The organism is Mycolicibacterium pyrenivorans (assembly GCF_025821625.1).
Taxonomy (GTDB): domain Bacteria; phylum Actinomycetota; class Actinomycetes; order Mycobacteriales; family Mycobacteriaceae; genus Mycobacterium; species Mycobacterium pyrenivorans.
The window spans coordinates 1-109,953 of the sequence record NZ_JACKSH010000148.1 but is presented as its reverse complement, the minus strand read 5'-3'; the positions used below and the strand labels follow the sequence as shown (position 1 = coordinate 109,953).

Sequence of the window (109,953 nt, the reverse complement as noted above, 5' to 3'; positions counted from 1 at the left end):
CGAGTACAGCCACGCGCACCGCCGCGACTACCGGCGAAAGGTCCAACTGTCCCTCGACGTGTTCGAGACGATGCTGGCCCAGTCGAGCTTCGACTTCGAGAAGCCGCTGACCGGCATGGAGATCGAGTGCAACCTGGTCGACAACGACTACCAGCCGGCGATGAGCAACGCCGACGTCCTCGCCTCGATCGCCGACCCGGCCTACCAGACCGAATTGGGCGCCTACAACATCGAATTCAACGTGCCGCCCCGCCGCCTGCCGGGGCGAGCTGCTCTGGACCTCGAGAACGAGGTCCGTGCCAGCCTCAACGCCGCGGAGGTCAAGGCCAACTCCGACGGCGCCCACATCGTGATGATCGGCATCCTGCCCACCCTGATGCCCGAGCACCTGACCGGTCGGTGGATGAGCGAATCAGTCCGCTACCAGGCACTCAACGACTCGATCTTCAGCGCCCGTGGCGAGGACATCATGATCGACATCGCAGGCCCGGAGCGACTCAGCCTTCAGACCGCGTCGATCGCACCCGAATCCGCCTGCACCAGCATGCAATTGCACCTGCAGGTCTCCCCCGCCGACTTCGCCGACAACTGGAACGCCGCCCAGGTCCTCGCCGGCCCGCAGTTGGCGCTCGGAGCGAACTCGCCGTACTTCTTCGGCCATCACCTGTGGTCGGAGACGCGCATCGAATTGTTCGCCCAGGCCACCGACACCCGCCCCGACGAGCTCAAGACCCAGGGGGTGCGACCCCGCGTGTGGTTCGGGGAACGCTGGATCACCTCGATCTTCGACCTGTTCGAGGAGAACGTGCGGTATTTCCCGTCGCTGCTGCCTGAACTCTCCGACGAGGATCCGGTGGCCGAACTGGCCGAGGGCCGCACCCCGCACCTGTCGGAACTGCGGCTGCACAACGGCACCATCTACCGGTGGAACCGCCCGGTCTACGACGTGGTGGGCGGACGGCCGCACCTGCGGGTCGAGAACAGGGTGCTGCCCGCGGGGCCGACGGTGCTGGACATGATGGCCAACTCGGCGTTCTACTACGGCATGCTGCGGGCGCTCTCCGAGGAGGACCGGCCGCTGTGGACGAAGATGAGTTTCTCTGCGGCGCAAGCGAATTTCCTGGCCGCCGCGCAGCGGGGCATGGACGCACAGCTGTACTGGCCCGGGCTGGGCGAGGTCACGCCCGACGAACTGGTTCTGCGGCAGCTGCTGCCGATGGCCGAGGAGGGCCTGCGCCGGTGGGAGGTCGCCGCCGACGTGCGCGACCGCTATCTCGGGGTGATCGAGGGACGCGCCAAGACGGGCCGCAACGGTGCTGCGTGGCAGTCGGCCGCGGTCGACGCGCTCCAGGATCGCGGTTTGAGCCGGCCCGACGCGCTCGCCGAGATGCTGCGGTTGTACTGCGAGCGGATGCATTCCAACGACCCGGTGCACACCTGGGACCTACCGGCCTGACGGATGGGCGGCGTACCGTCGCACCATGGCCGACAACCTCGAGGTGATGGACTGGGACGACGCCTACCGCGGCGAGGGGGAGTTCGAGGGGCCGCCACCGTGGAACATCGGTGAACCACAGCCGGAGTTGGCCGCGCTGATCCGGGCGGGCAAGGTCCGCAGCGAGGTGCTCGACGCCGGCTGCGGGCACGCCGAGTTGTCGTTGTCACTGGCAGCCGACGGGTACACCGTGACCGGGATCGACATCAGCCCCACCGCGGTGGACGCCGCGGCGGCGGCCGCTGCCGAACGCGGTGTGGCGCAGCGGGCCACCTTCGTCGCCGCCGACATCACGTCGTTCACCGGATTCGACGGCCGGTTCGCCACGATCATCGATTCCACGCTGTTCCACTCGTTACCCGTCGAGGCGCGCGACGGCTATCAGCAGGCGGTGTACCGGGCCGCCGCACCCGGGGCGGCGTACTTCATCCTGGTGTTCGCACGCGGCGCGTTCCCCGCGGAGGCGGAGATGAAGCCCAACGAGGTGACCGAGGACGAGCTGCGCGCGGTCGTCGGAAAGTACTGGCAGATCGACGACAGCCGGCCGGCCTTCATCCATGCCAATCCGCTGCCCGCCGGGATGGTGCCCGACGGGTCGCACTCCATGCCGGCTCACGACTTCGACGAGAAGGGCCGGATGAAGTTCCCGGCGTTCCTGCTCACCGCGCACAAACCCGACTAGCTCATCGACGGTGGCAGGAAGCGCCACGTCGGCTGAGGCGAGCGCGCGCTCCCGCACACCATTTACGGCGCGCCGTTGTGCAAACACGCGATCTCGCGGGAATCGAGCGGCGCCCCTTGACCCCTGGGCGGCGAGCATGCTCTGATTTGAACAACGTTCGAATCCGAACAACGTTCGAAAGGGCAGCCGGGGCGATGGCGAGGACCCGTAGGATGGCTTCGGTTCTGCCCTACGGCGCGCTGGACCGCGAACATCTGGTCAAGCATCTTCTCGAGCTCGCGCGCCGCGTCGGCGTCGGGAACGTGACGATGCGCAACCTGGCCGCCGAGGCCGGCACCTCCCCGTCGTCGGTGTATTACCACGTGAAGGACAAGGCGGCCCTGCTCGACCTGCTGGTCGACTCCGTCCTCGAGAGCATCGAGATCCCCGTCGACGGCGACTGGGAAGACCGCGTCGTGACACTCCACACCAACGCCTGGCAGGCCCTGGTCGCCATCCCCGGCATCGCCGCCCTGATCCAGCAACGCCCACTGATCGGGGCGGCCGACACCATGGACCGCACGGTCAAGCAGATCATGACCGAATCTGGTTGGGCGCCAGCAGATGTCGATGCAGCGCATGCCGTTCTCTACATCCATCTGCTCGGCTCGGTGCAGCTCGAGCACCATCTGCGTCGCACCGGCGCCGGTGACGCGCAGCTGCTCTTCCAGCACGGGCTGCGCGTGATCCTGGCCGGCCTGCACCACACCCGCGCGGCGCCCACGAATGACCAGAGGAGACCGTCATGAACACCCTGCATTCGCCGGCCTTCTACGCCGGCGACCCCTACCCGACCTACCGGGCACTGCGCGCCGACGACCCGGTGTCCTGGAACGACGCGGCCGGGTTCTGGGCGCTGCTGAAGTACGAGGACGTCCGGTTCGTGTCGACCAATCCCGCGCTCTTCACCTCGGCCAAGGGCATCACCGTGCCCGACCCGGCGATCGAGAACCCGGTGCTCGACGGCAGCCTGATATTCACCGACCCACCGCGACACCGGCAGCTGCGCAAGCTGATCAACGCCGGGTTCACGCGCAGGCAGGTCGCCATCCTCGAGCCGAAGCTGCGGGCCTTCGCGCGCACCGCGCTCGATGCGATCGACCCGTCGGCCACCGAGTTCGCCGAACAGATCGCCGCTCCGCTGCCCACCCGGATGATCGCCGAGTTGCTCGGCGCCCCGGACGAGGACTGGGAGCAGTTCCGGACGTGGTCGGACGCCACGGTCGGCATGGACGACCCGGACGTCGAACTGGACACCTACACCGCGCTCGGCCGGCTGTACGAGTACTTCCAGGAGCTGATCTCGCTGCGCCGCCGCGGCGCCCTCAGCGACTCCGACGACCTGCTGTCGGTCCTGGTCGCCGCCGAGGTCGACGGGGCGCGGCTGACCGATGCGGATCTGCTCCAGTTCTGCCTGCTGTTGCTGGTCGCCGGGAACGAGACCACGCGCAATCTCATCGCGCTCGGCACGCTGGCCCTCATCGAGCGCCCCGACCAGTTCCAGCTGCTGCGGGACCATCCCGAGCTGATGCCGTCGGCGGTCGAGGAGTTGCTCCGCTTCACCTCGCCGGTCGCGAACATGACCCGGTGCGCCACCCAGGACGTCGAGCTGCGGGGCAAGCTGATCCGCGAAGGCCAGTACGTGACCATGCTGTACGGGTCGGCCAACCGCGACGAAGAGGTGTTCGGCGCCGATGCCGAGCAGCTCGACATCACCCGAAACCCCAATCCACACTTGGCATTCGGGTGCGGTGAGCATTCCTGCCTCGGCGCCCAGTTGGCCCGCCTCGAGGCCCGGGTGTTGTTCGAGGAGTTGCTGGTGCGCTTCGACCGCATCGAGCTCGACGGGGCCATCGTCCGGATGCAGGCGACGATGGTGCCCGGGGTCAAGCAGATGCCGGTGCGGTTGGCGCCGACGCCTGTCAGCGCGTAGTCGCGGCCAGGGCCTCGGCGAGTGTCTCGAGGTCGGTGCCGGTGACGTCGACGTGGGGGGACACCCGTAGCGCCGGCTGCGTCATCTCCCGCGGTGCCCGTTCCACGCCGAGGTAGGTCGTCACGATCGCCTGTTCGGTGATCAGACGCGCCCGCACGGCCATCGGGTCGACGCCGTCGGGTGCCCGCAGCGTGGTGATCGCGCTGGGCTCGTCGACGGGCTCGATGACGCTCCACCCGGGCACCTGCGCGAGCGCGGTGCGGGTGGCGGCTCCGACCTCTCGCAACCTGGCCTGCATGTTCTCCGGGCCCGCGGCCATGTGCTCGCCGAGCGCGACCGAGAGGCCCACGTGCAGGCCGACATTCTTCTCCGCGTGGCTCAGCCGCAGGGTGGTGGGTTCGGACAGCAGCCCCGGCTTGGTGGCGAGCATGCCGACGCCCCGTGGGCCCGCCGTCCACTTACGCGACGTCGCGTAGAGTGCGTCGGCACCGAGACCGGCGCAGTCCAGATGGGCGAATCCCTGGGCGGCATCGACGACCAACGGTATGCCGTGTCCCCGGCACGCCGCGGCCATGTCGAGGGCGGGTTGCACGATCCCACTGTGGCTGCCGAGGACCGTGAAATGCACGAGCGCGGGTGGACTCGACGACAGAAATGCCCCGACCGCGTCCAGATCGAGGCGGCCGAACCCGTCGACCGGAAGCTCGCGGATCTCGAACCCGTTGCGCTCCATGGTCATCAGGCTCGGACCGAACTCACCGGGCAGGCAGGCCAGGGTGCGGTCACCCGTCCAGTCGCGGAGCAGGATGTCGAGCGCGTCGTTGGCTCCGGTGGTGAAGACGACGTCGGCGTCGCCCATCCCGGTCAGCGCCCGCACCGCGGCGCGGCCCGCGTCGAGGACAGGCCCGGCGGCCTCCGCGGCGACGTACCCGCCCACCTCCGCTTCGTGGCGCGCGTGCCGGGCCGACGCGTCGATGACGGCCAGACTCTGCCGCGAACAGGCCGCGCTGTCGACATGCACCCCGGCGACGGGTGGCCGTGCCGCACGCCAGCCGTCGGCGAGCGTCATCTCGTCAACCGACATCAATTCACCGACAGGGACAGGCCGAAGTCGCCGGCTTCGTCGGTCCACCAATGGGTTCGACGCAGCCCGGCGGCCGCCAGTTCGGCATCGACACCGGAACGCAGGAACTTGCACGACACCTCGGTGAGCATCTGCTCCCCTTCGCCGAAGTCGACATCGAGGTCCAGTGCCGCGACGCGGACCCGTTGCGCGCGCGACGACCGCAGCCACATCTCGATGCGCTGTTCGGCGGCGTTCCACCGGGCGACGTGCTCGAAGTCCTCGACGTCGAAGTCGGCGCCGAGTTCCCGATTCACCACGGTGAGCACGTTGCGGTTGAACCGCGCCGTCACGCCGGCGCTGTCGTCGTACGCGCGGATCAACCGGCCGGTGTCTTTGACCAGATCGGTGCCGAGCAACAGCGAGTCACCGGGCTGCAGCATCTCGGCGACCGCGGCCAGGAAGTCCGCCCGCGGCCCGGGAGTCAGGTTCCCGATGGTGGACCCCAGGAATGCCACCAGTCGGCGGCCCGCATCGGGGATCTTGCCCAGGTGCTCCTCGAAGTCACCGCAGACAGCCTCGATCTCGATGCCCGGATACTCCTTTTCGATCGCCGCCCCCGCCGCCTTCAGCACGGTGGCATCCACGTCGAAAGGAACGAAGCGGCGCAGCGAATTGCGGTCGCGCAGCGCGTCGAGCAGCATTCGCGTCTTCTCCGAGGTGCCGCTACCCAACTCGACGAGAGTGTCGGCACCGGAGGCGGCGGCGATCTCGGCCGCGTGCGTGCCCAGGATCGCCGCCTCGGCACGGGTCGGGTAGTACTCCGGCAGCCGGGTGATCTGGTCAAACAGGTCACTGCCGACGGAATCGTAGAACCATTTGGGAGGCAACGTCTTCGGGAACTGTGTGAGGCCGTGTCGCACGTCGCGGCGCAGGGCCTCGTCGGCGGCGTCGGCGGCCAGGTAGTTGGCGAGTGAGAAGGTCATCACGATCCTTTCAGCGGTGTGAGCTGTACCCGCGCGTCGACGACCTCGACGAGGTGGCGATCCGGAACTTCCTGCCAGGCCGGATCGTCGTCGTAGGGTTCGCTGGCGAGCACGACGCCGTCCTTTCGGCGCAGCACCGACAAGGTGTCACCCCAGGTGGTGGCGACGAGGCGAGATCCGTTGGCGGCCAGGATGTTCAGCCGGGCGTTCGGGTCGTCGGCGGCGACGTCGACGATGGTGTCCACCAAGGCGGCCACACCGCGGTCGAAGATCAGCGCTGCCAGCAGCGCGCTGTCGTTGGTCGACTCCGCGCGCCCGGAGGCGGGCAGCACGGCACGGTCGACGAGTCCGTTGTGCGACAGCAGCCACGTCCCGTCGGTGAACGGCGCCGAGGCCGACGGCTCGATCGACATGCCCACGCTCGCGGAACGCACCGCGGCGACCACGCATCGACTGACCAGTGCGGGCGCCACCGACGCGAACGACGCGTCCCCCCACAGCGGTGCCGCGCTGCGCCACCGGCGAGGGACCGATTCGTCGGCGTCGACGTCGGAGAAGAAGCCGACGCCCCAGCCGTCGGCGTTCATCAGGCCGTGTTTCTGGCGGCGCGGTGCGTAGGACTGAACCAGTAACGCCGAGGGCGGCTCGAGAACCAGCGATGCCACCGACACCGGGGCGCCGAGCCAGGCCAGATGCCTACACATGATCGATGTCCCACGCCAGGCGCACACCGGAGAAGATCTGCCTGCGCACCGGGTGGTCCCAGTTGCGGAAACTGGGTCGCAGAATGCTCGGCGACACCGCCCACGAACCCCCGCGCAGCACCCGGTAGTCGCCGGTGCCTGCACCTTCGAAGAACGGTTCGGAGTACCGGTCGTAGACCATCGGGGTGAAGCCCGGCCACGGCCGCAGCGGCGAGGTCGTCCATTCCCACACGTCGCCCAGCATCTGTTCGACGCCGTACGTCGAGGCTCCGGCCGGATAGGCGCCGACCGGTGCCGGACGCAACGCATCACCGCCGAGGTTGGCCAGTTCGTCGGTGGGCCCGGCTGCACCCCAGGGGTATCGCCGGCGGGAGCGGGTGTGCGGATCCCACGCGCACGCCTTCTCCCACTCCACCTCGGTGGGCAGCCGTGCACCCGCCCACGCCGCGTACGCCTCCGCCTCGAAGTAGCTGACGTGCTGGACGGGTTCGTCGGCGGGGATGTCCTCGACGTGGCCGAAGCGGGTGCGGGTGCCCGCCGCCGCCCCGGTGTTCCAGAACAGCGGGGCGGTCAATCCGGCCTGTCGGCGGTGCGCCCAACCCGCCTCCGACCACCAGCGGCTCTGGTCATAGCCGCCGTCGTCGATGAACTGCCGCCATTCGCCGTTGGTCACCGGCACCCGCCCGATCCGGAACCCCGGAACGTCGACCACGTGGGCGGGGCGCTCGTTGTCCAGTGAGTACGGCTCCGTCGCCGCGTCCACCCCGAGGACGAACTCACCCGCGGGGACCAGCACCGACGTCCCTGCCAGCTCCGCCCGCCCGGCGGGCAGTGCGCAGCCGCGGTCGAGCAGCGGCGCACCCGACCGCAGACTCAGCGCCTGCAGCATCGTCTCGTCGTGCTGGTTCTCGTGGCTGATGACCATCCCGAAGGTGAACGCGTCAGGATGCCCGTCGGGCAGCGCGGCCAGGGCGTCGAGCGCCTTGCCGCGCACCGTCGCGCAATACGCGCGGGCGTCCGCGGGCGGCAGCAGCGGCAGGTCGGCCCTGCTGGCGCGGGAGTGCACGAACGCGTCGTAGAGGCGGTCCACCTGGGGGGACAGCAGGCCGGGCCGGTCCGAGTCCCCGCCGCGCAGCAGCCACAGCTCCTCCTGCTGGCCGATGTGGGCCAGATCCCAGACCAGCGGGCTCATCAGCGGGTCGTACTGCCGGCGCACCTCGGCGTCGTCGAAGTCGACGAGCCGCAGCGTGCGGTTCCTGGCCTTGGCCAGCTCATCGGCGAGCACCTCGTGTGACGTCACAACTCTCCATGTGCCAGTTGGGTGACCGCGCCGGCGATCCCGTACCGGACCGCGCGGTCGGCGAAGTCGTCGGCCGGGCTGCGTCCCTGCTCGACCGAACGCGCGAGCAGCCCCATGGATTCCTCGATGTCGGCGGGCACGCGCTCCGCGGCGGCCCGCACGCACGTCAGCGCAGCGCTGTGCAGCCGTCGGTCACGCAGGCCGACCTGCGCGGCGCGGTCCCACGCGGTGGCCACCGATTCGGTCGCCTCGGCGGCGATGTCCGCCGCGGTCGGGTCGTCGAGCAGCGTGGCGAGGGTGAACACCACGGCGGGCCAGATCCCGTCGGGCACGCTGTCGAGGTAACGCACCTCGAGGAATCCGCGGGGCCTCACCGGGGGGAACAGCGTGGTCAGGTGATAGTCCAGATCGGCCATGGTCGGTCGGCGGTCGCCGAGCAGCACCCGCCCGTCGGCCCAGTCCGCGAACGGCACCCATTCGACCACCGGCGTCGGGTCGGGACTGTGCACGAGCATCACCGGCGCGCGCAGGGCGTAGCGCGCCCAGTCGCTGGCCGGGTCGTCGCCGCTCTCCCCCAGGATCGGCCCGCATCGCGCCGAATCCAGCTGGCTCCACACCCGCTGGCGGGTGGAGCCCCAGCCGGTGAAGCCACCGTCGAGCACCGGGGAGTTCGCGGCGATCGCGATCATCGTCGGACCCAGCGCATGCGCCAACCGGACCCGCTCGGCCCACATGTCCCGGGGACCGGCCTCGAGGTTGACCTGGACCGACGCCGTGGAGGTCATCATCGCCGCACCCGCGGCCCCGGTCTGGCTGGCATCGAAGAACCGTTCCATCGCGCGGTAGCGGGCCCCTGGGTTCACCCGGGCCGCCGGCCGCAGCGGATCCGCACCGAGCAGCACCAGACCGAGCCCGGCCTGCGCGAAGGAGGCGCGAAGCACGGACCGATCCGCGGTCATGGCCGAGATCGCCGCCGCCGGATCGTCCATCGGAGGACCCGACAGCTCGACCGCACCGCCCGGTTCGACGGTCACCAGGCTGCCACCGTGCAGTGGCGGCAGCGCCGCGATCACCGCCGTCAGCTCGTCCCAGCCGGGCCTGCGGGCAGGATCGGCCAAGTCGTAGCAGTGTGCCTCGATCTCGAGGCCCACCCGCCCGACCGGGCCGTCGACCAGACACCTGTCGACCAGATGCTCCGCAGCTGCAGACGCGCTGGTCAGCTCGTCTCTTTCGCAGTCGGTGACACAGTCGGATGCGATGGTGCGGGACATATCAGCCGCCCCCTCAGGGTCTGGAACGATCGCTGCCTGTATCCATCTTCCAGACCGCACCGACAATGTCCGCGATTTACGGGTGACACGTGGGTGACGTGTACCTGAATCGACGCCGCGTCACTGGGCCGCTGCTATTGCCCGAGCGTGTTCTGCATGGCACCGGCCAGCACGTTGACCGCGGGGCCGCCGTTGCCCGACTGACAGACCTTGGCCTGCAGCAGCACGTTCTCGCGCTTACGGGTGGTGACGAAGCACCGCCGATCGGTACCCGCTTCGGCCTTGACCCAGTTCGCGTCCGTCGCGCTCGGCGGTCCACCGGTGTACGTCCACACCTGGGTGGTGAAGTTGTCGAGGTGCATGGCGGTGGTCTGGCCGTTGCAGCCGACCGTCCGGTCGGCGACCCGCGCGAAGGCTCTGTCCGCGGCCTCAGCGGTGGCGAACACGCCGACGGCCTGCTTGACGAAGTGCGTCATGTCGGTCGCGGACTCCTGCGCCGTCGCGCCGTTGAACGCAGCCAGGTCGGGGTCGTTGTACACCTCGGGCGAACCGATGTCCGCCCAGTTGTTGCACACCGGGTTGTCGACGTAGAAGGCCTGGAACGGGCGGGTGAACGTCGACTCGAACGCCATCCGCGCCCCGACGATGTTGCCGACCGCCCCCTTGGGGAGCACTGCGTAATTCACCACGCCGGGATCCGACGGCCGGGCGTCTGCAGGAGCGGCGAGTGCCACCGCGGACGCCGCGGCCACCCCGACAACGATCGCCAGCGCCTTCACGTCACACGACCTTGGCGACGAGCTTGACGTCGATATTGCCGCGCGTCGCCTTGGAGTACGGGCGGGTGTCGAGGTCGATCTTTGCGTCGCTGGACCTCACGTGGCCGTCGCGGCCACCCCCGCTCGCTGTCGATTCCGCGGTGTAGACGACGTCGATGCTCATGGGTCCGATCATGCCAGCCGGCAGGAACGCCACAGGAGCGGCCGGTCACCGCCGAACGTACGGTCTCTGACGGAACCTCCCGGGCAGGGCGTCAGAAACCGTACATTCGTGTGTCCGTCAGGCGCCCCGCACGCCCTCCTCGACCTTCTTCCCCAGGTCGGGATCGACGTTGCGCCAGTACTCGAAGACACGGGACAGCACCGGCTCGCGCACACCCTTCGACACATGTCCGATGATGTTGTGCGCCAGGCGGTCCCGGGCCTCGTCGTCGAGAACCTCGCGGACCAGCGTGCCTGCCTGGCCCCAATCGTCGTCCTCGGCACGCAGCGCATAGGCCGTCCGCACCATGTCACCGTCGGACGCCCAGTGCACCTCTGCGGCACGCTTGGCGTCGGCTTCGGGTCCGCCCATCGAGTTCGGCGCGTACACCGGATCGGGGGCGTTGCGGATCCGCATGGCGCCGTCCTTGCTGTAGGCGCGGACCTCCACCTGCGGCTCGTTGACCGGGATCTGCTTGTAGTTCACCCCGAGCCGGGCGCGGTGCGCGTCGGAGTAGGAGAATCCGCGGGCCAGCAGCATCTTGTCCGGGCTCAGCCCGGTGCCCGGCAACACGTTGTTGGGTTCGAACGCCGCCTGTTCCATCTGCGCGTGGTAGTCGACGACGTTGCGGTTCAACGTCATCCGGCCGACCTCGTGCAGTGGGTAGTCACCGTGCGGCCACACCTTGGTGAGGTCGAACGGGTTGAACCGGTAGGTCTTGGCGTCCTCGAACGGCATGATCTGCACGTGCAGCGTCCAGCTCGGGAAGTTGCCGTCCTCGATGGAGGTGTACAGGTCACGCTGGTGGTAGTCGCCGTCCTCGCCGGCCAGCCGGTCGGCGTCCTCCTGGGTGAGGAAGTCGATGCCCTGGTCGGTCTTGAAGTGATACTTCACCCAGAACAGCTCACCGGCGGCGTTGAGCCAGCTGTAGGTGTGGCTGGAGTAGCCGTTCATGTTCCGCCAGGTCTTCGGGATGCCGCGATCACCCATCAGCCAGGTGACCTGATGCGCGGATTCCGGTGAGAGCGTCCAGAAGTCCCATTGCATGTGGTGGTCGCGAAGGTTGTTGGCGGCCATCCGCTTCTGGCTTCGGATGAAGTTCTGGAACTTCATCGGGTCGCGGACGAAGAACACCGGGGTGTTGTTCCCGACCATGTCGAAGTTGCCCTCGCTGGTGTAGAACTTCAGCGAGAAACCCCGCGGGTCCCGCCACGTGTCCGGGCTGCCACGCTCTCCTGCCACCGTCGAGAACCGCGCGACCATCTCGGTCTTCGCGCCGGGTTGGAGGAACGCCGCCTTCGTGTAGGCGCTGACGTCCTGGGTCACCTCGAACTGACCGAACGCGCCGCCGCCCTTGGCGTGGGGCTGGCGCTCCGGGATGCGTTCCCGGTTGAAGTTGGCCATCTGCTCGATCAGGTAGTGATCCTGGAGCAGGATCGGGCCGTCCGGGCCGACCGTCAACGAGTGCTCGATGCTGGGTATCGGCGCGCCTGCATCGGTCGTCGCGTACTTCTCAGTCATGTGCGTTATCTCCTCGGGGACGCGGCGGCATCGGGCTGAGCCGCCGTGCTCTGCCCCGTGTACCCGAAAGCCCGCGAGTCCATCCCGGGGAGGGCGATCAGGGGCGCGGCGGGGCGGTGGTGGTCTCCGAGCCACCCGGACCACCCTGGCCGCCCGGGGAGCGCGGCATCTCGATCATCGGGCCGCCGGGGCCGAACGACCCCGGTCCGCGCTCGAAATCCCCGCGCGGGGCCATCGGGAACATCGGCATCCCCGGGCGCACCATCATGTGGTTGCCCCGGTCGTGGCCGCGCGATCCCTCACCGACCTCCTTGCCGACGAAGAACCCGGTGCCGAAGATCACCGCGACGGCGATCACCGACCCGGCGACGATGCCGACCCACGCGGCGACCTTGTTCAACCGATTGGATTCCTGGACGTAGATCGGCTGCGGGGTCGCGGGGTCGGCTGCGGTGGGGGGCGCCGGCGGTGGCGTCATCACCGGACCGGTTGCGGGTTCTGAGGTTTCTGGCGGCGGCGTTGGATCACTCATGGCCTTGATCATGCGCCGCGATACCCAGTGGCGGTTAGGCGCCAGCTGTGAATCGGCTATGAGGACGCCGGGCTCGCCGACGCCGGCTTCAGCAGCGTCAGGCGTTCGGGTCCGAGGACATCGACGAAGAGTTCTGTCGCCCGCGGGCAGAATTCGCCGGGGCGGGCGCCTCGGCGGCAGGCCGTCAGCCGGAGGTGTGCACGATCAGCACATCGCATGCGGCCTTGCTGGCAATGTTGCCGGGCACCGAGAACACCCGTCCCAGCATCGCCGACCGCGCGTTCAGTCCGACGTTTCCGACGACCAGCAGGTCGGCGTTGACTTTTTCGGCGACGTCGACGAGCGCGTGCACCGGGGCATCTTCAAGGGCCCGTTCCTCGATGTTCTTTGCCCCGACAGCCTTCGCGCGGTCGCGGGCCTCACGCAAGACCGCATAGATCGGCGCGTTGCCGTGCACCTTGTAGGCCTCCTCGCGGAGGGTGTCCTCCGCGCGCGTGTCGTCTGGGTGGGGGAAGTACCCAGACGCGATGATCAACGTCGCGTTCGAGTCAGCGGCGATCACAGCCGCGCGTTCAACAGCGCGGAACGACGATTCCGACCCGTCGGTCCCGACCACCACGATCTGGTAGACCGCCATCGGCCCCTCCCAGCGTCCGCTGACCTGCCATCTCACAGTAACGGTCACCGCATGGCGGCGGAGGAGAATGCCGGGGGCCCGCAGTCACCGCTGGATCGGGTTGACCGCGAACTGGATCACCCGATACGGACTCCCGCCGCGCGGTGTGGTGTTCCACTGGCTGACGAACACCCGCACCGCCTCCAGTGTGGAACCCGGTGAGATGTAACCGCCGTACGGCTGAGCCAGCCGGTTGACCTCGGGCGGCGGCAGGTGTTCGACCGGATCCGGCCAGTCCGAGGCGACGACGACCGTCGTGACAGGTGCGGTGCCCAGACCGGTCGGTCCGTCGGCGACCCGCATCTCCATGTTGCCGGTGGTGACGTTGAAGTAGGACAGGACGGTTTTGCCGTCGATCTGGCGCACGCTCATCTCCCCCACCCAATCCGCCCACAACGGTGTCGGCTCATGCCCCCAGCCGTCGGCGTCCGACCAGCCCTGCCACCGGTCGCGGTCGGTGACGGACTCACGCGTCGCCCGGTACAGCACCACGGGTCCGCTGCGGTCGAAGTTGTTCGCCACGATGTAGATCCAGCCGCCCTCGGACTCGGCCGTCGGGATGGGGTCGTAGTAGCCACTGATCTGCGACTGCCGGCCTCCTGCATACCCGGCGTCACGTTCTGATTCCGGCACTGTTACCCAGTTACCCTGCCCTGGAACGGCTTTCACCAGGCGGGAGGACTGAGGACGGAGATCCTCGGTGGTCGTGACCATCAGGTAGTTCTCGCGGTTGACCTCGATGACGCCCGCGGGCAGTTGCGACGCCCCGGCCGGGGTGGGGTCGGCCAGCAGCGGGGTGTCCACGCCGGTCACGCCGTCATAGCGGATCCCGGCCGGGTCTTCGAGGGAGTCGTCCTCGACGTGCAGCGCGATCGGTGAGAACCACCCGCCGAAACCGACGCCCTGACCCCGGAAGCTGTCGCCGCACACCTGCAGGGTCTGTTGCGGGAACCTCATGAACTCGCACAGGTCCGTCGCGCCGATGCCGTAATCCCCCGTCGGCGTGCCCGTTCCCGCGGCAGGCCCGATCCGAATCACCTGGCCAGGAAGCAGCGGCGGCAGATCGGCAGGCGTGGCCTGCGCGGCCGGAATTGCATTCCAGCAGAGAAAAGCCGAGAACAAGCCTGCTGGAATGCAATTCCGGCGCAGCATGCGTGAGAGTCAGAGCTCGGCGGCCAGCAGCTCTGCGATCTGAATGGTGTTCAGCGCCGCGCCTTTTCGCAGGTTGTCCCCGGACACGAACAGCGCCAGCCCGCGGCCGTCGGGCACGCCGGGGTCCTGGCGGATCCTGCCGACCAGCGAGTCGTCGGCACCCGCGGCGGCCAGCGGCGTCGGTACATCGACCAGCGTCACGCCGGGCGCCGAAGCCAGGATCTCGGTGGCCTCCCCGACCGACAACGGCTGGGCGAACTCGGCATTGATCGACAGCGAGTGCCCGGTGAACACCGGAACCCGCACGCAGGTGCCGGAGACGGCCAGGTCCGGGATGCCGAGGATCTTGCGACTCTCGTTGCGCAGTTTCTGGTCCTCGTCGGTCTCCCCGGAACCGTCGTCAACCAGCGCACCGGCCAGCGGCACGACGTTGAAGGCGATCGGCGCCACATACTTGACCGGTGCCGGATAGGACAGCGCCGAACCGTCGTGCACCAGTTGCTCGGCGCCGTCGATGACAGCCCGCGCCTGCGATGCGAGTTCCTCGACACCGGCCAGCCCGCTGCCCGAAACCGCTTGGTAGCTCGACACGATCAGCCGGGTGAGCCCTGCCGCGTCGTGCAGCGGCTTGAGCACCGGCATCGCGGCCATGGTCGTGCAGTTCGGGTTGGCGATGATGCCCCGCTTGAGGGACCGGGCCCGGTTGGCGACGTCTCTTTCGAAGTTCACCTCGGACACCACCAACGGGACGTCGGGGTCCTTACGCCACGCCGACGAATTGTCCACCACCACAGCGCCTGCGGCCGCGAACCGCGGTGCCTGCACCCGCGACATCGTCGCGCCGGCGGAGAACAGCGCGATGTCCAGACCCGACGGGTCGGCGGTCTCGGCGTCCTCGACCTCGATCTGCTGGCCGCGGAACTCCAGTTTCTTGCCGGCCGAACGCGCGGAGGCGAAGAACCGCACCTCGGTGGCGGGAAAGTTGCGTTCCGCCAACAGGGTTCGCATCACCTGACCGACCTGGCCGGTGGCCCCGACGACGCCTATGGACAGTCCCATGCTCAGCGCCCCGTTCCCGCGTACACGACCGCTTCCTCGTCGCCGCCGAGCCCGAAGGCCTCGTGCAGTGCCGCTACGGCCCGGTCGAGCTCGGTGTCCTTGATCAGCACCGAGATCCGGATCTCCGAGGTGGAGATCAGGTCGATGTTGATGCCGGCCTTGGCCAGGGCCTCGCAGAACGTCGCGGTGACGCCGGGATGGCTGCGCATTCCGGCGCCGATCAGCGACACCTTGCCGATGTGGTCGTCGTAGAGCACGCGGGTGAAACCGATCGCGTCCTGCAGCGACGTCAGCTTCTCCACTGCCCCCGGACCGCTCTCCCGCGAGCAGGTGAAGGTGATGTCGGTCTTGCCGTCCTCGACCTTCGAGATGTTCTGCAGGACCATGTCGATGTTCACGTCGGCGTCGGCGACCGCGCGGAACACCTGGGCGGCGTAGCCGGGAACGTCGGGCAGCCCGACGACGGTCACCTTGGCCTCGCCTCGGTCGTGCGCAACTCCGGTGAGGATGGCGTCTTCCATCGGGATGTCCTCCATCGATCCTGTGACGAGCGTGCCGGGCCTGTCGGTGTACGACGACCGCACATGGATGGGTAGATCGAAGCGGCGGGCGTACTCCACGCAGCGCAGCATCAGCACCTTTGCCCCCGCGGCCGCCATCTCCAGCATCTCCTCGAAGGAGACGGTGTCCAGGCGACGGGCGTCGGGGACGATGCGCGGATCCGCGGTGAAGATGCCGTCGACGTCGGTGTAGATCTCGCACACGTCGGCCTTCAACGCCGCCGCCACCGCGACGGCGGTGGTGTCGGACCCGCCGCGGCCCAGGGTGGTGACGTCCTTGGTGTCCTGGCTGACTCCCTGGAACCCGGCGACCAGGACGATCCGCCCGTCGTCGAGTGCCTCGCGCAACCGGCCCGGGGTGACGTCGATGATCTTGGCGTTGCCGTGCGTCCCGGTGGTGATGACGCCGGCCTGTGACCCCGTGAACGAGCGGGCCTGTGCGCCGAGCGACTCGATCGCCATCGCCACGAGGGCGTTGGAGATGCGCTCACCCGCGGTCAACAGCATGTCGAGCTCGCGGGCCGGCGGCGCCGGACACACCTGTTTGGCGAGGTCGAGCAGTTCATCGGTGGTGTCGCCCATGGCGGAGACGACCACGACGACGTCGTTGCCCGCCTTCTTGGTCTCGACGATGCGCTCGGCCACACGACGGATGCGCTCGGCGTCGGACACCGAGGATCCGCCGTACTTCTGTACGACGAGCGCCACTACTGCACCTTTCAGCACCAATTCCGGACCAGGGGATCCCACCAAGGATAAGGGCTGGACGCATCTGGTTTGTCCCGCCGGTGGTGTCGTACCGGCCAGACAGGCACCTCCGCTACCGTTCTCGCTGTGCCAGACGCGCCCTCCGATCGGGTCGCCGACACCTCGGTCCCGATCCAATCCGCCATCGCGGCCCGCTGGAGCCCGCGCGCATTCGACCCCGCTGCGCCACTGTCCGACGACGATCTCACCGCGATCCTGGAGGCCGCGCGCTGGGCCGCCACCTGGGGCCGCCGTCAACCGGTGCGGTTCCTCGTCGGCCGCCGCGGCGACGACGACTTCGCCACGATCGCCGCGCTGCTGCGGCGCGGCAACAGCTACGCGAAGGCGGCCAGCGCGCTGCTCGTGCTCTGCTCCGACGAGGGCGAGGACGAGCGCACAAAGCTGTACTCCGCCGTCGATGCCGGCGCCGCCATGGCCAATCTCACCATCGAGGCCGTCTCCCGCGGTCTGATCGCGCACCCGATGGCCGGCTTCGACCCGAAGGGAACGGCCGAGGCCTTCGGGCTCCCCCAGGAGTTGCGCCCGCTGATCGTGATCGCGGTCGGACGCCTCGGTGACTACTCCGACGTGGCCGAAGAGATCGCCGAACGCGACCGCCGGCCGCGCGAGCGTCTGCCACTGAGCGAGATCGTCTTGAACTGGCGGTAAGCGTAAGCGTAGACTTACCGTTAGTGACTACTTACCGAGCGGCGACCGGCGATCCCTGGCACGCACTGGCCGACGGCACCAGGCGCGCGATCGTCGAGCGCCTGGCACACGCGCCGTGTGCGGTCGGCGAGCTGGCGCGCGACCTCCCGGTCAGCCGGCCCGCCGTCTCACAACATCTCAAGGTGCTCAAGTGCGCGGGGCTGGTCAACGACCGCGCCGAGGGGACCCGCCGCGTCTATCACCTGGATCCCACGGGCATCGGTGCGATGCGCGCCGACCTCGACCGCTTCTGGACGCAGGCACTCGCGGGCTTCAAGCAGGCCGTGGAGGACCCGGTAAACCCAGCAGAACCCATCGAGGAGGACACATGACCGACACCATTCGGCACCAGATCGTGGTGAAGGCCCCGGTCGAGCGGGCGTTCACCGTGTTCACCGGGCGGTTCGGGGACTTCAAGCCCCGCGAACACAATCTGCTCGCCGTCCCGATCGTCGAGACGGTCTTCGAGGCCGAGGTGGGTGGGCACATCTACGACGTCGGCAGCGACGGCAGCCGCTGCGAGTGGGCCAGGGTGCTGGTGTTCGAGCCGCCGTCGCGAGTGGTGTTCACCTGGGATATCGGTCCCACCTGGCAGGTGGAGTCCGACCTCGCCCGGACCAGCGAGGTGGAGGTGCGGTTCATCGCCGAGACCGACGACCGCACCCGCGTCGAACTCGAGCACCGCAACCTGGACCGCCACGGACCGGGTTGGCAGGGGGTCGCCGACGGTGTGGGCGGGGACGCCGGCTGGCCGCTGTACCTGAAGCGCTACGCCGACCTGATCGCCCACGGGACGGCTGATGAGTGACACCCAGATGGCGATGGCCCGGCAAGAGCGGGCCGAGTTCGCCGAGTTCCTCGCCTCGCTGACCCCGCAGCAGTGGGGCGCACCGACGCTGTGCTCCGAATGGAACGTCAAAGACGTTGTGGCGCATGTCATCAGCTACGAGGAGCTCGGCGTCGTCGGGCTGATCGAGAGATTCGCCAGAGGCCGTGTGGTGCGCGCGAATCAGGTCGGCGTCGACGAGTACTCCGCGCTGAGCCCGGAGCAACTCGTGGACTTCCTCGGCGCGCACCTGCAGCCGCGGGGTCTGACGGCGGGGTTCGGCGGCATGATCGCCCTGGTGGACTGCACCGTCCACCATCAGGACATCCGGCGTCCGCTCGGGCTGCCGCGCACCGTCCCGGCCGACCGGCTGCACCGCGTCCTGCAGCTGATGCGGGGCAACCCGAGACTGGGGGTGCCGTGGCGGATCAGGGGACTGCGGTTGCGCGCCGACGACATCGACTGGAGCACCGGGTCCGGGCCGGAGGTGGTCGGCCCGGGCGAGGCACTGCTGCTGGCGATGGCCGGGCGGCCCGCGGTCCTCGGCGAGCTCAGCGGAGACGGCCTGACCGTGCTGGCCTCCCGCCTGTGATCATCCCGCGCCGAGGAACCTGAACGGCTCGGCAGGCACGAAATGCGCGCTGGCGTCGCCGGCGTAGACGGTCTTCTCCCCCTCGCCGAGGTTCAGCCGCAGGGTGGGCGCGCCTTCGGAGAGGTCCAGGTTCTTCAGCTCCACCCAGAACGTGTTGGGCGACAACGCCGACTCGAAGAAGTACCGCAGCGACGCGTGGTCGACGACGGTGCGCCACCGGGTCGAGGAGATGTTCGGCTGGTCCGGCGTGGTGATGCCGTACGGGACCGAGACGTTGCGCATCACGCTGAACACCGCGGCCGCCGCCAGCAGCGGGTCGGCGGTCTTGGGGACGGCGTCGATGTAGAACGACGCACGCACGAACCGGTCCGCTGCGCGGTTGGTGCCCGGCAGCATGACGGTGCCACCGATCTCGTCCCAGTACTCGGTGATGGCGAGTTGCTTGGCGAAGATCGGCGAGTTCGTCATCACCTGGTACTCGCGCCCGTGGTGGATCACCTGCTCGCCGTCGATGTACTCGATGATCGCGCTGTCCCCGCCGGCGTCCGAGAGCGCCAGATGCACGGTGGCGAGGCGCTCCTGCCCGGGCACCTCCGCCGTGACGACGCGCAGCGGAGTCGCGCTCAGCGCGGTGACGGCCTCGCCCACCGTGGCGAAGTTGTCGAGCAGGTACTGCGCCCACAGCGCGAGCGACACCGCGGGCCGGTCCCCACTGTTGGGGGGATACTCCGATTCCGCGAGCCACAACAGGTTGGCGACCAGTCCCGCCTCGTTCACGCCGTCGGTCGTGGAGATGTCGTAGCCGCTGGCCACCACGCTGCCGTACTTCGACGTCCACACCGCCGAGTCGGGGCCGGCCTCACCGGTGCGACGCACCCCCTTCGGGAAGGCCCACAGGTTGGTCCCGATCTCGACGTTCCAGTCCATGGACCGTCCCGTGACGATTCGCTCACCGGTACCGAGGTAGACCACGCGGGTGCACACGCGTGCACCGTACCGCCGAACCTGGTTACCGCCCCGAAACGACGCACGACCGTGGATGTAACACCGAGCGCTGAGTGTCAGTGGATGGCGACAGCCGCGGATTCCTCGCGCTGCACGCTGTTTCACTACGTGATACTTTGATTCCCGATAAGAGACAGAGGTGATACCCCGGTGAATGCCACGCCAACCGACCTCGCCACCTTGGCCGAAGAGTCCGGAACCACGTTCATCCTCGCGTTGTTCGTCGACCTGCGCGGGAAACCGTGCGCCAAGCTGGTCCCGGTCGAGGCGGTCGACCTGCTCGCCACCGAGGGCGTCGGCTTCGCCGGATACGCCGTCGGCGCCATGGGGCAGGAACCCAAAGACCCCGACCTGATGGCCATCCCGGACCCGGCGTCGTTCACGCCGATCCCGTTCATCAAGGACGGTCTGGCCATCGTGCACTGCGACCCGCACGTCAGCGGCCGGCCGTGGCCGTATGCGCCGCGCATCATCCTCAAGGCGCTGATCGAACGGTGCGCCGACGCGGGATTCGAGCCGTGGGTCGGCGCCGAGGTGGAGTACTTCCTGTTGCGCCGCGACGGCGACGGCGCCGTGACGGTCGCCGATCCGGCCGACACCGCCGCCCAACCCTGTTACGACGCCCGCGGCGTCACCCGGATGTACGACCACCTCACCGCGGTGTCGGCGGCGATGAACCAGCTGGGCTGGTCGAACTACGCCAACGACCACGAGGACGGCAACGGCCAGTTCGAGCAGAACTTCAAGTTCGCCGAGGCACTGACCACCGCCGACCGGGTGATCACGCTTCGCTACCTGCTGTCGATGATCGCGGCCGAGCGCGGCATGGTGGCCACCTTCATGCCGAAGCCGTTCGCCGACAAGACGGGCAGCGGGCTGCACCTGCACCTGTCGCTGACCAGCGGCGGAACGCCCGTCTTCCCCGTCGGCTCAGAAGATCCGGACAACCGGGGCCTGGGCCTTTCCGAGACGGCCTACGGGTTCATCGGCGGCATCCTCGAACACGCCTGCGCGCTGCAGGCGGTCGTCGCCCCGACGGTCAACTCCTACAAGAGAACCGGGGCCGTCTCCACCGCCTCGGGCGCCTCCTGGGCGCCGAGGCTGCCCACGTACGGCGGCAACGATCGCACCCATTACATCCGGGTGCCCGACTCCGACCGCATCGAGATGCGCGGCGGGGATGGATCCGCCAACCCGTATCTGGCGATCGCCGGGGCACTGGGCGCCGGGCTGGACGGCATCAAGCGCAGCACCGACCCCGGGCCCGCCGGCGGCGGCGTCAGCACGCGGGCGTTGCCGCCCACGCTGTTGCACGCGGTCGAGGACTTCGAAGGTGATCCGGTGGTCACCGGCGTGCTCGACGCTGCAGGCGAGGGTGTCGCAGGCTATTTCGCGAAGGTCAAGCGTGACGAGTTCTTCGCCTATCACAGTGCGGTCAGTCCGTGGGAGATCGACAACTACCTGACGGCATTCTGAGCCGGACACGAAGGGAGACAAGGCATGTGCGGGATCGTCGGGTTGCACCTGCGGACCCCGGAGCTCTATCCCCGACTCGGGGAACTGCTCACCGGGATGCTGTGCGAGATGGGCGATCGCGGCAGCGACTCCGCCGGCGTCGCCGTCTACGGTGACCCGACCTGGTCGCCGCCCGGTCAGGGATGCGTGTCCGTGGTCGACCTGGGAACCGGTGAGACCGCCGACATCGCCCAGGTGACGTCCTCGGTTGCGACGGCCCTCGGCGGCAGCGTCGACGGCGTGGCGGTCCAGGACGGTTACCTGCTGTCGGCCGGTGCGGCCTCCGAGGACCTGCTGATCGCCGTGCGCTCGGTGTACCCGCGGGCGCTCGTCGCCGGATTCGGTTCGGACATCGCCGTTCTCAAAGGTGTGGGACACCCGCGGATGTTGACCGACGGCTGGGGCCTGGAGAAGGCGCAGGGCTGGCAGGGCGTCGGGCACACCCGGATGGCCACCGAGTCCGCGGTGACCCCGGCGGGTTGCCACCCCTACGCCGTGGGCCCGTCCCAGTGCATGGTGCACAACGGCTCCTTCGCCAACCACGCCACGATCCGCCGCGAACTCCGCGCGGCCGGAATACCTTTCGACAGCGAGAACGACACCGAGGTCGGCGCCCGGTTCATCGCCAAACTGCTCTCGCAGGGCCGCGACGTGGAGGGTGCGCTCAAGGAACTCTGCGGCACCTTCGACGGCTTCTACACGCTGCTGGTCTCCAACCGCGACTCCTTCGCAGTCGTGCGCGATGCCATCGCCTGCAAGCCCGCGGTCATCGCCGAAACCGACGACTGGGTGGCCATGGGCAGCGAGTACCGCGCCCTCGCAGGCCTTCCCGGTGTCGAGAAGGCCCGCATCTGGGAACCAGAGCCTGAGGTGGTGTACGCATGGAGCAAATGACCCCCGTGGTCTTCGACCTGCGCACCACGCCCCTTCGTGAGGTCAACGCGGCCCTGCACGCACCGGGCCTGGCGGGCGAGTTCCGCATCGAGCACCCCGCAGGCGCGCACAACGTCGCCGTCGGCCTCGACGCGCCGGTCACGGTGACGGTCGACGGGCACGTCGGCTACTACGCGGCGGGCATGAACCAGCACGCCGAGGTGATCATCAACGGCAACGCGGGCACCGGCGTCGCGGAGAACATGATGAGCGGATCGGTGTGGGTCAAGGGCAACGCCTCGCAGTCCGCGGGGGCCACCGCGCACGGCGGGCTGCTCGTCATCGACGGCAACGCCGCTGCGCGGTGCGGCATCTCGATGAAGGGGGTCGACATCGTCGTCGGTGGAGATGTCGGGCACATGAGCGCGTTCATGGCGCAGGCCGGGCGCCTGGTGATCCGCGGCGACGCGGGTGAGGCGCTGGGCGACTCGATCTACGAGGCGCGTCTCTACGTCCGCGGCAACGTCGCCTCCCTCGGCGCCGACTGCGTGGCCAAGCCGATGGACGCCGAGCACCACCGCGAGCTCGAACAACTGCTGAAGGCAGCGGGATTCGAGGATGACGATACGGGCGCCTACACCCGCTACGGGTCGGCGCGGTCGCTCTACCACTTCCACGTCGACAATGCGAGCGCCTACTGATGACCTACACCAGCGACGACCGCGCACGTCTGGGGCTGCGCGAATCGGCCACCTTCGACCGGGCCACCATCGCGGCGATCCAGCGCGCGGCCGACACCGGCATCTACGACATCCGCGGCTGGGGCGCCAAGCGGCCGCTACCCCATTTCGACGATCTGCTCTTCCTCGGTGCGTCGATGTCACGCTACCCGCTCGAGGGATACCGTGAACGCTGCGCCACCGACGTCGTTCTCGGTGATCGCTTCGCCAAACACCCCCTGCACCTGGACATCCCGGTGACGATCGCCGGCATGAGCTTCGGCGCACTGTCCGGGCCCGCCAAGGAGGCGCTGGGCCGGGGGGCCAGCGAGGTCGGAACGTCGACGACCACCGGTGACGGCGGAATGACCACCGAGGAGCGCGGGCAGAGCAAGTACCTCGTCTACCAGTACCTGCCGTCGCGATACGGGATGAATCCCGAAGACCTGCGCAAGGCCGACGCCATCGAGATCGTGCTCGGCCAGGGTGCCAAGCCCGGTGGCGGAGGAATGCTGTTGGGGCAGAAGATCTCCGAACGCGTCGCTACGATGCGCACCCTGCCCGAAGGCATCGACCAGCGCTCGGCGTGCCGACACCCGGACTGGACCGGACCCGACGACCTGACCATCAAGATCAACGAACTGCGGGAGATCACCGACTGGGAGAAGCCCGTCTACGTCAAGGTCGGCGCCACCCGCACGTACTACGACGTGAAGCTCGCGGTACACGCCGGCGCGGACGTGGTGGTGGTCGACGGGATGCAGGGCGGTACGGCGGCCACCCAGGAGGTGTTCATCGAGCACGTCGGGATCCCGACACTCGCGGCGATCCCGCAGGCGGTGCAGGCGCTGCAGGAACTGGGTGTTCATAGGCGCGGGGCGTGGGGGCACCACCCGCGCGGAGCGCAGGGGGACGGAGTTCACGGAGCGACGGGAAGAAGGGGAGTCCAGCTGATCGTGTCCGGCGGAATCCGCAACGGAGCAGATGTCGCCAAGGCACTGGCGCTCGGCGCCGACGCCGTCGCGATCGGCACCGCGGCGCTGATCGCGCTGGGCGACAACCACCCGCGGTACGCCGCGGAGTACGAGAAGATCGGCAGCGCAGCGGGTTTCTACGACGACTACCAGGACGGCAACGACCCCGCGGGGATCAGCACCCAGGATCCCGAACTCGCTGCCCGGTTCGACCCGGTGGCCGGCGGCCATCGGCTCGCGAACTATCTGCGGGTGCTGACCATGGAGGCCCAGACCATCGCGCGGGCGTGCGGCAAGTCGCACGTGTGCCATCTCGAGCCCGACGACCTCGTCGCGGTCAGCATCGAGGCCGCGGCGATGGCGCGAGTGCCGCTGGCGGGCACCGACTGGATCCCGGGGCGCAGCGGGACCGGCCTGTGACCGAGACCGCCGATGTCGTCATCGTCGGCGGCGGCATCGAGGGATCCGCGGCTGCGTGGGCGTTGAGCGCGCGAGGCGTCACCGATGTCGTTGTCGCCGAACGCAACACCGTCGGATCCGGCATGACCGGCAAGTCCAGCGGCATCGTGCGCTGCCACTACGGGGTCAGCTCGCTGGCGGCGATGGCCGCCGTGGGCCTCGAGGTCTTCGAGCAACCCCAAGCGTTCCTGGGTGAGCAGGTCACCGATATCGGGTTCCGCCAGACCGGCTACGTGGTGGGCGTCGGTGAACCCAACGTCGACTCGCTGCGCAAGAGCCTGGCCGCCCAGCGCGCTGTCGGTGTCCAGACGGAGGAGATCGACCACGCCGACGTCGCCAAGCTGTGGCCGTTCGCCGACCTGACACCGTTCGCGGCCTTCGGGTGGGAGGCCCGTGGCGGCTACGGCGACGCCTACCAGACCGCGCAGGCGTTCTCGGCGTCGGCGCGCGCGGCCGGGGTGCGGGTCCGGCAAGGGTGCGCGGCCACCGGTCTGCGCGTCGACGGGGACCGGGTCACCGGCGTGCGGCTCGCCGACGGCACCGAGATCTCCGCCGGAACGGTCGTCGTCGCGAACGGGGTGTGGACGCGGCCGTTCCTCGCCCCGTACGGCGTCGACGTCCCCATCCGGGTCATCCGCGAACAGATCGTGATGATCGACCCCGGTGTGGATGCGGGGCCGGTGCCCGTCTTCTCCGACCTGGTGTCGCTCCAGTACGTGCGCGCCGAGGTCGGCGGGGACATCCTGTTCGGCAACAGCGACCTGCCGGGCTACGACAGCATCGAGCCCGCCGACCCCGACGACTACCTCAACCGCGCCACCGACGACTTCGTCGACGTCACGGTCGACAAGGTGGGCACCCGCTTCCCCGGATTCGCCGACGCGGCGATCTCCGGCAGCTACGCCGGGTGCTACGACGTCACACCGGACTGGAACCCGGTGATCTCGCAGGGGCCGATGGACGGGCTGGTGATCGCGGCCGGGTTCAGCGGCCACGGCTTCAAGATCGCGCCCGCGGTCGGCCGGCTCGTCGCAGACATCGTCGTCGACGGGCACAGCAGCGACCCCCGCATCCCGGCGTCGGACTTCCGGCTGTCGCGCTTCGCCGAGGGCGACCCGCTCAAGACGCCCTACCCCTACGTCGGGGCGGGCCAGATGCGCTAGACAGGACAGTTGTGACCTCACCCGACTCTCACGCCGACGACAACGTGCCGCTGCTCCGCAACCAGTCCGGCACCGCCCGCGACCGGGATCCCGCCGAACCGGTCGAGGAGCTCGAGATCGAGGCCGCGATCGGTCAAAACGTGCGCCAGCTGCGGATGCAGCAGGGCCTCACCGTGGCCGAGACCGCGGCCCGGGTCGGCATCTCCAAGGCGATGATGAGCAAGATCGAGAACGCCCAGACCTCCTGCAGCCTGTCCACCCTGGCGCTGCTCGCGAAGGGCTTCGACGTGCCGGTGACCAGCCTGTTCCGCGGCGCCGACGTCGAGCGGCCCGCCGCGTTCGTCAAGGCGGGCACCGGCGCCCGCATCGTGCGCAACGGCACCAAGGAAGGCCACGAGTACCAACTGCTCGGATCGCTGCGCGGTGAGCACAAGCGCCTGGAATGCCTGCACGTCACGCTGTCGGAGAAGAGCCGGACCTACCCGCTGTTCCAGCACCCCGGGACCGAGTTCATCTACATGCTCGAGGGCGTCATGGACTACAGCCACAGCCGATCGGTATACCGGCTGCACCCGGGTGACTCGTTGCAGATCGACGGTGAGGGCGCCCACGGTCCGATCGACCTGGTGTCGCTGCCCATCCGGTTCCTTTCGGTCATCGCGTTCCCCGACTCCCAGGTCTGACGAACCCGCCGAGACTGCTCACAGATCGCGAATCTGCGCGTGAATGCGACCTCCCCGCAGACTCGGCGCGCGCATCGCATGAGTCTCGGCGCACATCGCACGTGGTTTTGGGGTTCCGCGCGCACCGGAGTACAGTGACCCACGTGTTCTCGGTGGTGCTCCTTCTCGGACGCCGCGACGGGGTCTGATCCAGACTGGCTTCCCGTCGCGGGTGTTTGGCGACGCGCCGGTCTGAAATCCCACTAGACCTTCCGGAGCCCACATCATGACCAGTTTCTCGTCCACGAGTTTCAATTCCGCCGACGCCTATTCGTCGGTCCGCACCATCAGCACCCCCTCCGGTGCACCTCACCCGAGCCAGCCCTCCTGGAACACCCAGCGCGGCTCGTCGATGCCCGTCAGCCGCTACCGCAGCTTCGACGAAGAGGTCCAACCGATCCGGCTGCCGGACCGCACCTGGCCCGACAAGGTGATCGACACCGCGCCGATGTGGTGCGCGGTAGACCTGCGCGACGGCAACCAGGCCCTGATCGACCCGATGAGCCCCGCCCGCAAGCGGCGCATGTTCGATCTGCTGGTTCGCATGGGCTACAAGGAGATCGAGGTCGGCTTCCCGTCGGCAAGCCAGACCGACTTCGACTTCGTCCGCGAGATCATCACCGACGGCGCGATCCCCGACGACGTCACCATCCAGGTGCTTACGCAGTGCCGCCCCGAGCTGATCGAGCGCACCTTCCTGGCGTGCGAGGGTGCCCCGCGGGCCATCGTGCACTTCTACAACTCGACGTCGATCCTGCAGCGCCGCGTGGTGTTTCGCGCCGATCGCGACGCCGTCAAGAAGATCGCCACCGACGGCGCCCGGATGTGTGTCGAGGAGGCCGAGAAGTACCCCGGCACCCACTGGCGCTTCGAGTACTCCCCCGAGTCCTACACCGGCACCGAGCTGGAGTACGCCGTCGAGGTATGTGACGCCGTCTCCGAGATCGTCGCGCCCACCCCGGAATCCCCGCTGATCGTCAACCTGCCCGCCACCGTCGAGATGGCCACCCCCAACGTCTACGCCGACTCGATCGAGTGGATGAGCCGTAACTTGAATCGAAGGGAGTCCGTCATCCTCTCTTTGCACCCCCACAACGACCGCGGAACCGCGGTCGCCGCAGCCGAATTGGGCTACGCGGCAGGCGCGGACCGCATCGAGGGCTGCCTGTTCGGCAACGGCGAACGCACCGGCAACGTGTGCCTGGTGACGCTGGGCCTGAACCTGTTCAGCCGCGGGGTCGACCCCCAGATCGACTTCTCCAACATCGACGAGATCCGCCGCACGGTCGAGTACTGCAACCAATTGCCGGTGCCCGAGCGCCACCCCTACGGCGGTGACCTGGTCTACACGGCGTTCTCCGGCAGCCACCAGGACGCCATCAACAAGGGCCTGGACGCGATGAAGTTCGACGCCGACGCAGCCGACAAGGACGTCGACGACATCCTGTGGCAGGTCCCCTACCTGCCGATCGACCCGAAGGACGTCGGCCGCACGTACGAGGCCGTCATCCGGGTGAACTCCCAGTCCGGCAAGGGCGGGGTCGCCTACATCATGAAGGCCGATCACGGTCTGGCGCTGCCGCGACGGCTGCAGATCGAGTTCAGCCAGGCGATCCAGCAGATCACCGACGGCGAGGGCGGCGAGGTGTCGCCCAAGGAGATGTGGGACGCGTTCTACGAGGAGTACCTGGCGCCGGTCACCCCGCTGGAGCGGATGCGCCAGAAGGTGGACGCGGCCGAGGAAGACGGTGGCACCGACACAATCACCGCCGTGGTGAAGATCGACGGTGTGGAGCGCGAGATCGTCGGCGCGGGCAACGGACCGCTGGCCGCGTTCGTCGACGCGCTCGGGGCCGTCGGTTACGACGTCAACGTCCTGGACTACTCCGAGCACGCCATGTCGGCGGGCGAGGAGGCCCAGGCCGCCGCCTACGTCGAAGCCTCGATCGGCGGCAAGACCGTGTGGGGCGTCGGGATCGCGACGTCCATCACCACCGCGTCACTGCGGGCGGTGGTTTCCGCGGTGAACCGGGCGGCGCGTGGCTGACGGCCGGGACGCCGGCTGACACCCAGGGCCTTTCGACCCTGACCGTTCGAGCGTGCCTGTGCTTAACTGACGCCTGCGCTAATACCGCGCGGCCATCGGTTAAGGAGCAGCCGTTCATGTGGGATTCGTTCTGGGATTTCTTCTGGTCGTTCATGGTGATCTTCGCGTTCATCGCGTACCTGATCATCATGTTCAACATCCTCGCCGACCTGTTCTGGCGTGATCACAAGACTTCCGGCTGGGTCAAGGCCCTCTGGGTGGTCTTCTTGGTCGTCTTCCCCTATCTCACTGCGGTGGTGTACCTGATCGCGCGCGGCAAGGGCATGTCCGAACGCGCACGCGACCAGGCGATGCAGGCCAAGAGGGAGACGGACGACTACATCCGGCAGGCGGCGGGCCGCAGTCCAGCGCAGGAGATCGCCGATGCCAAGGCGCTGCTGGACGCCGGCACGATCTCGCAGGCGGATTTCGACGCTTTGAAAGCCAAGGCCGTCAGCTAGCCGGTCACGCGACCGGGCGGGCGGCCCGGTAGAACGTCACGGCCCCGGCCAGCCTGAGGCGGTGGGTGCCGAGGACCTCGCAGTCGAAGCCCGCCTCCCGGATGCACTCGGGCAACCGGGCCCCGGCCTTGGCATGGTCGTGGCCGGTGACCCGGGCCAGGAATCCCTCGGGGTGGTGGGCCTCGCCGCCGACGTCGACGATGTGCAACCGCCCGCCCGGCCGCAGCACCCGATGCACCTCGCGCAGCGCAGTCGCCTTCACCTCGTCGTCGAGGTGGTGCAGCATCATCGACGACAGGGCCCGGTCGAAAGCGCCGTCGGCGAAGGGCAATCGCTGCGCATACGCGGTCTGGAAGAGCACGCCGGCATGGCCGACCTTGCGACGCGCCCGTGCCAGCGCCCGCGGATCGGGATCGGTCGCGGTCAACTGCGCCGACGGCGCGGCCTGTCGAGCGCGCGCGGTGACGTTTCCTGTCCCACAACCGATCTCGAGTATGTCGGTCGCCGCCGCCAGGTCCGCCTGGGCGATCAGCGTGTCGTAGACCCTGCCGACGCCGAGTAGGCGCACCAGCAGGTCGTATCCGGGGAGCAGGAAGTCACGGCCCGCGGCGGGCAGGTAGTCGTGCTGGTTACCCCAGGTGCGGACCACCGATTCTGGACGATCTTCAGTCATACCGACCATGGTGATCGTTGGCAGTCCGCGACTGTGGGGTGGACTTCGGTGAGACTCGGACTATCTTTGGTTGATGTCGCAGATGGCCAGGCTCGCAGGTCGCCGCGACGGGGTGCCGATCTACTCGTACCCGAACGAGCTGAGCACCCCGCCCGTGTCGGTGATCAGACTGGACCGCTGCGCACTGCCCGCTTCCGGCGCGCACATCCACGACTTCCCCGTGCTGGTGGTTCACGGCGACGCCGGCCTCATCGACGTCGTGGCCGCCGGCGCGACCGTCGATCCATCCCTGCTCGACGACCGAGTCGGCGCGCTTGCCCTCTTCTTCGACCCGGCTGCCCTCGGCGACGGCGCCCGCTCCCCGTGGCCGACGTGGCGAGCACACCCGCTGCTGTTCCCGTTCCTTCACGGCCACCACACCGGTCTCCTTCGGCTCGAGGTGCCCGCAGCGCGTCGGGGATTCTGGGAGGCCACGATCGCCGCGATAGAGGGGGAGTTGATCGATCGCCGAGACGGGTACCGCCAGGCGGCACTGGCGCATCTGACGGTGCTGTTGATCGAGCTGGCCCGGATGACCGACGATGTCGTCGGCGACCTGCTGCGCAGCGGAGAACCGTTGCTGGCGAAGGTTTTCGAGATCATCGAGCAGAACGTCGGTCGACCCGTCTCGCTACGCGACGTCGCGCGCGAATGCGCAATGACGCCGGGGTACCTGACCACCGTGGTGCGGCGCCGCACCGGACGCACGGTGGGCGAGTGGATCATCGAGCGGCGGATGGCCGAGGCGCGGGCCCTGCTGGTCGGCACCGATCTCGCGGTGCGGGAGATCGCCGGACGCGTGGGCATCGCCGACCCCGGCTACTTCGCACGCCTGTTCCGCAGCGCGCACGGGGAGTCGCCCCGCGCGTGGCGGGCCCGGCACGCGAACGTCAGAACAGCGTGAGCTGCTCGTCGGCCACCGTGGTGTCGACGAACTCGTCGACGGTGTGCCCGCCGATCACCGAATCCAGGAATCCCACGAAGTCGGCGCTGGCCACCAGCGGGACCCCGAGCTCGGCGGCCAGGTAGCCCCTGCCCTGCTCCGGCGCGGGGGTGTCGCAGACGACCAGCGAGGTGTGCTGGTCGACGGCCTCGGTGTAGGCCAGCCCGGCGTGCAGGATGCGCTCGATGAGCTCCTCGTGGGTGTGGCTCACCTCCGCGGCCAGCGCGACCCGCATCCCCTGCACCAGCGGCCGACCCTCGACGAACCGGCCGGGGTTGGCGTACCGGCACGGCATCCGCGCGGCCAGCACCTTCAGCGGGCGCAGCTCGTCGTGGGTGACCCGGCCGTTGGGCCAGCTGCGGCGGGCCACCGGATGCACCGGCAGCCAGGCCCTGCGCTCGTGGGCACGCGCCAGCACCGGTTTGAGGATCTGGGCGAGCACCATGGCGTCGTCGAGCGCGTCGTGGGGCTTCATCTGGGTGACGCCCCAGTGACCTGCGAGCGTCTCCAGCCGCAGGTTCTCCGTGCCGAGGTCGAGTCTGCGGGCCAGCTCGACGGTGCACATCACGGTCTCGACCGGCAGCTCGGCCCCGACCAGCTCGGCCTCGGCCGCCAGGAACGCGTAGTCGAAACCGACGTTGTGGGCGACCAGGGTGCGCCCCTGCAAGAGTTCGATCAGGTCGCCGACGATGTCCCCGAAGGTCGGCTGGCCTTCCAGCATCTCGGCGGTGAGCCCGTGCACGTGGGTGGGTCCGGGGTCGACGCCGGGGTTCAGCAGGCTGTACAGGGTCTTCTCGACGTTGCCGTCGTCGCTCAGGGCCAGCGCCGCGATGCTCACGATGCGCGCCTGGCCGGGGTGAAATCCCGTCGTCTCGACGTCGACGACCGCCCAGCCGGCACCGGGAAGGTGGGCGGGCCTGCCCCAGCGGTGTCCGGCGATCGAGCTCACGATTCGAGGATGGCACGCACCGCCGACAACCCCGTCTCCCCACGCCGCGTGTCGGTCGCTGCAGTTCGGTCTCTTTTAGACTGCCGGGATGGTCACCGGACGTGGACGAATCGCGCTCGCCGCAGGAGCAGGCGCGCGCTGGGCCTCCCGCGTCACGGGCCGCGGCGCAGGCGCCATGATCGGCGGGCTGGTCGCGATGACGCTGGACCGCTCGATCCTGAGCCAGCTGGGCCGCGGAAGGCGCACCGTCGTCGTGACCGGCACCAACGGCAAGTCCACGACCACCCGGATGACCGCCGCCGCCCTGGCCACGCTGGGGCAGGTGGCGACCAACGCCGAGGGCGCCAACATGGACGCCGGGCTGGTGGCGGCCCTGGCCGCGGCGCCCGACGCGGAGCTGGCCGCGCTCGAGGTCGACGAGATGCACGTCCCACACGTCCTGGATGCGGTGCAAGCCGCAGTCGTCGTCCTGCTGAACCTGTCCCGCGATCAGCTCGACCGCGTGGGTGAGATCAACCACATCGAGCGCACGCTGCGCGCCGGCCTGGCCCGTCACCCCTCGGCGGTGGTGGTCGCCAACTGCGACGACGTGCTGATGACGTCGGCCGCCTACGACAGCCCGAACGTGGTCTGGGTGGCCGCGGGCGGCGGCTGGGCGGGTGACTCGGTGAGCTGTCCGCGCTCCGGCGAGATCATCGTGCGGGAGCAGGCGCACTGGTACTCGACCGGTAGTGACTTCAAACGGCCCGACCCGGACTGGTGGTTCGACGACACCCACATCTACGGCCCCGCTGGCCTGTCGCTGCCGATGACGCTGGCACTGCCCGGCGCGGTCAACCGGGGCAACGCGACGCAGGCGGTGGCCGCGGCGGTGACCCTGGGCGCCGATCCCGCCGCCGCGGTCGCGGCGGTGTCGCTGGTGGACGAGGTGGCCGGCAGGTACCGGACGGTGCAGATCGGTTCTCACACCGCACGGGTGTTGCTCGCGAAGAACCCGGCGGGCTGGCAGGAGGCGCTGTCGATGGTGGACCGCGACGCAGCCGGTGTGGTGATCGCGGTCAACGGGCAGGTGCCCGACGGCGAGGACCTGTCCTGGCTGTGGGACGTGCGCTTCGAGCACTTCGACACCGTTCCGGTGGTGGCCGCCGGCGAGCGCGGCACCGATCTCGCGGTCCGGCTGGGGTACGCGGGTGTCGAACACACGCTGGTGCACGACACCGTGCGCGCCATCGAGTCGTGCCCGCCCGGCCACGTCGAGGTCATCGCGAACTACACCGCTTTCCTGCAGTTGAACCGCGTCCTGGAGCGCCTCGCATGAGCCAGTCGACGGTGCGGATCGGGCTGGTACTGCCCGATGTGATGGGCACCTACGGCGACGGCGGAAACGCGCTCGTGTTGCGGCAACGGTTACGGCTGAGGGGAATCGACGCCGAGATCGTGCCGATCACCCTCGACGACCCGGTGCCCGCCGAGCTGGACCTCTACACGCTCGGCGGCGCCGAGGACTACGCGCAGCGGTTGGCCACCAAGCACCTGATCCGCTATCCCGGTCTGCAGCAGGCGATCTCACGCGGCGCCCCGGTGCTGGCGATCTGCGCGGCCATCCAGGTGCTCGGCCACTGGTACCAGACCTCGGCCGGCGAGCGCGTCGACGGGGTGGGCGTGCTGGACCTGACGACGTCGCCGCAGCCGGAGCGCACCATCGGCGAGGTCACCGCGACCCCGCTCGTCGACGGGTTGACCCAGCCGTTGACCGGATTCGAAAACCACCGCGGCGGAACGGTTCTGGGTACCGACGCGCGCCCGCTGGCCGCGGTGACGAAGGGCGCGGGCAACCGGGCCGGAGACGGCATCGACGGTGCCGTGCAGGGCAGCGTCGTCGCCACCTACCTGCACGGCTGCTGCCTGGCCCGTAACCCGGAACTCGCCGACTACCTGCTCACCGAGGTGGTCGGCCCGCTCGCTCCGCTGGAGTTGCCCGAGGTCGCGCTGCTGCGCAAGGAACGTCTGGCGGCGCCGCGGCGTGTCTAGGCGGCCACGGTCCTGACGACGCGCTGCACATCACGGAGGTCGAGCGGACAGCCCCGCTCTCGCAGCGCCGCTTCCACCCGGGCAAGCCACTGTTCGGGCTCGTCCTCGGCGATCACGCGGATCACGATCCAGCCCGCCTCCCCGAGCATCCTCAGGCGTGCGATGTCCTTGACGTACTGGCGTCTGTCCTTGCGGTGGTGATCGCCGTCGTATTCGACCGCGACGCCGTACCGCCTCCACCCCATGTCCAGAAACGCAACCGGCCGGGAACCCGACACGACGGGTATCTGGGTCTCGGGCCGGGGAAACCCGCAGTCCAGCAACCACAGTCGGGTTCTGCTCTCCCGCGGTGAGGCGGCGCCGCCGTCGATCAGGGGTAACAGCTCCCGTAGCTGTGTCACCCTGCGGGCCCGCGGGTGGCGATCGGCCAACCGCGCCACGTCATCGACCTCGAAGTGCTGGTTCCACATCAACGCGTCCAGGCGCGCGAGCGCCTCGCCGCGGTCCAGGTGACGGCCCAGATCGAAAGCCGTGCGCAGTCGGGTGGCGACCGGTAATCCACCGATCCGTGTGAACTCGTCGTCGCAGATGTGTTCAGCACGCGGGATCAGACCGTCCTGAGGCAGGCTCTTCACACCGGCGACCTCGACCGGTTCGGCGGGATCCACCCAGGGCGCACCGTGCAGCGCGGACGCCGCCACCCCGGCGATCACCCCCTTGCGCCCGGTCGCCAGCCACGCACCGATCGCCCGGTCCCGCAGCGTGATCTCGGCGCCCTTGCGGATGAAGACGCCGCGGAACAGCGTCGTGAAATCGCGCCGGAGTTCGTGCCGGGTCACCACACCGGCCTTGACCGCTTCGCCGCCGAGAATGACCCTGCCCATGGCCCGTACGGTGTCACCGGCCACCGACAATTCTCGAGATCCGAGTTCTGTCGCGAAAGTGCGAGAATACTGCTGCAAAACTCGGATCTCGGCGTGGCAGAGGCCGCGACGGCGAAACCGGGTCAGGCCATCGCGCGGCGGCCGACCAGCGCGCGCCCCAGCGTCAGCTCGTCGGCGAACTCCAGGTCGCCGCCCATCGGCAGGCCCGACGCGATGCGGGTGACCGACAGCCCGGGAATGTCACGCAGCATCCGCACCAGATAGGTGGCCGTGGCCTCCCCCTCGGTGTTGGGGTCGGTCGCGATGATCACCTCGGCGACGTCGACGCCGTCGACACGCTCACCGATCCTGTTGAGCAGCTCGCGGATCCTCAGCTGGTCCGGCCCGACGCCCGACAACGGATCGAGTGCACCGCCGAGCACGTGGTAACGCCCGCGGAACTCCCTGGTGCGTTCCACTGCCTGCACGTCCTTGGGTTCCTCGACCACGCACACCAGCGATGCGTCGCGGCGTGGATCGCTGCAGATCCGGCAGCGGTCCTCGTCGCTGACGTTGCCGCACACCGTGCAGAACTTCACGCCGTCGCGGACCTTGCCGAGCACCGCCGTGAGCCTGTCGATGTCCGGCGGCTCGACCGACAGCAGATGGAACGCGATGCGCTGCGCACTCTTGGGCCCGATACCGGGCAGCTTGCCGAGCTCGTCGATCAGATCCTGAACGGGTCCTTCGAACAAGAAGTCACATCCCCGGCAGGCTCGGGAATCCCTGACCGCCGAGCCCTCCCGCCAGCGGTCCCAGCCGGTCGTGGGCCAGGATGGTGACCTGCTTGGCGGCATCGGAGATCGCGCCGACGATCAGATCCTGCAGCGTCTCGACGTCGGAGGGCTCAACGACCTTCGGGTCGATCGACACGGCCACCACCTCGCCGCTGCCTCGCATCGTGACCTGCACCAGCCCACCACCGGCCTGGCCGTGCACCTCGGCGTTGGCGAGGGCCTCCTGGGCCTCCATCAACTGCTGCTGCACCTGCTGAGCCTGCGCGAGCAGTGCTGACATATCGGGTTGGCCACCGGGTTGCATGACTGATCCTCTAGGTGTCGGTTGATGCGTTCAGGTATGCGAGGAGTTTCGTGTCGGTCTCGACTTGGTTGCGCTCGTCGTGATCCGGCACTTTTGCCTTTCAGCGTAGTCGGCATGCGGGCTACCGTGGCGCCGTGCACGTGCCAGCCCACCACCGTGTCGGCATGCGAATAGGTTCAGCAGTCGCCGCCGCAATGCTCGTCGCCGCGTCGACGCTCGCCGGCCCGGCCCACGCAGCCCCCGCCAACCTCGCCGGGAAGATCGTCTTCCTCGACCCCGGCCACAACGGCGCCAACGACGCGTCGATCAGCAGGCAGGTGCCCACCGGGCGCGGCGGCACCAAGGACTGCCAGGCCAGCGGCACCTCGACCGGCGACGGATTCCCCGAGCACACCTTCGCGTGGGACACCACGCTGCGGATCCGCCAGGCTCTGACCGCCCTCGGAGTACGCACGGCGATGTCGCGCGGCGACGACACCGGTCTGGGTCCGTGCGTCGACGAGCGCGCGGCGCTGGCCAATGCGATCCGGCCCAACGCGGTGGTCTCGATACACGGTGACGGTGGTCCCCCCACCGGGCGCGGCTTCCACGTGCTGTACTCGGCACCCCCGCTCAATGCGGCGCAGGCGGGTCCGTCGGTGCAGTTCGCCCAGGTCATGCGTGACCAGCTGGCGGGCTCGGGGATTCCGCCCGCTACCTACATCGGCTCATCGGGCCTCAACCCGCGCTCCGACATCGCCGGGCTCAACCTCGCGCAGTACCCGTCGATCCTCGTCGAGCTCGGGAACATGAAGAACGCGGTCGATTCGGCGTTGATGACGACGGAGCAGGGGCGGCAGAAGTACGCCGACGCCGTGGTCCGCGGCATCGTCGCGTTCCTCGGCTCCCAGCGGTGAGCCGGAACCGACCCGCCGAGCGCGGGCTCAGGCCTCGGTGCCCTCGACGCCCACAGTGCCCTCGACCTCACGCTTGAGGTTTCCGAGGACCTCGGCCTGGATCTTGCGCAACCCGATCGGTGCGAACGTCCTCTCGAAGAAACCCCCGATACCGCCGGCGCCCTGCCAGGACGTCTTGACGGTGACCGACGACCCCGGGCCCGCCGGTGCGACGGTCCAGTTGGTCACCATCGAGGAGTTCTCGTCCTTCTCGATAACGGTGTGACCAGCCACGTCGACGCTGGCTTTCACGTCACGGGAGCGCGACTTGGTGGCCTGCAGCTTCCAGGTGGCCACGGTGCCTGCACCCTGACCGCCCTGGAGCACCTGGTAGCCGCTGTAGTGCGCGGAGAGGATCTTCGGGCGCATGGCCTCGTAATCCGCGACGGCGCCCAGAACAGTCGCCGGCGCGGCGTCGATCAGGACCGTGCTGGACGCGCTGACCTGTCCCATCAGTGCAAACTCCTTATAAACAGCTGGTGTCGGTGCTTCGGTAGGTCGCATCGGCTGCAACCGCGGACTAGCGTATATGTGTGTCTGTTGCCTCAGCCGACGCACGGGCCGCTCACTCCGACGGCGTGCAGCGGCTTCTCACCAGTTACCGGGCCATCCCGGCCGATGCCGCGGTCCGGCTCGCCAAGCCGACGTCGAACCTGTTTCGCGCCCGGGCGAAGAACAGCGGGCCGGGGTTGGACACCTCGGGGCTGACGGATGTCATCGCGGTCGACCCGGACGCGCGCACGGCCGACGTGGCGGGCATGTGCACCTACGAGGATCTGGTCGCCGCCACATTGCCCTACGGCCTGTCGCCGTTGGTGGTGCCTCAGCTCAAGACCATCACGCTCGGGGGCGCGGTCACCGGGCTGGGGATCGAGTCGGCGTCGTTCCGCAACGGGTTGCCCCATGAGTCCGTCCTGGAGATGGACATCCTCACCGGGACCGGCGAGATCATCCGGGCCTCCCCCGACGAGCACGGCGACCTTTTCCGGTCCTTCCCGAATTCCTATGGCACACTTGGCTATTCGGTTCGACTGAAGATCGAGCTGGAGCCGGTCAAGCCGTTCGTCGCGTTGCGTCACCTCAGGTTCAGGTCCGTGGCCGACCTCGTCGACGCGATGGACCAGATCATCGAGACCGGCGGTCTCAACGGCGACCGGGTCGACTACCTCGACGGTGTAGTGTTCAGCGCCGACGAGGGCTACCTCTGCGTCGGCGTCCAGTCGGCCACCCCCGGTCCGGTCAGCGATTACACCGGCAAGGACATCTATTACCAGTCGATCCGACACGAGGACGGTGAGAAGCACGACAGGCTGACCATCCACGACTACCTGTGGCGGTGGGACACCGACTGGTTCTGGTGCTCGCGGGCATTCGGCGCACAGAATCCACGAATCCGGCGATGGTGGCCGCGCAAGTACCGGCGCAGCAGCTTCTACTGGAAGCTCATCGGCTACGACCAGCGGTTCGACATCGCCGACCGCATCGAGAAGCGGAACGGCCGCCCACCGCGCGAACGGGTGGTCCAGGACGTCGAGGTGCCGATCGGCCGTACCGCCGAGTTCGTGGCCTGGTTCCTGGACAACGTGCCCATCGAACCGATCTGGCTGTGCCCGTTGCGGCTTCGCGATGAGGGCAACTGGCCGCTGTATCCGCTGCACCCGCATCAGACGTACGTCAACATCGGCTTCTGGTCATCGGTGCCCGTCGGCCCTGAGGAGGGGTACACGAACAGGATGATCGAGCGCAGGGTCAGCGACCTCGACGGACACAAGTCGCTGTACTCGGATTCCTACTACTCCCCCGAGGAGTTCGACGAGCTCTACGGCGGTGAGATCTACAAGACGGTGAAGAAGTCCTACGACCCTGACTCACGTTTCCTCGATCTGTATGCGAAGGCGGTGCGAAGACAATGACGACATTTCGGGAACGCGCCACAGATGCGCCGGACAACTCCGAGGGGAAACTCTCACTGGCGGAGATCCTCGAGATCTTCTCGGCCGGTCGGCTGCCGCTGAAGTTCACGGCCTATGACGGCAGCAGCGCCGGACCCGAGGACGCCACCCTCGGGCTGTATCTGCGCACGCCGCGCGGCACCACCTACCTGGCCACCGCACCCGGAGACCTCGGGCTGGCCCGGGCCTACGTGTCCGGCGACCTGGAGCCCCACGGGGTCCATCCGGGCGATCCCTACGACCTGCTCTCCGCGCTGGCCCAGAAGCTGCAGTTCAAGCGCCCGTCGGCTCGGGTGCTGGCCAACGTGATCCGGTCCATCGGTATCGAGCACCTCATGCCGATCGCGCCTCCTCCGCAGGAGGCACTCCCGCGCTGGCGGCGCTTCGCAGAAGGCTTGCGGCACAGCAAGACCCGCGATGCGGAGGCGATCCATCACCACTACGACGTCTCCAACACCTTCTACGAGTGGGTGCTCGGCCCCTCGATGACCTACACCTGCGCGTGCTACCCCCACCCCGACGCCACGCTGGAGGAGGCGCAGGAGAACAAGTACCGGCTGGTCTTCGAGAAGCTGCGCCTGAAGCCGGGCGACCGACTGCTCGACGTGGGCTGCGGCTGGGGCGGCATGGTGCGCTACGCGGCGCAGCACGGCGTGAAGGTGATCGGCGTGACGCTGTCGAAGGAGCAGGCGGCGTGGGCGCAGAAGGCCATCGCCGAGGACGGTCTGGGTGACCTGGCCGAGGTGCGCCACAGCGACTACCGCGACGTGCGGGAGTCGCAGTTCGACGCGGTGTCCTCGATCGGGCTCACCGAGCACATCGGGGTGGCGAACTACCCGGCCTACTTCCGCTTCCTGCGATCCAAGCTGCGCACCGGCGGGTTGCTGCTCAACCACTGCATCACCCGCCACGACAACCGGCACGGCCCCACCGCGGGCGGTTTTATCGACCGCTACGTGTTCCCCGACGGGGAGCTCACCGGTTCCGGCCGCATCATCACCGAGATGCAGGACGTCGGCCTCGAGGTGGTGCACGAGGAGAATCTGCGACACCACTATGCGCTGACCCTTCGCGACTGGTGCCGCAACCTCGTGGAGCGCTGGGATGAAGCGGTCGCGGAGGTCGGTCTGCCCACCGCCAAGGTATGGGGGCTCTACATGGCCGGGTCCCGGGTCGGCTTCGAGCAGAACGCGATTCAGCTGCACCAGGTGCTCGCCGTCAAGCTCGACGAGCGCGGTGGCGACGGCGGGTTGCCGTTGCGGCCCTGGTGGGCGGCATAGAGGTTAGGCTCACGCGATGATCCGGTTCCTGCTGCGCGTCGCCGTGTTCCTCGGGTCTGCGGCGATCGGGTTGCTCGCGGCAGGCTGGCTGGTGCCCGGGGTGTCGCTGTCTGCGTGGGGTTTCGTCACCGCAGTGGTGATCTTCACTGTGGCGCAGGCGCTCTTGTCGCCGTTCTTCCTCAAGATGGCCAGCAGGTACGCGTCGGCGTTCCTGGGCGGCATCGGGTTGGTGTCGACCTTCGTCGCGCTGCTGCTGGCCTCACTGTTGTCCAACGGGTTGAGCATTCGCGGCATCGGTTCGTGGATCGGGGCCACCGTGGTGGTGTGGTTGGTCACCGCAGTGGCGACGGTGGTGCTTCCGCTCCTGGTGCTGCGGGAGAAGAAGAACGCGGCCTGAGCGGCGGGCTCAGCCCTCGATGCGGCGCGCCCCCAGTTCGCTCTGAAGGAGTTCCAGGGCGGCTTCCTCGGGATCGCGGCGCGGCGCGGCGGGGTCCACAGTGCTTGCCTCGGCCAGCATGCTCTCGACCTCGTCGTCGTGCGGCGCCTCGGCCGGGGTGGGATCGGCCTGCGGTGGCGGCGCTTCCGCGGGTGCGGGAGGCGCGGCACCTGCGTCGCAGCGGATCTTCCAGTTCACGCCGAGCGCATCCTTGAGGGCTTCCCGGATGACATCGGCGTTGCGCTGCTCGGTGAGGCGTTTCGCCAGTGGCGCGGATTCGTGGCTCAGGACCAGGGTGTCTCCGTCGACAGCGCGCACGATCGCACCCGCCAGCATCACCTCGGTGGTGCGGCTGCGTTCGCGCACCTTCTCCCGCACCGTGGTCCACATGCTGCGTACCGCCGCGGCGTTGGGTTCGCCTGCGGCGACGGCAGCCGCCGGTGTCGTCGGCGGCGCCTCCACCGCGGGCGCTGCCGGGGGTCGTACCGGCGGCGGTGAGACAGGTTCGGGCTCAACGGCTTTCGGTGTGGGCGGCGGCGCGACCGGCTCGGGTTCCACCGGCTTCGCCGCGGGTGGCGTAACGGGCTTCGCGGCGGGTGGCGTAACGGGCTTCGCGGCGGGCGGCGGCGGCGCGGGTGTGGATGCCTGCGGCGCGGGTCCGGGTTCGGGTGCGGCGACGGCTTCCGGGGCGGCTTGCGTCTTGCGGACGTACTGCTTCGGCGGCGCGACGCCGGCAGGGACGTTCTCGTCTGCCGGGATCGACAGGTCGAGCCGGGTCTCGATGCGTTCGACGCGCTGCAGCAGCGCCGCCTCGGTGTCGCTGGCCGAGGGCAGCAGCAGCCTCGCACACACCACCTCGAGCAACAGCCGCGGTGCGGTCGCGCCGCGCATCTCACCCAGCCCGGCGTGCACCACCTCGGCGTAGCGGGTCAGGGTGGCCATCCCGACCTGCGCGGCCTGGTCGCGCATCCGCTCCAGGACGTCCTCCGGCCCGTCGACGACGCCCCGAGCGACCGCGTCGGGCACCGCCTGCAGCACGATCAGGTCGCGGAACCGCTCCAGCAGATCGGTGGCGAACCTGCGGGGGTCGTGGCCGGCGTCGATGACGCCCTCCACGGCGCCGAACAGCGCGGCGGCGTCCCCGGCGGCCAACGCGTCGATGGCATCGTCGATCAATGCCAGGTCCGTGGCGCCGAGCAGGGCCAGTGCGCGCTGGTAGGCGACGTGGTTCTCGTCCGCACCGGCCAGGAGTTGGTCGAGCACGCTCAACGTGTCGCGGGGGGAACCGCCACCGGCGCGGATCACCAGCGGGAACACCGCGTCGTCGACGTCGACGTTCTCCGCGGCGATGATCTTCTCGATCAGCGTGCGCATGGTCTTGGGTGCGAGCAGCCGGAACGGGTAGTGGTGGGTCCGCGACCGGATGGTCGGCAGCACCTTCTCCGGTTCGGTGGTCGCGAACACGAAGATCAGGTGCTCGGGCGGCTCCTCGACGATCTTGAGCAGGGCGTTGAACCCCGCCGTGGTGACCATGTGGGCCTCGTCGACTATGAAGATGCGGTACCGCGACTGGGCGGGCGCGTAGAACGCGCGGTCGCGGAGTTCACGGGTGTCGTCCACCCCGCCGTGGCTGGCGGCGTCGAGTTCGGTGACGTCGACGCTGCCGCCCCCGTTCGGCGCCAAGGAGACACACGAGTCACACACCCCGCACGGAGTCGCCGTGGGGCCCTGCGCGCAGTTCAACGAGCGGGCCAGAATCCTCGCCGAGGACGTCTTCCCGCAGCCCCTGGGGCCGGAGAACAGGTAGGCGTGGTTGATCCGGCCCGAGTTCAGCGCCGTCGACAGCGGCTCGGTGACGTGTTCCTGCCCGACGACCTCAGCGAAGGTCGCCGGTCGGTACTTGCGATAGAGAGCCACGGAAGCAGGCTACCGACCAGTGCCGACTAGTTGTCGGCCAGCAGTGACTCACTGGCCGAGAGCAGCGCGCACGTCGCGAGACCATCGATGGCCTCACGCAGATCAGACGTCGACGGGAAGGTCGGCGCGATCCGGATGTTCTTGTCCTCCGGGTCTTTTCGGTAGGGGAACGACGCACCCGCCTCGGTGACCGCGATACCGGCGTCCTTGGCCAGCGCCACGGTCCGCTTGGCGGTCCCTGGCAGCACGTCCAGGCTGATGAAGTAACCGCCCTTCGGCTCGGTCCAGGACGCGATCTTCGCGTCGCCGAGACGGTCCTCGAGGATCTCCAGCACCAGCGCGAACTTCGGCGCCAGCAGCTCCTGGTGGCGCTGCATGTGCAGGCGCACCCCATCGGCATCACCGAGGAACCGCAGGTGTCGCAGTTGGTTCACCTTGTCGGGGCCGATGGATTTCTTGCCTGCGTGCTGCAGGTACCAGGCGATGTTGCCCAGCGATCCGCCGAAGAAGCTGACACCTGCGCCGGCGAAGGTGATCTTCGACGTGGAGGCGAAGACCAGCGGTCGGTTGGCATGATTGGCCGCCGCGGCGAGGCCCAGGATGTCGACCTGCCGGACGAAATCGTGGGTGAGTGTGTGCACCGCGTACGCGTTGTCCCACATGAGCCGGAAATCGGTTGCCGCCGTTTTCATCTGCACCAGGCGACGGGTGGTTTCCCAGGAGTACGTGGTGCCCGTCGGGTTGGAGTACACCGGAACGCACCACATGCCCTTGATCGCCGGGTCGGCGGCCACGAGTTCCTCGATCAGACCGACGTCGGGGCCGTCCTCGAGCATCGGCACGGTGATCATCTCGATGCCGAGGCTCTCGGTGATCGCGAAGTGGCGGTCGTAGCCCGGTGCGGGGCACAGGAACTTCACGCCATTGTGGTCCCGGAGCTCGTCTATCCATGGTCGCGGCGAGTCCACCCCGCCGTGCAGCAGCGAGTACACGATGACGTCATGCATGAACTCGAGGCTGGCGTTGTTGCCCGCGATCAGATTCGGCACCGGGATGCCGAGCAGCTCGCCGAAGATCGCCCGCAGTTCCGGCAGCCCGTGCTGGCCGCCGTAGTTGCGGGTATCGGTGCCGTCGGCGTCGCGGAAGGCGTCGCGTCCCGTCCCTGGCAGCTCGAGCAGCCCGTTGGACAGGTCCAGTTGGGCGGGTGACGGCTTGCCGCGCGTGAGGTCCAGGCGGAGCGTCTTGGCCTGCAGCTCGGCGTAGTTGCGCTTCTGTAGCTCGTGCTGCGCCAGCAGTTCGTCACGACCGAGCGACTGAAACGACACCGCGCGCCTTTCACCGTCGTGCGTGGATTCTCCAGAATGTAAGGGGACCCCGCGCACCCGCCAGAGCCCATTGACCCTTGCTGCCTTCCGGCCCTGGGGGAGTTCACAGGATAGACGCCGCGCGGGGTCCACGAAGAGTGTAGTACCCGTGCCGTGGTCGCCTTAAGGCGAGCGACGCCCGCGCGTGATTTACGTGATTTAAGAGCCGACCAGGGGGTCGGTTACCATGGCCGACGGAGGATTCGCCTAGTGGCCTATGGCGCTCGCCTGGAACGCGGGTTGGGTTAATAGCCCTCAGGGGTTCAAATCCCCTATCCTCCGCACTCAGTCCGGGGTGCGACCGACTGGCCGACAGCACGGTCGCACCCCGGGCAAACAAGCTAGAGGAGGGGTATGGGCCGCACCGTCGCGGTGATCTGGCACGCGTCGTTCTCCATCGCCGCCGGTGTCCTCTATTTCTTCTTCGTGCTCCCTCGCATGCCCGAGCTGCTGGGAGACACCTCGCCGACGCTCGGCACGGTGCTGCGCATCGTCACCGGCGCATTGATCGGGCTTGCGGCGCTTCCCGTCGTGTTCACGCTGCTCCGTACCCGCAGGCCCGAGTTCGGCACCCCGAAGCTCGCGCTGTCCCTGCGCACGGTGTCCATCGCACTGCACGTGCTGGCGGGTGTGCTCATCATCGGCGCGGCGATCAGCGAGATCTGGCTGTCGCTGGACTCCGTCGGGCAGTGGCTGTTCGGCATCTACGGTGCGGCGGCCGCGCTCACGCTCCTCGGCGCCTTGGCCTTCTACCTGGCGTTCGTCGTCGAACTGCCCCCGCCACCGCCCAAACCGCTGAAGGTCAAGGAGCGCAAAGGCAGGCGCGGCCGTAAGGGTGAGTCCGCCGAAGAGTCAGCCGAAGTCGCAGAGGACACCGAATCGTCAGAAACCACCGACGATTCGCACGACACCACCGTCGCCGAGGAGACGCCCGCCCCCACTGCCGAGGTGCCCGACACTGCGGCGACCGACGCGGCACCGGAGGAAAGCGGCGAAATGAACCCTCCGACCTCGGAGAAAGCCGATACCGACGACGCCGAAGCCGCCGACGGCAAGCTGCAGAACAGGCGTCCGGCCGGCAAGGGATCCGCGCAGGGACGGCGCCGCCGGACCCGCGGCGGCGTCGCCGTCGAGGACTGATCGGCGAGCGCCACGTCGACAGCAGCCGACTGCGCAGCCACTATTGATGACTATGGGCCTGTTTCCCTCGCTTCGACGACTGCCGATCGCACTGACGGCGGCCGTCGCCCTCGTCGCACCCATGGCGCCCGCAACGGCCGCGCCCGCTGATCCCATCGCGGCGGCGGCGCAGGCCGAACCTGCGGTGGTGCGCATCGACACCGCAGTCGACTACCAGGGCGTCATCGGGCTGGGGACCGGCGTCGTGCTCGATCCCGGCGGGCAGGTGCTGACCAACTTCCACGTCGTCCAGGGGGCCGACCGGATCACCGGAACGGTCGGGGGTCGCTCCTACCCGGCCACGCTGGTGGGGTACGACCGCAAGCGCGACATCGCGGTGATTCAGCTGATCGGCGCGGGCGGTCTGCCCGCCGCGCCCATCGGCGACTCCGGCGTGCTGGTTCCCGGCGAGCCGGTGGTGGCGCTCGGCAACGCCATGGGCACCGATGGCCCACTGACTCGTGAGGTCGGCACGGTGACCGGGTTCGATCGCACCGTCAACGCCGAGGACACGCTGACCGGTACCTCCGACGAACTGACCGGCCTCATGGAGTTCGCCGCACCGGTGCGCGCGGGTGACTCCGGCGGACCCGTGGTCAACGGCGCCGGGCAGGTCGTGGGCGTCACGACGGCGGCGTCGGTGAACTTCCGCATGGGTCCCGGCGGCAAGGGGTTCGCGATCCCGATCAACGACGCGATGGCGGTGGCCGGTCAGATCCGGGCAGGCATCCCCTCCGACGCGGTCCACATCGGGCCGCCGGTCCTGCTCGGCGTCGGGGTGCGCACCGCGCCGCGGGACGAGGTGGGTGTCCTCATCCAGGAGGTCATGATCGGCGGACCCGCAGACCAGGCAGGGTTGGTGGCCGGCGACGTCATCGTCAGCCTCGACGGCGTCACGCTGGACTCGACGAACACCCTGACCTCGGTGCTCGACAGGCACTACGCCGGTGATGTGCTCGACCTGACGTGGATCGACGCCACCGGGCAGACGCGTACCGGCAAGGCCCTGCTGACCCCGGGCGTGAATTAACGCAAACGCGGGGGCCGGCGTGCGGCGAAACCCTATGCTGAGCGAGTGCCCAACAATGCGTCTTATCGGGTCGTCCAGTGGACGACGGGAAACGTCGGAAAGAGCTCGGTCGCTGCGATAGCGAAGAACCCGACACTGGAACTGGTCGGGTGTTACGCCTGGTCCGAGGACAAGGCCGGCCGCGACGTCGGCGAACTCGCCGGGATCGAACCGCTGGGCGTGACCGCCACCAACGACGTGGACGCCCTGCTGTCGCTCAAACCGGACGTGGTGGTCTACAACCCGATGTGGATCGACGTCGACGAACTCGTGCGCATCCTGGAGGCAGGCGTCAACGTCGTCGCGTCGGCCTCGTTCATCACCGGACACAACCTGGGCGACGGACGGGACAAGCTCGCCGAGGCATGTCAGCGTGGCGGATCGACACTGTTCGGCTCCGGCGTCAGTCCCGGTTTCGCCGAACTCCTGGCCATCGTGGCGGGAACCGCGTGCGACCGCATCGACAAGGTCACGATCGCCGAGTCCGCCGACACCACCCTCTACGACTCCCCCGACACCGAGCGCCCCGTCGGCTTCGACATGGCCATCGACGATCCGAACCTGCAGCCGATGGCCGCGAAGGGCACGGCGGTGTTCGCCGAGGCTGTGCAACTGGTCGCCGACGCCCTCGGCATCGAGCTCGACGAGATCAAGTGCGTGTCCGAATACGCCCAGACCACCGAGGACCTGCCCATGGCGTCCTGGACCATCAAGGCCGGACACGTCGCCGGGGTGTACGCGAGCTGGCAGGGCTTAGTCAAAGATGATGCCGGACGGCAGCGTACCGTCATCGACATCAACGTCCGGTGGAAGAAGGGCCAGAAGCTGGAGCCGGACTGGAAACTCGACGGCGACGGCTGGAAGATCACCATCGACGGCCGGCCGACGGTCAACATGTCCGTCGGATTCCTGCCGCCGCAGGACATGATCGAGAGCGCCAAGACGCTCGAGGACTTCTTCGTGCTCGGCCACATCATGACCGCGTTGCCGCCGATCCACGCGATCCCGGCGGTCGTCGCGGCGGCGCCGGGGATCGCGACCTACAACGACCTGCCGCTGCCGATGCCCCGAGGGGTGGTGCCGACCGGCTGAGCACTACCGCCGAGCGGTCCGCGGTTAACCAGTTGCCGGCGGCGGCTAGCCGCCCTCGGTCGAACGCAGCGCCTGCGCGATCACCTCGATGACCCGCTGGGGCTGCTTCTCGAGATAGAAGTGGCCGCCGGAGAAGGTGTGCACCTCGCCGCCGCCCGAGGTGTGCTCGAGCCACGCGCTGGCGTCGTCCACGCTGGTCTTCGGGTCGTCGGTCGCCGTCATCACGACCACGGGGGCGTTGATGGCGACCTCGGTGCCGCGGTGGTACTTCTGCAGCGCGCGATAGTCACTGCCGAACGCGGGCAGGAAGGTCGCCAGCATGTCGGGATCGTTGAGCACCCGCGGGTCGGTGCCGCCGAGGTCACGCATCACGTCGAGCAGGTCCTCATCTCCTTGAGATCCGTCCGCTTCCTGCTCGTCACCGTATCGGCTCGGCGCCCGCGACCCTGACGCGAAGACCAGCACGGGACTGCGCCCGGCCAGCGTCTCGATCCGGCGCGCGACCTCGAACGCCAGCACCGCACCCATGCTGTGGCCGAAGAGCGCCACAGGCGCGTCGATCAGCGGTTCCAGCGCCTCGTATGCCTGGTCGGCCATGTCGTCGATGTCATCGATGAGCGCCTCGGTGTAGCGGTCCTGGCGTCCCGGGTACTGCACGGCGTACACGTCGAACTCGGGTGCCAGGGCGCTCGACAGCGGAAAGAAGTAGCTGGCCGAGCCACCCGCGTGCGGGAAGCAGAGCAGGCGCGTGCGGGCGTTGGGCGCGGGGTGGAAGTTGCGGACCCAGGGATTGCGCGTAGCCGGGGTCGTCATGGTTGCGGCGCCCCAGGCGGTGGTGGCCCCCCAGGCGGTGGTGGCGCGTCGAAGATCCGAACGACCTTGGCCTGCAGTTGAGCGCCCGGCGGCCCCTCGACGGTGACGTCCTTGAGGATCTGCGCCTGCTCACCTTCGACGGTGAACGAGCCCTGCTGGGGCTGGAAGCCGCCAGTGACCTCGTACTCCACGGTGAAAGGCGTCTCCGGGAACGGATGCAGCCCAACATAATTCGGGTCGATGGTGTAGGTGTACAGACACACTCCGGCGGGATCGCAGTTCTGCGCGGTGACGCCCACCCCGACCAGGAACTCAGTGACCGTCGGCACCGACGGCGGCGGCGGCTTCGGCGGTTCACGCCGCGGAGGCTCTGCCTGCAGCTGATCGGGCTGGCCGAAGATCATGACCGAGGCGATGCCGATACCGCTGACGAGCATCCCGACGATCGCAAGGGCGGCGAGGAGCTTACGGAAGGTCGTGCTCGCCAGCTTCTGCGCGATCGGCATGCAGAGCAGGGTATCTGGAAGCCTCGCGGTGACTAGTCGGCGAGTCGGTTTCCCTCGGCGTCCCAGTGCGCGGCGACCTTCTTGCTGGGCTGCACCCGCGGCGGTTCGCCCGGCATCTTCGGGTAACTCGGCGGGTACGGCAGGTCACCGAGGCCGCGGTCCTCATCGGCCTGCACCATCTCCAGCAGGACTTCGAGGGACTGCTCGGTGTCGTCGATCCCCGCCCACGGGTCGTCGCGCCCGGCGAGGAACTGCGGCACCGAGTTGATCGTGTAGTCATCGGGATCGGCACTGCGCAGTTCGTCCCAGGTCAGCGGTGTCGACACAGTGGCGATCGGGGTCTTGCGCGCCGAGTAGGCCGACGCGAACGTCCGGTCGCGGGCGTTCTGGTTGTAGTCGATGAAGATCCGCTGTCCCCGCTCCTCCTTCCACCACGACGTCGTCACCGCCTCCGGCGCGCGACGCTCGACCTCGCGGGCCAGGGCGATGCCGGCGCGGCGCACCGCGATGAAATCCCAGTCGGTCTTGATCCGGAGGAATACGTGCACGCCCCGCCCGCCGGACGTCTTCGGGTAACCGACCAGGCCGAGTTCGTCGAGCAACGGTTTCAGGACATCGACGGCGACATGGGCGGCTTCGGCGAAGCCGGTGCCGGGTTGCGGGTCGAGGTCGATCCGCAACTCGTCGGGATGCTCGGTGTCGGGGCAGCGCACCTGCCACGGATGCAGCGTCACCGTGCCCATCTGCGCGGCCCAGATGATCGCCGACGGGTGGGTGATCTTGAGCGCATCGGCGGTGCGCCCGGACGGGAAGGTCACGGTGCAGGTCTCGAGGTAGTCGGGGTGCTTCTGCGGCACCCGCTTCTGGTAGATCTCCTCACCCTCGATGCCGTCGGGGAAGCGCTGCAGGTGAACCGGCCGGTCCCGCAACAGCGTCACCATGCGGTCGGCGACGGCCAGGTAGTAGTCGACGAGCTTGCCCTTCGTGCCGTCCTTGCCCAGTTTCGGGAAGTACGGCTTGTCCGGATTGGTGAGTCTGACCTTGACGCCGTCGACGTCGAGTTCGGTTGCGGGAGTTGCCATCAGTATCCCTTCCCCGTCGCTTCGCTAGCGCCTGACTCCAAGACGTCGTAGAGGTCGTAGTTCAGAGGGACGTCGAGCTGGTCGAAGGTGCAGCTGGCCGGGTCGCGGTCGGGCCGCCAGCGCATGAACTTCACCGCGTGCCGAAAACGCCGACCGTGAGAGGGCTGCCCGGCTCCGTGGAGAGTGTTTCCCTCCATCTGGTCGTAGGCGACCTCACACACCTTCTCCGGACGTACCGGAATCCAGCGTTTGTCGGCCGCGGAGTTCCACCGGCTGGGATCGCCGTCGCGGACGTCGTCTCCGATGCGCAGCGGCTCCAGGTCGGCCAGCAGTGACAGCCGGGCTTTGGCGGTGAACGACGCCGCGCCGCCGACCATCTGAAGTTCTCCGTCGTCGCGGTAGAGACCCAGCAGGATCGAGCCGACTCCCTCGCCGCTCTTGTGGATCCGGTACCCGATGGCCACGCAGTCGGCGTCGCGGGCGTGCTTGACCTTGACCATCTCCCGCTTGCCCGGCAGGTAGTGGCCGTCGAGGCGCTTGGCGATCACTCCGTCCAGGCCTGCGCCTTCGAACTCCTCGAGCCACTGCGCACCCAGTTCGGGGTCTTCGGTGGCGCGGGTGACGTGACACCACTGCTTCTCGTCGACCGCGTCGAGCAGCGCCTCGCGGCGCACCCGGAACGGCTCCTTGAGCAGGGACGTGTCGCCGGTGGCCAGCGCGTCGAAGCCGATGAAGTGCGCGGGCGTCTCCTCGGCGAGCTTGCGCACCCGGGAGTCGGCGGGATGGATGCGCTGACTCAGCGACTCCCAGTCCAGCCGGGTGCGGCTCCTGGCCGTTTTGCTCGTCGCGTCCGCGGCGATCTCTCGGGGGACGACGATCTCGCCGTCGAGCACGCACCGCGGGGCAAGTTCGTCGCGCACCGACTCGAGGACCTCGGGAAAGTAGCGGCCCAGGTCCTTGCCGCTGCGCGAGAGCAGCAGGACCTCGTCACCGTCGCGGAACACCAGCGCACGGAAGCCGTCCCACTTGGGCTCATACGACCAGACGCCGGACTCCGGAGGCACCTTGGCCTGCGCCTTGGCCAGCATCGGCTCCAGCGGGGGCATGACCGGAAGGTCTGCGGAAAAGGACACGGGTTCCATACTCACGTAGACCGGTGTACCCAGACAATGTCATCGCAGCAGCCGTCCAGGTCAACTGAACAGGCCTGCCTCGCGGAGGCTCGTTCCATACGCGTTGAGATCTGCGGCGAAGAGTTGTGGTTGCTCGAACGCATCGGAGTCTGGCGGGGCCAGCTGAGCCGGCCGGTACCGCGGGCCGCACCGGAAGGATGTCATTCTCCCGTCGCTACGCTCGCCCCGGATGTCATTCTCCCGTCGCTACGCTCGCCCCGGATGTCATTCTCCCGTCGCTACGCTCGCCCAGATACCTACCGCGCTCCGCGCACCAACCGACCCGGACGTGCCCCCGTGTCGGCGCCGTGCCGGCGCGTCACGACGCCGCTGACGACGGTGGCGTCGTAGCCGGAAGCCCCCTGGACCAAGCGGTGACCGCCAGCGGGCAGGTCGTAGGCCATCCGCGGGGCGTGCAGCGTGAGCGCATCCATGTCGATCACGTTCACGTCGGCCTTCTTGCCGAAGCTGATGACGCCGCGGTCGGTCAGTCCGAACAGCTGTGCGGTGTCGTGCGCCTGCTTGCGGATGACGTACTCCAGCGGCAGTGTGGCACCCCGGTGCCGATCCCTCGCCCAGTGGGTCAGCAGGAACGTCGGGTAGGACGCATCGCAGATCATGCTGCAATGTGCGCCTCCGTCGGACAGCCCCATCACACCGGCTGGGTGGGTGATCACCTCGCGGATCGCGTCGTGGTTTCCGTTGGAGTAGTTGAACATCGGGAACATCAGCATGTTGCCGGCGTCGGCCTCCAGCATCAGGTCGTACATCGCCGCCAGCGCCTCCTGCCCACGCTCGCGCGCGATCGCGGCCACGGTGTCCTCGTCGGTGGGCTCGTAGTTGGGCGGCTCACCGAGGTAGTACAGCCGCTCCGTCACGTTCTGCGCCAGGGCGAACATGCCGTCGAACAGCTTCGTCGGATCGATCGGCAGATCATCTTCGGCCAGGATCGCCTGCCGCACAGCCGGTTCGGCCAGTCGGGCGGCGAGTTCCTCGCGGCTGCACTCGGCCTCCAGCCGCCGATAGGTGGGGCGGTGAGTGAAGGCATGGTGGCCGGGGAAGCCGAGCAGCATCCCGAACGGGCGGGCGGCGATCTGCGGGTGAAGCCGGCTGCCCGCCTCATGCGCGGCCGCCGAGATGTCGAGTTGTTCGCGCCACAGATTCGGGTCGGCATCGACCTGGATCAACGCGAAGCTCAGGGCGCAATCGATCTCGGAGCCCAGCCGTCGCATCCACTCCAGTTCCTTCTTGGGTGCGACGATGTCCTCACCTGCCGCGCCTTGCGGGGCGAGTTCGAAGACGCCTGCCCCACCGGCGGCCATCGCGTGGCCGAGGGCGAAGAGTTCATCCTCTGCCGCATACGTGCCGGGAACGGGTTCGCCGTCCATGGCGCGGTGCGCGATGGTGCGGGACGACGAGAAGCCCAGTGCGCCTGCCTCGGCGGCTTCGCGGACCAAACGGCTCATCGCAGCGATGTCCTCCGGGGTCGCCGGTTCGTTGCGGGCGCCGCGCTCCCCCATCGCATACGCGCGCACCGTGCCGTGCGCGATCTGACTGCCGAAGTCGACGGCCAGTTCTCGTCGGCCGATCACGTCGAGATACTCCGCGTAGCTCTCCCAGCCCCAGGTGATGCCCTCGGTCAGCGCCGTCCCAGGAATGTCCTCGACGCCCTCCATCAGGGCGATAAGCCATTCCTCGCTGCCCGGCCGCACCGGCGCGAACCCGACGCCGCAGTTGCCGGCGACGACGGTCGTCACACCGTGATTGCTGGACGGTTCCAGCACGCTGTCCCAGCTGACCTGACCGTCGTAGTGCGTGTGGATGTCGACGAAACCCGGCGCCACGATCTTTCCGGTGGCGTCGATCGTCTCGGTGGCGTTGCCCTCCAGCGGAGGGTCACCCGGCCCGCGGCGACGAATCTCGACGATCTTGCCGTCCTTCACCGCCACGTCGGCCGCGAATCGGTCCGCACCCGTGCCGTCCACCACGGTCCCACCAGTGATCTTCAGGTCGAACACGATTTGCCTCCTCGAGCGCGGACGTCAGCCGACTTCTTCGCGAATGTAACACCGTTACAGAGTCGAATGTAATAGCGTTGCGAAGCGCGGGTAGCGACTTTTTCGAAGGATCAGTCATGACACACACGGCGCAGCCCAGCCTCCGCCCCCGCGCTCAGCGAGAGGACGCCATCGGTACGCCACCTCAGCGTCCGGCCCTGGTTCCGGCGGAGCGCTACTACTCGGCCGAGTTCGCAGCACTCGAGACCGAACGGATGTGGCCCAGGGTCTGGCAGTTCGCGTGCACCCTCGACCATGTGGCCGAACCCGGTGACTACTTCGAATACCGTTGCGGGCCATACTCCGTACTTGTCATCCGGGGTGACGACGGTGAGCTGCGGGCATTTCAGAACGTCTGTCGTCACCGCGGTAACGCCCTGTGCACCGGTGCCGGCTCGCAATTGCGCGAACTCCGGTGCGGGTACCACGGCTGGACATGGGATCTGCAGGGCGCGTTGCGGCGAGTGCCGCACCGCAAGGGTTTCGGCGCGCTGCCCATGAGTGAGTTCCCGCTCATCGCGGCGCAGGTCGACACATGGGAGCGATTCGTGTTCGTCAATCTCGATGCCACCGCGGTGCCGCTGCGCGATTACCTCGAGGCGGTTCCGGAGGACATCGCGTGGAACCGGCTGAGCGAGTTCCGCTGCTACGCCACCATGACCATCGACGTCGACGCCACCTGGAAGACGATCGCCGACGGGTTCAGCGAGACCTACCATATCCAGACGTTGCACCCCGAACTCCACCGGTGCATGGATGATGTCTATGCACCGCAGACCATTTGGGGACACACCGGCAAGTCCGAACAGCTGTACGGCGTGCCCAGCCCGCACCTCAAGGAGAGCGTGGACGACGCTGCGGTATGGGACGCCTACGTGTGCACCCAGGGCGCACTCATGGGCGTCGCCGCGGGCGCCCCGTTTCCGGCCGAGCAACAACTGCCCGACCAGTCCGTGGCCGAGGTGATCGCCGGCCGGACGAGAGCCTTCGCCGCCGAGCGGGGTGTCGATCTGGCATGGGCCACCGACGAGCAGATCATGCGGCTACACCAGTACAACGTGTTCCCCAACCTGTCGGTGTTGACCAACGCCGACCACCTGACGGTGCTGACCTCTCGCCCGGGCGTCGATCCAGACCGGGGCGAACTCGTCATGACGTTGTGGATGAGAATGCCGCCGGGTGCACCGCGTACCGTCCCGGCGGACATGCGACTGACGGCCGACGAGGCCCACCCCGGTCTGGTTCTGACCCAGGACATCGCGGTGCTGCCCGGCGTGCAGCGCGGATTGCATCAACCGGGTTTGACGCACGCGGTCCTGTCCAATGAGGAGCGACGCATCATCAACATGCATCGCAACCTCGAACGTTATCTCGATGTCCCGGAACCGGATCGAATGACCGGAGGTGACACCGATGGCGCCACCGCGCCGCAAACCCCCCGGTGACCCGGGCGTCACTGCGGAATCGATCCTGAAGACCGCAGCCCAGCTGATCGAGATCGACGGGGTGAAGGCGCTGACCATGCGCAGCCTCGCCGACCGACTCGGCGTGGCGGTCACATCCATCTACTGGCACATCGGCGGCCGGGACCAACTCCTGGACAGGCTCGTCGAGCGACTGCTCGGTGAACTGGCGAACCTGCCCGCCGAAGGTACCGATCCCGTCGAACGCATTGCGTCGCTGGCCCGGTCGCAACGCAAAGTACTCATCGAGCGCCAGCACCTGCTCGGCATCGCCCATGAGCGCGACCGCACACCGCAACTGTTCCTGCCCATACAGCGGGCGCTGGCGGCACAACTCGCCGAGCTCGGCGTGATCGGAGCCGATGCGGCGCTGATCCTGCGCGCGGTGCAAGTGCACGTCATCTCGTCGGCGGTCATGCAGTTCTCCGCGGTACGCGGAGCCAAGCACGACGAGGAGGATCCGTCTCTCTGGGCGGATGCCCTGCCCGACCGCGCCCTCGTAGAAGCACTCCAGGCCCCCACCGACTACGACGCGGTCTTCGAGTTCGTCCTCAACGCACTGATGGCGAGACTGCGCGAATCCGCCTGTCACTGACAGCGTCTCCGACCTGTGACCTGACCCGGGCGGGTCCGCGCGACAATGGTCGAGTGCAGCTGCCCGTCATGCCTCCGGTGTCACCGATGCTGTCCAAGTCGGTGGGGACGATCCCGCCCGGGGCGTCCTACGAACCGAAGTGGGACGGGTTCCGGTCCATCCTGTTTCGCGACGGCGACGAGGTCGAGTTGGGCAGCCGCAACGAGCGGCCGCTGACGCGGTACTTCCCCGAGCTCGTCGCCGCAGCCCTCACGGAGGTGCCGCAGCGGTGCGTGCTGGACGGCGAGATCGTCATCGCCACCGAGCGGGGGCTGGATTTCGAAGCCCTGCAGCTGCGCCTGCACCCGGCGGCGTCGCGGGTCCGGATGCTGGCGGAGCAGACGTCCGCGGCGTTCATCGCGTTCGATCTGCTGGCGCTCGGCGATGACGACTACACCGGCCGTCCCTTCGCCGAACGGCGTGCGGCGCTGGTCGACGCGCTGGCCGGGTCGGGTCCGTCGTTCCATGTCACGCCGGCGACCACGGATATCGACACCGCGACGCGTTGGTTCGACGAATTCGAGGGCGCGGGTCTCGACGGGGTGATCGCCAAACCGCTCGACGGGCGGTATCTGCCGGACAAGCGGGTGATGTTCAAGGTCAAGCACGCCCGCACCGCGGACTGCGTGGTGGCCGGTTACCGGCTGCACAAGTCCGGCGACGACGCCGTCGGCTCACTGCTGCTCGGGCTCTACCGCGAGGACGGTGAACTGGCGTCCGTCGGCGTCATCGGCGCGTTCCCGATGGCCAGGCGCCGCGAACTGGTGTCCGAATTGCAGCCACTGGTCACGAGCTTCGACCGCCACCCGTGGAATTGGGCGGCCCAGGCCGCGGCAGACCCTGAGCTCGCGCGCAGGTACGGCGGCGGCTCCCGGTGGAACGCAGGCAAGGACCTGTCGTTCGTGCCGCTGCGGCCCGAGCGGGTGGTCGAGGTCCGCTACGACCACATGGAAGGCGAAAGATTCAGGCACACAGCGCAGTTCAACCGCTGGCGCCCAGACCGCGATGCGCGGTCGTGCACGTTCGAGCAGCTCGAGCGCCCAGTGACCTTCAGCCTCGGCGACATCGTCCCAGGGCTCGGATAGCCACCGGATCACGGACACCACAACAGCAAAAAAGGAGAATGCCGGCGAAATTGTGAATACAATCGCCTTCAGGGGGTACGTGGCGCTAATGCATCCGGCAAACTTTCCGCGGTGCACCGGGATCGTTGCACCGCGGATTCGTCTGCCTCGGGCGGATGCTTTCTGATGGACTTCTTCGAATTCGTCGTCGAACGCTGGTCGGTGTTGTCCTTCCTGGCTTACCAACACATGAGCCTCGTGGTCCAGACGCTCGTGGTGGCCACCGTGTTGGCCCTCGTCGTCGGCGTGCTCATCTACCGGTCTCCCTGGGGTGCCACGGTCGGTAACACCATCACCGCGGTCGGTCTCACGATTCCGTCGTACGCCCTGCTCGGGGTACTCGTCGGCATCGTCGGCATCGGCGTTCTGCCGTCGGTCATCATGCTGGTGTTCTTCGGTTTCTTCCCGATCCTGCGCAACGTCGTGGTCGGCCTCACCGGGGTGGACAAGACGCTGGTCGAATCTGCGCGCGGCATGGGCATGAACCGGCTCACCACCCTTGTCCGCCTCGAGCTTCCGCTGGCCTGGTCGGTGATCATGACCGGCGTTCGGGTATCGGCGCAGATGCTGATGGGTATCGCCGCGATCGCGGCGTTCGCACTCGGTCCCGGTCTGGGCGGCTACATCTTCTCGGGCATCTCGAGGACGGGCGGTGCCAACGCCACGAACTCCATCGTCGCCGGCACGGTCGGCATCCTGATTCTCGCGGTCCTCCTCGACACCGTGCTCAACGTCCTCACTCGACTCACCACCCCAAGGGGGATCCGTGTCTGATTCGGCAACCGAGGACTCGCCCTCGACAGGTCCCGGCACCGCCGGCGGCGCCCGCATCCTGCTGGACGGTGTGAGCAAGCTGTACGACGGGCAGACGGTGCCTGCGGTGGACAACGTCACGTTGGAGATTCCGGCCGGCGAGATCGTGATGCTCGTCGGCCCCTCGGGGTGCGGCAAGACCACCACCATGAAGATGATCAACCGCCTCATCGAGCCGACGTCCGGCCGCATCCTGATCGGCGATCAGGACGTCACCCATCAGGATCCCGACCAACTCCGGCGCCACATCGGTTACGTGATCCAGGGCGCGGGCCTGTTCCCTCATCTGACGGTCGGCGACAACATCGCGCTCGTCCCTCGTCTGCTCAAGTGGGACAAGAAGCGCATCGCCGAACGGGTCGACGAGTTGCTCGACCTGGTAAGCCTCGAGCCCGGCAAGTACCGGGATCGCTACCCCCGGGAACTCTCCGGCGGCCAGCAGCAACGTATCGGTGTGGCTCGCGCGCTCGCCGCCGACCCGCCGGTGTTGCTCATGGATGAACCCTTCGGCGCGGTCGATCCGATCACGCGACAGCGCCTGCAGGACGAACTGCTGCGGCTGCAGGAGGAACTGCGCAAGACCATCGTGTTCGTGACGCACGATTTCGATGAGGCCGTCAAGCTCGGCGACCGCATCGCGATCCTTCAGGTCGGCTCGAAGATCGTGCAATACGACACGCTCGAACAGATTCTCGCCAACCCCGCCGATGAGTTCGTCAGCGACTTCGTCGGCCACGGCGCGGCACTCAAACAGCTCACTCTCACCCGGGTCCGGGACGTGGAACTCCACGAGGCCGCCGTCGCGCGGGTCGATGGCGATCCCGCCGAGGCGATCAAGGCCGCCCGGGCGATCGACCGTGCGCATGTGATCGTGCTCGACGCCCAGGACCGACCTCAGCGATGGATGTCGACAGCCGAACTCCAAGAGCCGAATTCGCTTTCGCAGGTGAGTCGCAACGAGGATCTCGAGACAGTCAGCCTCGCATCGACACTCAACGACGCCCTCGACGCGATGCTGACCTCCTCCCACGGGGTCGTCGTCGTGACGGGGCGCCGCGCCACCTACCGCGGCGTCATTCGCATCGAGACCATCATGGAAGCGATGTCGCACATGCACAGCGAAGCCGGATCCGCGGAGCCTGTGCCGTGACGGCCGCCGTCCCAGAACTCGTCGCCGGGGGTGAAACCGGTTCGGATGCGCGCCGAGACAGCCGTCGCGGCCTCGGCCGCTGGGTGATCCAGCCATTGGCGTGTGTCATCGCCGTGGTGGGCTCGTTGGTGTACGTCCATGTCGCCGACGTATCCGATTCGGAGCAGCGATCTTTGGGCGTCTCGAACCTGCTGACGCTGCTGCGCCAACACATGACGATCAGCCTCGCGGCAACGGTGATGACCTGCGTGATCGCGATACCGATCGGCATCATCCTGACCCGCGGTCCGATGCGCCGTTACTCGAAGCCGGTCATCACCGTCGCAGGATTCGGTCAGGCGGCACCGGCGATCGGGTTGATCGCACTCGGCGCGGTGCTCTTCGGCATCGGGCAGGTCGGTGCCATCATCGCGTTGACGGTTTACGGCGCGCTGCCGATCATCGCCAACACGGTGACCGGCCTGGACGGCGTCGACCCGCGCCTCGTCGAGGCCGCCCGCGGCATGGGGATGTCCTCGTTCTCCACGCTGCTGCGCGTCGAGTTGCCGTTGGCCCTCGCCGTGATCGTGGCAGGCGTACGAACCGCGTTGGTGCTCATCGTCGGCACCGCTGCTCTGGCGTCGTTCACCGGTGGAGGCGGACTGGGACAGCTGATCACCACGGGGATCAAGTTGCAGCAGAACGTGACCTTGTTGGTCGGGGCCATTCTGGTGGCCGCGCTGGCGCTGTTCATCGACTGGCTGGCCCGCGTCGTCGAAATCGTCGCCGCGCCGAAGGGACTCTGATGCCCGCGCGCTACTGGCCCAAAGCCGTGGCTGCCGTGGCCTGTATCGTCCTGGCCTGCGGATGCGGACTGCGGTCGGCCAGCGGGGCTGTGCTGGCGGCGGATCCGGGGACGATTCAGCACTACGAGTCCCTGGAGGGTGTGCCGATCACCGTCGCGGCGAAGGACTTCACCGAGCAACTGATACTCGGCAACATGCTGTCGACCATCCTGAGCACAGCCGGGGCCGATGTCACCAACCTGACCAACACGCCCGGCAGTTTCGGTGTGCGCCAAGCGTTGCTCAACGGCGATGCCGACATCTCGCCGGAGTACACGGGAACCGGTTGGATCAACTATCTGGGCAACGAGCAGCCCATCAAGGACGAGATCGCCCAGTGGCAGGCGGTCAATGAAGCAGATCAGGCGAACGGGCTGACCTGGCTTCCGCCCGCCCCCCTGAACAACACGTATGCATTTGCGATCCGCGAGGACGCCGCAGAGCGCCTCGGGGTCACCCGGCTCTCCGACCTGACCAATCTCGACCGTTCCGAGCTGACCTTCTGCGTGGAGAGCGAATTCGCCAGCCGTAACGACGGATTCGTGCCGATGTTGCAGACCTACGGGCTGACCCGCGCCGACCTCGGCAACGTCGCGACTCTCGACACCGGTGTCATTTACACGGCCACCGCCGACGGGGTGTGCAACTTCGGCGAGGTCTTCACCACTGACGGACGCATCCCCGCGCTGAACCTCAGAGTCCTCGAGGACGACAAGACGTTCTTCCCGCTGTACAACCTCAGCGAAGTCATCGACTCCGAGCTGCTCGACGCGCATCCCGAGTTGGAAGAGATCTTCGCCCAACTGAACCCGAGACTCACGAACGAGACAATGCTCGCGTTGAATGCCAAGGTCGACAACGACGGTGACGATCCGGCCCTGGTCGCTCGTGACTGGTTGATCGAGCAGGGCCTGGTGTCGTAACGGGTTCAGCCGTCGTGGAGCACGCGGTCGGCGAAGGCGATCTGATCGCCGATCACCCGCTGCCGACGGTCCTCCCGGTAGAAGTCGAAATGCGCCCATGGATACGTGAGCAGCTCCCCGTGAGGTGCCCGGTGAGCCAGCTCGGAGGCGGTATCGGCGAGGGTCTCCCGGTCGCGCTCACCGACGCAGACCAGCATCGGGGCGGTTACCCGCGGGGCGTGATCGCCTGGCTTGTAACGCATCATCGCGAACAGCGCGCGGGGTGCGACCGAATTGCGCCAGGTGGGGCTCGTCATGCCGTCGATGGTGTGCTGGGCTTCCTGGCTGGACATCACGGCGAGTTCACCCGGTCCCGCGACGGCGGGCATGTAGTGCGGCCGCAGGTGAAGCATCCCCAGGAGGGAGTCGACGGTCATCGCCCACAGAAGCCGGAGCGTCGCCGCGGGTGATCGTCCCTCGACCTTCTTCGGGAACCCGTTGAACGGTATCTGCGCGATCACTGCCGCGATCCGTCGATCGCGCGCGGCGGCCGTGACGACATGCCCGCCTCCCAGCGAGGTGCCCCACAACACAATTCGTGCGGGATCGACCCGATCGTTGCGGCGCGCGAACTCCACGGCACCGTGGATGTCGTCGAGCTGACCGGAGATGTCGACGAGTTGCCTTGGCTCACCACCGCTTTCACCGAAGTTGCGGTAGTCGAACGTGAGGGCCAGGTATCCGGCGTCGGCGAACGCCTGCGCCGTGGCGATGATCGACGGCGTGTCCTGCGTTCCGCCGAATCCGGTGCAGAGGACGACACACGGCCATGGTGTCGGGGCGGCATCGCCGTAGAGATAACCCACGCAGGTGTCCCCGCCGGACTCGAAAGTCACACGTTCAGGCACCACCGCAGTCTACGAAAGACGGGTGTTCCCGGCCTCAACCGTCGACGACCGGCGGTGGATCGGGGTCGCCGCGCAGCATTTCGTCGGGGTGGTGGGCTCGGTTGATCTGGGGTTGGGTGGTGCCGTCGGTCCAGGCGAGGCGGCCGTGTTCGGTGACCGTGGTGTGCATGCGGCCTTCGGTGACCGCCGCGTGGTCGGGTCCGCAGGCGAAGAACAGTGCATCGGAGTCGGTGCGGCCGTCGGGGTGCCAGTCAGGGCTGTGGTGGACCTCGCTGTGATAACCCGGTTCCAGGCAGTTGGGTCGGGTGCAGCCGCCGTCGCGCGCATAGCAGATGATCCGCTGGTCGGCGGTCGCTATCCGGGTCTGGCGGCCCAGGTAGAGCGGGCGGCCGGTGTGTTCGTCGAACACGGCCAGGTAGTGGATCGCATCGGCGGCCATCCGGATCAGGTCGCGCATCGGCAGCGCGGTGTTCCCGCCGGTCCGCGCCGGAGGAGGCATCGACACCCCGGGATCGCTCACCGCGTGGGCCGCCTGATTGAGCTCGGCCAGCGTGGTCCGCGCGATCACGGTGACCGGATGCCCGCGGTGCGAGCCCATCTTCCCCGAAGCAATACCGAGCTTGAGTGCGAGTTTGATGCCGTCGTGGCAGCGCTGAGGCATCGAACGCTCGTCGCGGGTTTCCTCGATGGATCCGTCGGGAAGGTGGCGGCCCGGGCGAGCCGCGGCTGTGCTCGCCTCGATGTAGGCGCGGTTCTCCGGATCGACCCAGCCCGTCAACTTCGACATCCCGTCAGGTCCCTGCGGGCCCAACACCAGGCCGCGCCGGCGCGCCCGATCCTGTTCGTCGTAGTGCCCGTCTGGATTGAACACGTTGTCGATGCCCTTGCCGAGCTCGGTGACGAAATCGGCGTCGTTGGTGGCGGACTCGCGCACCAAGGTCGCTTCCACTTCGGCGCGGTCGGTGTCCGAGGTGCACGACGGCAGCTTGTCGATGGTGGCGGTGATGGCTTTGAGGTGATCCTCACCCAGATTCCCGGCAGCTACCGCGTCGGCCGAACGGGGTAACAGCGGCGGCAGCGGGGGGCCGGTGAGCTGGCGCCGGGGCAGGATCTTTGCGGCGACCTTGATCCGGCGTTTGACCTCCCGGGCCGGGATCCGCAGCCGCGCGCGCAACCGGTCGACGAGCACCGGTGCCGCGCCCGCCTCATCGGGTGGGTCGGCGATCTGGCCGAACACCCGATACATCAACCCTCGGTTGACCCGTTCCTGGGTTTCGAGCCGCTCGGCCATCTCCACGCGGAACGCATTTCCCACCTCATCCCAGGAGAGCTCCCGCATTCCGCACTGGGCCACGTCGACCTGATCGAGCAGCGCACGCACCCGTGCCCGCGCCGCTTCACCGGTGACGAACTGACCCATGACCCCACGTTATCGAACATATGAGCGAACTGATTCGCGCAGAACCCGACCTGTGGATGGAAACGCGATTGGGGATAACTCGACCCTTGACCTCAACAATTGTTCAGGTTGCACCCTCGAGGGAGGACACTGAAGAGGAGGAGACCAATGCGACAAGTACTGACCGATCTCTGGGAGACACAGACCGATTCACCGTTCCCCGGCCTGACCACCCACGCGTACCTGTGGACGGGGCGCAACGCCCTGTTCTACTCGCCGGCCACCGACGCCGAGTTCGCCGAGATCGAGAAACTCGGCGGTGTCGCCGACCAGTATCTCTCCCACCGCGATGAGGCCGGGCCGATGCTGAAAGCGATTGCCCAGCAATTCGATTCGACCCTGCACGCGCCCACGGCAGAACTCCGGGACATCAGCCGGCACGCCCACGTCGACGTCCCGCTCGGCAGCCGCCACACCGATGACAACGGCATCGAGGTCATCCCCACCCCGGGGCACTCGCCGGGCAGCACCTGCTACCAGGTCCACGGGGCCGAGGGCACCTACCTGTTCACCGGCGACACCCTGATCCGCAACGCCGAGGGCCGGTGGTGGGCCGGCTACATCGAAGGCATCAGCGACCCGGACTCACTCGCCGACAGCCTGCGCCTGCTCGCCGGGCTCGAACCCGACGTGGTGATCTCCAGTGCCTTCCAGGGCGACACGGCGGTGCATCGCATCCGGCCCGGAGAATGGCCGGATCACGTCGCGAATGCGCTCGACGGACTTCCTTCCAGTACGGGGAATGCCCGTCGCGGCTGACGCTTTGTACGCAGTCATGGACCTTGGATTCCACGTACCCATCTTCGACATCGACGGCGGGACCACCGCCATCGCCGGCGAGCTGGCCGAAGTCGGTGCCGCCGCCGAGGCCGCCGGCGCGACCTGGTTGTCGTTCATGGACCACCTCTTCCAGATCGAGCCGACGGGACTGCCTGCCGAGGCGAACATGCTGGAGGGGTACACCACCCTCGGCTACCTGGCCGCGCACACCTCGTCCGTCAGCCTGGGACTGCTCGTCACCGGTGTCACCTACCGCCATCCGGGACTGCTCGCAAAGACCGTGACCACACTCGACGTGCTGTCGGGCGGGCGCGCGGTGCTCGGCATGGGCGCCGCGTGGTTCGAACGCGAGCACCGCGGCCTCGGGGTGGAGTTCCCGTCGCTGTCCGAGCGGTTCGAACGACTCGAAGAGGCGCTGCAGATCTGCGACCAGATGTGGGACCCGGCCAACAACGGGCCGTTCGTCGGCAAGCACTACCGGCTGGAGGAGACGCTGTGCTCGCCGCAGCCGATCAATCGACCCAAGGTGATGATCGGCGGCAGCGGGGAGCGCAAGACGTTGCGGCTGGTCGCCCAGTATGGCGATGCGTGCAACCTGTTCGCCAGCTCCCCCGAGGACGTCGCCCACAAGCTCGATGTGCTGCGCCGGCACTGCGACGCCGTGGGCCGCGACTACGACAGCATCCGAAAGACGCTGCTGGCCAACAACCCGCGTCCCACCCCCGACAACGTCGACGAGTTCGTCTTCCAGATGGCCGACTACGCACGACTCGGTGTGCACACCGCGATCGTCACCCCGACGACGGGTGCACCGGCAGCGTGGATCGACGGGATGTCGCCCGCTGTGAGCAAGCTGGCCGATCTCGGCTAGCGGTTACTCGTAGCGCATCCAGCCCCGGTCGCTCAGGTAGCGGTCGGCCAGCGCCGCCGTTCCCACCGCGAAGCCGTCCGTGAAGGCGACCGCCGCGTCGGCGTCGGCGTGCGAGGCCACCCACGCGGTCAACATCAGCCGGCGCAGCATCACGAAGGTCGGGATCATGCCGAGATGGTCGGGGGGAATCTCGCGCACCTCGCGGTAGCCGCGCAGCCAGTCGGCGATCATGTGCTCGGCCTCGGGGGTGTCCTCGATGAACGACACCACCGCGCCGAGGTCGGCCAGGTGCCATGACCAGCCACAGTCGTCGAAGTCGATGACGGTGATCGGAGACGACCCGCCAGATCCCGAGACCGGGTCGATCATCAGGTTCGCCATCCGCAGATCGGCGTGGATCAGCCCGAACCGGTCGGGGCCCTGCCCGAACGCTGTCAGAGCGTCGGCCACCTGCGCGGCCGCCCGCTCGACGACGGCGGCACCGTCGGACGTCAGCCCGGGAGCCTCGCGCCAGTTGCCCCACCGCGCATCCGGCCCGAGCGTCGCCTCCACATCCCAGCGGAACCGCGTGAAGTAGTCCGGCGTTTGCCACCCTCCGACGTGGTCGTGCATGTGCGCGCAGAGCCTGCCCAACTCGTCGAAACCCACCGCGGCCGGGTTCTCCTCCGCGGTGCAGCCCTCGATGAACGACACCGCATCGACATGCAGCATGTTCTCCCCTACCACGCCGTCCACCACGTCGCTGCCGTCGGCGGCCCGGATCAACTCCGGCGTGGCCACCGGCGTCTCGGTGCGCAGCGCTGCCATCCAGCTCAGCTCTGATCTGATGCCGTCCAGTGAGTGATAGCCGGGCCGGTGCACCCGCAGCACCATCGGCTCGTCGTCGGCAACCAGGTAGGTGGCGTTCTCCGACAGGCTGAGCAGCCTCAACGTCGCGTCGCGGTCGCGACCGTAGGCGGGCAGCGCGGCGCGGGCGTAGCTCTCGTGATCGGGCGGCAGTCCGGACATCTCCACAATTCTGAACGAGAAGCCGCGATGCAGCAGACTGGGGTGCGATGAGTTTCTCCAACATCATGGACTCGAACAGCTACAAAGGCGGCGCGACCGAAGATGAGGCCGCGCCGCTCATCGCCGCGCGCGAACGGCTGCTCGGCCCGGCGAACCGCCTCTTCTACGAGCGACCGGTGCACATCGTGCGTGGCGAGGGCGCGCACCTCTATGACGCAGACGGCGTGGAGTACCTCGACGCCTACAACAACGTCGTCAGCGTCGGCCACTGCGAACGGCGCGTCGTCGACGCCGTCACCCGCCAGATGTTGACGCTCAATACCCACACCCGGTACCTGCACCAGGGCATCGTCGACTACTCCGAGCGGCTGCTGGCCAGCATGCCGGACCCGCTCGACCAGGTGATGTACGCGTGCACCGGCTCCGAAGCCAACGACCTGGCGCTGCGGGTCGCCGAAATGCACACGGGCGCAACCGGTGTCATCGTCACGCTCGACGCCTACCACGGGAACACCGCCGCGGTCACCGCGATCTCACCGTCGCTGGGTGGCACGTCGTCCATGGGTCCCCACGTGCGGGCGGTGCCGCCGCCGGACAGCTACCGGGTGCCCGCCGCCGAACTGGCCGCACGATTCGCCGACGACGTGTCGCGCGCGGCCGACGACCTCGTCGCCACCGGGTACGGGGTGAGCGCCCTGGTCCTGGACACGATCTTCTCGTCGGACGGCGTGTACGCCGCACCGGACGTCCTCGGCCCCGCGGTGGACGTCGTGCGCCGTCATGGCGGGGTGTTCCTCGCCGACGAGGTGCAGCCCGGCTTCGCGCGGACCGGTGACGCAATGTGGGGCTTCGCCAGGCATCACGTCGTCCCCGACCTCGTCACGATGGGCAAGCCGATGGGCAACGGCATGCCCGTCGCGGCGATGGCGGGCCGCTCCGACGTGATCGCCTCGTTCGCCACCAGCGTGCCGTACTTCAACACCTTCGCAGGGAACCCGGTGTCGATGGCCGCCGCCTCGGCAGTGCTCGACGTCATCGCCGAGGACGGCCTGATGGACAACGCCCGCGACATCGGCGCCGCCCTGCGGGCCGAATTGTCCCGCATGGCCGACCCGCGGCTCGGGGACATCCGCGGCGCGGGCCTCTACATCGGCGTCGAGATCGTCACCGACCCGGGCGCCAAGACACCCGACCGCGCCGAGGCCCGCCGCCTGGTCAACGCACTGCGAGACCGGCGGGTGCTGATCTCGGTCTGCGGCAGCGAGGGGCACGTCCTCAAAATCCGCCCGCCGCTGGTGTTCTCGCGCTCCGACGTGGACTGGTTCTGCTCGGCATTCGCCGACGCACTGGTCCGGTGACCCGTCCCCGCGGCGCGGGCAGGTTCGCGCCGAGCCCGTCTGCCGACCTGCACATCGGGAACCTGCGCACCGCCGTGCTGGCGTGGCTGTTCGCCCGCGCGAGTGATCGGCGCTTCCTGATGCGGGTCGAGGACCTCGACGATCGCACCCACAGCGACATCGCGGAACGTCAGCTACGGGACCTTGCGGCACTGGGGATCACCTGGGACGGGCCCGCCACCCGGCAGACGGAACACCCGCAACGGTACGACGCCGTGGTCGACCAGCTGACCGAGAGCGGGCACCTCTACGAATGCTATTGCACACGAAGGGATATCGCGTCCGCACCGCGGGCGCCACACGCGCCCGAGGGCGCCTACCCCGGCACCTGTCGCAACCTCACCGACGCCGAACGCATCGCCAGGAGGCGGGAGACCGGACGGCCCCCCGCGCTCCGGCTGCGCACCGAGGGCGGTGGGGCCGCCGAATACACCGTGCACGACCTGCTGCACGGGGACTACACCGGGCTTGTCGACGACTTCGTGGTCCGCCGCGGCGACGGGGTGCCCGCCTACAACCTCGCCGTGGTCGTCGACGACGCCGCCTCCGGCATCGACCAGGTGGTGCGCGGCGACGACCTGCTGGCATCGTCGCCCCGGCAGGCTTACCTCGCGCGACTCCTCGGCTACCCGGAACCGACCTACGCCCATGTGCCGTTGGTGCTCAACGCCGACGGCGCGCGGCTGGCCAAGCGCGACGGTGCGGTGACCCTTGCCGAGATCGGTGTGCCCGCCGCGCTGAGCCGGATCGCCGAGTCGCTGGGATACACGTCGCGCACGGTCGACGGCATGCTGGCCGAGTTCGACCCCCGGCGGTTGCCCCGCGCCCCGTGGGTATACCGCCCCGGATGAGCAGAACCCTTCTGATCAAGCGCTCGGCTTGTCAGCGTCCGGCGGTGCACGATCTACGACGGGCGCTGCTGGGGTTCGTTCTCCTCGCGGCGCTGATCCTTTCGGCGTGCGGACCGTCGGCCACCACCGGCGACGACCCGATCGAGTCCGCCGGGGTGCTGCGGGTCGGCACCGAAGGCGTCTATGCACCGTTCAGCTATCACGACCCGGCCACCGGGCTGCTCACCGGCTATGACGTCGACGTGGCACGCGCTGTCGGGGAAAAGCTCGGCGTGACCGTCGAATTCGTCGAGACGCCGTGGGACTCGATCTTCGCGGCCCTGGAGGCCGACCGGTTCGACGTGGTGGCCAACCAGGTCACCATCACCCCGGAACGCCAACACCTCTACGACCTCTCCGAGCCCTACGCCATCGGCGAGGGCGTGATCGTCACCCGCGCCGACGACGACTCGATCACCTCCCTCGACGACCTGCGGGGCCGGACGGCCGCGCAGAGCACCACCAGCAACTGGGCCCAGGTCGCCCGCGACGCCGGCGCCCGGATCGAAGCCGTCGTCACCCACGAGATCCAGTTCGCCAGACAGGTTTCCGACCAGGTGCTGTTCACCGATCACGGGGTGATCCTGGAGCAGGGTCCACCCGCCGCGGTGATCGGCGACCCCAAGGAGGAGCGCACCCGGCAGTTCCTGGAGCGGATCCTGAACCCGCTGTAGCGGCGCCGTGAGACAGTGTCCAGCATGTCCACCGCACGACGCCTCGAGGCCGACGCCATCGTCGTCGGCGCCGGGATCTCGGGGCTGATCGCCGCCCGCACCCTGCTCACCGCGGGGTTGACGCCGCTGATCCTGGAGGCCGACGACCGCGTCGGGGGCCGCATCCTCACCGAGGAGGTGCTGCCCGGTCTGCCGGTCGAGTTGGGTGCGCAGTGGATCGGCGACACGCACCACAGGATGTTCGCGCTGGCCGACGAGCTAGGGGTGCAGACCTACCCGCAGTACGACCAGGGTGAGACCTCCTATGACCTGGTGGGGTCGGGGGTGCTGCGGGAGAACGACTTTCACGCCCGGTTCCGCGACGAGCTCAGCGATCTGGAGCGGGTCTTCCGCCGTCTCGACGAGCTGGCCGCCGAGGTCCCGCCCGAGGCGCCGTGGCTGGCGCCGCACGCCGCGCAGTGGGACGCCGTCACCGCCGGATCCTGGTATGACGCGCAGGGTCTGTCGCCGGTGGCCCGCACCCTCCTCGAGATCTGCACGGTGGGAATCCTCGCGGTGCCCACGGTCGAGGTGTCGTTTCTGCACCTGCTGTTCACGATCCAGACCTGTGGCGTCACCGCTGAACTGTTCGCCGAATCCGAAGGCGGCGCGCAGACGACACGATTCGTCGGTGGCACCGCGGAGATCCCGAAGCGGCTGGCCGCCATGGTCGCCGACCACATCGTCCTCGACAGCCCGGTGCAGCTCATCGAGCACACCGCCGACAGTGTCACCGTCCACTGCCGCGGCGGCGCCGTCGCCACCGCACGCCGGGTCATCGTCGCGATCTCGCCCGCGCTGGCCGGGCGCATCATGTACGACCCGCCGCTGCCGGGCACCCGCGATCAGCTCACCCAGCGGGTGCCGAACGGGTCGGCGATGAAGGCGTTCTTCGTCTACGACGAACCGTTCTGGCGTACCGACGGGCTCAACGGTCAGCTGATCTCCGACGTCGGCCCGGCGCGGATGTCCAACGACACCTGCCTGCCCGGCGACGACCACGGCGTGATCCTGCTGTTCCTCGAGGGCGAGCAGGCCCGCACCTACGGCCGCCTGCCGCAGGAGGACAGACGCGCGGCGCTGACGGCGGAGGTGGTGCGCCATTTCGGCACCCGCGCGGCGCGTCCGGAGTGCTACGTCGACGGCGAGTGGTCGGATCGGCAGTGGACCCGGGGGTGCTACAACGCCAACATGGGCCCGCTGGTGTGGACGACCTACGGGCAGGCGCTGGCCGCGCCGATCGGCGCCATCCACTGGGCCTCGACCGACACCGCCACCTTCTGGAGCGCCTACATGGAGGGTGCGGTCGAAGCCGGGGAACGGGCCGCGCAGGCGGTCATCGACGAGATGGCGAAATAGCTTGACTCACAATCGATCTGACAACAGCGCCGATCATACCGGTTTGGCGTAGTAGCGACCCAGCACGTGCTCGCGCAGTTCGTCGAATCGGCCCGAGTCGATCGAGTCACGGATGTCGTCGACCAGTCGGATGATGAAGCGCTCATTGTGGATCGTGCACAGCGTGGAGGCCAGGATTTCCTTGGCCTTGAACAGGTGATGCAGGTACGCGCGGGTGTAGTGGGCGCAGGTGTAGCAGTCACAGTCGGCGTCGATGGGGGTGAAGTCGCGCCGGTAGCGCGAACCGGTGATGTTGTAGCGCCCGGTCGCCGAGTACACCGCGGCGTTGCGTGCGACGCGTGACGGCGAGACGCAGTCGAACGTGTCGGCGCCGGCCTCGACGGCCGCGAACAGGTCGTCGGGTTCGCTGATGCCCAGCAGGTGGCGTGGTTTGTCCTCGGGCAGTTCGCTGCTGACCCAGCCGACGATGGTCGCCAGGTTCTGCTTCTCCAGCGCGCCACCGATGCCGTACCCGTCGAAACCCCTGCCGTTCTCGTCACCGATCGATACCAGCCCCCTGGTGGCCTGCCGCCGCAGATCCTCGTATTGGGCGCCCTGGACCACGCCGAACAACGCCTGGGGCGGTTTGTGCGCCCGCTCCTGCGACAACCGCCGATGCTCGACCAGGCACCGCACCGCCCATTCGTGGGTGCGCTGCACCGAACTCTCCTGGTAGCCACGGGTGTTCACCAGCGTGGTCAGTTCGTCGAACGCGAAGATGATGTCGGCGCCGAGTTGATGCTGGATGCCGATCGACACCTCGGGGGTGAACCGGTGGGTCGATCCGTTCAGGTGCGACCGGAACGTCACGCCGTCGTCGTCGACGTGGGCGAGTCGCTCCTTGCCCTCGGCGATGACGTCGTCGGTCTGCACCCGCGCGGCGTCCATCGCGAGCACCTTCTTGAAACCGACGCCCAGCGACATCACCTGGAAGCCGCCGCTGTCGGTGTAGGTCGGTCCGGGCCAGTTCATGAACGCGCCGAGACCGCCGGCCTCGTCGACGACGTCGGGACCCGGCTGCAGATACAGGTGATACGCGTTGGCCAGAACCGCCTGCGCACCGAGGTCTTTCATGGTCTCGGGCAGCACGGCCTTGACGGTCGCCTGGGTGCCGACCGCGATGAACGCCGGGGTGTGGATGTCACCGTGCGGGGTTCGGATCACCCCGGTGCGACCCAACCGACCCGGTAGCTGCTTCTCCACGCGAAAGAACGGATCACTGAAAAAGGGGTCGTCCACGCCGTAGATTCTGCACTGTGATGAATCGCTGGGCCCTGAGCGCTTGCATCGCCGCACTCGCCGCGGCCGCCACGGGATGCTCGTCGTCGCAACCCCCCGAGTACCAGCCTCCACCGGGCGAGCTCATCCCAGGAACCGCCCAGGTGACGGTCAACGGACAGGACGTCGGGACCACCGACACGGTGCACTGCACCGCGACCGGGCCACTGACGACGATCGCCAGCGGCGACGAGGCTTCCGGCATCTCCGCGCTCATCGGCAGCGAGGACGAACTCGTCGTGAAGGAGGTCGGCATCCGCGACCTGGGCGGGTTCACCGGCAGCTACAACGCCGGCCTGGGGGGTGAGGCGACGGTGGAGATGGCGGGCCGCACGTATGCGATCAACGGAACCGCGTACGGCTTCGAGACCGCCAACCCGAGCTTCCGCACGTCCGGCACGTTCGAGATCAAGGTTGCGTGCTGATCTAGATTTTGAGAAATCCGCATATTCGCGCGAAGTCAGCGAACCATACTGCTGGAGATGGTTCGCCCGTTCGACGAACCACACGACTGAAGGAGACCTTCGTGAAGCGTGGAATCGTCGTCGCCGTTGGCGGCGCAGCGATCGTCATCGCCGGCCTGTCGGGCTGTTCATCGGGTGATGAGAAGTCCGAGACCACAGGGGAGACGTCGTCGGCCGCCGCGGCGGAGGGCAAGAGCACGGTCACGATCGACGGCCAGGACCAGGCCGTCGAGGGCACCGTCGTCTGCTCGGATATGGGCGGCAACACCAACATCGCGATCGGCGATGCCACCACCGGCATCGGAGTGGTCGTCAGCACCGGCGATGAGCCCACCGTCCAGTCCGTGGGTCTCGGCAACGTCAACGGCGTCACCCTCGGCTACCAGAGCGGCACCGGCCAGGGCGAAGCCAACGCCGAGAAGGACGGCAGCACCTACAAGATCTCCGGAACGGCGACCGGCGTCGACATGGCCAACCCGATGCAGCCGGTGAACAAGCCGTTCGAGATCGAGGTGAGCTGCCCGGAGTAGCGGCCGGGGCCGGCTCTCAGATGCCTGTGTAGCCGGCGGCCGACTGCCGCAACTGCCAGATCTGCGCGGGGCAGAGTTCGTTGACGGCCTGATTGATCAGGTATCCGCCCTGGTAGTAGTCGGTGGTGCGGAAGTCGGCCTTCACCTGGTTCACCAGTTCGGCGTAGCTCATCTTGGCCGCGACCCGGTCACAGATGGTCTGCCCGTAACCGATGGCGGCTTCCGCATTGGGGAAGTTGTAGCCTGGGCGGACGTGGACGTTGACGAGATACGCGACGACGTCCGCGTTCGCCGTCGGGGCTGCGGCGACGGCGCCCGCCGACACCAGGCCCGTGGCCAGCCCTACAGACACCACCCGAAACACGCGTACCAGCGACTTCATGGAATGTGACCATACGCCCCGCGACGCCCCCAGGGGGCGATTGCCGGATCAACCATCGGGCAATGCGGACAAACGGCGCCCACCACACCAGCCGGGCGACCTACGCTATGGCCCATGAAGTTGATGGCTGCGGTCGCACTGGCCGGTGGTTTTCTCGCCGCACCCCTGGTGGGGCTCGGCGTCGGGGCGGGTACGGCGGCGGCGACGCCGACCATCTGCGACGGTGCTGGCTGCGTGCCGTACGTGAACCACGACGCGCAACTGGGCGCCGAGTGCAATCAGTCCACGCGCTACAACTTCGGTATGGACTCGGCAGGCAACACGCTGGCCTGCAGTTCGAAGAGTCAATGGGTGTCGTCGGCGCCGTTGGTCGGGGTGCGCACGCTGCGGTCGCCGTGCGCCGAGTCCTCGAGTGCGGCGCAGAGCCCCGACGGGGTCCCGCTGAAATGCGCCGACGGCGCATGGAGCGCCGACTACTGGGTGATGTTCTACGGCTGATGCCGCGAGCCGGCCCGAAAACCGGCGTGGCTGCGGATCAGCGGTAGCGACGCCGTCGTCGCAAACCCCGGTGGGGCCTCGCAGACCGCGGGCACGGCGTTGAGCACCTGCATCGCGGTGGCCACGTTCGCCGAGCGGACATGCTCTTCCATGCTGGCCGCGCGGCTGAAGCTGGCCAGTGACAGGAAGTGGGCGCGCATCGACGGATCGCCCTCGATCGTCAGCGTCCATCCGTGTTGCGGCACCGGCCAATGCCCGGGGTATTCGCCCCCGACCGTCCACAGGGTCTCGATCTCGACCAGCGGCTGCCCGTCGCGCAGCCCTGTCCAGTTCCACCGCTGGCCCGCGGTCGTCCCCGCCTGCAGCGTGTGCTCGAAGATCTGGTGATCCTGCTGCGCGGCAACGGCTTCCACGGTCGCGGTCACCTCGTCGAGGTCGCCACCCAGCGCGTCGCCGATGAACCAGACCTGTTCTTCGAAGATCGAGCTGTTGAACGCCAGGAACTCCGTCGCGGTGGGGCTGATCATCTCGACCGGCTGACCGAACGCCATGTTGTCGAACGTGATCCCGGTGCTCTCGTACACCGACCAGTCGGCCCGCTCCTGCAGCGTGATCTTCTCGATCGTGCGGCTCATGCCGGACAGCGCCAACGGCAGCACTCCCGACAGATTGCCCGGGTTGATGCCGCTGCCGTGCACGGAGCTGGCGCCCGCCTCACACGCCGCGAGCACCCGGTCACGGTCGGCTGCCCGCATCCGCTGCGGATGGAACATGAACGCGGTGGTGGCGACGTTCTTCCCGCCGGCCAGCAACGCGCAGACGTCGTCGACACGCGCGGTGCGCGGCGTGTAGAGCACGCAGTCGGCGTCCAGCGCCAGGATGGCGTCGACGTCGGTGGTGGCCGCCACCCCGATCGGGTCACGGCCGACGAGGGTTCCGAGGTCTACGCCGTTCTTGTCGTCGGAGTACACCCTCGCGCCGACGAGCTGCAGGTCCTCGCGGTGGTCGAGAATCGCGGTGACCATTTCGGTCCCGACAGCGCCTGTCCCCCACTGAATCACCCGATACACGCCCGGACCGTAGCAGGATTACCGCCGTGACCAACCGCGTTCAAGAGCTGCTCGGCATCGAATTCCCGGTCGTGCAGGCCCCGATGACCTACATCGCCCGCGCCGAACTGGCGGCGGCGGTGTCCGAAGGCGGCGGCCTCGGCATGATCGAGACGCTGACCCCTGAGGGCCGCGCCGATCTGCTGCGGGTGCGCGACCTCACCGACCGTGCGGTGGGGGCGAACCTGATGATCCAGGGGTGGAAGCGCGACCCGTCGATCGTCGACGTGCTCGCCGCCGCCGGGGTGCGGCACGTGTTCACCTCGGCGGGTGACCCGGCGCTGTTCACCGCGCGCCTGCATGACGCAGGCATGACGGTGGTGCACGTCGTCGGGTCGCTGAAGGGCGCGATGAAGGCGGCCGACGCGGGCGTCGACGCGTTGGTGGTCGAAGGTGTGGAGGGCGGCGGCTTCAAGTCGGCGCTGGGCGCCTCGACGATGGTGCTGTTGCCGCTGGTCGCCGAGCGCGTCGGGTTGCCTCTCATCTGCGCGGGCGGGATGTGCGACGCCCGGTCGAGCGCTGCCGCGGTGGTGCTGGGCGCCGAGGGCGTGCAGATGGGGACACGCATGCTCGCCAGCGAGGAGGCCCTGGTGCACGCCAACTTCAAGGACGCGATCGTCGCGGCCGACGACGCGGGCACGGTTCTGCTCGATGTCCCGGGCAATCCGACGATGCGGGTGCTGCGGACCGGGCTGGCCGCGCGGATCGGCGACCACGCTGCCGAGGCCCAGCTGCTCGGGCGGGTGACCGACCTGTACTTCGCCGGGGATCTGGAGGCCAGCGTGGCCAACACCGGTCAGGTGTCGTCGCGGATCACCGGGCTGCAGCCGGTCGCGGACATCATCCGCCGCACGTGGTGCGACATCGAAGCGGTCCTGGACGAGGCGCGGACACGGCTCGGTTGAGCGCTGGCGCAATAGGGCACACTCGTGGGCATGGACGCCGACATGAATGGTGACAGGGACGACGCAGGGCCGGACAACACGCTGGGGCCCAGTGAATCACTCGACTCCGACGAGGTCCGCAACGACGACGGCGACATCGTCGTCGATCCGCCCGAGAAGTGGATCGAGCCCGACGAGGACGAGACCCTCGACGAGAGGCTGGCGGCCGAGGTCCCCGACGTCCTGCCCCGAAGCGAGCCGGACTCCCGGCCGACGCGGCGGACCGCCGGTCAGATCGACGGGGCACCCGAGGACGGCGACTCGTTCTACACGATCGTCGACGACGACGAGAAGGAACGCGTCCCGGGCGATGACCAGGCCGACTCCATCATCGAGGACTAGCGCCAGTACATGGCCGCTCGCGATCGCGACGAATCCGGCCGACCCCGCAACACCCGACCCCGCGACGGTCTGGGCCGGCCCCTGCCGCCGGGCAGCGAGGGCGTGCCCCGGATCCCGGACGATCTCGATCTGCCACCGGCCGAGTCCCTCGCCTACGCGCAGGATCTGCTGAATCGAGGCCTCGCGTTCAACGCCCACGAGGTGCTCGAGGCCGCGTGGAAGAACGGCCCGGACGACGAGAGGCCGCTGTGGCAGGGCCTGGCCCAACTCGCGGTCGGCATCACCCACGTCCAGCGCGGCAACCTCCACGGTGCGGCCACCCTGCTTCGGCGCGGGTCCCTCAGCCTGGGCACGGCGCCTCGTCCGGCGCCGTACGCCGTGGACCTCGACGGCCTCCTCGACTGGGCCGCTGCGCTGGTGGACGACCTCGCCGCGCACGCCGACATCGCACCACCGCGCTTGCGTCCGGCACTGACGACGCGCTAGCGCGCACCGCCCAGGGCGTCAGGCCCGGATGACGACCGGGCCCAGCGCCTCGTACCGACGCGCGTCGGCGGCGCCGAGTTCGGAGCCGGTCACGATCGACTCGAAGTCGGCGATGTCGGCGAAGCGGCAGAAGCTGCTCTCCCCGAACTTCGAGTGGGCCGCCACCAGGATCGGGCGCCGCGCCACGCGGACCGCGGTGCTCTTCACCGCCGCCACCGCGGGATCGGGTGTCGTCAGACCGTGTTCGAGTGAAATCCCGTTCGTGCCAAGGTATGCCACGTCGATCACCAGGCTGCTCAACATGTCCACCGCCCAGTGGTCCACCGTCGCCAACGTCCTGCCCCGCATCCGCCCACCGAGCAGCAGCACGGTGACCGACCGGCTGTGTGCGAGGGCCTCGGCGGCGAGCAACGACGACGTCACCACCGTCAGGTCCTGCTCGGCGAGTCGTTCGGCGATCAGCCGCGGCGTGAAGCCCTCGTCCAGGTAGACCGTCTCGGCGCCGTGCAGCAGTTTGGCGGCCTCAGCGGCGATCCGGTGCTTCTGGGCCAGGTCCACCTGGCTGCGGTACTCGACCCCGGACTCGAACGCCGCGGTCTCCAGCGGCACCGCACCGCCGTGAACGCGCTTGAGCAGGCGGCGACCGGCCAGCACTTTCAGGTCTCGGCGGATGGTCTCGCTCGCGACGTCGAGTTCGGCCGCGAGCGAGGCCACCTCCACCCGTCCACGCGTTCGCGCGAACTCGACGATGCGCGTCTGACGGGTGTCGGAGTCCACCTGGGTCACGCTACTTGTCGGCTACTTGTCGTCACCGGTGAGGATGGTCCTGACCTCCTCGGCCGTCTGCGCCTCCCGCAGCCGGGCAACGTCGTCACCCTTGAGGAAGACCTGCGCGATCTTGGTCAGCAGAGCCATGTGGTCCTTACCCGCACCGGCGATCCCGACCACGAACTCGGCCGGCTTGCCGTTCCAGTCGATCGGCTCGGCGTACCGGACGAACGACAGCCCGGTCCGGTTGATGGAGTCCTTGGCGTCGTTGGTGCCGTGCGGGATGGCCAGGCCGTTGCCCATGTAGGTCGAGATCGACCGTTCCCGCTCGTGCATGGCGTCGACGTAGGCCGCCTCCACCGCCCCGGCAGCCACCAACAGCTGACCGGCTTCGTTGATCGCGTCGGACGCGGTGCGCGCCGACCCGTTCAACACGATGGACTCCACCGCCAGCACGTCGGCCCCGGTGGACTCCTCGGCCGCAGGTTCTTCGGTCGCGACCGCGACGCCGCCACCGTTGGTCTGCGCCAACTGTTCGACGATCTCGTCGTAGCGCGGACTGCCCATGAAGTCCTCGACGGAGACGTGGGCCGCCGACGGCGTCTTCTGCCGGGCGCGGGCGGTGAGGTCCCGGTGCGAGACGACGAGGTCGAAGCTGTCGGTCAGGTTGGAGATCGCCGCGTTGGTGACCGTGACGTCGCCGAAGCCCGCCTTCTGAATCTTCCTGCGCAGCACCGACGCTCCCATCGCCGACGACCCCATGCCGGCATCGCAGGCGAACACGATCGCCTTGATCGGGCCTGCCGGGCCGCCGTCGCGGCCCACCAACGCCGAAGCCACACTCGACTTCTTGCCCTTGAGCGACTCCATCTCGGCGGTCGCGGCGGCAAGGTCCGGATCGTCGGTGGCCTTGTCGGTCTTGAGCAGCAGGGCGGCGACCGCGAACGACACCGCGGCGGCACCGAACACCGACAGCGTGACGCCCAGGAAGCTACCGCCGGCGGTTTGCGCGTAGACGGCGATGATCGATCCCGGTGCGGCAGGGGCGCGCAGACCGGAGCCGAACAGGACGTTCATGAACACGCCCGTCATGCCACCGAGGATGGTCGCGAGGATCAGCTTGGGCTTCATCAGGACGTAGGGGAAGTAGATCTCGTGGATGCCGCCGAAGAACTGGATGATCGCGGCGCCCGGCGCCGACGCGCGAGCGATGCCGCGGCCGAATACCATGTAGGCCAACAGAAGTCCGAGGCCGGGACCGGGGTTGGCCTCCAACAGGAACAGGATCGACTTGCCGGTCTCCAGCGCCTGGGTGGTGCCCAGCGGCGTCAGCACGCCGTGGTTGATCGCGTTGTTGAGGAACAGGACCTTCGCCGGTTCGATGAGGATCGAGGTGAGCGGCAGCAGGTTGTTCTCGACCAGGAAGTCCACCGCGTTGCCGGCCCCGCGGGTGAACGCCGAGACGATCGGTCCGATACCGAAGAACCCGAAGATCGCCAGGATCATCCCCAGGATGCCCGCGGAGAAGTTGTCGACCAGCATCTCGAATCCCGGCCGGATCTTGCCTTCCCACAGCGCGTCGAGCTTCTTCATCGCCCAGCCGCCGAGCGGGCCCATGATCATGGCGCCCATGAACATCGGGACGTCGGCGCCGGCGACCACGCCCATGGTGGCGATCGCCCCGACCACGGCGCCGCGGTTGCCGTGGATCATCCGGCCGCCGGTGAAGCCGATCAGGATGGGCAGCAGGTAGGTGATCATCGGGCCGACGATCCCGGCGCCGTCGTAGGAGCCCCAGCCGCCGATCTTGGCGACCCAGCCGTCTGGATCCTGCAGGCCCGTGAAGATCGCCTGCAGCCAGCCCTCCTTGATGAACAGGGCGGTGATCAGGCCCCAGGCGATGAACGCGCCGATGTTCGGCATGACCATGTTCGACAGCGCGGTGCCCAGTTTCTGCACATGCACTCGTGCCCCGGTCCGCGGTTGCGCGTCCTGCGGGATGGCTGGTGCTGACATTCGAGTCCTCCGATTCACGGGTAGGTCACGGCCGGTGACACCGGTCACATACCGGTATTAGACCCTACAAACGGGCATAAATACAAGCATTCGGTCAGAAATGGTCAGAGATTTTAGTGGTTTTGTGCCCGAATGAGCGTTAGAGTGCTGGAGAGCACACCCGCTGTTTGCGGCCACAGCGTCGTCGAGTCGAGAGGATCACCACATGAAGGCATTGCGGTTCTACGCACCCGAGGATGTCCGACTGGAGGACGTGCCCGAGCCGACGTGTGCCCCGGACGAGGTCAAGCTGCGGGTGCGCAACTGCTCGACCTGCGGCACCGACGTCAAGATCTTCTACAACGGCCACCAGAACCTGACCCCGCCGCGCACCATCGGCCACGAGATCGCCGGCGAGGTGGTCGAGGTCGGGGCAGACGTCAACGCCACCTACGGCAGCAACTGGGAGGTGGGTGACCGCGTCCAGGTGATCGCCGCGGTCCCCTGCGGAGACTGCTATGAATGCCGCAAGGGCTGGATGGCGGTGTGCCAGAACCAGACCTCGATGGGCTACCAGTACGACGGCGGCTTCGCCGAATACATGATCGTCCCCCGACAGGTCCTCAAAGTGGATGGGCTGAACCGGATTCCGGACAACGTCGGCTACGACGAGGCGTCGGCCGCCGAACCGTTCGCCTGCGCCATCAACGCCCAGGAACTGCTCGGCATCGAAGAGGGCGACACCGTCGTGGTGTTCGGCGCGGGCCCGATCGGGTGCATGCACATCCGCATCGCGCGCGGCGTGCACAAGTGCGGCCCGGTCTACCTGGTGGACGTCAACGCCGCCCGGCTGCAGATGTCGGCCGATGCGGTCGCGCCCGAGGAGATCATCAACGGCGCCGAGGTCGACGTGGCCGAGCGGGTGATGGAGCTGACCGGGGGCCGCGGCGCCGACGTGGTCATCACCGCCACCGCCGCGAACGTCGCTCAGGAGCAGGCCATCTCGATGGCCGCACGCAATGGGCGCATCTCCTTTTTCGGCGGCCTTCCGAAGACCGACCCGACCATCACCTGCGACTCGAACCTCGTGCATTACCGCCAGCTGCACATCCACGGCGCCAACGGCTCCGCGCCCGAACACAACAAGCGGGCGCTGGAGTACATCTCCACCGGGCAGGTTCCGGTCAAGGACCTCATCACCCGCCACATCCCGCTCGACGACGTGCTCGAGGCGTTCCAGATCGTCAAGAAGGGCGAGGCCATCAAGGTGACCGTGGAGCCCACGCCGGCAGAGGTGGCGGCAACCGTCTGATCGCGGTTTGACAACGGGGGTCTCCGGGCAGATCTGTGGGAAGGCCGCGCAACGGCGCACGGTCATCGGCGACGAGGGGTCAGCATGAGCAACGGCGTCACGGCAGTCCGCGCTGTGGCCGACAACGTCGTGGGCTGGGCGCGCCGGAGAGTCACGCCCGAGATCCCCGAGGCGGATCTCGACCACCGCGATCCCGACTACATCCGCGATCGCCTGCCCGGCACCTGGCTGCTGGCCTCGCTGTACTTCCGCGCCGACGTTCGGGGGCTTCACCGCATACCGGCAGACAAGCCGGTGCTGCTGGTCGGCAACCACAGCGGCGGCAACGTCCCGCCCGACACCTTCGTGTTCACGCTGGCCTTCTGCTCCTACTTCGGCGTCGAGCGGCCTTTCTTCCAGCTGGCCCACAACCTGGTGGTGTCGGCCCCCGGCCTGGGTTGGCTGCGGAAGTTCGGCACGGTGGCGGCCACTCCCGAGAACGCCCGCCTGGCACTGCAGGCCGGGCAGGCCAGTGCCCTTCTGGTGTATCCGGGCGGCGACTACGAGGTGTTCCGCCCGTCATGGGAGCGCCACGTCGTCGACTTCGGCGGCCGGATGGGCTACGTGCAGCTGGCCCGGGAGGCGGGGGTGCCGATCGTGCCGGTGGCCAGCGTCGGCGGCCAGGAGACCGCACTGTTTCTCGACCGCGGGCAGTGGCTGGCCCGGCTGCTGGGTGTGGACAAGCGGCTGCGGCTCAAGAGCGTGCCCATCTCGCTGGCCCTGCCCTGGGGGCTGAACATCAGCGACCTGGCCGGGCATCTGCCGCTGCCCGCGAAGATCGCCATCGAGGTGCAGGACCCGATCGACGTCGACGGTGACGACCAGACGGTGAACAAGGCCGTGCTCGCCAGCCTGCAGGCCGGCGTCGACCGGCTGGCCGCCGAGCGCAGGTTCCCGGTGATCGGCTGATGCGGGTCCAACGGCAGCTCGTCGTCGACGCCGACCGCCATGCCATCTGGTCGCTGATCAGCGACCCGAAGCGCTACCCCGACTTCATGCCGAACCTCGAGCGGTGGGAGACGGTCACCGAGGGACCCGCCGGGGTCGGGTCGCGCTACACCGTGCACTGGAAGATCGGCGCCGCCCCAATCGGCGGGGTCATCGAGCTCGTCGAGTTCGACGAGGCCCGAGATCTGGCCTGGATCAGCATCACCGGGGTGAGCCTGCGGGGCCGCTTCCGACTTCGTGACGCAAGCCCGGGCCGCACGAAGGTCACGTTCCGGCTGGCCTATCAGTCACCCGGCGGGCTGCTCGGCCTGCTCGCCGACCGCATCGCGTCACGACAGGTCGGCGGCACGCTGTCGGCGAGTTTGGAGAATGTCCGTGAGCTCGTCGAAGCCTGAGAAGCCCAAGCGGTCCGGCCTGACCGTGGCCGTGACCGGCCCGACCGGCGACATCGGAATCTCCGCGGTCGATGCCCTCGAACGCGATCCCGACGTCGACCGCATCGTCGGCATGGCCCGACGGCCGTTCGACCCGGGAGCGCACGGCTGGACGAAGACCACCTACCACCGGGGCGACATCCTCGACCGAGACGCGGTCGACGCACTGGTCGCCGACGCCGACGTCGTCGTCCACCTGGCCTTCATCGTGTTGGGGACGCGCGAGGAGAGCCGGCGCGTCAACGTGGCGGGCACGCGCAACGTCTTCGAGGCCACCGTCGCAGCGCAGCGGCCCAGGCGCCTGGTCTACACCTCGTCGGTGGCCGCGTACGGCTACCACTCGGACAACAAGGTCCCGCTGACCGAGGACACGCCGCTGCGCGGATCGGCCGAGCACTACTACTCCGAGCAGAAGGCCGCCTGCGAGGCGGTGCTCGCCGAGGTCACCGAAGGGTCGTCTCTGGAGGTGTTCGTGCTGCGGCCGTGCATCGTCGCCGGCCCGAAGGCGACCGCCCTCGCCGACGCGATGCCCTGGAGTCACGTGCCGGGCCTGCGGTCCGCCACCGCGGCGGTACCGCTGCTGAAACCGCTGTTCCCGGATCCCGGCACGCCGATGCAGCTCGTCCACCACGACGACGTCGCCGCCGCGATCGCGTTGGCCGCGACCACCCCGGCACCGCCGGGCGCCTACAACCTCGCCGGCGACGGGCAGGTGTCGCTGTCCGAGGTGGCGGTGGCTCTGGGGGCCCGGCCGCTGCGCGTCCCGGCGGTCACGGCGGCCATCGCCTCTTTTGCGATCGCGCACCTGCCGTTCCTGCCGTCCTCGGCCGAGTGGCTGCATGCCGCCCGGAACTCGGTGGTCATGGACATCAGCAGGGCCAGGTCGGTGCTGGGTTGGACACCCCGCTACACCGCGGCGGAGACGTTGCAGGCGTTGGCTTCTGCGCTGTGAACACGAGACCGGTCACCATATCGGCACGATTTGGCAACCTCGCACCGGGCGCGGCCGCCTCGTGGCACCGTTCTACGTGACGGCGGACCCGACGGAGGGGTGACTGTGATAGCTCCAAGCATGCCGCAGCGACTCGCGGCGGAGATGTTCGGGACGTTCTGGCTGGTATTCGGCGGTTGCGGCAGCGCCGTGTTCGCCGCCACCGTGCAGACAGACGACGGCCTCCTCGTCGGTATCGGGTTCCTCGGCGTCTCCCTGGCGTTCGGGTTGACGGTGCTCACCGGCGTCTATGCCTTCGGCACGGTCTCCGGCGGCCACTTCAATCCCGCCGTCACGCTGGGCGCCGCCATCGCGCGCCGGATGGAATGGAAGGCGCTGCCGCTCTACTGGTTGGTGCAGGTGATCGGCGGGCTGATCGCCGGCCTGCTCATCTTCGTGATCGCCAGAGGCCGTGAAGGTTTCGAGGCCACCGGCAACATGGCCGCCAACGGGTTCGGGGAGAACTCGCCGACCGGCTATTCGATGTGGGCGGTGCTCATCACCGAGATCGTGCTGACCGCGGTGTTCCTGTTCGTCATCCTCGGCGCCACCGAGGACCGCGCGCCCAAAGGTTTCGCCGGCCTCGCCATCGGCCTGACGCTCACCTTGATCCACTTGATCTCGATCCCGATCTCCAACACCTCGGTGAACCCTGCGCGCTCCACCGGAGTCGCGTTCTTCAACGGCGACGGCGCGCCCGGCCAGCTGTGGCTGTTCTGGGTGGCGCCGTTGGTCGGCGCGGCGATCGCGGGAGTCGTGTACCCGTTGCTGTTCGGGACGCGCGAGCAGCTGGCCGAACGCCCGGTCCGCGAGGAAGTGCTCGACGTGGAGGAGCGGCGTCGCGACCGCGACCGTCTGGAGTGACGAACCGGGCGTCGTGAAAAATAGCCACCTGCCTGCGTGGACAGGCAGATGGCTATGGCGGTGGCGGAGGGATTTGAACCCTCGGACGGGGGTTACCCGTCACACGCTTTCGAGGCGTGCTCCTTAGGCCGCTCGGACACGCCACCGTGTGGCAGCTTACCGATGCACCGGCTGACAACCCAAACCGCCGTCGCTCCCACCGCGAAAGTGCACTGAGGGTCGTGGATCCGCTCGAATCACAGCCGTGGGTGCACGCTCGGCGCAGACCGGGAGCACGCTGGGCGCCTGGGCGCGCACCTCACCGCTGGCGGGCGAAGAACTCCTCGAGAAGGCCTGCGCACTCGTCGGCGAGCACTCCCCCGCGCACCTGCGGCCGGTGCGTCAGCCGCCGGTCGCGCACCACGTCCCACAGCGAGCCGACCGCACCCGTCTTCGGCTCCCACGCCCCGAACACCACCCGCGCGACCCGTGCCATCACCAGCGCGCCCGCGCACATCGTGCACGGCTCCACCGTCACGGCCAGCGTGGCGCCCTCCAACCGCCAGCCGTCCCCGAGCACCCCGGCAGCGGCGCGGAGAGCCAGGATCTCCGCGTGTGCGGTGGGGTCGCCCGACTCCTCGCGGGCGTTGGCCGCGCGGGCCAGTTCGGTGCCGTCGGCGGCGACGACCACCGCGCCGATCGGCACGTCCCGGGGTCCCGCGGCGGAGGCGGCGTCGAGGGCGGCCCGGATCAGGTCTTCGTCGGTCAACGACCCAGGCGGTCGAGCAGGGCCGACAGTTCGTCGGCGAACCCCATCTCCCTGGCGATCCGGCCCACCTGCTCGTCGGCGTAGAGGTCGTCGCTCTCATCGCAGATCACGCCGAGCACCGCCTCGGGCAGCCCGATGTCGGAAAGCAGGCCGAGGTCGCCCTCCTCGAACGGGTCGGCGCCGTCGAGATCGTCGTCCTCGATGTCTGCGTCGAGCTTCTCCAGCACCTCGGCGGCGATGTCGTAGTCCAGCGCCGCGGTGGCATCCGACAGCAGCAGCCGGGTGCCCGACGGCGCGGGCCGCACGATCACGAAGAACTCGTCGTCGATGTCGAGAAGACCGAAAACCGCACCGGCACTGCGCAACTCACGCAGCTCAGTCTCAGCGGCGGACAGGCTCGTCAAGGCCGCACGATGCATCGCAGTGCATCGCCACTTGCCGTCCTCACGGACGACGGCCACCCCGAAGCCATCCGGCACATCCACTGCCTGCTTCTGCGGCTGTGCTCTCTGCGCTCCCATGGCAGTCACCGTAGTCCCCCGTCAGGGCCTTGACCAGCGACTCCATCCCTGCTGGCGACCTCCTCCAACCGTGCGGGGCCGCCGGTGTGCCAACCTTGAGACGTGACGAAGACACCGGTTTGTGTGGTCGGTCTCGGACTGATCGGCGGCTCGGTCATGCGCGCGGCGACGGCGGCCGGGCGCGACGTGTTCGGCTACAACCGCTCCGTGGAGGGCGCCGACGCGGCGCGGTTGGACGGGTTCGACGCCACGACGGACCTCGACGAGACGCTGTCGCGGGCGTCGGATACCGGCGCGTTGATCGTGCTGGCGGTGCCGATGCCCGCCCTGGCGTCGATGCTGCGCCACATCCGCGACGTCGCGTCGCACTGCCCGCTGACGGACGTGATCAGCGTCAAGGGTGCGGTCCTCGAGGAGGTCGTCGCCGCCGGGCTGCTGGAGCGGTTCGTCGGCGGGCATCCGATGGCGGGCACCGCGCACTCGGGGTGGGCTGCCGGGGACGCCCGCATGTTCGCCGGCGCACCGTGGGTGATCAGCGTCGACGACCACGTCGATGCCGGCGTGTGGGCCCAGGTGATGGACCTCGCCCTGAACTGCCGGTCGGTCGTCGTCCCGGCCCGCTCCGACGAACACGACGCCGCCGCCGCGACCATCTCGCATCTGCCCCACCTGCTCGCCGAGGCGCTGGCCGCCACCGCCGGCGAGGTTCCGCTGGCGTTCGCCCTGGCGGCCGGGTCGTTCCGCGACGGCACGCGTGTCGCGGCGACCGCGCCGGATCTGGTGCGGGCGATGTGCGAGGCCAACTCCGAGCGGCTGGTGCCGGTGCTCGACGAGGCGCTGCGCCTGCTCGGTGACGCCCGCGAGCAGCTCGCCGCCGACCGGCCCATCTCCGAGCTTGTGGAAGGCGGTCACGCCGCGCGGGTCCGCTACGACAGCTTCAGCCGCCCCCAGATCGTCACCACCGTCATCGGCGCCGAGGGCTGGCGCGACGAACTCGCCGCCGCCGGACGCGCGGGTGGCGTGATCAGATCCGCTCTGCCAACCCTGGGTAGTCGAGGATGAAGCCGTCGGAGTCGACGGTGATCGTCGTCTCGGCGACCGGCGAGTGCAGCTTGATGCCCTCGGGGCCCGCGCTGTAGCTGATCGTGGCGACGTCGACCGACAGGTCGGGCACCCGGACGTAGACGACCGGCAGCGTGACCGAGCCTCCGTCCTCCCGGTACACCCCGGTGCGCCGGATCGGCAGCGCGTTGAAGAACGGGCTGAAGATCAGGTCGACGTCGAGCGCGCCGTCGAAGACGGACCGGCTGGTCTGGCCGGAGTGATCCTGCACCAGCCACATGCTCTCCTCGTCACGGGCGATCGAGAGCTGGCGTTCACGTTCGGCGAGGGTGACGGTCATGGAGAGCCGCTTGGTCGCGCCCGTCTCGTCGGTGACGAGGTCGTAGGAGGCGCTGAAGGCCGGATGCGACGGCGTGGCGGCGGCGACGATCCTGCCGTACGCCTTGATGCGGGCCCCTTGGAGTTGCACGCGCGCCGACTCCATCCGCGGCACATCGTGTGCACGCCAGGTCAGGATGGCCGGCCAGGAACTGCTCGCGTCAGAGCGACCTTCTTCACTCACCCCTCTACCGTAGGCGACGCGTCCCCCCGTTCGTGGCGGGCTTCGAAAGTGGACCGCGAAGAGCTCTGCGAACCGACACGTGGCCGTGATTCGAGCGCGACCTCGTCGCTGATCAACGGCTGCGGAATCCGGCGCCCGCCCAGCCTTCCGGTGCCGGGTACCGACGCCCACACCGCGAATGCCAGCGCCGCATCGAGGATCAGCGCCAGCGCCGTCACCATCAGCGCGCCGACCAGAGCCAGATAGAACTCGCGCACCTTGATGCCGTCGATCAGGTACCGGCCCAGCCCGCCGAGGCTGGCGTACGCGGCGACCGTCGCCGTCGCGACGATCTGCAACGTCGCGGTGCGCAGGCCGCCGACGATCAGCGGCAGCGCGTTGGGGGTCTCGACGCGCAGCAGGATCCGCCGTTCGGTCATCCCCATCGAGCGCGCCGCGTCGACGACGGCGGGGTCGACGTTGGCGATGCCCGAGTAGGTGCCTGCCAGCAACGGGGGGATGCCGAGCAGCATCAGCGCCACCGTGGGCGGGATCAGACCTAGCCCCCACAACAGGACGCCGAGCAGCAGCACGCCGAGGGTGGGCAGGGCGCGCAGCGCGTTGACGCCGGTGACGACGAGGAACGTGCCACGGCCGGTGTGCCCGATGATCATGCCGAGCGGAACCGCGATGAGCGCGGAGAAGAAGATGGCGATCGCGGTGTATTGCAGGTGCTCGAGGATGCGCGCGGTCAAGCCGGCGGGACCGCCCCAGTTGGCGGCGGTGAAGATGAAGGACAGCGCCTGCTCGAGGAAGTTCATGTCGCCGCACTCACCTTCGCGACGCGGCCCGGTTTGGCGGCTCTGGTCCAGGGCGTGAGCGCCTTGCCTGCGAACATGATCAGCGTGTCGATCACGACGGCGAGCACGAAGATCGCGATGATGCCCGCGATGATCTGGTCGCTCTTGTTGGCCTGGTAGCCCTCCGTGAACCAGGTGCCGAGACCGCCGATGCCGATGACCGAGCCGACGGCGACCATCGAGATGTTGGTGACAGCCACCACGCGCAGGCTGGCGACGAGCACCGGAATCGCCAGCGGCAGTTCGATTTTCAGCATCCTCGTGAGCGGCTTGTAGCCGACGGCGGTGGCGGCGTCGAGCACTACGGGCGACACCGCGTCCAGTGCCTCGGGTACGGCCCGCACCAGCAGCGCCACCGTGTACAGCGTGAGCGCCACGATGACGTTGGCCTCGTCCAGGATGCGCGTGGGGATGATCAGCGGCAGCACCACGAACAACGCCAGCGACGGGATCGTGAAGACGATGCTCGCCGTCACCGTCGTCAGCCGACGCAGCACCGTCGTCCGCTGCACCAGTGCGCCCAGCGGAACAGCGATCAACAGGCCCAGGACGATCGGGATCAGCGACAGCCGCAGATGAATCAGCGTCAGCGTCCACAGGTCGTCGAGGTGGGTGAACAGATACCGCATGAGGTCAGGCTTTCCGCTGCTTGTCCAGCGCCGCGAGCACGTCCTCGGCCTTCACCCCGCCGATCACCTGACCGTCGCCGTCGACGGCCACCCCGAGCCCCGACGGTGAGGACAGCGCCGCGTCCAGCGCCAACCGCAGGGTGCCGTCGGGCCGGAACAGCGAGCCGCCCGCGGTCGTGCTGTCGTAGAGCGAACTGCCGTTGCGGTGCACCTCGACACCGGCGGCGTCGATCCACGCATAGGGGGTGCCGTCGGGTCTGGTGACCAGCACCCAGTCGCCCGGAACCAGTGTCAGGGCATCGATCTCGGGCTCGGCGACGTGGCGGACGTCGTGCAGCGGCAACCCGGTCGCGTGGAAGAACTGGAGCCCGCGGTAGCCGCGGTCGGCGCCGACGAAGCCGGCCACGTCGTCGTTGGCCGGGTTGGACAGCAACCGCGCGGGTGCGTCGTACTGCTGAAGGACGCCGCCGCGGCCGAACACCGCAACCTTGTCGCCCAGCTTGATCGCCTCGTCGATGTCGTGGGTGACGAAAACGATGGTCTTGTGCAATTCGCTTTGCAGCCGCAGGATCTCGGTCTGCAGATCCTCGCGGACCACCGGATCGACTGCGCTGAACGGCTCGTCCATCAACAGGATCGGCGGATCGGCGGCCAACGCCCTGGCCACCCCCACCCGCTGCTGCTGCCCGCCGGAGAGCTGGGCCGGGTAGCGGTCGGCAAGCTTGGGATCCAGCCCGACACGTTCGAGCACCCCCATCGCGGATTTTCTTGCGCTGCGCCTTGATTCGCCACGGAGGACCGGAACGGTCGCAACGTTGTCGACGACCCGCAGATGCGGCATCAGCCCGGCGCTCTGGATCACGTACCCCATCCCGAGCCGCAGCTTCACCGCGTCGACCTTGGTGACGTCCTTGCCGTCGACGGTCAACGTGCCCGATGTCGGGTCGATCATCCGGTTGATCATCCGCATCGACGTGGTCTTGCCACAGCCCGACGGGCCGACGAACACCGCGAGGGTGCCCTCCGGAACCTCCAACGTCAGATCGTCGACCGCTACGGTGCCGTCCGGGTAGCGCTTCGTGACGTTCTCGAAGGTGATCATTGCCGCCTGCTCTTCGCGCGAGCGCTCATCGCCGAAACCTATTCCTGGACGGGCTTGTCGAAGCCGTTGTCGATGATCCACTTCTCGGCCGCCTCGTCGGGATCGACACCCTGGTTGCCCTCGACAGAGGTGTTCAGTTCGATCAGCCCCTCGGTGGTGAGCTTGGCGCTGACCGCGTCCAGCACGGTCTTGAGCTCACTGGACATCTTCTGCGACGCGACCAGCGGGACCACATTGGCCGCCAGGAACGCGTTCTCCGGATCCTCGAGAACCACCAGGTTGCTCTGCTCAATCGCCGGCGACGTACTGAAGATGTTCGCGGCGGTGACCGTGCCGTTGGTCAGCGCCTGCACGGTCGCCGGTCCGCCGCCGTCGCTGATCGCGATGAAGTTGGCCGGGGCGATGTCGAGGCCGTACTTCTCCTTGAGTCCCACCAGGCCGGTCTGGCGGGTCTGGAATTCCGACGGCGCACCGACTTTGACCTCAGGCGAGCGCGCGGCGAGATCGCCGATCGTGGTGAGGTTCCAGCGCTGCGCGGTCGCCTCGCTCACCGCGAGGGTGTCCTTGTCCTCGGCGGGAGACGGATAGAGGATCGACAGGTCGCCGGGAAGCGCCTTGAAGAGCGCCAGGAGCACCTCGTCGGGCGTGGTGGCCGAACTCTTCTCGTCGAAGTACTGCAACAGGTTGCCGGTGTACTCGGGGATGAGATCGATGGAATGGTCCTGCACCGCAGGGATATAGGTCTCGCGGCTGCCGATGCCGAACTGGCGGGTGATGGTGAACCCGTTGGCTTCGAGTGCCTGGGCATAGATTTCGGCGATGATCTTCGACTCGGTGAAGTCGGCGGACCCCACCTTGATCGACTCGAGGTCCCCCGATATCTCACCGCCGCCAAGGGGGTTGGAGCTGCCGCATGCCGACAAAGACGCAGTGATCAGCGTGAACACGGCCGCCAGCACGGCAAGCAACCAGATCCGCATGGTTCGTCGGGAGCGCTTCACGCCAACGTCCTCTCAGCCTGCCGGGCCTGCGAAAGTCTGAAGCGACCCTAACGCGATCGGTGTGGTGGTTTCATTCAACCGGCGAAAGGGCAAAGATGGAGTCATGACCAGCGATCCGTCGGCGTCGCCCGACCCGCCGCCACCGCCGCCCGGCGCGCCGGGTCCCCCGCCGCCGATGAAGTCCCCGCCACCACCCGAGTCGGCGGTGAAGTTCACCAAGGCCGCGGCCCTGTGGGGTTCGCTGATCATGGGGTTCCTCATCCTGGTGGTCCTGTTGATCTTCATCGCGCAGAACACGGAGTCGGCTGAGTTCACGTTCCTCGGCTGGCACTGGTCGACTCCGCTGGGAGTGGCCATCCTGTTCGCCGCGGTCGCGGGAGGGCTGCTCACGGTCGCAGTCGGCGCCGTGCGCATCCACCAGCTGCGCCGCGCCGCCAAGAAGAACCTCAAGGCCGGGCTGTAGCGCTCACCGGATCGACACCAACTGGTCGACCGAGTCGCGGGGCAACTCGCCGTCGACCGTCGCGGTGACGACCATGTTGTTCAGATTGATGGAACCCTTGTGGTTGTCCAGGAACGCGGTGTCGGCGGCGTCGCGTCCCGTCGCGATGCGCACCATCGACTGCCGCGGCGCCAGGCATGTCGCGTCGGCGACCCGCCACTGCCCGTCGACGAAGGCCTCGGCGACCGCGTGGAAGTCCATCGGCTGACAGCCCGGCGCGTACACCGAGACCAGGCGGGCGGGCACGTTCACCGCCCGCAACACGGCGATCACCAGATGTGCGTAGTCGCGGCACACCCCGGCGCCCGCGAGGAGCGTGTCGGCGGCCCCGTCGATGGGGTCACTCGAGCCGGGAACGTAGCTCAGCCGGGTGCCGACCCAGGACGACACCTTCTCCAGCAGCGTGGCCGAGTCGGCGAACTCGCCGAACTCGGTGGCGGCGAAACCGTAGAACTTGTCGGCCTCGGCGTACCGGCTGGGCCGCAGGTAGGTCGACAGGTCGATGTCACGCAGCGGCGCCGGCTCGGCCTGCCCGACGACGGACGCCGAGTAGGTGGCCTTCAGGTTCCCCACCGGGGCCTCGAACTTGTGGATCCGGTTGCCGTGCTCGCCGGTGATCTCCTGAATGTCGGCGGCGGGAATCTCCTTGCCGTTCAATATGAATGACAGAGATTCGGTGACGGCGGCGCCGGGCTGAGGTGCCACCGCGATCTGGAACTCGAGCGTGGTGGGCGCGGTGATCTCCACGTCCAGCTCCGCACCGACATCACGCTTCATGGCCGCACGCCCTCTTCTGATTCCGGAAAACAGTCTGACGGCGCTTCGTCGGGCCGCGCGTCTCTCTACCCCGGCAGACTAGGGCCGAAACGTCAGGAAAGCTCGGTCAACCCGGCGGCGATCAGCGGAGCGACGGCCTCGGCCACCTTGTCGGTGTCGTCGGTGACGCCGCCCTCCCGGGCCCGGTAGGCGATGCCCGCCCCGATGATGGCCAGCTTGAAGTACGCCAGCGCCATGTAGAAGTCCCAGTGGTCGAGCGCCTGCCCGGCGGCCCGCGAGTATTTCTCGGCCAGCACGTCGGCCGGCGGGATCAGCTCGGAGGCCCACGCGGCGTCGGCGTGGACGAGGTGGAACGTCGGGTGGCGGTACACACACATCAGCGCGGCGTCGCTGAGCGGGTCGCCGAGCGTGGACATCTCCCAGTCCAGGACGGCGACCACCTTGGTCGCGTCCTCCGCGTCCAGGATCGTGTTGTCGATGCGGTAGTCGCCGTGCACGATCGCGGTCCGGCTCTGCGGCGGAAGCGCCTCGGTCAGCTTGGCGTGCAGCAACCTGACATCGTCGTCGCAGGGGTCGTCGTCGCGCTTGACCAGGTCCCACTGCGAACCCCACCGCCGCACCTGCCGCTCGAGGTAGCCACTGGGCTTGCCGAAGTCGCCCAGCCCGACCGCCTCGGGGTCCACGGCGTGCAGGTCAGCGAGCACCTTGATCAGCGCATCGACGCAGGCCTCGATGGTGTCCTTGTCGCCGAGCTCCTCGAGCTGGGCGGTGTGGCGCACCACCCGGCCCGGCACGTACTCCACCATCTGGAACGGCGCGCCGAGCACCGAGTCGTCGTTGCGCATCGTCACCGCGCGGGCGACCGGGACGGGGGTGTCGGCCAGCGCCGCCACCACGCGGTACTCCCGGGCCATGTCGTGCGCGGACGGCGTCAGCCCGTGCAGCGGCGGCCGGCGCAGCACCCACCGGGAGCTGTCGTCGGACACCAGGAATGTCAGGTTGGACCGGCCACCGGAGACGAGCTCCGCGCGCAGCTCACCGCTGCGGGGGATCCCGGTATCGCGCAGGTGCTTGTCCAGTGCAGCCAGGTCAAGGCCTTCGAGGTCGCTCACGGGACTTGTCTACCATCCGGTGCCGCCTCATCCGGTGCCGCCTGCTCTTCGCGCGAGCGCTCATCGCGTCTGTCTGCTCTTCGCGCGAGCGCTCATCGCGCGTTCCGGGGGAGCAGGTCCCACACGTGTTCGGTGCCGTTGACACCCGCCACCCACAGCCGGCCGGTGCGCGACGACAGCAGCCGCGTCACCGAGGCGTAGTCGACGTTGAACGACAGCAACTTCTCGGTGCCCAGGATCTGGTGCAGCAGCACGTTGATCACGCCGCCATGGCTGAACACCGCCACGGTGTCGTCGTGGTCGGCGCCGGCCACCAGATCGTCGACGGCCGCTCTCACGCGGGCCAGGAACGCACCCTCGTCGACGCTGCTGGGCAGCCGGCCGCTGAGCAGCCGCTCCATCTCGGCCGGGTTCTCGGCGGCGATCTGCTCCACCGGGATGTAGTGGGGTAGGTCGCGGTCGTACTCGGCGAGGCGCTCGTCGACCTCGACCGAAACCCCCAGCGCGTCGGCGACCGGTTGGGCGGTCTGGACCGCGCGCACCTGGGGGCTGCTCACCACACGCTGAATCGGGAACCGGGCCAGCGCGTCGGGCAGTCGCGCGGCCTGCTCGACACCTTCGGCCGACAGGTGCGGGTCGGAACCTTGCCCGGGCTCGCTGCGAAAGGGCAGTGCGTGTCGGACCAGAAGTAGTTGCACCGTGACACCATATGGCCCGTGAGTGGATATGCAGATCAGCTGTTCGACCTGACCGACCGGGTGGTCTTGATCACCGGCGGCAGTCGCGGGCTGGGGCGCGAGATGGCCTTCGCGGCGGCACGATGTGGTGCCGACGTCATCGTCGCCAGCCGCAAGTACGACGCCTGCGTCGCCACCTGCGAGGAGATCTCCGCGGCGACCGGGCGCGCCGCGTTTCCGTATCAGGTGCACGTCGGACGGTGGGACGAACTCGACGGCCTCGTCGACGCCGCCTACGACCGGTTCGGCAAGGTCGACGTGCTGGTCAACAACGCCGGGATGTCGCCACTGTACGACAAGCTCACCGACGTCTCCGAGAAGCTGTTCGACGCCGTGTTCAACCTGAACCTCAAGGGCCCGTTTCGGCTGTCTGCGCTGATCGGCGAACGGATGGTGGCCGCGGGCCGGGGCTCGATCATCAACGTCAGCACCCACGGCTCGCTGCGGCCGCACCCGTCGTTCATCCCCTATGCGGCCTCGAAGGCCGGCCTGAACGCGATGACAGAAGCCCTGGCGTTGGCGTTCGGACCGACGGTTCGGGTCAACACGTTAATGCCCGGCCCGTTCCTGACCGACATCAGCGAATCCTGGAGCTTCAAGGGCACGGACAATCCGTTCAGGAACAGCGCGTTGCAACGTGCCGGTCAGCCGGCCGAGATCGTCGGCGCCGCACTGTTCCTGATGTCGGACGCCTCCAGCTTCACGTCCGGCTCGATCCTGCGGGCCGACGGCGGGATTCCCTAGACCGCCGTTCGAAACTGAAGCTGTGCGCGCGATTCGGCTGAAAAGTCGCGCACAAGTTCAGTTTCGGCGTGATGATCCTGATTCGTTACGGCGTGATGATGTTGAAGGCCGGGTCCGGCTTGTCCAACACCCCGACGAGCGCCAACAGCGCGTCGGCGTCGCCGGTGATCTCCAGGCCCGGTGACGTGTTGTCCCCGGCCGCGAGGGTGAGCAGCCGCAGCTTGGTCGCCAGCGTCAGCGTGGCCTGGGCGGTCGCCGCGTCGGCGGGCACCTTCCGGTACACGAGCACGCCGTTGCGCACGGTGAGGCGGTAGTTGGTGCCGGCATCGAGGAAGGTGACATCGACCGCGATGTCGAGATCCCAGGCGCGCGGCCCGTTGACGCTGATCGCCAGCACGTCGAACATCTGCTCCGGCGACAGCTGGGCCGCCATCGTCGTCGACGTCGTTGTCGGGGTGCCGAAGTTGCCGTCCCGCAACTCGGTGGCCCCGGCGAGGAAGAAGTTGCGCCACGTCGCGGTCTCCGCGCCGTAGGCGAGTTGTTCGAGGGTGTCGGCGTACAGCTGCCGTGCCCCACCGTGGTTCTCGTCGGTGAAGATCGCGTGGTCGAGAAGTGTCGCTGCCCAACGGAAGTCGCCCTCGTCGAAAGCGCCCTTGGCGATCTCGACGACCCTGTCGATGCCGCCCATCGCGGCGACGTAGCGTGGCCCGATCGCCTCCGGCGGGTGCGGCCACAGCCGCCCGGGGTTGCCGTCGAACCACCCCATGTAACGCTGATAGACGGCCTTGACATTGTGGCTCACCGAGCCGTAGTAGCCGCGGGCGTGCCAGGCCTGCTCCAGCGCGGGCGGCATCGCGAACGTCTCGGCGATCTCGATGCCGGTGTAGCCCTGATTCAGTTGCCGCAGCGTCTGGTCGTGCAGGTAGGCGTACAGATCCCGTTGCAGCGACAGGAATTCGACGATCCGGTCGTGACCCCAGGTGGGCCAGTGATGGGAGGCGAACACGACATCGGCACGGTCGGCGAACGTGTCGATGGCCTCGGTCAGATAACCCGCCCAGCCGTGTGGGTCGCGCACCAGAGCCCCGCGCAGGGTCAGCAGGTTGTGCAGATTGTGCGTGGCGTTCTCGGCCATGCACAGGGCACGGTAGCGCGGGAAGTAGAAGTGCATCTCGGCCGGCGCCTCGGTGCCCGGCGCCATCTGGAACTCGATCTCCACCCCGTCGATGGTGTGCGTCTCGCCGGTCTCACGGACGTCGATGGTCGGCACGATGATGGCCACCTCGCCCGTCGACGGAGTCTGTCCTAGGCCGCATCCCACCTGCCCCTGCGGCCCGCGGTCCAGCACCGTGCCGTACATGTAGCCGGCGCGGCGCGCCATCGCCGTGCCCGCGTACACGTTCTCCTGCACGGCGTGCTCGACGAAGCCCTCGGGGGCGAGCACCGCGACCCTGCCCGCATCGACGTCGGCCTGCGTCGTCACCCCGAGCACGCCACCGAAGTGGTCGACGTGGCTGTGGGTGTAAATGACTGCGCTGACGGTCCTCGTACCCCGGTGCTGCCGGTACAGCGCGAGTGCCGCGGCGGCCACCTCGGTCGACACCAGAGGGTCGATCACGATGACCCCGGTGTCGCCCTCCACGAAGGTGATGTTCGAAAGGTCGAAGCCGCGCACCTGGTAGATGCCCTCCACCACTTCGTAGAGACCCTGCTTGGCGGCCAGCGTCGACTGCCGCCACAGGCTGGGGTGCACGGTGGTGGGTGCGTCGCCACCCAGGAACGCGTACACGTCGTTGTCCCACACCACGCGTCCGTCGGCGGCCTTGACGACGCACGGCTGTTGCGCGGCGATGAACCCCCGGTCGGCGTCCTCGAAGTCCCTGGTGTCGTCGAACGGCAGGGCGCCCAGATGTCGGCGGTGCGCGGCTTCGATGGTTGCGGTCGGGGGCTTGTTGTCCATGTCTGCAGAGATTGCCACGCCGGCACCGCCCACGGTGGTTGACCGGCGTTATGGATGTACGCCGAGTTGTCACCGGACACGATGCGTCCGGCAAGTCCGTGTTCGTCAGCGACGAGGCCGTCGCTCCCCGCAAGCCGGTGCTGCTGCCGGGCTCCGAGTTCACGATGTTGTGGGGTGGAGACGAGGCTCCGCGGTTCCCGGACGACGGGTCGATGCCGAAGTGGCACACCTACTTTCCGCCGATCGACGGGGAGCGCAAGCTTCCCGGCCTGCTCGGCTACATGGAACTCGACGATCCCGGCATGCACACCACCGACACCATCGACTTCGAGGTGGTGCTGGAAAGCACGGTGATCTCGAGCTCGACGACGGCGCCGAGGTGACCCTGAATCCGGGTGACACCGTCATGCAGAACGGCACCCGGCACCGGTGGCGCAACCCCGGTGACACACCCGCCCGCCTGACGTTGTTCGTCTGCGGTGCCCACCATGCGAACGTCAACCCCGCATCGCCTCCGCAAGCCGGCTGACCTCGGGAGTTACTGGAAGCGCTTGTCCCCCTGGGCAATTGGGCCGAGAAGCACATCGACCTCATCGGTGCGGCCGACGCCGGTTATCGTCCCTGTTCGGCCAGCCACGCCTCCGCGCGCCGCTTCGAGGCTCGCGAGAGCCAGGCGTCTTGGATCAGCTCCCGCAGTTCGGCGACGCCGAGCTCGCCCAGCCGGCCGGCGCGTACCAGCACCGACAGGTGCCCGTCGAAATGCTCGGTGGTGAAGAACGGTGAACCGGGGTCCTGGACGAGGGCGAGCTTGTCGGCCTCGGATTCGACCCAGATCACGATGACGTCCGGATAGCGCTCGCCGGTGTCCGGGTCGAAGGCGTCGGGGCGGGGCGTGCGGAAGAACACGAAGGATTTGCCGCCGACCTGGTAGATCGGGTTGCCGGCCTTGGGCCCTTCGACCCGGGACACGTGCGGCATGGCCGCCGCGATCTCGTGGACGTCGGCCTCGGTGGCGGGCCGGTCACCCATCGCGGACCACCTTGTGCAACTGCACCTCGCTCAGCTTCCCGCCGTCGATCGTCGCAGTCATGTACGTGCAGTGGGGCTGGCGGCGACGGTCGGTCGGCGAGCCCGGATTGAGCAGCCGCAGGCCGGATTTCGCGCGTCCGTCCCACGGGATGTGGCTGTGGCCGAAGACCAGCACGTCGGTGTCCGGATACATGCCGGCCATCCGCTCGTCACGACCCGCCGAGGCGCCCGTTTCATGGGTGACGGTGAACCGCACGCCGTCCAGGACCACGTCGGCACGCTCGGGCAACCGGCGCCGCAGTTCGTCGCCGTCGTTGTTGCCCCAGCACGCCACCAGTCGCCGGGACCGCGCCTCGAGCGCGTCGAGCAGTTCCGGTTCCACCCAGTCACCGGCGTGGATCACCACGTCGGCGTCGTCCACGGCGTCCCAGACGGCGGCAGGCAGGTCGCGGGCACGTTTGGGGACGTGCGTGTCGGCGATCAACAGGAGGCGCACATCCCCCAACCTACCGAGGGGCTCGGGCCGCGGGCGTCAGCTGCGGTCGGGCTCGGTGCGCGGACCGAAGCCCTCGGGCGATTCACCGGCCGTCGCGTGGCGCCCGACATGCGCCTCCGCCCGCATCCGGTCGACCATGTGCGGATAGTGCAACTCGAAAGCCGGTCGCTCCGAACGGATCCGGGGCAGCTCGGTGAAGTTGTGCCGCGGCGGCGGGCAACTGGTGGCCCACTCCAGCGAGTTGCCGTAACCCCACGGGTCATCGACGATCACCGGCTCGCCGTAGCGCCAGCTCTTGAAGATGTTCCATACGAACGGCAGCACCGACACACCGAGGATGAACGCGCCGATCGTGGAGACGATGTTCAGCGTGGTGAACCCGTCGCTGGGCAGATAGTCAGCGTAGCGCCGCGGCATGCCCTCGTCACCGAGCCAGTGCTGCACCAGGAACGTGGTGTGGAAGCCGATGAACGTCAGCCAGAAGTGCAGCTTGCCCAGCATGCCCTCGTCACCGAGCCAGTGCTGCACCAGGAACGTGGTGTGGAAGCCGATGAACGTCAGCCAGAAGTGCAGCTTGCCCAGCCGCTCGTCGAGCAGCCGGCCGGTCATCTTCGGGAACCAGAAGTAGATGCCCGCATAGGTGGCGAACACGATGGTGCCGAACAGCACGTAGTGGAAGTGCGCGACCACGAAGTAGGAGTCGTGGACGTGGAAGTCCAGCGGCGGGCTGGCCAGCAGCACGCCCGACAGGCCACCGAGCAGGAACGTCGCGATGAAGCCGACGGAGAACAGCATCGGCGTCTCGAACGTCAATCGCCCCTTCCACATCGTGCCGATCCAGTTGAAGAACTTGATGCCGGTGGGGACCGCGATCAGGAACGTCATGAACGAGAAGAACGGATAGAGCACCGCCCCGGTGGCGAACATGTGGTGCGCCCACACCGCCATCGACAGCGCGGCGATCGCCAGGGTGGCGTAGATCAGCGTGGTGTAGCCGAAGATCGGCTTGCGGCTGAACACCGGGAAGATCTCGGACACGATGCCGAAGAACGGCAGCGCGATCACGTACACCTCGGGGTGCCCGAAGAACCAGAACAGGTGCTGCCACAGCAGCACACCGCCGTTCGCGGGGTCGTAGACGTGCGCCCCCAGCAAGCGGTCGGCGGCCAGGCCGAACAGCGCCGCCGTGAGAAGCGGGAAGATGAGCAGCACCAGGATCGACGTCACCAGGATGTTCCAGGTGAAGATCGGCATCCGGAACATGGTCATGCCGGGGGCACGCATACACACCACCGTGGTGATCATGTTGACGCCGCCGAGGATGGTGCCGAGACCGCCAACGCCGAGACCGAAGATCCACAGGTCGCCACCGACACCCGGGGAGTGGATCGCGTCGGTCAGCGGCGAGTACGCCGTCCAGCCGAAGTCGGCGGCACCGCCGGGAGTGATGAAGCCGGCGAGCGCGATCAGCGCACCGAACAGGAACAGCCAGAACGACAGTGCGTTCAATCGGGGAAAGGCGACGTCGGGCGCACCGATCTGCAGCGGCAGCACCAGGTTGGCGAACCCGAACACGATCGGGGTCGCATAGAACAGCAGCATCACCGTGCCGTGCATGGTGAACAGCTGGTTGTACTGCTCGTTGGACAGGAACTGCAGCCCCGGCACCCCCAGTTCGGTCCGGATGAACAGCGCCATCAGGCCGCCGACGAAGAAGAAGAAGAAGCAGGCGACGCAGTACATGATGCCGATCAGCTTGTGATCGGTCGTGGTCAGCACCTTGTAGATCAGGTTGCCCTTGGGGCCCAACCGCTGCGGGAAAGGCCTCCTCGGCGTCAGCGCGACGACGGATTCAGCTGTCATGGCAGCCCCCTGGCATTGCCTGTATTGCCCGACTCAGAACGTGTCGATTCTAGTTCGCGGTCGGCTACGCGGTAGCTCAACAGAGTGACGAAACAGAAAAATAGGGCCGAAAGTGAGTAGACAGACGTCGGGGCGCTGGGACGCGCTTCATCCGGTGACTTCCTGCCCTTCCCGCACGGTCCATCGCTGTTGGACGATTGCGGTTCAGCCTGCAGAGGAATTGAGTGCGCCATGGATGCTGGGACAGACGTCAGCACGATCGGACCGACGCAGTTGATCGCGGTCGGGTTCAAACCGAGCGTTGATTTCGTCGGCACGATCATCCAGGAGATCGACAAGCTAGAGGGACATGGTGTGCTTCGCCTGCTCGATGTGCTCGTTTTGACCATGGACGACGATGGATCGCTGACGCGTATGGAGATCGCGGACGAGGATTTCGGAGACCTGCTGATCGCCGGCGCCCAACTCGACCCCTTTGATGTCTTCGCCATGTTCGAGGGCCGCGGCGTCGAGGTCTTGGAGAGTGTGCGAGCCCAGGCTCTCGTGCAGTCGCTGGTCCCGGGTTCGGGCCTGGCCCTGATCCTGGTGGAGCATCAGTGGGCCAGGCCGCTGTTCGATTCGATCGCCGGCTTGGGTGGTGTGGTGTTCAGCGAGGGCTTCATCGGAGAACAGACCGAGAAGCTCGTGGGTGTGCAACTCGCAGCCCTTGAGGACACCGCCCGGGTGATCGACGCCGCGTACGCCGCGCAAACCGACGCGGTGGCGAAGTCTGCCGCGGTGATCGACGCGGCTACGCATAAAGCGGACGAGGCCGCGGTGGCCGCCTCAGTGACGGCAGGTGAGCTGCAAGTCCTGCGCTACCTACCGACCAAGATGACCTTCGCGCTGGTCGCCGACAAGCTGGGTATCTCGCGCTCCGCCGCCAAGGAACGCGCTGAGCGCGCCTACAAGAAGCTGGGTGTGCACAACCGCGCCGATGCGGTCGCCCGTGCTCGCGAACTCGGATTGATCAGACACAAGGACTGAAAGCCGAGCTGTTCTCCAACCTCAGAGACGCCGGCGAGAAGGTCAAGGACGCCTTCAGGAACAAGTAAACGCCGGGTCGACGGGATCATGGGCGGCGGCCGAGTAGCCCGTGTGGTGCGCCCGAAGGGATTCGAACCCCTAACCTTCTGATCCGTAGTCAGATGCTCTATCCGTTGAGCTACGGGCGCATGTTAAAGCATTCAGTTGTCAAGTTGTCCTGCGCGGAGGCGAGAGGATTTGAACCTCCGGTCCGCTTTAAGACGGACAACTCATTAGCAGTGAGTCCCATTCGGCCGCTCTGGCACGCCTCCCGACGTTTACCGCCGCTGGATGAGAGTACACAGCGCCCACGGCGGGAAGCAAAGCACGTCCGACCGGGCCATAAACTGATCGGGTGTCCGCCCGCCTGCGCCCCGAACTCGCCGATATCCCCGCCTACACGCCGGGCCGAACGGTGCCGGGTGCGATCAAGATCGCGAGCAACGAGACGGTCCACGGCCCGCTGCCCAGCGTGCGGGCCGCGATCGCGAAGGCGACCGACGCGATCAACCGCTATCCGGACAACGGATACGTGGAGCTCAAGGAGCGCCTCGCCAAGCATGTCAACTTCGCGCCGGAGCACATCTCCGTGGGATGCGGCTCGGTCAGCCTGTGCCAGCAGTTGATTCAGATCACATCGTCGGTGGGCGACGAGGTGCTCTTCGGCTGGCGCAGCTTCGAGATCTACCCGCTGCAGGTCCGCACCGCCGGTGCCACCCCGGTTCAGGTGCCGTTGACCGACCACACCTTCGACCTGGACGCGATGCTCGCCGCGATCACCGACCGGACCCGGCTGATCTTCGTGTGCAACCCCAACAATCCGACCAGCACCGTGGTCGCCCCCGACGCGCTGGCCCGGTTCGTCGAGGCGGTGCCGTCGGACATCCTGGTGGTGCTCGACGAGGCCTACGTCGAGTACATCCGCGACGACATGGTGCCCGACAGTTTCGGGCTGGTCCGCACGCACAGCAATGTCGTTGTGCTACGGACGTTCTCGAAGGCCTACGGACTCGCCGGCCTGCGCATCGGGTACGCCGTCGGCGACCCGGACATCATCACCGCCCTCGGCAAGGTCTACGTGCCCTTCACCGCCACGAGCGTGTCGCAGGCCGCGGCGATCGCGTGCCTGGACGCCGCCGACGAACTGATGGACCGCACCGACGCGGTCGTCGCGGAACGCACCAGGGTCACCGCCGCGCTACAGGACGCCGGCTACGAGGTGCCGCCCTCGCAGGCCAACTTCGTCTGGCTGCCGCTGGCCGGGCGCGCCCAGCGGTTCGCCGCGGACGCCGCCAACGCCCGCATCATCGTGCGCCCCTACGGTGAGGACGGCGTACGGGTCACCGTCGCCGCCCCCGAGGAGAACGACGCCTTTCTCGAATTCGCCAAGGGCTGGATCACCGAACAGGAGACGCACCGATGACCGCCGCACGCCAGAAGTTCGACCACCTCAAGGACCGCACCGATCAGATCGACGACACCGAACTCGACAACTTCTGGTCCACGCTGGCCCCTGCCGACATCGACTTCATGATCGGCGAGTGGAAGGGCGGTGAGTTCGACACCGGGCACAAGGCCAACGGATTCATGAATCGGCTCAACTGGTTCGGCAAGACATTCCACTCTCCCGCCGACGCCAAACCGCTGGTGTGCCTGGACGCCGACGGCAACAAGTTCTCCAACACCGAGGCCATGAACGGCGAAGCCAGCCTGTGGATGGAGGAGTTCCGCGGCGAGATGGTGGCCTCGATGGTCTACGACGGCAAGCCGGTGCACGACCACTTCAAAGTGGTCGACGCCAACGCCGTCGTCGGGATCATGAACGGCAAGGGTGCGCTGGACACCACCTCGGGCACGCCCCGCCACCTGTACTTCTATCTCGAACGGGTTTAGCCGCATATCGTGGCCAGGATGAAGACGCACGTACGGGTGGCGGCTGCCGCGGCGATCGGGCTGGGGGTCGTCCTCGGCCTGACCACCGGGTGCCAGCGCACCACTGAGGGCGTCGTGGCACAGACGACCGAGCCGGGCCCGCCGCTGACCTCGTCGCCCACCACCGGCAGCCGTGCGCCGGGCATCCCCGGCTTGCCGGACATCCAGCTCCCCAACATCCCGCTGCCCACCCGCAACACCGACGTCCCCGAGGTTCCCGCCCCGGCGAACGCCCTGGAGATGACGTGCGAGGAGTTCAGCGAGCTCGACGAGGCCACCCGGGTGGCGGTGGTCCGCGAGATCCTCGCCCAGGAAGGCAATCCGCTGGGACCGGACGGCGAGTTCGTCGGGCAGATCCTGGCCGACGCGGCCTGCCAGTTCCTGCCGGGCGCGACGGTCAGCGAGGTCCTGATGGGCGGCTCGCCGCCGTGACCTGATCGGCGGCTCGCCGCCTGACCTCGCTAGCCTTTGCCCCATGGGCAGCTCCTACGAATCGGTCACAGTCGACATCGCCGATCACATCGCACAGGTGACGTTGATCGGCCCGGGCAAGGGCAATGCGATGGGTCCGGCGTTCTGGGCCGAACTCCCGGTGGTCTTCGCCGAACTGGACACCGACCCCGACGTGCGGGCCATCGTCCTGACCGGGTCGGGCCGCAATTTCAGTTACGGCCTCGATCTGGCCGCGATGGGCGACACCCTCGGCTCGATGATGGCCGACAGTTCGTCGTCCAAGCCGCGCGCCGATTTCCACGCGCGCCTGAAGACCATGCAGTACGCGATCACCGCGGTCGCCGACTGCCGCACCCCGACGATCGCGTCGGTGCACGGCTGGTGCATCGGCGGCGGCGTCGACCTGATCTCCGCGGTCGACATCCGGTACGCCAGCGCCGACGCGAAGTTCTCGGTGCGTGAGGTCAAGCTCGCGATCGTCGCCGACGTCGGCTCACTGGCCCGCCTGCCGCTGATCCTGTCCGACGGGCACCTGCGGGAACTGGCGTTGACGGGCAAGGACATCGACGCCGCGCGTGCCGAGAAGATCGGCCTGGTCAACGACGTCCATCCCGACGCCGAGGCGTCGCTGGCCGCCGCGCGCGCCACCGCGGCCGAGATCGCCGCCAACCCGCCGCACACGGTGCACGGCATCAAGGACGTGCTCGACGAGCAGCGCACCGCCCAGGTGGCGGCGAGCCTTCGGTACGTCGCCGCGTGGAACGCCGCGTTCCTGCCGTCCAAGGACCTGACCGAGGGCATCACTGCGATGTTCGAGAAGCGGCAGGCGAACTTCACCGGCGAGTAGGCGTTCCGGGACGGGCCTCCCGGCCGGTCGGGTTCGAAACTGAGCTTGTGCGCGCGATCTGCCGCAAGAGTCGCACACAACCTCAGTTTGGCGCCGCGCCGATCATGGCGGTGGCGGAGGGATTTGAACCCCCGGTCGGTTTTAGCCGACTCTCGCTTTCAAGGCGAGTGCATTAGGCCGCTCTGCCACGCCACCGCGGGACAGTTTAGACGCGACCGATCTTGGCCGGCGGCGCCCCGGCTTTCAGCCCCGCGCTGATCCGCCGGCAGTTCTCACCCATCGCCGAGACCTGGGACCGGGAGAGCCTGTCGAGGAAGTAGGTGCGCACCGCGGCGCCGTAGGTCTGCATCGCCGCGTCGAGAGCGTCCCTGCCCTCGGGTGTGATGCTGGCCAGCACCCCGCGCCCGTCGTCGGGGCTCGCGCCACGACCCACGAGTCCCTGCTTCTCCAGCCGGTGGATCTGCCGCGTCACCCGGCTCGGCAGTGACATCAGCGCCTCGGCCAGGTCCCCCATCCGGGCCGCGCCGTGCGGCGACCTGGCCAGCAGATCCAGCAGCCGCACGTCGTTCAATGTGAGCCGGTGTTCGTCCACCAGTGATCTGTTCATGGTTGCGTACAACCGCAGCGCCGCGTCCAGAAAGTTCTGCCACGCGCGTTGCTCAGCGATGTCCAGCCCCGGCGTATTGCTCGCCGTGCGCCCCCCGATGATCCCCTCCATCTGCACATAGTAGGACCGCGCGGCATTGCCGGTGGCGAAAGCAGAGGGGGTTTCCGCAGGGTAGTAGCGTTGTGTGAATGCTCGCGATCGTGGCCGAATCTCCGCGCCGACTCAGCTGGCAAGCAGTGCCGGACATCACACCGGCGCCCGGCGAAGTCCTCATCAAGGTCAGCGCTGCCGGGGTGAACCGTGCCGACCTGCTCCAGGCCGCAGGCAAATACCCGCCCCCGCCCGGCGCGAGCGACATCATCGGCCTCGAAGTGTCCGGCACCATCGCCGCCGTCGGCGACGGCGTCACCCACTGGTCGTCGGGGCAACAGGTGTGCGCTTTGCTGGCCGGCGGCGGCTACGCCGAATACGTTGCCGTTCCCGCAGGACAGCTGCTCCCCATTCCCGACGGTGTGGAGCTGGCGCACGCCGCGGCATTGCCCGAGGTGGCCTGCACGGTCTGGTCCAACCTGGTGATGACCGCGGGACTGCGTGCCTCCCAACTGCTTCTGGTCCACGGCGGCGCCAGCGGCATCGGCACCCACGCCATCCAGGTGGCCCGGGCCCTGAACTGCCGTGTCGCCGTCACCGCGGGTTCGCGCAACAAGCTCGACCTGTGCGCCGAGTTGGGCGCCGAGATCACCATCGACTACCGCAACGAGGACTTCGTCGACGTCGTGCGCAGCGCCGGAGGTGCCGACGTCATCCTCGACATCATGGGAGCGGCCTACCTCGACCGCAACATCGACGCGCTCGCCGACGACGGCCGGTTGGTGATCATCGGCATGCAGGGCGGCGCCAAGGCCGAGCTGAACATCGGCAAGCTTCTGGCCAAACGCGGCGGTGTCATCGCGACCGCGCTACGGGCCCGTCCCGTCGGCGGACCGGGCGGCAAGAGCGACATCGTGTCCCGGGTGATCGACGACGTCTGGCCGATGGTCGCCGATGGCCTGGTCCGGCCGGTGATCGGCGCGGAGTTCCCGATGGCCGAGGCACAGGCGGCACACGAGCTGCTGGAGTCGGGGGACGTGGCGGGCAAAGTGCTTCTGCGCGTTGACGAATAGCGTGATCGGGCTCAGCCGAGCGACGCCAGCGCCCGCACCAGCTGGTCGACCTCGGCGGTGGTGCTGTAGTGCGCGAGACCGATGGTCACCGCACCACCGATGTCGTTGACGCCGATGAGGTCGAGGACGCGCGAGCTCGCGTCCGCGATCGCCAGGGCGCCGTTGTCGGCCAGACGCTGCACGACCCGCTCGGCGGGCACGTTGCTGATCGCGAAGCTCAACACCGGGATTCGCACCTCCGGGCTGCCGATGACCATCACCGTCGGCAATGTGCGCAGCGACGTGAGCAGATAATCGAAGAGCCCGTTCAGGTAGGCCGCCGACGACCGCATCGACACCGAGAGCCGCTCACGCCGGCTGCCTTGCGCCGAATCATCCAGGTTCGCAAGGTATTCGATGCTCGCGACCACGCCGGCGAGCAGCCCGAACTGATGCGCGCCGAGCTCCAGCCGGGCGGGGCCGGTGGCGTAGGGGTCCAGCGACACCGAGCCGAACGCGTCGATGACCGCGGGGTCACGGAAGATCAGGGCACCGATGGGCGGGCCGCCCCAGGCCAGCGCATTGACCGCGACCACGTCGGCGTCGATCTCGTCGATGTCGATCAGCCGGTACGGTGCCGCCGCGGAATGGTCGACGACCACGAGACCACCGACCTCGTGCACCAACTTGGTGACCTCGCGCAGCTCGGTGACCGTCCCCAAAGTCGAAGAGGCGGAGGTGATCGCGACCAGGCGGGTAGGCCGTGTCACCAGACCCTCCCACTGCCACGTCGGCAGTTCACCGGTCTCGATGTCGACCTCGGCCCACTTCACCTTCGCGCCGTAGCGGTTCGCGGCGCGCAGCCAGGGCGCGATGTTGGCCTCGTCATCGAGGCGGCTCACCACCAACTCATAGCCGAGGCCGACGCGGGCCGACGCGGCATCGGCCAGCGACGTCAGCAGCACCGCCCGATCGGAGCCGAGCACCACTCCGGCGGGGTCGGCGTTGACCAGGTCCGCCACCGCTTGGCGGGCGGCGGCGAGTACCGCCACGCTGCGCTGTGCGGAGGGGTGCGGACCGGTCGGCGTCGGCATCGAGCCGCGGAATGCCGTGGACACCGCGCGACCCACGGAATCCGGGAGCAGCATGCCGTTCTGGGCGTCCATATGCACCCAGCCATCGCCCAGCGACGGGTGCAATCCACGCACCCGGGCGACGTCATATGCCATGTCAGCCCACCTTAAGTGCGTCAGTGAATACCGCTGTACCAGCCCAAATGCCGGCCGATTCAACGGATGCCCGACCTTGCTCGTGTTGCCCGCGCCGGACCGGAACGGGACATCTGCGCAGCCATACTAGTCCAGGGGGCTGCCGGTGCGGGGTGCTGGCCGAGCTGTCGTTGCTGGTGCGCTGCGGGGCAATCTGCGCGCGGTGTAGCGGACGGGGTCGGCGGGTTCGGGCCGCGGCGACGGTCGAGAGCACCGTGGCCATGGCAATCGTCGTACCCACACCCTCGGGGCGCGGCGGCGGCGGGGGACGGGACCCGTTGCCGTCGCCCTCGTCGCCGCCCCGGCCCCGGTTTGCCGGTCCGGGGACCGCGGCCCGGTGGACCGGTCGACGGCCGGGGCGTTGCTGGACAAATCGCGGCCGTGGGAGAAGATCATCTACGACACCGGCGGGGCCCGCATCGACCGATGACGTGGTCCCAGCCGAACTGAGAAAGCGACGCTGGGGCACTCTAGGAACATGACAAGCAACACCGACGACAACATCGAGATCATCGGCGGAGACGGCGACGACCTGGGCGAGCAGGACGTCGAGCGGGGCGATGGGAATTCGTTGACCGATCTCGTCGAGCAGCCCGCCAAGGTGATGCGGATCGGCACCATGATCAAGCAGCTGCTCGAGGAGGTGCGCGTGGCCCCGCTCGATGACGCCAGCCGCGGCCGGCTGCGAGACATCCACCGCACCAGCATCAGCGAGCTCGAGGAAGGGTTGGCCCCGGAGCTGCGCGACGAGCTGGAGCGGCTGACGCTGCCGTTCACCGAGGATGCGGTTCCGTCGGACGCCGAGCTGCGCATCGCGCAGGCCCAACTCGTCGGCTGGCTCGAGGGGCTGTTCCACGGCATCCAGACCGCGCTGTTCGCCCAGCAGATGGCCGCCCGCCAGCAACTCGAGCAGATGCGCGGCGCGCTGCCCCCGGGCGTGAGCGTGCAGGGGCCACGGGGCGGGCCGGGGCATCCGGGCACCGGGCAGTACCTGTGAGGTCGCGTGGCGAGTCCTTCTGAACCGCGCATCGACACCCGCAATGCGTGGGTGGAGTTCCCGATCTTCGACGCGAAGGCGCGCTCGCTGAAGAAGGCCTTCCTCGGCAAGGCGGGCGGCACGATCGGGCGCAACGACTCCAACGTCGTCGTCATCGAGGCGCTGCGCGACATCACGCTGTCGCTGAAGATGGGCGACCGGGTCGGGCTGGTCGGCCACAACGGTGCAGGCAAGTCGACGCTGCTGCGCCTGCTGTCGGGCATCTACGAACCGACGCGGGGGGTGGCGACGGTCCAGGGCCGGGTCGCGCCCGTGTTCGATCTCGGCGTGGGGATGGACCCGGAGATCTCCGGCTTCGAGAACATCATCATCCGCGGCCTGTTCCTGGGGCAGACCCGCAAGCAGATGCTGGCCAAGGTCGACGAGATCGCCGAGTTCACCGAGCTCGGCGACTATCTGTCGATGCCGTTGCGCACCTACTCGACCGGCATGCGGGTGAGGCTGGCGATGGGCGTGGTGACGAGCATCGATCCGGAGATCCTGCTGCTCGACGAGGGTATCGGCGCGGTGGACGCCGACTTCCTCAAGAAGGCGCAGACCCGGCTGGCCGCGCTGGTGGAGCGCTCCGGAATTCTGGTGTTCGCCAGCCACTCCAACGAGTTCCTGGCGCGGTTGTGCAACACCGCGATGTGGATCGACCACGGCACGGTGAAGATGACGGGCGAGATCGAAGACGTGGTGCGGGCCTACGAGGGCGAGGACGCCGCCCGACATGTGCGCGAGGTCCTCGAGGAGACGGCACACCAGCGATGAGCGCTTGCGCGAAGAGCAGACCGGCAGCGATGAGCGCTTGCGCGAAGAGCAGACCGGCAGCGATGAGCGCTTGCGCGAAGAGCAGACGGGCAGCGATGAGCATGTCGGCACCGTCGTCGCCGTGGTCGTCACGCACCGCCGCCCCGACGAACTCGCGAAGTCACTGGACGCGGTGTCGTCGCAGACCAGGCGTCCCGACCACCTCGTGGTGGTGGACAACGATCACGACGAACGGGTGCGTGATCTGGTTGCCGGGCAACCGATCCCGACGACCTATCTCGGTTCTCACCGAAACCTCGGCGGCGCAGGCGGTTTCGCGTTGGGCATGTTGCACGCGCTGAGCCTCGGCGCGGACTGGGTGTGGCTGGCCGACGACGACGGACGTCCGCAGGACGCCGGGGTGCTGGCGACGCTGCTGGCGTGCGCCGAACGCCACGGGTTGGCGGAGGTCTCGCCGATGATCTGCGACCTTGACGATCCCGGCAAGCTGGCGTTCCCGTTGCGGCGTGGACTGAAGTGGCGCCGGTGGGTGAGCGAGTTACGCACCGACTCAGAGCTTCCCGACCTGATGCCAGGCATCGCGCACCTGTTCAACGGTGCGCTGTTTCGCGCTGCCACGCTCGAGGCTGCCGGCGTACCCGACCTGCGACTGTTCTTCCGCGGCGACGAAACCGAACTGCACCGCCGGTTGCTGCGCTCCGGGCTGCCCTTCGGCACATGCCTGCACGCGGTGTATCTGCATCCGCAGGGCGGCGACGAGTTCAAGCCGATCCTCGGCGGCCGCATGCATGCCCAGTACCCCGACAACCCGACCAAGCGGTACTTCACCTACCGCAACCGTGGCTACCTCCAATCGCAACCCGGGATGCGCAAGCTCCTGTTCCAGGAGTGGCTGCGGTACGGCTGGTACTTTCTGGTGACCCGACGCGACCCCGCCGGGCTGCGGGAGTGGATTCGACTGCGGCGCTTGGGACGACGCGAAAGGTTCGGCTTCCTGGGCGTGGGGGCACCTCCCGCACGAAGCGTAGGGGGACGAAGCGACGGGAAAGACAAATGACGATCATGGATGCCGCCGCGCAGTCCAGGACCTTCGGGCGCGCGTGGGGCGACCTCGTCGCCGGATTCGGTAAGCGCGAGCTGTGGCTGCACCTCGGCTGGCAGGACATCAAGCAGCGCTACCGGCGCTCCGTGCTCGGGCCGTTCTGGATCACGATCGCGACCGGCACCACGGCGGTGGCGATGGGCGCGCTGTATTCGAAGCTGTTCAAGCTCGAACTTTCCGAACACCTTCCGTACGTCACGCTCGGCCTGATCATCTGGAACCTGATCAACGCGTCGATCCTCGAGGGCGCAGAGGTGTTCATCGCCAACGAGGGGTTGATCAAACAGCTTCCGACGCCGCTGTCGGTACACGTCTACCGGTTGGTGTGGCGGCAGATGATCCTGTTCGGGCACAACATCGTGATCTACGTGATCATCGCGATCATCTTTCCCAAACACTGGCACTGGACGGACCTGTCGTTCATCCCGGCGCTGTTCCTGATCGCGCTGAACTGTGTCTGGGTCGCATTGTGTTTCGGCATCCTGGCCACCCGCTACCGCGACATCGGGCCGCTGCTGAACAGCCTGGTGCAGCTGCTGTTCTTCATGACCCCGATCATCTGGAACGAGGCGACGCTGCAGACCCAGGGCGCTGGGGACTGGGCCAGGATCATCGAACTCAACCCGCTGCTGCACTACCTCGACATCGTCCGCGCCCCACTGCTGGGCGCCGACCAGGAGTTGCGTCACTGGGTGGTGGTCGTGTCGCTGACGATCATCGGGTGGATCTTTGCGGCGTTCGCGATGCGGCAGTACCGCGCGCGGGTGCCCTACTGGGTCTGACCGTCGTCCGGTCAGCTGACCGGCGGCTCGTCGTCGGGCTCAGGGCCGAACACGAACCTGCGGCCGGTCAGTGACTCCGGGATGATGCGGACGAAGCGCAGCTTCTTCGTGGCGACCCACGGGTACAGACCGGCGCGCCGGGCCTCCTCGATCTCGGCCGACGTGGACAGCAACTTGGCGGTGCCACGCACCACCACGCTCCACCCCTCGGCGACGTTGTGGTCGTCGGCCTCGAACACCACGTGCTCATTGAGGACGGCCGTCAGCAGTTTGGTGCCCTCGGCGGTGCGGAACAGCAGTGTGCGGTGCTGAACGACGTAGTTGACGGGGAAGATCTCGGTCCACCCGTCGACCGTCGTCACGAGCCTGCCCAGCGAGACACCGGAAAGCAGTTTCCAGCTTTCGTCCTCGCTGAGCTCGGTGACCGGCGAATCCGGCGTAGTTGTTGACGCGTCCATACCGATAATGGTCGTCGGCCCCGGTCAGGCGTCCTAGGGTCCAATGGCACTTCCGCGGCGTGCCGGGCGTTGACGAATCATGAGCATCCCGCCATATGAGCCGCCGCCCATGCCGTCGTCCGGTGCGAGCAACACCCTGCGGTGCCCGAAGTGCGCCGGTGTCATGAAGACCTACGAGCGCAACGGCGTCCATCTGGAGCAGTGCGACACCTGCCGGGGCATCTTCCTGGACTTCGGGGAACTGGAGTCGCTGACGCAGATGGAGAGCCGGTTCGTGCAGGCCGCTCCCCCGCCCCCGCCGCACCAGCAGGGCTACGGCGGCGGCTACGGCGACTACGGCCCAGGCTGGGGTCACCGCGGCAACAAGCACTACCGCAAGCAGGGCTTCGGCAGGCTGTTCTTCTCCAGTTAGAGCATCCGGGCGCACGCGGCCTGCAGCGCCAGTTGTGTGTCGTCGGTGTCGCCGTGCGCCAGGCCCGAGGCGGCGGCGTGCACGACGGCCGCTCGGGCGAACGGCTCGAGGACCGGCCACGGGTCACCCGACGGCAGTGCGGGCCCGTGGCGGCGGTAGGCGTGCAGGAAGGCGTGCCAGTCGGCGTCGGGGATGAGTCCGGCGGCCCAGAAGCCCGCCGGGCGTGCCAGGTCCCAGGCCGGGTCACCGATGCCGAGGTCGTCGACGTCGATGAGAACCCACGGTGCCGTCGCGGCACGCCTGCCGAGTTGCCCGAGGTGCCAGTCGCCGTGCACCAGCGTCAGCGGCCTGCCCGGTGAACCGGCGCGCCAGGCGTCGTCGGGCAGGGCGGCCGCGGCGCGGCGCACCACGGCGGT

116 protein-coding genes, 5 tRNA genes, 1 other RNA gene and 2 pseudogenes (1 of these 124 only partly in view) are annotated in these 109,953 nt (G+C 68.2%); 66 read left to right on the top strand and 58 right to left on the bottom strand.

The features are described 5' to 3' along the window. The 4 genes from H7I57_RS17930 to H7I57_RS17915 form a co-directional block, all read left to right on the top strand. A protein-coding gene (locus H7I57_RS17930) for a glutamate-cysteine ligase family protein (RefSeq protein WP_264025040.1) crosses the window boundary here: on the top strand, nt 1–1,456 show its 3' portion. Its footprint begins 23 nt before the window's first position; the window shows 1,456 of its 1,479 coding nt (coding positions 24–1,479); its start codon lies beyond the left edge, outside the window; its stop codon occupies nt 1,454–1,456. A 25-nt stretch (nt 1,457–1,481) separates the two neighbouring features. After that, on the top strand, nt 1,482–2,177 hold the full coding sequence (locus tag H7I57_RS17925) for a class I SAM-dependent methyltransferase (protein WP_264025038.1): 696 nt from the start codon (nt 1,482–1,484) through the stop codon (nt 2,175–2,177). Between the two features lie 212 nt (nt 2,178–2,389). Continuing rightward, entirely contained in the window at nt 2,390–2,965 is a 576-nt protein-coding gene (locus H7I57_RS17920) for a TetR/AcrR family transcriptional regulator (protein ID WP_264025037.1), read from the top strand. Continuing rightward, a complete protein-coding gene (locus H7I57_RS17915) occupies nt 2,962–4,149 on the top strand; it encodes a cytochrome P450 (protein ID WP_264025035.1) in 1,188 nt (395 codons plus the stop codon). Before H7I57_RS17920 ends, H7I57_RS17915 begins: the two co-directional genes overlap by 4 nt. Here the strand turns inward: H7I57_RS17915 and egtE are convergent. The 13 genes and pseudogenes from egtE to H7I57_RS17850 form a co-directional block, all read right to left on the bottom strand. Next, nucleotides 4,139–5,218 carry an ergothioneine biosynthesis PLP-dependent enzyme EgtE gene (gene egtE / locus H7I57_RS17910; RefSeq protein WP_264025080.1) on the bottom strand — a complete coding sequence of 360 codons (1,080 nt, stop codon included), beginning with the start codon at nt 5,216–5,218 and terminating at the stop codon, nt 4,139–4,141. The genes H7I57_RS17915 and egtE overlap by 11 nt on opposite strands. Before the next feature lie 14 nt (nt 5,219–5,232). Further along, a complete protein-coding gene (egtD, locus tag H7I57_RS17905) occupies nt 5,233–6,198 on the bottom strand; it encodes an L-histidine N(alpha)-methyltransferase (protein ID WP_264025033.1) in 966 nt (321 codons plus the stop codon). Next, entirely contained in the window at nt 6,198–6,902 is a 705-nt protein-coding gene (gene egtC / locus H7I57_RS17900; RefSeq protein ID WP_264025031.1) for an ergothioneine biosynthesis protein EgtC, read from the bottom strand. Before egtC ends, egtD begins: the two co-directional genes overlap by 1 nt. After that, nucleotides 6,895–8,202 (bottom strand): ergothioneine biosynthesis protein EgtB, encoded by a 1,308-nt coding sequence (egtB, locus tag H7I57_RS17895; protein ID WP_264025029.1) that lies wholly within the window; start codon nt 8,200–8,202, stop codon nt 6,895–6,897. The genes egtC and egtB overlap by 8 nt, the downstream gene beginning before the upstream one ends. Further along, on the bottom strand, nt 8,199–9,473 hold the full coding sequence (gene egtA / locus H7I57_RS17890) for an ergothioneine biosynthesis glutamate--cysteine ligase EgtA (RefSeq protein WP_264025027.1): 1,275 nt from the start codon (nt 9,471–9,473) through the stop codon (nt 8,199–8,201). The genes egtB and egtA overlap by 4 nt, the downstream gene beginning before the upstream one ends. Nucleotides 9,474–9,607: 134 nt before the next feature. Then, nucleotides 9,608–10,243 carry a sensor domain-containing protein gene (locus H7I57_RS17885; protein WP_264025079.1) on the bottom strand — a complete coding sequence of 212 codons (636 nt, stop codon included), beginning with the start codon at nt 10,241–10,243 and terminating at the stop codon, nt 9,608–9,610. Between the two features lie 67 nt (nt 10,244–10,310). After that, a pseudogene (locus H7I57_RS17880) lies at nt 10,311–10,415 on the bottom strand (organic hydroperoxide resistance protein); the annotation flags it as partial. Between the two features lie 117 nt (nt 10,416–10,532). Next, nucleotides 10,533–11,975, bottom strand: a complete 1,443-nt coding sequence (locus H7I57_RS17875) for a catalase (RefSeq protein ID WP_264025026.1) — start codon at nt 11,973–11,975, stop codon at nt 10,533–10,535. Between the two features lie 97 nt (nt 11,976–12,072). Then, a complete protein-coding gene (locus tag H7I57_RS17870; protein ID WP_264025025.1) occupies nt 12,073–12,507 on the bottom strand; it encodes a hypothetical protein in 435 nt (144 codons plus the stop codon). A 184-nt stretch (nt 12,508–12,691) separates the two neighbouring features. Continuing rightward, entirely contained in the window at nt 12,692–13,144 is a 453-nt protein-coding gene (locus tag H7I57_RS17865) for a universal stress protein (RefSeq protein ID WP_264025024.1), read from the bottom strand. An 84-nt stretch (nt 13,145–13,228) separates the two neighbouring features. Next, entirely contained in the window at nt 13,229–14,335 is a 1,107-nt protein-coding gene (locus H7I57_RS17860) for a DUF4185 domain-containing protein (RefSeq protein WP_264025023.1), read from the bottom strand. 9 nt (nt 14,336–14,344) lie between these two features. Beyond that, a complete protein-coding gene (locus H7I57_RS17855) occupies nt 14,345–15,394 on the bottom strand; it encodes an aspartate-semialdehyde dehydrogenase (RefSeq protein ID WP_264025022.1) in 1,050 nt (349 codons plus the stop codon). A gap of 2 nt (nt 15,395–15,396) precedes the next feature. Continuing rightward, nucleotides 15,397–16,662, bottom strand: a complete 1,266-nt coding sequence (locus tag H7I57_RS17850; RefSeq protein WP_264025021.1) for an aspartate kinase — start codon at nt 16,660–16,662, stop codon at nt 15,397–15,399. A 126-nt stretch (nt 16,663–16,788) separates the two neighbouring features. Here H7I57_RS17850 and H7I57_RS17845 point away from each other — a divergent pair, with 126 nt between their 5' ends. The 4 genes from H7I57_RS17845 to H7I57_RS17830 are packed head-to-tail and all read left to right on the top strand — an operon-like array spanning nt 16,789 to nt 18,827. Continuing rightward, nucleotides 16,789–17,370, top strand: a complete 582-nt coding sequence (locus H7I57_RS17845; protein WP_264025019.1) for a nitroreductase family protein — start codon at nt 16,789–16,791, stop codon at nt 17,368–17,370. Between the two features lie 23 nt (nt 17,371–17,393). Beyond that, nucleotides 17,394–17,741, top strand: a complete 348-nt coding sequence (locus tag H7I57_RS17840; RefSeq protein WP_264025018.1) for an ArsR/SmtB family transcription factor — start codon at nt 17,394–17,396, stop codon at nt 17,739–17,741. After that, entirely contained in the window at nt 17,738–18,217 is a 480-nt protein-coding gene (locus H7I57_RS17835; protein ID WP_264025017.1) for an SRPBCC family protein, read from the top strand. Before H7I57_RS17840 ends, H7I57_RS17835 begins: the two co-directional genes overlap by 4 nt. Further along, nucleotides 18,210–18,827 (top strand): maleylpyruvate isomerase family mycothiol-dependent enzyme, encoded by a 618-nt coding sequence (locus H7I57_RS17830; protein ID WP_264025015.1) that lies wholly within the window; start codon nt 18,210–18,212, stop codon nt 18,825–18,827. Before H7I57_RS17835 ends, H7I57_RS17830 begins: the two co-directional genes overlap by 8 nt. Here H7I57_RS17830 and H7I57_RS17825 read toward each other — a convergent pair whose 3' ends face one another. Beyond that, nucleotides 18,828–19,811 (bottom strand): bile salt hydrolase, encoded by a 984-nt coding sequence (locus H7I57_RS17825; protein ID WP_264025014.1) that lies wholly within the window; start codon nt 19,809–19,811, stop codon nt 18,828–18,830. A 171-nt stretch (nt 19,812–19,982) separates the two neighbouring features. Between H7I57_RS17825 and glnT the strand changes: the two genes are divergently transcribed. From glnT to H7I57_RS17785, 8 genes are all read left to right on the top strand, one after another. Next, the gene (gene glnT, locus H7I57_RS17820; protein ID WP_264025013.1) at nt 19,983–21,308 is read left to right on the top strand and encodes a type III glutamate--ammonia ligase; all 1,326 of its coding nucleotides are present in this window, start codon (nt 19,983–19,985) and stop codon (nt 21,306–21,308) included. 24 nt (nt 21,309–21,332) lie between these two features. Further along, nucleotides 21,333–22,241: a class II glutamine amidotransferase domain-containing protein gene (locus H7I57_RS17815; RefSeq protein ID WP_264025011.1), complete on the top strand. Its 909-nt coding sequence runs from the start codon at nt 21,333–21,335 to the stop codon at nt 22,239–22,241. Then, nucleotides 22,238–22,921 (top strand): GltB/FmdC/FwdC-like GXGXG domain-containing protein, encoded by a 684-nt coding sequence (locus H7I57_RS17810; RefSeq protein ID WP_264025078.1) that lies wholly within the window; start codon nt 22,238–22,240, stop codon nt 22,919–22,921. Before H7I57_RS17815 ends, H7I57_RS17810 begins: the two co-directional genes overlap by 4 nt. After that, nucleotides 22,921–24,333, top strand: coding sequence for an FMN-binding glutamate synthase family protein (locus H7I57_RS17805; RefSeq protein WP_264025009.1), 1,413 nt, complete (start codon nt 22,921–22,923; stop codon nt 24,331–24,333). Before H7I57_RS17810 ends, H7I57_RS17805 begins: the two co-directional genes overlap by 1 nt. After that, nucleotides 24,330–25,535: an NAD(P)/FAD-dependent oxidoreductase gene (locus tag H7I57_RS17800; protein WP_264025008.1), complete on the top strand. Its 1,206-nt coding sequence runs from the start codon at nt 24,330–24,332 to the stop codon at nt 25,533–25,535. Before H7I57_RS17805 ends, H7I57_RS17800 begins: the two co-directional genes overlap by 4 nt. An 11-nt stretch (nt 25,536–25,546) precedes the next feature. Next, on the top strand, nt 25,547–26,218 hold the full coding sequence (locus H7I57_RS17795; RefSeq protein ID WP_264025006.1) for a helix-turn-helix domain-containing protein: 672 nt from the start codon (nt 25,547–25,549) through the stop codon (nt 26,216–26,218). Nucleotides 26,219–26,483: 265 nt separating this feature from the next. After that, the gene (gene leuA, locus H7I57_RS17790; protein WP_264025005.1) at nt 26,484–28,304 is read left to right on the top strand and encodes a 2-isopropylmalate synthase; all 1,821 of its coding nucleotides are present in this window, start codon (nt 26,484–26,486) and stop codon (nt 28,302–28,304) included. A gap of 116 nt (nt 28,305–28,420) precedes the next feature. Further along, the gene (locus H7I57_RS17785; RefSeq protein ID WP_264025003.1) at nt 28,421–28,804 is read left to right on the top strand and encodes an SHOCT domain-containing protein; all 384 of its coding nucleotides are present in this window, start codon (nt 28,421–28,423) and stop codon (nt 28,802–28,804) included. A 4-nt stretch (nt 28,805–28,808) separates the two neighbouring features. On the opposite strand, the gene H7I57_RS17780 is transcribed toward H7I57_RS17785, so the two are convergent. Then, nucleotides 28,809–29,477, bottom strand: a complete 669-nt coding sequence (locus tag H7I57_RS17780; RefSeq protein ID WP_372510262.1) for a class I SAM-dependent methyltransferase — start codon at nt 29,475–29,477, stop codon at nt 28,809–28,811. Between the two features lie 73 nt (nt 29,478–29,550). On the opposite strand from H7I57_RS17780, the gene H7I57_RS17775 reads away from it, so the two are divergent. Next, on the top strand, nt 29,551–30,420 hold the full coding sequence (locus H7I57_RS17775; protein WP_264025001.1) for a helix-turn-helix transcriptional regulator: 870 nt from the start codon (nt 29,551–29,553) through the stop codon (nt 30,418–30,420). On the opposite strand, the gene H7I57_RS17770 is transcribed toward H7I57_RS17775, so the two are convergent. Then, nucleotides 30,407–31,408, bottom strand: a complete 1,002-nt coding sequence (locus tag H7I57_RS17770; RefSeq protein ID WP_264024999.1) for a DEDDh family exonuclease — start codon at nt 31,406–31,408, stop codon at nt 30,407–30,409. The genes H7I57_RS17775 and H7I57_RS17770 overlap by 14 nt on opposite strands. Nucleotides 31,409–31,496: 88 nt before the next feature. Between H7I57_RS17770 and H7I57_RS17765 the strand changes: the two genes are divergently transcribed. Continuing rightward, nucleotides 31,497–32,726 carry a Mur ligase family protein gene (locus H7I57_RS17765; protein WP_264024998.1) on the top strand — a complete coding sequence of 410 codons (1,230 nt, stop codon included), beginning with the start codon at nt 31,497–31,499 and terminating at the stop codon, nt 32,724–32,726. After that, a complete protein-coding gene (locus H7I57_RS17760; protein WP_264024997.1) occupies nt 32,723–33,439 on the top strand; it encodes a type 1 glutamine amidotransferase in 717 nt (238 codons plus the stop codon). The genes H7I57_RS17765 and H7I57_RS17760 overlap by 4 nt, the downstream gene beginning before the upstream one ends. On the opposite strand, the gene H7I57_RS17755 is transcribed toward H7I57_RS17760, so the two are convergent. The 3 genes from H7I57_RS17755 to H7I57_RS17745 all read right to left on the bottom strand — a co-directional run bounded on the left by H7I57_RS17755 (nt 33,436) and on the right by H7I57_RS17745 (nt 35,403). Beyond that, nucleotides 33,436–34,323: a type IV toxin-antitoxin system AbiEi family antitoxin gene (locus H7I57_RS17755; protein WP_264024996.1), complete on the bottom strand. Its 888-nt coding sequence runs from the start codon at nt 34,321–34,323 to the stop codon at nt 33,436–33,438. The two genes, H7I57_RS17760 and H7I57_RS17755, sit on opposite strands and share 4 nt — an antisense overlap. A 122-nt stretch (nt 34,324–34,445) precedes the next feature. After that, nucleotides 34,446–35,057, bottom strand: a complete 612-nt coding sequence (recR, locus tag H7I57_RS17750) for a recombination mediator RecR (protein ID WP_264024994.1) — start codon at nt 35,055–35,057, stop codon at nt 34,446–34,448. A 4-nt stretch (nt 35,058–35,061) separates the two neighbouring features. Beyond that, nucleotides 35,062–35,403 (bottom strand): YbaB/EbfC family nucleoid-associated protein, encoded by a 342-nt coding sequence (locus H7I57_RS17745; RefSeq protein WP_264024992.1) that lies wholly within the window; start codon nt 35,401–35,403, stop codon nt 35,062–35,064. A gap of 164 nt (nt 35,404–35,567) precedes the next feature. On the opposite strand from H7I57_RS17745, the gene H7I57_RS17740 reads away from it, so the two are divergent. Continuing rightward, nucleotides 35,568–36,299, top strand: coding sequence for an Rv3717 family N-acetylmuramoyl-L-alanine amidase (locus tag H7I57_RS17740; RefSeq protein ID WP_372510261.1), 732 nt, complete (start codon nt 35,568–35,570; stop codon nt 36,297–36,299). Nucleotides 36,300–36,326: 27 nt separating this feature from the next. On the opposite strand, the gene H7I57_RS17735 is transcribed toward H7I57_RS17740, so the two are convergent. Further along, nucleotides 36,327–36,791 (bottom strand): SRPBCC family protein, encoded by a 465-nt coding sequence (locus H7I57_RS17735; RefSeq protein ID WP_264024991.1) that lies wholly within the window; start codon nt 36,789–36,791, stop codon nt 36,327–36,329. An 80-nt stretch (nt 36,792–36,871) separates the two neighbouring features. Between H7I57_RS17735 and H7I57_RS17730 the strand changes: the two genes are divergently transcribed. From H7I57_RS17730 to H7I57_RS17720, 3 genes are read left to right on the top strand one after another with little or no spacing between them, the layout of a single operon-like run. Then, nucleotides 36,872–38,251: an FAD-binding oxidoreductase gene (locus H7I57_RS17730; protein WP_264024990.1), complete on the top strand. Its 1,380-nt coding sequence runs from the start codon at nt 36,872–36,874 to the stop codon at nt 38,249–38,251. Continuing rightward, complete coding sequence (locus H7I57_RS17725; RefSeq protein WP_264024988.1) at nt 38,248–39,570, top strand: class I SAM-dependent methyltransferase; 1,323 nt, start codon at nt 38,248–38,250, stop codon at nt 39,568–39,570. Before H7I57_RS17730 ends, H7I57_RS17725 begins: the two co-directional genes overlap by 4 nt. 16 nt (nt 39,571–39,586) lie before the next feature. Then, a complete protein-coding gene (locus H7I57_RS17720; protein ID WP_264024986.1) occupies nt 39,587–39,967 on the top strand; it encodes a phage holin family protein in 381 nt (126 codons plus the stop codon). Between the two features lie 9 nt (nt 39,968–39,976). Here H7I57_RS17720 and H7I57_RS17715 read toward each other — a convergent pair whose 3' ends face one another. The 3 genes from H7I57_RS17715 to ffs all read right to left on the bottom strand — a co-directional run bounded on the left by H7I57_RS17715 (nt 39,977) and on the right by ffs (nt 43,381). After that, on the bottom strand, nt 39,977–41,923 hold the full coding sequence (locus H7I57_RS17715; protein WP_264024984.1) for a DNA polymerase III subunits gamma/tau: 1,947 nt from the start codon (nt 41,921–41,923) through the stop codon (nt 39,977–39,979). Between the two features lie 26 nt (nt 41,924–41,949). After that, nucleotides 41,950–43,248: an aspartate aminotransferase type Ic gene (locus tag H7I57_RS17710; RefSeq protein WP_264024982.1), complete on the bottom strand. Its 1,299-nt coding sequence runs from the start codon at nt 43,246–43,248 to the stop codon at nt 41,950–41,952. A 38-nt stretch (nt 43,249–43,286) separates the two neighbouring features. Next, nucleotides 43,287–43,381: signal recognition particle sRNA small type (ffs, locus tag H7I57_RS17705), an RNA gene on the bottom strand. Between the two features lie 102 nt (nt 43,382–43,483). Between ffs and H7I57_RS17700 the strand changes: the two genes are divergently transcribed. The 4 genes from H7I57_RS17700 (at nt 43,484) to H7I57_RS17685 (ending at nt 46,627) form a co-directional block, all read left to right on the top strand. Next, a tRNA-Ser gene (locus H7I57_RS17700) sits at nt 43,484–43,569 on the top strand. Nucleotides 43,570–43,641: 72 nt separating this feature from the next. Then, entirely contained in the window at nt 43,642–44,427 is a 786-nt protein-coding gene (gene lucA, locus H7I57_RS17695; RefSeq protein WP_264024981.1) for a lipid uptake coordinator LucA, read from the top strand. Between the two features lie 46 nt (nt 44,428–44,473). Then, nucleotides 44,474–45,496: a S1C family serine protease gene (locus H7I57_RS17690; RefSeq protein ID WP_372510259.1), complete on the top strand. Its 1,023-nt coding sequence runs from the start codon at nt 44,474–44,476 to the stop codon at nt 45,494–45,496. A gap of 45 nt (nt 45,497–45,541) precedes the next feature. Then, nucleotides 45,542–46,627, top strand: a complete 1,086-nt coding sequence (locus H7I57_RS17685) for an NAD(P)H-dependent amine dehydrogenase family protein (RefSeq protein WP_264024979.1) — start codon at nt 45,542–45,544, stop codon at nt 46,625–46,627. A 45-nt stretch (nt 46,628–46,672) separates the two neighbouring features. Here H7I57_RS17685 and H7I57_RS17680 read toward each other — a convergent pair whose 3' ends face one another. The 5 genes from H7I57_RS17680 to H7I57_RS17660 all read right to left on the bottom strand — a co-directional run bounded on the left by H7I57_RS17680 (nt 46,673) and on the right by H7I57_RS17660 (nt 52,218). Beyond that, nucleotides 46,673–47,440, bottom strand: a complete 768-nt coding sequence (locus H7I57_RS17680; RefSeq protein WP_264024977.1) for a thioesterase II family protein — start codon at nt 47,438–47,440, stop codon at nt 46,673–46,675. Continuing rightward, nucleotides 47,437–47,946, bottom strand: a complete 510-nt coding sequence (locus tag H7I57_RS17675; RefSeq protein WP_264024976.1) for a hypothetical protein — start codon at nt 47,944–47,946, stop codon at nt 47,437–47,439. The genes H7I57_RS17680 and H7I57_RS17675 overlap by 4 nt, the downstream gene beginning before the upstream one ends. A 32-nt stretch (nt 47,947–47,978) precedes the next feature. Then, nucleotides 47,979–49,028 (bottom strand): non-homologous end-joining DNA ligase, encoded by a 1,050-nt coding sequence (gene ligD, locus H7I57_RS17670; RefSeq protein ID WP_264024975.1) that lies wholly within the window; start codon nt 49,026–49,028, stop codon nt 47,979–47,981. Further along, entirely contained in the window at nt 49,028–50,170 is a 1,143-nt protein-coding gene (locus tag H7I57_RS17665; protein WP_264025076.1) for an ATP-dependent DNA ligase, read from the bottom strand. The genes ligD and H7I57_RS17665 overlap by 1 nt, the downstream gene beginning before the upstream one ends. A 287-nt stretch (nt 50,171–50,457) precedes the next feature. After that, on the bottom strand, nt 50,458–52,218 hold the full coding sequence (locus H7I57_RS17660; RefSeq protein ID WP_264024974.1) for an N-acyl-D-amino-acid deacylase family protein: 1,761 nt from the start codon (nt 52,216–52,218) through the stop codon (nt 50,458–50,460). A gap of 116 nt (nt 52,219–52,334) precedes the next feature. On the opposite strand from H7I57_RS17660, the gene H7I57_RS17655 reads away from it, so the two are divergent. From H7I57_RS17655 to H7I57_RS17625, 7 genes are all read left to right on the top strand, one after another. Further along, on the top strand, nt 52,335–53,702 hold the full coding sequence (locus tag H7I57_RS17655) for an aromatic ring-hydroxylating oxygenase subunit alpha (protein WP_264024972.1): 1,368 nt from the start codon (nt 52,335–52,337) through the stop codon (nt 53,700–53,702). Next, on the top strand, nt 53,671–54,315 hold the full coding sequence (locus H7I57_RS17650; RefSeq protein ID WP_264024971.1) for a TetR/AcrR family transcriptional regulator: 645 nt from the start codon (nt 53,671–53,673) through the stop codon (nt 54,313–54,315). The genes H7I57_RS17655 and H7I57_RS17650 overlap by 32 nt, the downstream gene beginning before the upstream one ends. Nucleotides 54,316–54,368: 53 nt before the next feature. Then, nucleotides 54,369–55,439, top strand: a complete 1,071-nt coding sequence (locus H7I57_RS17645; RefSeq protein ID WP_264024970.1) for an ATP-dependent DNA ligase — start codon at nt 54,369–54,371, stop codon at nt 55,437–55,439. Nucleotides 55,440–55,604: 165 nt separating this feature from the next. Next, nucleotides 55,605–56,252, top strand: a complete 648-nt coding sequence (locus tag H7I57_RS17640; RefSeq protein ID WP_264024968.1) for an ABC transporter permease — start codon at nt 55,605–55,607, stop codon at nt 56,250–56,252. Further along, nucleotides 56,245–57,441, top strand: coding sequence for an ABC transporter ATP-binding protein (locus H7I57_RS17635; RefSeq protein WP_264024966.1), 1,197 nt, complete (start codon nt 56,245–56,247; stop codon nt 57,439–57,441). The genes H7I57_RS17640 and H7I57_RS17635 overlap by 8 nt, the downstream gene beginning before the upstream one ends. After that, nucleotides 57,438–58,226 carry an ABC transporter permease gene (locus H7I57_RS17630; RefSeq protein WP_372510257.1) on the top strand — a complete coding sequence of 263 codons (789 nt, stop codon included), beginning with the start codon at nt 57,438–57,440 and terminating at the stop codon, nt 58,224–58,226. Before H7I57_RS17635 ends, H7I57_RS17630 begins: the two co-directional genes overlap by 4 nt. Then, entirely contained in the window at nt 58,226–59,188 is a 963-nt protein-coding gene (locus H7I57_RS17625) for a glycine betaine ABC transporter substrate-binding protein (RefSeq protein WP_264024964.1), read from the top strand. Before H7I57_RS17630 ends, H7I57_RS17625 begins: the two co-directional genes overlap by 1 nt. Nucleotides 59,189–59,193: 5 nt before the next feature. Here H7I57_RS17625 and H7I57_RS17620 read toward each other — a convergent pair whose 3' ends face one another. Beyond that, a complete protein-coding gene (locus tag H7I57_RS17620) occupies nt 59,194–60,075 on the bottom strand; it encodes an alpha/beta hydrolase (RefSeq protein ID WP_264024962.1) in 882 nt (293 codons plus the stop codon). Between the two features lie 34 nt (nt 60,076–60,109). Continuing rightward, on the bottom strand, nt 60,110–61,495 hold the full coding sequence (locus H7I57_RS17615; protein ID WP_264024960.1) for a DUF222 domain-containing protein: 1,386 nt from the start codon (nt 61,493–61,495) through the stop codon (nt 60,110–60,112). Between the two features lie 147 nt (nt 61,496–61,642). Here H7I57_RS17615 and H7I57_RS17610 point away from each other — a divergent pair, with 147 nt between their 5' ends. Beyond that, nucleotides 61,643–62,293, top strand: a complete 651-nt coding sequence (locus H7I57_RS17610) for an MBL fold metallo-hydrolase (protein ID WP_264024958.1) — start codon at nt 61,643–61,645, stop codon at nt 62,291–62,293. A gap of 16 nt (nt 62,294–62,309) precedes the next feature. After that, entirely contained in the window at nt 62,310–63,185 is an 876-nt protein-coding gene (locus H7I57_RS17605; protein WP_264025073.1) for an LLM class F420-dependent oxidoreductase, read from the top strand. A gap of 3 nt (nt 63,186–63,188) precedes the next feature. Here the strand turns inward: H7I57_RS17605 and H7I57_RS17600 are convergent, their stop codons facing one another. Next, complete coding sequence (locus H7I57_RS17600) at nt 63,189–64,193, bottom strand: phosphotransferase enzyme family protein (protein WP_264024957.1); 1,005 nt, start codon at nt 64,191–64,193, stop codon at nt 63,189–63,191. 47 nt (nt 64,194–64,240) lie between these two features. Between H7I57_RS17600 and H7I57_RS17595 the strand changes: the two genes are divergently transcribed. The 4 genes and pseudogenes from H7I57_RS17595 (at nt 64,241) to H7I57_RS17575 (ending at nt 68,552) form a co-directional block, all read left to right on the top strand. Beyond that, nucleotides 64,241–65,551, top strand: coding sequence for an aspartate aminotransferase family protein (locus H7I57_RS17595; protein ID WP_264024955.1), 1,311 nt, complete (start codon nt 64,241–64,243; stop codon nt 65,549–65,551). After that, nucleotides 65,548–66,441, top strand: coding sequence for a tRNA glutamyl-Q(34) synthetase GluQRS (gluQRS, locus tag H7I57_RS17590; protein WP_264024954.1), 894 nt, complete (start codon nt 65,548–65,550; stop codon nt 66,439–66,441). Before H7I57_RS17595 ends, gluQRS begins: the two co-directional genes overlap by 4 nt. Then, a pseudogene (locus tag H7I57_RS17585) lies at nt 66,438–66,995 on the top strand (transporter substrate-binding domain-containing protein); the annotation flags it as partial. The gene gluQRS and the pseudogene H7I57_RS17585, both read left to right, overlap by 4 nt. 183 nt (nt 66,996–67,178) lie before the next feature. Next, a complete protein-coding gene (locus H7I57_RS17575; RefSeq protein ID WP_264024953.1) occupies nt 67,179–68,552 on the top strand; it encodes a flavin monoamine oxidase family protein in 1,374 nt (457 codons plus the stop codon). A 33-nt stretch (nt 68,553–68,585) separates the two neighbouring features. On the opposite strand, the gene tgt is transcribed toward H7I57_RS17575, so the two are convergent. Further along, a complete protein-coding gene (gene tgt / locus H7I57_RS17570) occupies nt 68,586–69,830 on the bottom strand; it encodes a tRNA guanosine(34) transglycosylase Tgt (RefSeq protein WP_372510256.1) in 1,245 nt (414 codons plus the stop codon). 17 nt (nt 69,831–69,847) lie between these two features. Between tgt and H7I57_RS17565 the strand changes: the two genes are divergently transcribed. Continuing rightward, the gene (locus tag H7I57_RS17565) at nt 69,848–70,294 is read left to right on the top strand and encodes a lipoprotein LpqH (protein ID WP_372510255.1); all 447 of its coding nucleotides are present in this window, start codon (nt 69,848–69,850) and stop codon (nt 70,292–70,294) included. Between the two features lie 101 nt (nt 70,295–70,395). Next, nucleotides 70,396–70,863, top strand: a complete 468-nt coding sequence (locus tag H7I57_RS17560; RefSeq protein ID WP_264024951.1) for a lipoprotein LpqH — start codon at nt 70,396–70,398, stop codon at nt 70,861–70,863. 16 nt (nt 70,864–70,879) lie between these two features. Here H7I57_RS17560 and H7I57_RS17555 read toward each other — a convergent pair whose 3' ends face one another. Continuing rightward, a complete protein-coding gene (locus H7I57_RS17555; protein WP_264024950.1) occupies nt 70,880–71,245 on the bottom strand; it encodes a DUF732 domain-containing protein in 366 nt (121 codons plus the stop codon). Between the two features lie 114 nt (nt 71,246–71,359). On the opposite strand from H7I57_RS17555, the gene H7I57_RS17550 reads away from it, so the two are divergent. Then, on the top strand, nt 71,360–71,743 hold the full coding sequence (locus tag H7I57_RS17550; RefSeq protein ID WP_264024949.1) for a hypothetical protein: 384 nt from the start codon (nt 71,360–71,362) through the stop codon (nt 71,741–71,743). On the opposite strand, the gene H7I57_RS17545 is transcribed toward H7I57_RS17550, so the two are convergent. Beyond that, complete coding sequence (locus H7I57_RS17545; RefSeq protein WP_264025071.1) at nt 71,734–72,768, bottom strand: NAD(P)H-dependent amine dehydrogenase family protein; 1,035 nt, start codon at nt 72,766–72,768, stop codon at nt 71,734–71,736. The two genes, H7I57_RS17550 and H7I57_RS17545, sit on opposite strands and share 10 nt — an antisense overlap. 71 nt (nt 72,769–72,839) lie before the next feature. Between H7I57_RS17545 and H7I57_RS17540 the strand changes: the two genes are divergently transcribed. Genes H7I57_RS17540 through H7I57_RS17530 form a run of 3 tightly spaced genes read left to right on the top strand, consistent with a single transcriptional unit; the run spans nt 72,840 to nt 74,624 of the window. Further along, nucleotides 72,840–73,757, top strand: a complete 918-nt coding sequence (locus tag H7I57_RS17540; protein WP_264024948.1) for an NAD(P)H-dependent flavin oxidoreductase — start codon at nt 72,840–72,842, stop codon at nt 73,755–73,757. A gap of 42 nt (nt 73,758–73,799) precedes the next feature. Then, nucleotides 73,800–74,138 carry a hypothetical protein gene (locus H7I57_RS17535; protein ID WP_372510265.1) on the top strand — a complete coding sequence of 113 codons (339 nt, stop codon included), beginning with the start codon at nt 73,800–73,802 and terminating at the stop codon, nt 74,136–74,138. A 9-nt stretch (nt 74,139–74,147) separates the two neighbouring features. After that, nucleotides 74,148–74,624, top strand: a complete 477-nt coding sequence (locus H7I57_RS17530) for a DUF309 domain-containing protein (protein ID WP_264024945.1) — start codon at nt 74,148–74,150, stop codon at nt 74,622–74,624. 18 nt (nt 74,625–74,642) lie between these two features. On the opposite strand, the gene H7I57_RS17525 is transcribed toward H7I57_RS17530, so the two are convergent. Then, nucleotides 74,643–75,401, bottom strand: coding sequence for a DeoR/GlpR family DNA-binding transcription regulator (locus tag H7I57_RS17525; RefSeq protein ID WP_264024944.1), 759 nt, complete (start codon nt 75,399–75,401; stop codon nt 74,643–74,645). Between the two features lie 21 nt (nt 75,402–75,422). Beyond that, nucleotides 75,423–77,408, bottom strand: coding sequence for a PTS mannitol transporter subunit IICBA (locus H7I57_RS17520; RefSeq protein WP_264024943.1), 1,986 nt, complete (start codon nt 77,406–77,408; stop codon nt 75,423–75,425). Between the two features lie 205 nt (nt 77,409–77,613). On the opposite strand from H7I57_RS17520, the gene H7I57_RS17515 reads away from it, so the two are divergent. The 5 genes from H7I57_RS17515 (at nt 77,614) to aqpZ (ending at nt 81,975) form a co-directional block, all read left to right on the top strand. Further along, nucleotides 77,614–78,699 carry a zinc-dependent dehydrogenase gene (locus tag H7I57_RS17515; RefSeq protein WP_264024941.1) on the top strand — a complete coding sequence of 362 codons (1,086 nt, stop codon included), beginning with the start codon at nt 77,614–77,616 and terminating at the stop codon, nt 78,697–78,699. Nucleotides 78,700–78,783: 84 nt separating this feature from the next. Beyond that, a complete protein-coding gene (locus H7I57_RS17510) occupies nt 78,784–79,647 on the top strand; it encodes a lysophospholipid acyltransferase family protein (protein ID WP_264024940.1) in 864 nt (287 codons plus the stop codon). Then, entirely contained in the window at nt 79,647–80,081 is a 435-nt protein-coding gene (locus H7I57_RS17505; protein WP_264024938.1) for an SRPBCC family protein, read from the top strand. Before H7I57_RS17510 ends, H7I57_RS17505 begins: the two co-directional genes overlap by 1 nt. Next, nucleotides 80,062–81,072, top strand: a complete 1,011-nt coding sequence (locus H7I57_RS17500; protein ID WP_264024936.1) for an NAD-dependent epimerase/dehydratase family protein — start codon at nt 80,062–80,064, stop codon at nt 81,070–81,072. The genes H7I57_RS17505 and H7I57_RS17500 overlap by 20 nt, the downstream gene beginning before the upstream one ends. 120 nt (nt 81,073–81,192) lie before the next feature. Next, nucleotides 81,193–81,975, top strand: a complete 783-nt coding sequence (gene aqpZ / locus H7I57_RS17495) for an aquaporin Z (RefSeq protein WP_264024934.1) — start codon at nt 81,193–81,195, stop codon at nt 81,973–81,975. 55 nt (nt 81,976–82,030) lie between these two features. Here aqpZ and H7I57_RS17490 read toward each other — a convergent pair. The 3 genes from H7I57_RS17490 to H7I57_RS17480 all read right to left on the bottom strand — a co-directional run bounded on the left by H7I57_RS17490 (nt 82,031) and on the right by H7I57_RS17480 (nt 83,244). Next, nucleotides 82,031–82,121, bottom strand: a tRNA-Ser gene (locus H7I57_RS17490). A gap of 152 nt (nt 82,122–82,273) precedes the next feature. Beyond that, nucleotides 82,274–82,723: a nucleoside deaminase gene (locus tag H7I57_RS17485; RefSeq protein ID WP_264024933.1), complete on the bottom strand. Its 450-nt coding sequence runs from the start codon at nt 82,721–82,723 to the stop codon at nt 82,274–82,276. Next, on the bottom strand, nt 82,720–83,244 hold the full coding sequence (locus H7I57_RS17480) for a tRNA adenosine deaminase-associated protein (RefSeq protein ID WP_264024932.1): 525 nt from the start codon (nt 83,242–83,244) through the stop codon (nt 82,720–82,722). Before H7I57_RS17480 ends, H7I57_RS17485 begins: the two co-directional genes overlap by 4 nt. A 102-nt stretch (nt 83,245–83,346) precedes the next feature. Between H7I57_RS17480 and H7I57_RS17475 the strand changes: the two genes are divergently transcribed. Continuing rightward, the gene (locus H7I57_RS17475; protein WP_372510254.1) at nt 83,347–84,306 is read left to right on the top strand and encodes a prephenate dehydrogenase; all 960 of its coding nucleotides are present in this window, start codon (nt 83,347–83,349) and stop codon (nt 84,304–84,306) included. Here the strand turns inward: H7I57_RS17475 and H7I57_RS17470 are convergent. From H7I57_RS17470 to H7I57_RS17450, 5 genes are read right to left on the bottom strand one after another with little or no spacing between them, the layout of a single operon-like run. Then, nucleotides 84,269–84,868, bottom strand: coding sequence for a putative glycolipid-binding domain-containing protein (locus H7I57_RS17470; RefSeq protein ID WP_264024930.1), 600 nt, complete (start codon nt 84,866–84,868; stop codon nt 84,269–84,271). The genes H7I57_RS17475 and H7I57_RS17470 overlap by 38 nt on opposite strands. Further along, complete coding sequence (locus tag H7I57_RS17465) at nt 84,865–85,668, bottom strand: ABC transporter permease (protein ID WP_264024928.1); 804 nt, start codon at nt 85,666–85,668, stop codon at nt 84,865–84,867. Before H7I57_RS17465 ends, H7I57_RS17470 begins: the two co-directional genes overlap by 4 nt. Then, complete coding sequence (locus tag H7I57_RS17460) at nt 85,665–86,336, bottom strand: ABC transporter permease (RefSeq protein ID WP_264024926.1); 672 nt, start codon at nt 86,334–86,336, stop codon at nt 85,665–85,667. Before H7I57_RS17460 ends, H7I57_RS17465 begins: the two co-directional genes overlap by 4 nt. 4 nt (nt 86,337–86,340) lie before the next feature. After that, the gene (locus H7I57_RS17455) at nt 86,341–87,438 is read right to left on the bottom strand and encodes an ABC transporter ATP-binding protein (RefSeq protein ID WP_264024924.1); all 1,098 of its coding nucleotides are present in this window, start codon (nt 87,436–87,438) and stop codon (nt 86,341–86,343) included. Between the two features lie 38 nt (nt 87,439–87,476). Next, nucleotides 87,477–88,418, bottom strand: coding sequence for an ABC transporter substrate-binding protein (locus H7I57_RS17450; protein ID WP_264025069.1), 942 nt, complete (start codon nt 88,416–88,418; stop codon nt 87,477–87,479). A gap of 124 nt (nt 88,419–88,542) precedes the next feature. Here H7I57_RS17450 and H7I57_RS17445 point away from each other — a divergent pair, with 124 nt between their 5' ends. Beyond that, nucleotides 88,543–88,902: a LapA family protein gene (locus H7I57_RS17445; protein WP_264024922.1), complete on the top strand. Its 360-nt coding sequence runs from the start codon at nt 88,543–88,545 to the stop codon at nt 88,900–88,902. A gap of 3 nt (nt 88,903–88,905) precedes the next feature. On the opposite strand, the gene H7I57_RS17440 is transcribed toward H7I57_RS17445, so the two are convergent. The 3 genes from H7I57_RS17440 to H7I57_RS17430 all read right to left on the bottom strand — a co-directional run bounded on the left by H7I57_RS17440 (nt 88,906) and on the right by H7I57_RS17430 (nt 91,528). After that, nucleotides 88,906–89,718, bottom strand: coding sequence for a transglutaminase-like domain-containing protein (locus tag H7I57_RS17440; protein ID WP_264024921.1), 813 nt, complete (start codon nt 89,716–89,718; stop codon nt 88,906–88,908). Between the two features lie 92 nt (nt 89,719–89,810). Continuing rightward, nucleotides 89,811–90,830, bottom strand: coding sequence for a phosphotransferase family protein (locus H7I57_RS17435; protein WP_264024920.1), 1,020 nt, complete (start codon nt 90,828–90,830; stop codon nt 89,811–89,813). Nucleotides 90,831–90,922: 92 nt separating this feature from the next. After that, nucleotides 90,923–91,528, bottom strand: coding sequence for a histidine phosphatase family protein (locus tag H7I57_RS17430; RefSeq protein ID WP_264024919.1), 606 nt, complete (start codon nt 91,526–91,528; stop codon nt 90,923–90,925). A gap of 18 nt (nt 91,529–91,546) precedes the next feature. Here H7I57_RS17430 and H7I57_RS17425 point away from each other — a divergent pair, with 18 nt between their 5' ends. Further along, nucleotides 91,547–92,311 carry an SDR family NAD(P)-dependent oxidoreductase gene (locus H7I57_RS17425; protein ID WP_264024918.1) on the top strand — a complete coding sequence of 255 codons (765 nt, stop codon included), beginning with the start codon at nt 91,547–91,549 and terminating at the stop codon, nt 92,309–92,311. A gap of 85 nt (nt 92,312–92,396) precedes the next feature. Here the strand turns inward: H7I57_RS17425 and H7I57_RS17420 are convergent, their stop codons facing one another. Next, nucleotides 92,397–94,271 (bottom strand): alkyl/aryl-sulfatase, encoded by a 1,875-nt coding sequence (locus H7I57_RS17420; protein ID WP_264025068.1) that lies wholly within the window; start codon nt 94,269–94,271, stop codon nt 92,397–92,399. Here H7I57_RS17420 and H7I57_RS17415 point away from each other — a divergent pair. Beyond that, nucleotides 94,162–94,800 (top strand): cupin domain-containing protein, encoded by a 639-nt coding sequence (locus tag H7I57_RS17415; RefSeq protein WP_308204375.1) that lies wholly within the window; start codon nt 94,162–94,164, stop codon nt 94,798–94,800. The genes H7I57_RS17420 and H7I57_RS17415 overlap by 110 nt on opposite strands. Nucleotides 94,801–94,883: 83 nt before the next feature. On the opposite strand, the gene H7I57_RS17410 is transcribed toward H7I57_RS17415, so the two are convergent. The 3 genes from H7I57_RS17410 to H7I57_RS17400 are packed head-to-tail and all read right to left on the bottom strand — an operon-like array spanning nt 94,884 to nt 97,659. Continuing rightward, complete coding sequence (locus tag H7I57_RS17410) at nt 94,884–95,300, bottom strand: MmcQ/YjbR family DNA-binding protein (RefSeq protein ID WP_264024915.1); 417 nt, start codon at nt 95,298–95,300, stop codon at nt 94,884–94,886. Further along, entirely contained in the window at nt 95,293–95,796 is a 504-nt protein-coding gene (locus tag H7I57_RS17405; RefSeq protein WP_264024914.1) for a metallophosphoesterase family protein, read from the bottom strand. Before H7I57_RS17405 ends, H7I57_RS17410 begins: the two co-directional genes overlap by 8 nt. Before the next feature lie 36 nt (nt 95,797–95,832). After that, a complete protein-coding gene (locus H7I57_RS17400; RefSeq protein ID WP_264024913.1) occupies nt 95,833–97,659 on the bottom strand; it encodes a cytochrome c oxidase subunit I in 1,827 nt (608 codons plus the stop codon). Between the two features lie 231 nt (nt 97,660–97,890). Here H7I57_RS17400 and H7I57_RS17395 point away from each other — a divergent pair, with 231 nt between their 5' ends. Beyond that, on the top strand, nt 97,891–98,685 hold the full coding sequence (locus H7I57_RS17395; protein ID WP_264024912.1) for a helix-turn-helix transcriptional regulator: 795 nt from the start codon (nt 97,891–97,893) through the stop codon (nt 98,683–98,685). A gap of 112 nt (nt 98,686–98,797) precedes the next feature. On the opposite strand, the gene H7I57_RS17390 is transcribed toward H7I57_RS17395, so the two are convergent. Then, nucleotides 98,798–98,873 (bottom strand) — tRNA-Arg (locus H7I57_RS17390). A 34-nt stretch (nt 98,874–98,907) separates the two neighbouring features. Continuing rightward, nucleotides 98,908–98,996, bottom strand: a tRNA-Ser gene (locus H7I57_RS17385). A gap of 83 nt (nt 98,997–99,079) precedes the next feature. On the opposite strand from H7I57_RS17385, the gene hisC reads away from it, so the two are divergent. Genes hisC through H7I57_RS17365 form a run of 4 tightly spaced genes read left to right on the top strand, consistent with a single transcriptional unit; the run spans nt 99,080 to nt 101,956 of the window. Next, nucleotides 99,080–100,147, top strand: coding sequence for a histidinol-phosphate transaminase (gene hisC, locus H7I57_RS17380; protein ID WP_264024911.1), 1,068 nt, complete (start codon nt 99,080–99,082; stop codon nt 100,145–100,147). Beyond that, a complete protein-coding gene (locus tag H7I57_RS17375) occupies nt 100,144–100,617 on the top strand; it encodes a DUF4334 domain-containing protein (protein WP_264024903.1) in 474 nt (157 codons plus the stop codon). The genes hisC and H7I57_RS17375 overlap by 4 nt, the downstream gene beginning before the upstream one ends. A gap of 18 nt (nt 100,618–100,635) precedes the next feature. Then, a complete protein-coding gene (locus H7I57_RS17370; RefSeq protein WP_264024902.1) occupies nt 100,636–101,088 on the top strand; it encodes a hypothetical protein in 453 nt (150 codons plus the stop codon). Nucleotides 101,089–101,131: 43 nt separating this feature from the next. Next, entirely contained in the window at nt 101,132–101,956 is an 825-nt protein-coding gene (locus H7I57_RS17365; RefSeq protein ID WP_264024901.1) for a crotonase/enoyl-CoA hydratase family protein, read from the top strand. A 105-nt stretch (nt 101,957–102,061) separates the two neighbouring features. Here the strand turns inward: H7I57_RS17365 and H7I57_RS17360 are convergent. Next, nucleotides 102,062–102,151: transfer RNA gene (locus tag H7I57_RS17360), tRNA-Ser, on the bottom strand. Nucleotides 102,152–102,161: 10 nt separating this feature from the next. Further along, nucleotides 102,162–102,674, bottom strand: coding sequence for a MarR family winged helix-turn-helix transcriptional regulator (locus H7I57_RS17355; protein ID WP_264024900.1), 513 nt, complete (start codon nt 102,672–102,674; stop codon nt 102,162–102,164). A 77-nt stretch (nt 102,675–102,751) separates the two neighbouring features. On the opposite strand from H7I57_RS17355, the gene H7I57_RS17350 reads away from it, so the two are divergent. After that, nucleotides 102,752–103,726: an NAD(P)H-quinone oxidoreductase gene (locus H7I57_RS17350; protein ID WP_264024898.1), complete on the top strand. Its 975-nt coding sequence runs from the start codon at nt 102,752–102,754 to the stop codon at nt 103,724–103,726. Between the two features lie 11 nt (nt 103,727–103,737). Here the strand turns inward: H7I57_RS17350 and H7I57_RS17345 are convergent, their stop codons facing one another. Further along, complete coding sequence (locus H7I57_RS17345; RefSeq protein ID WP_264024896.1) at nt 103,738–104,934, bottom strand: cysteine desulfurase-like protein; 1,197 nt, start codon at nt 104,932–104,934, stop codon at nt 103,738–103,740. 517 nt (nt 104,935–105,451) lie between these two features. Between H7I57_RS17345 and H7I57_RS17340 the strand changes: the two genes are divergently transcribed. The 4 genes from H7I57_RS17340 to wzm all read left to right on the top strand — a co-directional run bounded on the left by H7I57_RS17340 (nt 105,452) and on the right by wzm (nt 108,667). After that, nucleotides 105,452–105,970: a bacterial proteasome activator family protein gene (locus H7I57_RS17340; protein ID WP_264024895.1), complete on the top strand. Its 519-nt coding sequence runs from the start codon at nt 105,452–105,454 to the stop codon at nt 105,968–105,970. Nucleotides 105,971–105,976: 6 nt separating this feature from the next. Continuing rightward, nucleotides 105,977–106,783 carry a galactan export ABC transporter ATP-binding subunit Wzt/RfbE gene (gene wzt, locus H7I57_RS17335; RefSeq protein WP_264024894.1) on the top strand — a complete coding sequence of 269 codons (807 nt, stop codon included), beginning with the start codon at nt 105,977–105,979 and terminating at the stop codon, nt 106,781–106,783. A 70-nt stretch (nt 106,784–106,853) separates the two neighbouring features. Then, nucleotides 106,854–107,840, top strand: coding sequence for a galactofuranosyltransferase GlfT1 (glfT1, locus tag H7I57_RS17330; RefSeq protein ID WP_264025067.1), 987 nt, complete (start codon nt 106,854–106,856; stop codon nt 107,838–107,840). Next, nucleotides 107,837–108,667, top strand: coding sequence for a galactan export ABC transporter permease subunit Wzm/RfbD (wzm, locus tag H7I57_RS17325; protein ID WP_264024893.1), 831 nt, complete (start codon nt 107,837–107,839; stop codon nt 108,665–108,667). The genes glfT1 and wzm overlap by 4 nt, the downstream gene beginning before the upstream one ends. An 11-nt stretch (nt 108,668–108,678) precedes the next feature. Here the strand turns inward: wzm and H7I57_RS17320 are convergent, their stop codons facing one another. After that, on the bottom strand, nt 108,679–109,125 hold the full coding sequence (locus tag H7I57_RS17320) for a pyridoxamine 5'-phosphate oxidase family protein (protein WP_264024892.1): 447 nt from the start codon (nt 109,123–109,125) through the stop codon (nt 108,679–108,681). 79 nt (nt 109,126–109,204) lie between these two features. Between H7I57_RS17320 and H7I57_RS17315 the strand changes: the two genes are divergently transcribed. Beyond that, on the top strand, nt 109,205–109,537 hold the full coding sequence (locus H7I57_RS17315; RefSeq protein WP_264024891.1) for a TFIIB-type zinc ribbon-containing protein: 333 nt from the start codon (nt 109,205–109,207) through the stop codon (nt 109,535–109,537). Here H7I57_RS17315 and H7I57_RS17310 read toward each other — a convergent pair. Beyond that, nucleotides 109,534–109,953 (bottom strand): phosphotransferase family protein (locus tag H7I57_RS17310; RefSeq protein ID WP_264024890.1); only part of this gene is annotated, 420 nt, incomplete at its 5' end. The genes H7I57_RS17315 and H7I57_RS17310 overlap by 4 nt on opposite strands.

Excerpts from the sequence above, each read along its gene's own strand:
- egtC (WP_264025031.1), bottom strand. The coding sequence starts at position 6,902 with ATGTGTAGGCATCTGGCCTGGCTCGGCGCCCCGGTGTCGGTGGCATCG.
- H7I57_RS17860 (WP_264025023.1), bottom strand. The coding sequence starts at position 14,335 with ATGCTGCGCCGGAATTGCATTCCAGCAGGCTTGTTCTCGGCTTTTCTC.
- H7I57_RS17530 (WP_264024945.1), top strand. The coding sequence starts at position 74,148 with ATGGCCGCTCGCGATCGCGACGAATCCGGCCGACCCCGCAACACCCGA.
- H7I57_RS17520 (WP_264024943.1), bottom strand. The coding sequence starts at position 77,408 with ATGTCAGCACCAGCCATCCCGCAGGACGCGCAACCGCGGACCGGGGCA.
- H7I57_RS17775 (WP_264025001.1), top strand. The coding sequence starts at position 29,551 with ATGTCGCAGATGGCCAGGCTCGCAGGTCGCCGCGACGGGGTGCCGATC.
- H7I57_RS17400 (WP_264024913.1), bottom strand. The coding sequence starts at position 97,659 with ATGACAGCTGAATCCGTCGTCGCGCTGACGCCGAGGAGGCCTTTCCCG.
- egtA (WP_264025027.1), bottom strand. The coding sequence starts at position 9,473 with ATGTCCCGCACCATCGCATCCGACTGTGTCACCGACTGCGAAAGAGAC.
- H7I57_RS17510 (WP_264024940.1), top strand. The coding sequence starts at position 78,784 with ATGAGCAACGGCGTCACGGCAGTCCGCGCTGTGGCCGACAACGTCGTG.
- H7I57_RS17665 (WP_264025076.1), bottom strand. The coding sequence starts at position 50,170 with ATGGAACCCGTGTCCTTTTCCGCAGACCTTCCGGTCATGCCCCCGCTG.
- H7I57_RS17835 (WP_264025017.1), top strand. The coding sequence starts at position 17,738 with ATGACCGACACCATTCGGCACCAGATCGTGGTGAAGGCCCCGGTCGAG.
- H7I57_RS17605 (WP_264025073.1), top strand. The coding sequence starts at position 62,310 with ATGGACCTTGGATTCCACGTACCCATCTTCGACATCGACGGCGGGACC.
- H7I57_RS17640 (WP_264024968.1), top strand. The coding sequence starts at position 55,605 with ATGGACTTCTTCGAATTCGTCGTCGAACGCTGGTCGGTGTTGTCCTTC.
- H7I57_RS17445 (WP_264024922.1), top strand. The coding sequence starts at position 88,543 with ATGACCAGCGATCCGTCGGCGTCGCCCGACCCGCCGCCACCGCCGCCC.
- H7I57_RS17915 (WP_264025035.1), top strand. The coding sequence starts at position 2,962 with ATGAACACCCTGCATTCGCCGGCCTTCTACGCCGGCGACCCCTACCCG.
- H7I57_RS17340 (WP_264024895.1), top strand. The coding sequence starts at position 105,452 with ATGACAAGCAACACCGACGACAACATCGAGATCATCGGCGGAGACGGC.
- wzm (WP_264024893.1), top strand. The coding sequence starts at position 107,837 with ATGACGATCATGGATGCCGCCGCGCAGTCCAGGACCTTCGGGCGCGCG.
- H7I57_RS17720 (WP_264024986.1), top strand. The coding sequence starts at position 39,587 with ATGATCCGGTTCCTGCTGCGCGTCGCCGTGTTCCTCGGGTCTGCGGCG.
- H7I57_RS17365 (WP_264024901.1), top strand. The coding sequence starts at position 101,132 with ATGGGCAGCTCCTACGAATCGGTCACAGTCGACATCGCCGATCACATC.
- H7I57_RS17680 (WP_264024977.1), bottom strand. The coding sequence starts at position 47,440 with ATGACGACCCCGGCTACGCGCAATCCCTGGGTCCGCAACTTCCACCCC.
- H7I57_RS17785 (WP_264025003.1), top strand. The coding sequence starts at position 28,421 with ATGTGGGATTCGTTCTGGGATTTCTTCTGGTCGTTCATGGTGATCTTC.
- H7I57_RS17575 (WP_264024953.1), top strand. The coding sequence starts at position 67,179 with ATGTCCACCGCACGACGCCTCGAGGCCGACGCCATCGTCGTCGGCGCC.
- H7I57_RS17460 (WP_264024926.1), bottom strand. The coding sequence starts at position 86,336 with ATGCGGTATCTGTTCACCCACCTCGACGACCTGTGGACGCTGACGCTG.
- H7I57_RS17870 (WP_264025025.1), bottom strand. The coding sequence starts at position 12,507 with ATGAGTGATCCAACGCCGCCGCCAGAAACCTCAGAACCCGCAACCGGT.
- leuA (WP_264025005.1), top strand. The coding sequence starts at position 26,484 with ATGACCAGTTTCTCGTCCACGAGTTTCAATTCCGCCGACGCCTATTCG.
- egtE (WP_264025080.1), bottom strand. The coding sequence starts at position 5,218 with ATGACGCTCGCCGACGGCTGGCGTGCGGCACGGCCACCCGTCGCCGGG.
- H7I57_RS17600 (WP_264024957.1), bottom strand. The coding sequence starts at position 64,193 with ATGTCCGGACTGCCGCCCGATCACGAGAGCTACGCCCGCGCCGCGCTG.
- H7I57_RS17765 (WP_264024998.1), top strand. The coding sequence starts at position 31,497 with ATGGTCACCGGACGTGGACGAATCGCGCTCGCCGCAGGAGCAGGCGCG.
- H7I57_RS17550 (WP_264024949.1), top strand. The coding sequence starts at position 71,360 with ATGAAGTTGATGGCTGCGGTCGCACTGGCCGGTGGTTTTCTCGCCGCA.
- H7I57_RS17595 (WP_264024955.1), top strand. The coding sequence starts at position 64,241 with ATGAGTTTCTCCAACATCATGGACTCGAACAGCTACAAAGGCGGCGCG.
- H7I57_RS17410 (WP_264024915.1), bottom strand. The coding sequence starts at position 95,300 with ATGGGTGACCGGCCCGCCACCGAGGCCGACGTCCACGAGATCGCGGCG.
- H7I57_RS17320 (WP_264024892.1), bottom strand. The coding sequence starts at position 109,125 with ATGGACGCGTCAACAACTACGCCGGATTCGCCGGTCACCGAGCTCAGC.
- ligD (WP_264024975.1), bottom strand. The coding sequence starts at position 49,028 with ATGGCAACTCCCGCAACCGAACTCGACGTCGACGGCGTCAAGGTCAGA.
- H7I57_RS17350 (WP_264024898.1), top strand. The coding sequence starts at position 102,752 with ATGCTCGCGATCGTGGCCGAATCTCCGCGCCGACTCAGCTGGCAAGCA.
- lucA (WP_264024981.1), top strand. The coding sequence starts at position 43,642 with ATGGGCCGCACCGTCGCGGTGATCTGGCACGCGTCGTTCTCCATCGCC.
- H7I57_RS17535 (WP_372510265.1), top strand. The coding sequence starts at position 73,800 with ATGAATGGTGACAGGGACGACGCAGGGCCGGACAACACGCTGGGGCCC.
- H7I57_RS17610 (WP_264024958.1), top strand. The coding sequence starts at position 61,643 with ATGCGACAAGTACTGACCGATCTCTGGGAGACACAGACCGATTCACCG.
- H7I57_RS17655 (WP_264024972.1), top strand. The coding sequence starts at position 52,335 with ATGACACACACGGCGCAGCCCAGCCTCCGCCCCCGCGCTCAGCGAGAG.
- H7I57_RS17780 (WP_372510262.1), bottom strand. The coding sequence starts at position 29,477 with ATGACTGAAGATCGTCCAGAATCGGTGGTCCGCACCTGGGGTAACCAG.
- H7I57_RS17455 (WP_264024924.1), bottom strand. The coding sequence starts at position 87,438 with ATGATCACCTTCGAGAACGTCACGAAGCGCTACCCGGACGGCACCGTA.
- H7I57_RS17745 (WP_264024992.1), bottom strand. The coding sequence starts at position 35,403 with ATGCAACCCGGTGGCCAACCCGATATGTCAGCACTGCTCGCGCAGGCT.
- aqpZ (WP_264024934.1), top strand. The coding sequence starts at position 81,193 with ATGCCGCAGCGACTCGCGGCGGAGATGTTCGGGACGTTCTGGCTGGTA.
- H7I57_RS17865 (WP_264025024.1), bottom strand. The coding sequence starts at position 13,144 with ATGGCGGTCTACCAGATCGTGGTGGTCGGGACCGACGGGTCGGAATCG.
- egtD (WP_264025033.1), bottom strand. The coding sequence starts at position 6,198 with ATGACCTTCTCACTCGCCAACTACCTGGCCGCCGACGCCGCCGACGAG.
- H7I57_RS17345 (WP_264024896.1), bottom strand. The coding sequence starts at position 104,934 with ATGGCATATGACGTCGCCCGGGTGCGTGGATTGCACCCGTCGCTGGGC.
- H7I57_RS17515 (WP_264024941.1), top strand. The coding sequence starts at position 77,614 with ATGAAGGCATTGCGGTTCTACGCACCCGAGGATGTCCGACTGGAGGAC.
- H7I57_RS17505 (WP_264024938.1), top strand. The coding sequence starts at position 79,647 with ATGCGGGTCCAACGGCAGCTCGTCGTCGACGCCGACCGCCATGCCATC.
- H7I57_RS17725 (WP_264024988.1), top strand. The coding sequence starts at position 38,248 with ATGACGACATTTCGGGAACGCGCCACAGATGCGCCGGACAACTCCGAG.
- H7I57_RS17760 (WP_264024997.1), top strand. The coding sequence starts at position 32,723 with ATGAGCCAGTCGACGGTGCGGATCGGGCTGGTACTGCCCGATGTGATG.
- H7I57_RS17740 (WP_372510261.1), top strand. The coding sequence starts at position 35,568 with ATGCGAATAGGTTCAGCAGTCGCCGCCGCAATGCTCGTCGCCGCGTCG.
- H7I57_RS17690 (WP_372510259.1), top strand. The coding sequence starts at position 44,474 with ATGACTATGGGCCTGTTTCCCTCGCTTCGACGACTGCCGATCGCACTG.
- H7I57_RS17650 (WP_264024971.1), top strand. The coding sequence starts at position 53,671 with ATGGCGCCACCGCGCCGCAAACCCCCCGGTGACCCGGGCGTCACTGCG.
- H7I57_RS17815 (WP_264025011.1), top strand. The coding sequence starts at position 21,333 with ATGTGCGGGATCGTCGGGTTGCACCTGCGGACCCCGGAGCTCTATCCC.
- H7I57_RS17830 (WP_264025015.1), top strand. The coding sequence starts at position 18,210 with ATGAGTGACACCCAGATGGCGATGGCCCGGCAAGAGCGGGCCGAGTTC.
- H7I57_RS17545 (WP_264025071.1), bottom strand. The coding sequence starts at position 72,768 with ATGGTCACCGCGATTCTCGACCACCGCGAGGACCTGCAGCTCGTCGGC.
- H7I57_RS17920 (WP_264025037.1), top strand. The coding sequence starts at position 2,390 with ATGGCTTCGGTTCTGCCCTACGGCGCGCTGGACCGCGAACATCTGGTC.
- H7I57_RS17450 (WP_264025069.1), bottom strand. The coding sequence starts at position 88,418 with ATGCGGATCTGGTTGCTTGCCGTGCTGGCGGCCGTGTTCACGCTGATC.
- H7I57_RS17755 (WP_264024996.1), bottom strand. The coding sequence starts at position 34,323 with ATGGGCAGGGTCATTCTCGGCGGCGAAGCGGTCAAGGCCGGTGTGGTG.
- H7I57_RS17415 (WP_308204375.1), top strand. The coding sequence starts at position 94,162 with ATGAACCCCCGGTCGGCGTCCTCGAAGTCCCTGGTGTCGTCGAACGGC.
- H7I57_RS17805 (WP_264025009.1), top strand. The coding sequence starts at position 22,921 with ATGACCTACACCAGCGACGACCGCGCACGTCTGGGGCTGCGCGAATCG.
- H7I57_RS17480 (WP_264024932.1), bottom strand. The coding sequence starts at position 83,244 with ATGGGAGCGCAGAGAGCACAGCCGCAGAAGCAGGCAGTGGATGTGCCG.
- H7I57_RS17875 (WP_264025026.1), bottom strand. The coding sequence starts at position 11,975 with ATGACTGAGAAGTACGCGACGACCGATGCAGGCGCGCCGATACCCAGC.
- H7I57_RS17675 (WP_264024976.1), bottom strand. The coding sequence starts at position 47,946 with ATGCCGATCGCGCAGAAGCTGGCGAGCACGACCTTCCGTAAGCTCCTC.
- H7I57_RS17555 (WP_264024950.1), bottom strand. The coding sequence starts at position 71,245 with ATGAAGTCGCTGGTACGCGTGTTTCGGGTGGTGTCTGTAGGGCTGGCC.
- H7I57_RS17375 (WP_264024903.1), top strand. The coding sequence starts at position 100,144 with ATGACCGCCGCACGCCAGAAGTTCGACCACCTCAAGGACCGCACCGAT.
- H7I57_RS17625 (WP_264024964.1), top strand. The coding sequence starts at position 58,226 with ATGCCCGCGCGCTACTGGCCCAAAGCCGTGGCTGCCGTGGCCTGTATC.
- H7I57_RS17395 (WP_264024912.1), top strand. The coding sequence starts at position 97,891 with ATGGATGCTGGGACAGACGTCAGCACGATCGGACCGACGCAGTTGATC.
- H7I57_RS17355 (WP_264024900.1), bottom strand. The coding sequence starts at position 102,674 with ATGGAGGGGATCATCGGGGGGCGCACGGCGAGCAATACGCCGGGGCTG.
- H7I57_RS17465 (WP_264024928.1), bottom strand. The coding sequence starts at position 85,668 with ATGAACTTCCTCGAGCAGGCGCTGTCCTTCATCTTCACCGCCGCCAAC.
- H7I57_RS17810 (WP_264025078.1), top strand. The coding sequence starts at position 22,238 with ATGACCCCCGTGGTCTTCGACCTGCGCACCACGCCCCTTCGTGAGGTC.
- H7I57_RS17315 (WP_264024891.1), top strand. The coding sequence starts at position 109,205 with ATGAGCATCCCGCCATATGAGCCGCCGCCCATGCCGTCGTCCGGTGCG.
- H7I57_RS17370 (WP_264024902.1), top strand. The coding sequence starts at position 100,636 with ATGAAGACGCACGTACGGGTGGCGGCTGCCGCGGCGATCGGGCTGGGG.
- H7I57_RS17440 (WP_264024921.1), bottom strand. The coding sequence starts at position 89,718 with ATGAAGCGTGATGTCGGTGCGGAGCTGGACGTGGAGATCACCGCGCCC.
- H7I57_RS17855 (WP_264025022.1), bottom strand. The coding sequence starts at position 15,394 with ATGGGACTGTCCATAGGCGTCGTCGGGGCCACCGGCCAGGTCGGTCAG.
- H7I57_RS17925 (WP_264025038.1), top strand. The coding sequence starts at position 1,482 with ATGGCCGACAACCTCGAGGTGATGGACTGGGACGACGCCTACCGCGGC.
- H7I57_RS17420 (WP_264025068.1), bottom strand. The coding sequence starts at position 94,271 with ATGGACAACAAGCCCCCGACCGCAACCATCGAAGCCGCGCACCGCCGA.
- H7I57_RS17615 (WP_264024960.1), bottom strand. The coding sequence starts at position 61,495 with ATGGGTCAGTTCGTCACCGGTGAAGCGGCGCGGGCACGGGTGCGTGCG.
- H7I57_RS17735 (WP_264024991.1), bottom strand. The coding sequence starts at position 36,791 with ATGGGACAGGTCAGCGCGTCCAGCACGGTCCTGATCGACGCCGCGCCG.